This is a genomic window from Sphingobium agrisoli (genome assembly GCF_041877245.1).
In the GTDB taxonomy this organism is placed as follows: Bacteria; Pseudomonadota; Alphaproteobacteria; order Sphingomonadales; family Sphingomonadaceae; genus Sphingobium.
Genome location: NZ_JBHDJI010000001.1, coordinates 170,805 through 285,748, shown reverse-complemented (window position 1 = coordinate 285,748; position 114,944 = coordinate 170,805). Strand labels below are relative to the sequence as shown.

Sequence of the window (114,944 nt, the reverse complement as noted above, 5' to 3'; positions counted from 1 at the left end):
CCCCGCGTGTTCATGATGGGGGAGGATATCCGGTGCAACGTGTTCGGCACCACCACCGGCTTTGTCGAACGCTTCGGCGAGGAACGCATCCGCGACACGCCGATCTCCGAAAACGGCTTCATCGGCGCGGCCGGCGGCGCGGCGATGGTGGGGATGCGGCCGATCGTCGATGCGACCCTGTCCTCCTTCCTCTATCCCGCGATGGACCAGATCTGCTCGATCATCGCCAAGTCGCGCTATATCTATGGCGGCCAGGCGAAGCTGCCGCTCGTGATCCGTTCCTGCATGTTCTACGGCAATTCGAACGCGGCGCAGCACAGCGACCGGCCCTATTCGATGTTCATGAACATGCCGGGGCTCAAGATCATCGTGCCGTCCGACCCGGCCGATATGAAGGGGCTGCTGAAATCGGCGGTGCGCGACGATGACCCGGTGCTCTGTTTCGAGGACGGCACCTGCTGGATGGCCAAGGCCGACGTCCCCGACGATCCCGATTTCCTCGTGCCGCTAGGCAAGGGCGACGTGAAGCGCGAAGGCAGCGACCTCACCATCGTCGCGATCGCGGGCGGCGTGCCGATCGCGCTCAAGGCCGCGCGCCAGTTGCAGGCGGAAGGGATCTCGGCCGAGGTCATCGACCCGCGCACGCTCGTCCCGCTCGACCGCGACCTCATCCTGCGGTCGGTGCGCAAGACCGGGCGGGCGATCTGCGTCGATCCCGCGCACCGCAGTTGCAGCGCGGCGAGCGAGATCGCCGCGACCATCGTGGAGGATGCGTTCGACGCCCTGCGCGCGCCGGTGGTGCGGGTGACGACGCCCGACACGCACTTGCCCTTCAGCCCGCTCATCGAAAAGCCGCTCTATCCCACGGTCGAGCGGATCATCGACGCGGCCCGCCGCATCGTCGGCGCGCCGGTCGCGCCCGAACACGCCTGAACAGGAAAAGGACCGACATGGCCGAACATATCGTGGTGCTGCCCCAATATGGCATGGGGATGCAGGATGGGGAAATCGTCCGCTGGATGAAGGCGGTCGGCGACAGCGTGGCCGAGGGCGAGACGCTGGTGGAGGTGGAAGCGGCCAAGACCACGGTCGAGGTGCCCGCACCCGTCGCCGGCACGCTGACCCGCCTCATCGCCGCAGAGGGCGAGACGGTCGATGTCCGCGCGCCGATCGCCGTGATCGAAACGGCCTGAGCGGGCGGGGCTGGGGACATGGGACCGGGCGTCAAACCGAAACGGCCGTGGCGCTGGCCGCGCTGGACGCTGGGCGCCGTGCTGCTGCTCATCGGCGGCGGGCTGGCGCTCGGCGGCGGCTGGCTGCTGCGCCTGGGCGGATCGCCCTATTATCTGATCGCCGGCTTGGCCTGCGCGCTGGCCGGGGTGCTGGTCGCGCGCGGCGACCGAAGGGGCCTGTGGCTCTATGCCGCGATGCTGGGCGGCACGCTGCTCTGGGCGCTGTGGGAAGTGGGCGGGCAATTCTGGCAGCTGCTGCCGCGTCTCGCTGGTCCGGCGGTCATCGGCCTCCTCCTCGCCCTGCCGCCGGTGCGCCGAGCGATCACGGCGGCGGCCGACGGCGTGACCCGGCGGGCGTGCGGCGCAGTGGCGCTGGCGTGCCTCATGACCCTGGGCGTCAGCTTCGCGCTGGTGCCCGTTTTTGACGTGCAGCCCGCTCGGGCGGACAGCGAAGCGGACGGTCAGACGGCACTGTCCGACAATGCGCCGCGCGACTGGCGCGCCTATGGCGGCACGGCGGGCGGGCTGCGCCGTTCGGGCGCGGCGCAGATCACCCCGGCCAACGTCGCCAGCCTCGCCCCCGCCTGGACGTTCGAGACGGGCGACACGCGCGCCAAGCGGCCGGAGATCACGTCGATCAGCTTCATGGCGACGCCGCTGATGGTCGACGATCATGTCTATCTTTGTTCGCCCACGGGCAAGGTGTTCGCGCTCGACGCCGATAGCGGCCGGCAAATCTGGATGCGCGACCCCAGGACGAAGATCGGCAATGCGCAGATGCTCAATTGCCGGGGCGTATCCTATCACGCCGATCCGGCGGCGCGGGGCATCTGCGCTGGGCGGATCATCAGCATGACGGTCGACGGCCGGCTGCTGGCGAGCGACGCGCGCACCGGGCGGCCCTGTCCCGATTTCGGGCGCAATGGCGCCATCAACCTCAACGAAGGGCTGGGCGCGACCGATCCGCTGCGCTCCTACACCTCCTCGCCGCCCGCGATCGTGGGCGATGTCGCGATCCTCGGCTCCTATGTCCGCGACAATTTCGACCGCAACGATCCCTCCGGCGTGGTGCGCGCGTTCGATGTGCGGACCGGGCGGCTGCTCTGGGGCTGGGACAGCGGCCGGCCCGACGACGCACCGATGCCGGGGCCGGGCGAAAGCTGGACGCGCGGGTCGGTCAACGCCTGGAGCGTGTTCAGCGCGGACCCGGCGCTCGGCCTCGTCTACCTGCCTACCGGCAACGCCACCCCTGACCATGTGGGGACGCACCGGTCGCCGATGCTCGAACGCTATGCCAGCTCTGTCGTCGCGCTCGATGTGCGGACGGGGCGGGTGCGCTGGCATTTCCAGACGGTGCGCCACGATATCTGGGACTATGACGTCCCCGCGCAGCCGGTGCTGTTCGACTATCGCGTGAACGGACGCATGGTCCCCGCGCTCGCCGCGCCGACGAAGCAGGGCGACATCTACATCCTCGATCGCGCCACCGGCCGGCCGCTGACTCCGATCGTCGAACAGCGCGTGCCGCGCGGGTCGATTCCGGGCGAACGCTATGCCGCCACCCAGCCGCGCGTCAAAGGCTTCGCCTCCTTCACCCCCGCCGACCTCACCGAAGCGGACATGTGGGGCGCGACGCCGATCGACCAGCTGTGGTGCCGCATCCGGTTACGCTCGCTTGATTACAAGGGACTGTTCACCCCGCCGTCGGAACGCGGGACGCTGCAATGGCCGGGCACGTTCGGCGTCCTCAACTGGGGCAGCGTCAGCATCGATCCCGTCCGGCGGCTGATGATCGTCAACGCCGCCGCCATCCCGCAGGAGGCGCGCCTGTTCCGCCATGGCAGCAACAGCGACCGGCCGGCGCTGGCGAAGGATTCGCACGCGCCCGGCTACCTGCCGCAACTGGGGACCGATTATGGCGTCAGCCTGCTGCCCATGCTCTCCCCGCTCGGCATCCCGTGCGAAGCGCCGCCCTGGGGGAAGATCGCGGCGGTCGACCTCGACACGGGGCGGCTGGCGTGGCAGCGGACCTTCGGCACCACCGCCGATACCGCGCCGCTCGGGCTGGCGGTGCCCGGCGCGTTCAATCTGGGCGGATCGGTCAATACGGCAAGCGGCCTGACCTTCATCGGCGCGGCGCTCGACAATCATCTGCGCGCGTTCGATACCGCAAGCGGGCGGGAGCTGTGGCGCGGACGGTTGCCGGCGGGCGGGCAGGCGACGCCGATCACCTATGTGTCGCGCCGCACCGGGCGGCAATATGTGGTCATCGCCGCGGGCGGCCATGCCTATATGGGGACGACGCCCGGCGACCATGTCGTCGCCTTCGCGCTGCCCCCGCGTTAGGGGTCAGAGCGCGCGGCGCGGCCGGCTGCCGTCCCAGGTGGCGGCGGCGGCCCTGATCTCGTCGAACAGGGCGATCATCGGCGGCAGCGGCGCGATCAGCTCGATCAGCGGCCCGTCGCCGCCCCGGCTGGTGTCGAGATAGGCGAAGCGCGAGAGCGGCAGGCTTCCTTCCAGCACGATCCGCACGCCCGCGCCCCGCGCATGGGCGACCGCCGCGTCATAATCCTCCACCCATGTGCCCAGATGATGCACGCCGCTGCGCCCGCTTGCCAGAAAGTCGCTATAGGTCGAGCGCGCGCTGCCCGGCTGGATCAGTTCGATCATCGTGTCGCCGCTGTAGCTGACCGCGACCCCGCCGAAGATCGGATGGTCGGGCGGCACCGGCACCCCGTCCACCGCCAGCGTGTCGCAGCCCAGCGGCACGGGAAACTCGTAGAAGGGACCGACGCCGATCATGTCCGTCCAGTAATCGATCGCAGCATCGATGTCCGGCACGACGTAGGCGACCTGGAACGTGCGGCCATATAAACGGCTCATGGTCTTTCCTCTCCCGATTGGCCGCATGTGCGACGAATGCACCAAGCAGCCTCTTGCGCTCCGATTAAAAACAGTCATGATTGTTTTGTCAAAATTGTCCACCGAAAATGCGGATTCGCGTCCTGCCGCCTGTCGGCGTGGACGCGAGACAGAAGCAACGGGACAGGCCAAGGAGAGGCTTTAGGCGATGATGAAGCTCGATTTCGACGACTGGAACATCCATGTCGGCAAGCCGCACCCCTTTAACGAGCGGGTCCGCCCGATCGACAACGGCACCGGCCGCCCCGATCCCGCGCGCTATCACGACCCCGCCTTCATGGCGCAGGAATGGGACCGGGTGTTCGCGCGCAGCTGGCTGCTCGCGGGGCCGGCGTCCGACATTCCCGAACCGGGCGACTTCTTCACCTTCGACATTGGCCCGGAAAGTTTCGTCATCGTGCGCGATGACGAGGGCGCGGTGCGCGCGCACTACAATGTCTGCCCGCATCGCGGCAGCCGATTGGTGACAAGCGATTTCGGCTCGCTGAGCCGCTTCACCTGCCCGTTCCACAGCTGGAAGTTCGACCTTGAAGGGCGCAACATCGCCGTCACCGACGAAGAGACGTTCCGGCCCGAAGTGCTGTGCCATGGCCATGACCTGACCTCGGTGCGGTGCGAGGAGGCGGTCGGCCTCATCTTCATTTCGATGGACGATGGCATCGCCCCGCTCCGGGAATGGCTGGCGCCGATCCTGCCGCAGCTCGAACTCTACGAGATCGACCAGATGTATGTGGTCCAGCACCGCCGGTCGGACTGGGGGGCCAACTGGAAGGGCGGGGTGGACGCCTTTGCCGAAATCTATCACCTCCACGCCGTCCATCCCCAGACCCAGTGCCTGATGGACGACCGGACGCAGATCGACCTGTGGCCCGGCGGCCTGTCGCGCCAATTCGTGCCCTTCGCGCAGCCCGCCGCGCGCTATGCCGATCAGGAAACGGTCAATCCGGGCATTCAGCTGATGCTGCGCGACGCGGGCATCGACCCGGCGACCTTCACCGGCACGGCGGCGCAAACGCGCGCGGCGGTGCAGCAGGCAAAGCGCGCGCGCTCGGATGCGCTCGGCCTGCGCTACGATCGGTTCAGCGACAGCCAGCTGAGCGATTCGGTCGTCTATTCGCTCTTCCCCAACGTCCAGATCGGCTGCCATCCCGAGGCGGTGTTCCTGCACCGTTTCCTGCCGCACGCGACCGATCCCAACCAGTTCACCTACGACACCTGCATCCTCTACCGCCATGTCGACGCGCCGGGCTACAGCGCGCCGGCCTGGATGGGGTTGGGCGCGGACGTCGACATGTCGGGCGCGACGCGGCCGGAGATCGTCCACACGAAGCTAGGCGAGCCGCCCTGCCTCGGCGAGGTGCTCGACCAGGATTCCGAACTTCTCCCGGTGGTGCAGGCCGGATCGCGCTCGCGCGGGTTCAAGGGGCCGCTCTGGAGCGAGCAGGAAGGGCGGCTGCGCCATTTCCACGCCGAACTCGATCGCCGCATGGGGCAGGGCGCATGAATTACGACCCGCGCAGCTGGGCGGTGCATAAGGGGTCGGACCATCCGTTCGACCGCCCCGCGCCGCCGATCGACAATGGCACGGCGCGCCCCGATCCCGCACGCTACACCTCGCGCGCCGTCTTCGAACAGGAATGGGATCGCGTCTTCGCTCGCGCCTGGCTGCTCGCCGCGCCCGCGAGCGACCTGCCCGAACCGGGCGACTGGGTGAAGTTCGACATCGGTCCCGAAAGCTTCATCGTCGTACGGCAGGAGGATGGATCGGTCGCGGCGCATTACAATGTCTGCCCGCATCGCGGCAGCCGGCTGGTGACCGGCGACATGGGCAGTCAGGGGAGCTTCACCTGTCCGTTCCACAGCTGGCGCTTCGGCCTCAACGGCCGCAACCAGAAGGTGACCGACGCCGAAACCTTCCATCCCGAAGTCTTGTGCCATGGCACCGACCTCAGCTCCGTGCGGTGCGAGGAGGCGGTCGGTCTCGTGTTCCTCAGCATGGACCCCGACGCGCCGCCGCTCGCCGACTATCTGGCGCCGGTGCTGCCGATGCTCGAAACCTACCGGATCGACCGGATGCATGTGGTGCAGCACCGCCGGTCCGACTGGGCGGCGAACTGGAAGGGCGGGATCGACGCCTTCTACGAAAGCTATCATCTCCACGCCATCCATCCGCAGACGATGGGGGTGATCGATGATCGCACGCATATCGACCTGTTCCCCGGCGGCATGTCGCGCCAGTTCGTGCCGATGGCGCAGCCCAATTCGCATTTTCCCGACCAGACCGGGATCAATGCCGGCATCGCCGCGCTGATGCGCGACGCGGGGATCGACCCCGACGGGTTCGAAGGGACAGCGCAGGACAGCCGCGCGGCGGTGGCGCACGCCAAGCGCGATCGGGCGGCGCGCATCGGCCTTGACTACAGCCATTTTTCCGACGCGCAGCTGACCGACAGCACGATCTTCGGCATCTTCCCCAATGCCCAGATCGGCTGCCATCCCGAAGCGGTGTTCCTGCACCGGTTCAAGCCGCACCCGACCGATCCCGAACAATTCACCTATGAAACGACGATCCTATACCGCCATGTCGACGCGCCGGGCTATGGCGCGCCGGGCTGGATGGGGCTGGGCGCCGATGTCGACGTGACCGGGGCGACCCGGCCCGACGTCGTGCATACCGGCCTTGGCGAACCGCCCGGCATGGGCGAGGTGCTCGACCAGGATTCGGACCTGTTGCCGATCGTGCAGGCCGGCGCGCGATCGCGCGGGTTTCGCGGACCGCTCTGGGGCGAGCAGGAAGCGCGGCTGCGCCATTTCCATGCCGAACTGGATCGCTGGCTGGCGCGCGAATGAGGCGGGGGGACCGGGCGGCGGTTCTCACCCCTCCGCCCGCGATCCCGCTCAGAAGGGGCGGATCGTCACGCCATTGTCGATCACCAGTTCCGCGCCGGTCACGAACCGCGACTCGTCGGACGCCAGGAACAGGACCAGCGCGGCAACATCCTTCGGGTGACCGGGCGTGCCGGGCGGCAGGACGCCGTCGGGAATCTCTTTGGGCTGATTGATCCGGCCCTCGGCCGTCTGCACCATCGGCGTTTCGATCGAGCCGGGATGCACCGAATTGCAGCGGATCTTGTACCCCTTTTCCTGGCACATGACGGCGATCGACTTGGTCATCGCGCGCACCGCGCCCTTGGCCGCGGAATAGGCGAAGAAGATCGGATAGCCGAGCAGCGCGCCGGTCGAACTCATGTTGATGATCGACCCGCCATCGCCCTTGTTCATGAGCGGGATCGCGTGTTTGCAGCCCAAAAACACGCCATCGGTCATGATCGCGTTGACCCAGCGGAACTGATCGAGCGTGGTGTCCTCGACATCGGCGCTCAGCACGACGCCGGCATTGTTGACGAGGATGTCGAGCCGGCCGAAGCGCTGCTCGATGGTCCTGATCGTCGCGATCCACTGGCCTTCGTCCGCAACGTCCAGCGCCAGCGCGATCGCGCCGCCGCCGATGCGGTCGGCGACCGTCTGCGCCGGCTCCAGCCGGACGTCGGTCACCACCACCTGCGCGCCCTCGCGCGCCAGCGCCTCGCAATCGGCTGCGCCCAGCCCCGATCCGCCGCCGGTCACCAATGCGACCTTTCCTGCTACCCGGCCCATATCACTCTCCTATAATCTTTTGGTTATGCTTTTCCAGGATGCGCGCGTCAGGCCGCGCCGTCCTCGCGGAAATAATCGGGCATCCCCGCCGGCCAGATCACGCCCCACTGCGCCTGTCCGCCGTCGATGACGATCAGGTCGCCATTGACGAAGCGCGCGGCGGGCGAGGACAGATAGGCGATCGCCTGCGCCACGTCCCACGCGTTGCCGCGCATCTTCATCGGGTTCGCTTTGTGGAACCGGGCCAGCGCTTCTTCGGGATACATGCGGAACCCTTCGGTCTCGATGACGCCCGGCCCGATGCAGTTGACGCGGATATTCCATTGCGACCATTCGGTCGCCAGCGTCTTCGACAGATAGATGACGCCCGCGCGCGCGGCGCAGGTGTGCGCCGCCTGCGGCATCCCGCGTTCGACATTGGCGACGATGTTGATGATGTTGCCCGGCTTTCCATCGGCACGCCAGCGCTTGGCGGCTTCCTGCATCATCCACCAGGTGCCGTTGAGGTTGGTGTCGATGACCGCCAGCCAGCCCTTGCGCGAAAAGTCGATCGCATCCTGCGGAAACTGGCCGCCGGCATTGTTGACGATGGTGTCGAGACCGCCGAAATGATCATGGACGCGGTCGATCAGCGCCTCGACCGCGTCAGCGTCGCGGATGTTGGTGGGCACCGCCAGTACCTCGCGCCCGGTCGCATCGCGGATGAAATCGACCGTCCCCTGCAACTTGTCGGCATCGCGCCCGCAGATAGCGACCTGCGCGCCCAGTCGCGCAGCGAGATAGGCCGCCGCCTTCCCCATGCCGCTGCCCGCCCCGGTGATGAGGATCGTCTGCCCGGCGAGCAGGTCGTCGCGATAGACGGTCGCCTGCTCAGTCAGCGCCTGTTCGTCCAGCCCGCGCGCGGGCCGGTCGGGCCCGTCGTCTTCGGGACGGAAAATGCGGGGGGGGAATGTCTTGGGCGCGTTCAACTGTCCATCCTCGTCCATCGTCTCGCGGGGCGCCGGCGGCCGCAAGGGTGCCCGCCGGAGACGAGGTTAGCGCCCGCGAATCAAAAAGACAAACAAGATTGTTTTTATGCCCGCTTTTCGCTCGCGCGCGCGGTTTCAGGCATGATCGCGCGAATCTGGCTTTCCAGATAGGCCAGCATCATGGGCACCTTCTGCCGGTCCATCGCGCCCGTCTGCACCGCGATCGCCATGCCTTCGAGGATGGTCTGCGACAGGTTCATCGCCAGGTCGAACTCCTTGGGCGAATCGGACCATTCGGGGAAGAGGGCGTTGGCCTGCGCGTTGAAGCGCTCGCGAAACTCCTCCTGCAAAGGGAAGAGGATGTCGGCCAGCTCCTTGTCGGTGCGGGCTGCGACGGCCAGTTCGTGAAAGGCGATGAAGGCGGGCTTCTGCACCTGCGCCCAGTAGGTTTCGACCAGCGTGTCGACATCATGCTGCTCGGGCTTCTCGGCCGCCCGGCGGAACGCGCGCAGCCGCTTCTCATGCAGTTCGATGATCGTCGCCTTGATGAGCGCCGCGCCATTTTCGAAATGGTGCATCATCGCGCCGCGCGACAGACCCGCTTCCTTCGCCACGCGCGGAGTCGTGGTGTTGGCATAGCCATGCTTGACGATGCAGCGAACCGTCGCCTCCAGCAGCCGGCCGCGCGTTTGCGCCGCCTTCGCCGCCTGGAGCGTACCGCCGGTCGCACGCGACGGAGCCACCTTGGCCGGAGCGGGCGTTCGCGTGCGGGAAAGGGTCATGTCAATTACCTGATGTCATGCTGGACTCGAACATATCGCGATTCGCTTACGCCCATGACGGGCGCGGAAGCAAGTAGGGACGCCGGGGCGACGGCCCGATCGGCGGCGCGGGGCGCGTGCGGCCAGCCAAAAAGAAAACAGTCATGACTGATTGTATTTTGACCGATGCTTGCTAAGCTGTCACCGACAAGCGGGACCGACGCGACAGGCGCGCGGACGGACGGCAAGAGGAGAGCGATGCATGGGTGACGAATCGGTCCTGACGATGGGGGCGATGATCAGGGCTTCGGCCGCTCGTCGTGCCGACCGGGAAGCGATCGTCTTTCCCGACGCCCGCCTCACCTATGCGCAGCTCGACCGCAAGGCGACCGATTGGGCCAAGGCGCTGGTCGCGGCGGGCGTGGGTCCGGGCGACAATGTCGGCATCCTGCTCCCCACCTGCATCGATTTCATCGCCGTCTTTTACGGCATCACCATGGCCGGCGCGGTCGCCGTCCCGATCAACGCACGCTATCAGGCGAGCGAACTGGGCTATGTCGTTGCCAACGCCGATCTGGTCACTGTCATCACCATCGGTAAGGTGGCCGACGGCCTCGATTTCCGCGCCCGGCTCGAAACCGCTCTGCCATCGCTGTCGCAGGCGGCCGATCCGCGCACGCTCGATCTTCCCGAAGCGCCGCGCCTGCAAAGCGTCATCTGCCTCGACGAGGAATGCGCGCCGTACCTAGTGCGCGCGGCCGACGGCATTGCCGCTGGCGCATCCGTTCCCGATGCGTGGATCGACGCGCGGATCGCGGCGGTGCAGGCGCACGACCTGGCGATGATCCTCTACACGTCTGGCACCACCGCCAATCCCAAGGGCGCGATGATCAGCCACCGGGCGCAGGTGTCGAACAGCCGGAACTTGGGCCGCCGTTATGCCTGCACCGCCGAGGACAAGGTGTGGTCACCGCTGCCGATCTTCCACATCGCGGGCATCCTGCCGATGACGATGATCCTGGACCTGGGCGGCGTGTACATGACGATCCCGCGCTTCGACCCGGAAGTCGGGCTGCGGATGCTGGGCGGGGAGGGGGCGACGGTCGCCTATCCCAGCTTCGTCACGATCATGCAGGATCTCATCACGCATCCGACCTTCGCGCAGACCGACCTGTCGCGGCTGCGCGTCATGAACTCCAACTTCGCGGTGCAGCCCGAATGGATCAAGCTTGCCGTGGCGGAAGCGATGCCGCACACGATCCAGGTCAGCACCTATGGCCTGACCGAAGCGGCGGGCACGGTATCCACCAGCCGTCTCGACGACAGCTATGCGGTGCGCACCGGCCGCTGCGGCGTCCCGCTGGACGAATGGCAGGTGCGGATCGTCGACCCCGAAACCGGGCGTGACTGTGCGGTTGGAGAGCAGGGCGAGATCGTGTTGGGCGGTCCCAACATCCTCACGGGCTATTACAACGCGCCGGACAAGACGGCCGAGGCGATCCGAGACGGCTGGTTCTACAGCGGTGACATCGGGTCGATCGACGCCGATGGCAACATGATGTTTCATGGCCGGACCAAGGACATGCTCAAGGTCGGCGGCGAAAATGTCGCGGCGGCGGAGATCGAGGCGATGTTGCAGACGCATCCGGCGGTCAAGCTGGCGCAGGTGGTCGGCATCCCCGATGCGCGCTATTCGGAAGTACCGGCCGCTTTCGTCGAACTGGCCGAGGACGCAAGCGCGGCCGCCGACGAACTGATCGCCCATTGTCGCGGCAAGATCGCCAGTTTCAAGGTGCCACGCCACATCCGTTTCGTCACCCAGTGGCCGATGTCGACGTCGAAGATCCAGAAGTTCCGCCTTCGCGAGCAACTGGTCGCGGAACTGGACGCCGCACCGGCAGCATAAAAAAGACAGACACGACTGCTTTTTTCTTGCGCGTTGCGGCGCAGCTGTCCTAGACGAAACAGAGCGGGCGCACGGACGCCCGGACGGGAAGAGGATCAAGCGATGGACCTGGGACTGGCGGGCAAGAAGGCGATCCTGATCGGCGCGGCGCGCGGCATCGGCTATGCCGTGGCCGAAGTGCTGGCGCGCGAAGGCTGCGACATCGCGCTCACCGCCCGCAGCGAGGACAGCGTCAAGGACGCGGTGGCCGACCTGTCGCGCTACGGCACCAAAATCGTCGGCAAGCCGATCAACGCCAAGCAGGCGGACGATTACAAGGCGTGGATGGACTGGGCCATCGCCGAACTGGACGGCGTCGACATCCTCGTCCCTTTCACCTCCGCTGGCGGCGGGATGGGCAGCGAGAAATATTGGTACAACGCCTTCGAAACCGACGTGATGGGGCCGGTCCGCGCGGTCGAGGCGGTGATTGAGACGATGACGGCGCAGCAGCGTGGCTCGATCGTCCTCATCGGCACCACCTCCGTTGCAGAAGCGATGGGCGGGCCGCAGCCCTATAATGCGATGAAGGCCAGCCTCGTCACCTGGGGCAAGCAGATGGCACTCTGGCATGGCAAGAACGGCATCCGCGTCAATGTCGTGTCCCCCGGCCCGATCGAGTTCGAAGGCGGCAACTGGGACATGATCAAGGGGACGATGGAGAAGTTCTACCAGTCGCAGCTGCGCCAGCAGCCGATGGGCCGGCTGGGCCGCCCGGACGAGGTCGCCAAGGCGGTCGCCTTCCTCGCCAGCGATGCGGCCAGCTGGTGCAACGGGTCGCATCTCGTGGTCGATGGCGGCTTCACGAACAGGACGCACTTCTGATGAAACCGCACGTCATGGGTTGGGACCGGGCGGCGATGGACGTCAAGCGCGTCGTCGACGTCTATCGGGTCGATCCGGACGCTGCGGGCAACGGCACGCCGGTGGAGCGTGCGCCCGACCCGGAACTTGGCACCGACATCATTCCGGCCGCCCGCTATTTCTCGCCCGATTTCATGAAGCTGGAATGGGACCGGGTGTGGACGAAGGTGTGGCTGCTGGGCGGGCGGGCCGACGACATCCGCGATCCGGGCGACTATATCTGCACCGATATCGGCAAGGAATCGGTGCTGATCGTGCGCCAGGCGGACGGATCGATCAGGGCCTTTCCCAATGTCTGCCTGCATCGCGGCAACCGCCTGCGGCCCGAGGGGCGCGGCAATGCCGAAGCGTTCCGGTGCATGTATCATCACTGGACCTATGGCCTCGACGGTCGGCTCGACCATGTCCCCGACCTGTGCACCTTTCACCAGGGTGGCCCGCCCGGCATGGCGCTGCCGACGCTGCCCTGCGTCGAATGGAACAGCTTCGTCTGGTTCTCGCTCAACCCCGATGTGGAGCCGTTCGACGACTTCATCCATCCGCTGCGCCAGCATCTCGAACCCTATCATCCTGAACGCATGGCGTGGAAACGCGACATCACGGTCGAATGGGACTGCAACTGGAAGGCGTCGGTCGACGCGTTCAGCGAAACCTATCATGTGCAGGGCATCCACCCGCAGCTCAAATGGTATCTGGACGACGTCAACGTCCAGATCGATTGCTACGGGCGCCACAACCGTTATCTGATCCCCTTCGCCGCGATCAGCCCGCGCGTCGCGATGCCGAGCCAGATCCCGCCCGCCATCCATGAAATCATGGTCCATGCCGGCATGGACCCGGCCGATTATCAGGGCCGCGTGTCGGACATTCGCCGCGACGTCCAGCTGTTCAAGCGCGAACATGGCGCGGCGCAGGGAAAGGATTATTCCGAACTCAACGACGAACAGCTGACCGACGACTATCACTACACGATCTTCCCCAACGTGTCGGTGAACGTCCATGCCGACGACATCATGCTGTTCCGCCAGCGGCCGCACCCCAGCGATCCCAATAGGATGTTCTACGACATCTGGATGTTCGAACTGGTGCCCGATGGCGAGGAATGGCCCGAGCGGGTCCGGCACCAGCATTTCCGCCATGGCGACAAGACCATCGGCCAGGTGCTCGACCAGGACGCCTTCAACCTGCCGACGGTGCAGACGGGGATGCAGTCCGATTTCTATCCGGGCCTGTGGATCGGCGACCAGGAACTGCGCATCCGCCATTTCCACAAGGTGCTCGACGACTACATCTACCCAGAGGGCAAGCAGGCCGGCGACCTGTGATCGCGGAAAGACAGGGAGAGACTATGACACCGCTCACCAGCGACCAGCTGCTCAGCGCCTACCGGATGATGAAGACCATCCGCGTCTTCGAGGAACGGCTGCATGACGAGATCAAGACCGGCGAGATCGGCGGCTTCACCCATCTCTATGCCGGGCAGGAAGCGGTCGCGGTCGGCATTTGCGAACAGCTGGGTGTCGAGGACAAGATCGTGTCCACCCATCGCGGCCATGGCCATTGCATCGCCAAGGGCTGCGACGTGGTCGGCATGATGAAGGAAATCTACGGCCGCGCCGGCGGCCTGTGCAAGGGGCGGGCAGGGTCGATGCACATCGCCGACCTCGATGTGGGGATGCTGGGCGCGAACGGCATCGTGGGCGGCGGCGCGCCGCAGGCGGTCGGCGCGGCGCTGGCGGCGAAGATCGACGGCAAGGGCCGGGTCGGAATCGCCTTTTCGGGCGACGGCGCCTGCAACCAGGGCACGACGTTCGAGGCGATGAACCTGGCGGTGGTGACGAAGGCGCCGGCGATCTTCGTGTTCGAAAACAACCATTATTCCGAACATACCGGCGACGCCTATGCCGTGGGCACCGCGCGCGACATCGCCAGCCGCGCCGAAGGATTTGGCATGAAGGCGTGGCGCGCCAATGGCTGCGACTTTTTTTCGACCTATGAAGCGTTCGCGCAACTGCTGGAGCATGTGCGCGCGGGCCATGGCCCGGCCGCGATCGAGCTCGATACCGAACGCTATTTCGGCCATTTCGAGGGTGACCCGCAACGCTACCGTGGCAAGGGCGAGATCGAGCGCATCCGCGCCGAGCGCGATTGCCTGACCGCGTTCCGCGCGCGCGTCACGGCCGAAGGCTGGCTCGACGCCGCCGCGCTCGACGCCATCGACGCCGAGGTCGCCGCGCTGATCGACGACGCGGTCGCGCAGGCGCGCGCCGATGCGGAGCCGGACCCGGCCAGCGTCGCCGACGACGTCTATGCCGAATATTGCTGAGCGGAAGGGGACCGGCACATGGCCATCATGAACATCCGCGATGCGATCGTATCCACGCTGCACGCGGAAATGGAGCGCGACTCCGACATCATCCTGCTGGGCGAGGATGTGGTGGGCGGCAACGGCACGGCCGGCGGGCCGGAGGCGATCGGCGGCATCTGGGGCACCAGCCCCGGCCTCTGGGCCAAGTTCGGGCCTGACCGCGTGATCGACACGCCGATCAGCGAAAGCGCGATCATTGGCGCGGCGGCGGGCGCGGCATTGTCGGGCAAGCGCCCGGTCGCCGAACTGATGTTCGCCGATTTCGTAGGGGTCAGCCTCGACCAGATTTGGAACCAGATGGCCAAGTTCCGCTACATGTTCGGCGGCAAGGCGCGCTGCCCGGCGGTCGTGCGGCTGGTCTATGGCGCGGGGATGCAGACCGCCGCGCAGCATAGTCAGTCGGTCTATGCCATGCTGACGGCGATGCCGGGGCTGAAGGTCGTGCTGCCCACCACGCCGGCAGATGCCAAGGGCCTGCTGACCGAAGCGCTGCGCGGCGAAGATCCGGTCATGTTCTTCGAACACAAGACGCTCTACGGCGTGAAGGGCGAGGTGCCCGATGGCGACCACCGCCAGCGCTTCGGCGAGGCGCGTGTGGTGCGCGAAGGGGGCGACGTCACCGTCGTCGCCTGCGGCCGAATGGTCAGCTTTTCGGAAAAGGCGGCGGACAAGCTGGCGGCCGACGGCATCGGCATGGACCTGCTCGACCTGCGCACCACCAGCCCGCTTGACGAGGACGCGATCCTCGAATCGGTCGAACAGACCGGGCGGCTCGTCGTGGTCGACGAAAGCACGCCGCGATGCAGCCTCGCCGCCGACATCGCCGCGATGGTGAGCGCGCGCGCCTTCACCAGCCTCAAGGCGCCACCCGCGATGGTCACCGCGCCGCACAGCCCCGTGCCCTTCGCCCGCAGCCTGGAGCGCGCCTGGGTGCCGTCTCCGCAGAAGATCGAGGAAGCGGTGCGCCGCGTCCTCGCCTTCCGCTGAAAAGGGGCGGGCGGATGACCACACTCACCCCCTTCACGATGCCGAAATGGGGCATCGAAATGGCCGAAGGGACCATCGCCGAATGGATGGTCGCGGAAAATGCGCCCTTCGCGAAGGGCACGGTCCTGACCCTCATCGAAACCGACAAGATCACCAATGAGGTGGAGGCCGAAAAGGACGGCCGCTTCGTCCGCATCATCGCGCAGGCGGGGCAGACCTATCCGGTCGGTGCGCTGCTCGCGGTGCTGAGCGATGGCGGGGAAGCGAGCGCGGCGGAGATCGACGCGCTGGTCGCCGCCTTCCGCCCGTCCGATACCGGCTTCGACCCCGACGGCCCGGTCGCCGCGCCCGCCGAAGCGCAGCCCGTCGCCCCGGCCGCGCCCGCGCCGCTGCCCCCCGGCGTGTCGGCGAGCCCCGTCGCCATTGCGGAGGCGCAGCGCATGGGCGTCGACCTTAATCAGGTGCAGGGGTCGGGCCGCAACGGCCGCATCTTTGCCCAGGACGTGCATCAGGCCGGCCGCCCCGCGCCAAGTGTGCCGCTCGCCGGACCGTTCGCGCCCACGCCGCCCAGCGCCGTGCTCTCCACCCCGGTCGCGCGGCGTCTTGCCAGCCTGAACGGGCTGGACCTCGCGACCATCGCGGGGACGGGGGCGCGCGGCAAGGTGCGGCGCGACGACGTGCTGGCGCTGCTCGACCAATCGCCCCCGCCCGAACCCGCGCCCCCGCCCGCTGCGCAGGCGCCTACGGCCCCGCCGCCGCCACCTACGCCGGCCGCGTCCGCGCAGGCGAGTGCCGCCGACGTCCTGCCCATGTCCTCGATGCGCCGCACGATCGCCCGGCGGCTGACCGAGGCCAAGCAACAGATCCCGCATTTCTACGTCCGCCGCCGCGTGCGCGCCGACCGCCTGCTGGCCGTGCGCGCGGTGCTGGCGGGCGGGGAGCGGCCGAGCGTCAACGACTATATCGTGCGGGCCTGCGCGCTCGCGCTGATGGAAGTGCCCGCGCTCAACATCCAGGTCCATGGTAATGACGTGCATCGCTTCGCCGGGGCCGACATCGCCGTCGCGGTCGCCACCGAAAAGGGGCTGGTGACGCCGATCCTGTTCGGCGCGGACGACCTGTCGCTGGGCGACATCAACGCGCGGATGAAGGCGCTGGCGCAACGCGCGCGCAGCGGGAAGCTCAAGCCCGAGGAGTTCAGTGGTGGCAGCTTTTCGGTGTCCAACCTCGGCAGTTTCGGGGTGGAACAGTTCGACGCCATCATCAACCCGCCGCAGGGCGCGATCCTGGCGGTGGGCGCGGCGCGGCCCGAACCCGTCGACGATGACGGCGCGATCCGCATCGTGCCCGTGCTGCACCTGTCGCTGTCCTGCGACCATCGCGCGATCGACGGGGCCGATGGCGGCCGCTTCATGGCCGCGCTCGCTCGGCTGATCGAACAGCCCCATCTGCTTTGAAGGGCGAACCCATGCATTTTCAACTGACCGACGACCAGCGCCAGCTTCAGGAAGCCGCCCGTGCCTTCGCCCGCGCCGAACTGCCCGCGATCGCGGCCGAACTGGAACGCGACAACCGGCCGCCCAGCCGCGCGCTCGTCAAACGCTATGCCGAGATGGGCTTTCTCGGCATCAACGTGTCGGCCGATCTGGGCGGCCTTGATCTCGGCAATATCGAGGCGCTGATCGTGCTGGAGGAGTTCGGCAAGATTTCGTCGGCCGTCGGCTTCCCGATCTTCGAATCATCGGTCGGCCCGGTGCGCGCGATCGAACATTTCGCGTCCGACAGCCTGCGCCGCCGCATCGTGCCCGCCGTCTGCGCGGGCGACATGGTGGTCGCGGTGTCGATGTCGGAGCCTGACGCGGGCAGCGCGCTCACCGACCTCAAGACCACCGGCACCATCCGCGGCGACCGCGTCGTCATCAACGGCACCAAGCGCTGGTGCTCGGGCGGCGGCCATGCCGATGCCTATGTCGTCTATTGCCGCCTGTCCGACGCGCCGGGGGCGAAGGGGATCGGCGCGGTGTTGGTGGAAAAGGACGCACCCGGCCTCACCTTCGGCCCCAACGAGCAGTTGATGGGCTTTCGCGGCATTCCCTCGTCCGACCTCTATTTCGACGAATGCGAAGTGCCGGTCGACAACATCATCGTGCCCGCCGACGGCGGCTTCAAGAAGCTGATGGAGGCGTTCGACCTCGAACGCTGCGGCAACGCCACCATGTCGCTGGCGCAGGCGTCGGGCGCGCTGGAGGATGTCAGCGCCTATGTGCTCGAGCGCAAGCAGTTCGGGAAGCCCATCGCCGATTTCCAGGCGGTGCAGATCAAGCTCGCAGAAATGCAGATGAAGGTGGAGGCCGCGCGCCTGCTCATCTGGCGCGCGGCGTCGCTGGCGGAGGACGGGCTGCCGTCGGTGCTGCACAGCTCGACCGGCAAATGCTTTGCCAACACCATCGCGCGCGAGGTGACGGGCGACGCGCTGCAACTGATGGGCGCCTATGGCTATTCCAAGGATTTTCCGATGGAACGGCGACTGCGCGACAGCTGGGGCTGGGGCATTGCCGGCGGCGCGATCGACATTCAGAAGACCAATATCGCCAGCGCCATGCTGGGCCGCCGCTTCGACCAGCGGCGCTGAACGGCGTCAGGCGGGCGGGGCGGCCATCCGCGCCCGCCCGGCGCGGGTATAGACCAGGTTGATGCTGGTGAACGTCACTGCCTCGGTCCCGTCGGCCAGCACCACGGCATAGCGGGTCATTGCCGTGCCGCGATCGTCCCGGCTCTGCGAGGGTTCGAGGCTGACGATCTCGCTCGTCACATGGATGCGGTCGCCCGCCCGGATCGCGCGGCGCAGGCGCAGTTCGTCCCAGCCGATGCCGCACACCCAATCGATGTCCCAATTGATCTCATGATCCATCTGCCGCCACAGCGCGAGGACATGGATGCCGCTCGCCACCACTTCGCCGAACACCGACTGCGTCGCCGCCTGCGGATCGGTGTGGAACCATTGCGGGTCGTAGCGGCGGGCGAAGTCCAGCATCTCCTCCTGGCTCACCTGTCGTTCGGCCGAGCGGCGCCGTTCGCCAACCGCCAGATCCTCGAACGTGCGGAACGGCGCGCGCGCCACGGCATCCTGTGTCATAGCTTGCCCTCGCGTTTTTCCTCCAGCACCCGGACCAGCCCCTGTTGGCTGACGGTCGCGACCAGCCGACCGTCGCGGCGAAAGATATGCCCCTGTGCCAGGGCCAGCGCATTGGACGCGGCCGGGCTTTCGAGCACGTAGAGCAGCCAGTCGTCGACCCGGAAATCGTCGTGGAACCAGAGCGCGTGGTCGAGGCTGCTGCTTTGCAGAAAGTCGCTCGACCAGTTCAGTCCGAGCGGGACGAGCGCGGTGTGGAAGATATGCATGTCCGACGCATAGGTCAAAAGCCGCTGCTGCACAGGCGCGGGACCATCCTCGGTGCCGTTGAGGCGGAACCACAGCGCGCGGCCGGCCGGGCCGACCCCGTCGTCGTCGAGGCGGAACCGGCCGACCGGCCGCCAATCGAACATCTGCCGCCGTCGCCAGAAGGGGCGATGCCGCTCGGGCATGCGGTCCCCATGGCGGGCGATCAGATCATCCATGCTTTCGAGCGCGTCGGGCGGCGGCACATCGGGAATCGCGACGGCGTGACGCGGCGCATCCTCGCGCGTCTTGAACGACGCCATCATGTGGACGATCGGCTGCCCGTCCTGCGTCATGCGGACCGTGCGGCTGGCAAAGCTGCGCCCGTCGCTCTCGCGCGTCACCGCGCAATCGAGCGGCCGATCGACGAGGCCGGGCTTCAGGAAATAGGCGTGCAGGCTGTGGACGATCCGGTCGCCGGGCACCGTCCGTTGCGCCGCCGCCAGGCATTGCGACAGCACCGCGCCGCCGAACAGGCGCAGCAGGCCGCTTGGGCTGGGCTGCACACGGAACCTGTCCTCGCCCACCTGCTCGAAGGCATAGGCGGCATGGCGTTCTAGCGCGGGATCGTCGGGGTAAGGGTTGGCGGCGGGCAAGGCATGACCTTCCAGAGGGAAACGGTCCTGCCGCCTAGCAGACGGGGCGGACCTCTTCGAAGCGGAAACTGCATTGCGGGTCGACGATCTGGAGCAGTTCGACGACATTGCCGTCGCAATCATAGCCATAGGTGGCCCGAGTGGCGGCGGTTCCGCCGGGCGGCCCGTTGAACGTCATGCCCAGCGCGATCAGCCGGTCATATTCGGCGAACACATCGTCGCAATAGAGGCACAGATGCGTGATCCCCCGGTCGCACATGCGCGGCCGCACATCGACCGGATCGTTGCTGCGATAGTCGAACACTTCGATATGCATGTTGCCGAGCCGCAGAAAGGCGTAGCGCGCCGCGCTGTCGGTCAGGCCCACCATGCGGTCGATCCGCGCGTTCCCCGCCTCCCATCCGCCGCCGCCCAACGCCTCGAACCCGAACCAGCGCTGATAATGATCGACGAACCGGTCAAGGTCGGGCGTGGAGATGGCGAGGTGATGCACCCCGCGGATCATCGCGCCGCGCGCGCCGCCTTCACGGCCTGCACGATTTCGGCATTGGTGGGATTGCGCCGCAGCGTCAGGCCGCCATTCACCTGGAGTGTCTGGCCGGTCATGAAGCAGGCGTCGCTCGCCAGCCAAGACACCGCTTCGGCAATATCCTCGCTCGTGCCCACGCGGCCGAGCGGATATTCCTTGGCGAAGGTGTCGACGATCGCCTGGTTCTTGGCCGCCTGCTGCGTCATCGGCGTGGCGGTAAAGCCGGGCGCGACCGAATTGGCGCGGATGCCGCGCGGGCCGAACTCGTTGGCGATGCAGCGTATGACATGATCCGCGCCCGCCTTCGTCCCCATATAGGCGGCGTGGTCCTCCAGCATGATGGTCGCGGTGGCCGAGGAAATCTGGATCAGCGATCCGCCCGGCCGCATCACCCGCAACATCGCCTGATAGAAGAGGATCGCGCCGGTGAATTGCAGCGCGGTGATCTTTTCGATCTCCTCCTTCGTCGTGTCGAGAAAGGGTTTGAGCAGCCCCCACCCGGTCGCGTTGACCGCAATGTCCACCCCGCCGAACCGCTCGACCGCCGCCTGCGCCAGCCGGGCGAGATCGGCCTCGCTGGTCAGGTCGCACTCGCTGACCGCCAGCCCGTCCAGTTCGTGCGCCAGCGCCTCCAGCGCTTCGGGCCGGCGCCCCGCCACCACGATGCGCGCGCCATCGGCATGGAGCCGCCGGGCGATCACCTGCGCCATATTGTCGCGGTTCGCGGCGCCCATCACCACGGCGACCTTGCCTGTCAGATCGGCCATGCCGCTCTCCTGTCTTGGGGGTTGGCTCAGTCGCGCTGGACCCAATCGCCCAGCACCTGTTCGACCCGGGCATGTTCGGGCACGCGGTTCAGCCCGATGCGCCGGTCCAGTTCCTCGTGCCAGTGATAGATGCGCCGCTCCTGATAGTTGAGCGGCATCCCCTTGAAGCCCGGACTCTCCAGCGATTCCTGGATCTGCGGCGCATATTGCAGGTCTTCGTACAGAATGCGCTCCCAGTTGGCGAGGCGCGTGGGCCAGAGCGGATGGGGGTTGGCCGGATCATGGTCGGGCGCAAGCCAGCTCGACACCACGCGCGACTTTTTGGGGCCAATCGGCCAGAATTGCAGGATCGGGATGCCGGTGGGGGCGGGGGGCATCACGAAATTGGGATAGATCTGGTAACTGACATTGTTCTTCGCGGGAAACGCGGTGATCGACGGGATCTCCGGCATCCCCACCGTCCCCGGATCGACCCAGTCGGGCCGGCGGTTCGGGGTCGCCATGCGGCTGTGCCCGTTGGGCCAGAGTGTCACGATCATCGCCCGGTGGTCGAGGAAGCGGTCCACCGTGTCGACATGGATCGACTTGAGGTGATAGACCTCCAGGAACGCGTCGAGCAGCACCTTGACGTTGCAATCGACCTCATAGCTGCGGCTGTCGACGAGGCGCAGCCGGTCAAGTTCGAACTGGTCGAGCTGCGCCGCCATCGGGCCGATATGCTCGATCAGCGGCTGCGTGTCGGGATCGCGGTTGATGAAGATCAGCGACCCCAGCAATTCGCAGCGCACTTGCGCCAGCGAGCGGCACGAAAAGTCGAGATCGACGAAATCGCGCTTGTCGCGCACCGCCGTCAGCTTGCCGTCGAGCGTGTAGCTCCACCCGTGATAGCCACACACGAACCCGCGCCCTTCGCCCGATTCCTCGGTGACGAGCGGCGCGCCGCGATGCTGGCAGGTGTTGTAAAACGCCTTGATCTCGCCCGTCAGCGTGCGAGCGACAATGACCGGCGCGCCCGAATTGCGCGTCAGGAACCAGCTCCCCGGATTGGGCAGCTGGTCGACATGCCCGGCATAGAGCCAGGCGCGATCCCACATCATCTCGCGTTCGAGGCGCAGGAACTCGGCATCGGTGTAGCGCGATCCGGGAATGTCGGGCAGCTTGGGAAAACCCTCGGGCGGCGCCTTGCGGTCGCGCTCATAATCCATGCGCGCGAAGTCGTTATCGGGCCTCTGATCCGTCACCAGATCCAGCATGTCATCTCTCCCAAAGGCTCGGCCCGCCTCGTGGACGGGGACTCAGCGCGCATGCACTGTGGTTGCCGACATCCTAGACCTGTCGATAAAACAGTCAACCATGATTGTCTTTTTTATTGCGATGGCGAAGCTCGAGCGTCCGTGCTTTTGGCCGAAAAGGCGGCGATTCCGCGCACGCTTTCAGCACTGTCCAGCGTCGCTTTTCCCCAGGCATTGCCGACCGCGAGCGCCTGGCCGATCTCCATCCCCGCCGACAGATCGTGCAGCTTCAGCCCGTTGGCGATCGCGGTCCAGCTATGGCCGAGCATCGCCTGCGTGACCGTCAGCGTCCGGTCGAGCAGCTGGTCGCGCGGCACCACCTCGGTCACGACGCCCAGTTCGTACAGCCGCCGCGCGGGCAGCAACTCGCCGGTCAGGATCATCGCCAGCGCGGTGGCGCGCGGCACCTGCCGGGCGAGCCGCTGGATGCCGCCGGCAAAGGCGAACAGCCCGTGGCGCACCTCGCTGAGACCCATCATCGCATGGTCGGCGGCAAAGACCAGGTCGCATGCCAGCAGGATTTCAAAGCCCCCCGCGACCGCCGTGCCGTTGATCGCCGCGATCAGCGGCTTGGTGCGCCGCCGTTCGGTAAGCCCGCCAAAGCCTCGGTCGGGGATCAGGCCATGGCCCGCCCCGTGGATCGCCGCTTCTTTCAGGTCCATGCCCGAACAGAAGGCGCGCGACCCCGCGCCGGTCAGCACGACCGCGCCGATCGCCGGATCGGCCTCCGCCGCCGTCACCGCCGCGTCCATCGCCTGCGCCGTCGCCGCGTCGAGCGCGTTGCGCACCGGTTCCCGGTCGATGGTGAGCAGCAGCACCGGTCCGCGCCGCTCGATGATGAGACCCGCCTGCGTCATAGCGTCGCCATGCTCCCCAGAATGACCGTCGCCTGGCTCGACAGCGCGCCGCCATTGCCATGCGCCAGCGCCAGCTCGACACGCGGCTGCTGGTTCGCCGCCTCGCCCCGGATCTGGCGCGCCGCCTCGATGATGGCAAAGAGGCCGTACATGCCCGGATGACAGCAGGACAGGCCGCCCCCATTGGTGTTGACGGGCAGCGTGCCGCCCGGCGCAATCGCCCCGCTCGCGACGAACGGGCCACCTTCGCCCTTGGCGCAAAAGCCCAGATCCTCAAGGAACAGGATCGTGTTGATGGTGAAGGCGTCGTACAGCTGAACCACGTCCATGTCGGCCGGGCGCACGCCCGCCATCGCCATGGCGCGCGCACCCGATTCGCGCGCCGCCGTGACGGTCAGGTCACCGCCCTGCGCCACAGCGTTCCACCATGTCGCCGCCGCCGCGCCCAGCAGCGGGACGGGCGGCTGCCGCAGGTCGCGCGCCCGATCGGTACGCGTCATGACGATCGCGGCGGCCCCGTCGGTGACGAGGCAGCAGTCGCGCGCCGACAGCGGCGAACTGATGACCCGCGCCGACAGGCACTCCTCCAGCGTCAGCGGCCCGCGCGCGAAGGCTTCGGGGTTGCTGCCGGCCCATCCGCGCGCGGCCAGCGCCACCGCCGCCAGCTGCGCGCGAGTGGTGCCATAGTCGTGCATGTGCCGCGCCGCCGCCAGCGCATAGGATGTCATCGGAAACAGCGGCGCATAGGGCGCATCCCACTGATTGTGCGTGATCCGGGTCTTGAGCTTCCCCCCCGCGCTGCGCTGGTTGGAGCCATAGGCGATCAGCGCGCAGTCGATATAGCCGGCGTCCAGCATCAGCGCCGCCACCGCCATATGGCTCATGAAAGCCGACCCGCCGGTGCGGTTGTTGTCGGTGTAGGCGGGGCGCAGGCCCAGATGCTCGGCAAAGCTCAGCCCGGCGAAGAAGTCATCAGGCTGGCACACGAACAGCGCGTCGACATCGCCCAGCGTCAGGCCCGCGTCGGCGACTGCGCGCGTCGCCGCCGCCGCCGTCAGTTCCATCGAGCTGTAGCCCGGCATCTCGCCCACGCCAAAGGTCGCAAGCCCCGCGATCGCGGCCCGCCCGCGCGGAAAGGCGTCGGTCATGCGTCCGCCTCCATCCGGAACAGCAGCAGCGGTTCCTCATCCGATCCGCCGATGAAAGCGCGCACGCGCTGCCCGATGCGCAGCGTCTCGGGCGTCGCATCCTCAACCCGGCTCATCAGCCGCGCGCCTTCGGCAAGGTCGATGAGCGCGACATGATAGGGGTCTTGCGGCGGCTTGCGGGCGATCCAGGACAGGCTGTAAACGGTGCCGCGCCCCGACGCCTCGAACCAGTGGAGCGCAGCGCCGCTGCCCGGCGCCACCGCGCGCGGCGGAAACACGACCGCGCCATCGTCGGTGCGCTGCAACAGGAACCGCCCCTGCGCCAGCGCCGCGCGCCAGTGCGCTTCCGGCCCGCTCATGCCGCGCCGCCGATCGCGCCGCTGGCTTTGAGTGCCGCGATCTCCGCCTCGGCAAAGCCCGCCTCGCGCATCACCGCCTCGCTGTCCCCGCCCAGCGCCGGGCCGGGGTCACCGATTGCGCCGGGAGTGGCGGAAAAGCGGGTCGGAATGCCGGGGAAGCGCATCGCCCCCATCTCCGTCGCGCGCTCGTCCCAGAAGCCCGTCTGCGCCAGATGCGGGTCGTCGAGCAGGTCGGTCAGCGTCGCGATCGGCGTCGCGGGGATTTCCGCGCGGCGCAGCAGCGCCATCCATTCGTCGGTGGTGCGCGTCGCCATCACCTGCGCGACGCGGGCCAGCACCGTGCCGATATTCTGCGTGCGCGACCGCATCGACGCGAAAATGGGATCGCGCGACCATTCGGGATCGCCCAGTTCGGCGAAGAAGGCGCGCCAATGCTTGTCGTTGTAGATCATGACGCCGATATGCCCGTCCGCCGTCGCATAGGGGCGGCGCGCTTCCGACGTCGCGCGCGGATATTCGGGCGGCCCCTGCGGCGGCACGAACAGCGATCCGCACAGATGCTCGACCATGGCGAAGGACACCAGAGTCTCGAACATCGGCACCTCGATCTCCTGCCCGACGCCGGTGCGTTCGCGCGCGAAGAGCGCCGCCATCACCGAATAGGCGCCGGTCAGCCCAGCCACCTTATCGGCGATCACCGTCGCGGCATAGGTCGGCTGCCCGCCCGACAGCCGCGCCTGAAGGTCGACAATGCCCGACGCGGCCTGCACGATGTCATCATAGGCGGGATAGTCGCGATAGGGGCCGTTGCGCGCGAAGCCGTATAGATTGGCATAGATGATCTTGGGATTGGCCGCGCTCAGCGCCGCATAATCGAGGCCGAGGCGGCCGATCGCATTGGCCCGCATCGAATGGATGAACACGTCCGCTTGCCCCGCCAGCCGTAACAGCGCGTCGCGCGCCGCCGACTGCTTCAGGTCCATGACAACCGACCGCTTGCCGCGATTGACGTTCAGGAACATCGCTCCGCGCGACGCGTCCGGGCCGGGCGGGATGAAGCGGGTGGTATCGCCCTGCGGGCTTTCGACCTTGATGACGTCCGCGCCCAGGTCCGCGAAGATTTGCGTCGCATAGGGCCCCATCAGCACGCTAGTGAGATCGAGCACGCGCACGCCCGCCAATGGTCCCTGTCCCCGTCCGCTCATGGCCGCTCGCACCCCATTGCCATCGTCCTTTCCCGGCCTAGGCTCGGGCGCGCACGCATGTACGCACGAGCGGGAGGCCCGTTATCATGAAGGTTCATCTGATCGCCGCCGGGAAATATCACGACATTGATTTCGCCCGGCTCGAATTGCTCAAGCTGCTGGCCGAACGGCCGCGCATCCGCACCTCGGTCGCGTCGGACTATGCCGACCTTACCAGTCTGGCGGCTGCCGACCTGCTCGTCACCTACACCTGCGACCTCATGCCCGATGACGCGGCACAGGTCGCCGCGCTCGACGCCTTCCTGCGGCGCGGCGGGCGCTGGCTTGCGCTCCATGGCACCAACGCGGTGTTGCGCTTCGGCGCGGACGGCGTGGTCGACACGCCCGACGTCGTGCCCGCGTTCAGTGCGATGCTGGGTACGCGCTTTGCCGGGCATCCGCCGATCGCCCCGTTCAAGGTGTTCGTGACCCGCGACGATCATGTCATGACGCGCGGGCTGCGCGATTTCCGAGTGGAGGACGAACTCTACCTGACCCACCGCACAGGCGATATCGACGTGCTGCTGCACACCAGCTTCACCGGCCGCTGCGACGAGTTTCGCGACGCCGACTGGGACGAGGCGCAGGTGCCCGTGCTCTACGAACGGCGCGTGGGGGAAGGGGCCATCCTCTACCTGACGCTCGGCCATTGCCGGGGCCATTATGATCTGCTCCCGGTCAGCCCTTTCTGGCCGCATCCGCAACGCTGCGCCTGGAATTACCCGATTTTTCATGAACTTTTGCGCCGCGCGATCGGCTGGGGGCTGGACGCGGCGAGCGCGGGCTGAACCGGGCGCAGGGCGTGGAGCTGCGCCTCCAGCGAGGCCAGCACCGGCTCGACCAGCGCCTCGTCCATGGCGCCGGTCATCAGGTTGATCGCCATCCCCTCCATCGTCGCCTGCGATACCGCCATGGCGAGCGCGAACCGCTCCGGCTCGCTTTGCCAGTCGGGATAAAGCGTCATCGCCAAGCTGTCGAAACGCTGGCGAAATTCTGCCTGGAGCGGCATCAGGATCGCGGCGAGTTCAGCATTGGTACGCGCAGCGATCGCCAGTTCGTGGAAGGCGACGAATGCGGGCTTCTGGATCTGCCGCCAATAGGTTCGCACCATCGCCCCATGGTCGAGCGCATTGCGCTCGGCCGCGCGGCGAAAGGCGTGCAGCCGCCGCTCGTGGAGGTGCATGATCGTTTCCTTGATCAGCGACACGCCATTTTCGAAATGGTGCAGCATCGCGCCCCGCGACAGCCCGGCCTCCAGCGCGACCTGCGGCGTCGTGGTGCGGGCATAGCCGTTGCGCACCAGCACCCGGATCGTCGCATCGATGAGCCGCGCGCGCGTTTGCATGCTCTTGAGCGCCTGGGGGGTGGGTTCGTCCACGGCGGGGCGTCTCACGGTCGCGTCTCTCCTCATGCCTGCGATCCGTCGCGCGGATCGCTTGCCTTCCGGCCTATCCTATCGCGAACCAGAAAAAAAGACATCCATGTCTGTCTTTTTATCAGCGGCTCGCCTAGCATGGCGGAAAGAGAGGGGGAGAGGCCCATGCACCAGACCGACGCCATCGCATTGTCGCTGCATCATCTGACCGTGCTCGACGCGACGCCGGTGCGGCTGGTAGAGCTGGCGGCGGACACCGGCTGCGGGCATGTCTGCCTCTTCACCTTCATCCCGCCTGCCGCCGCCGGCCGCTTTCCCGTCGTGGCGGCCGCCGACGTGCCCGATCTGCGCGCGCGCATGGACGATTGTGGCGTCAGCGCGGGCAATCTCGAAGTGTTCCCGCTCGACGGGGCGGAGGATCGGGACGCCTTCGCCCGCGCGCTCGATGTCGGCGCGCGCCTTGGCGCGACGCGCGCGACCGCGCATCTCCACGCCGTCGCCGACCCCGGCGAAGCCGCCGCGCGCTTCGCCGCCTTCGCCGATCTCGCGCACGGGTCCGGCATCGTCGCGGGGCTGGAGTTCATGCGCTTTTCGGCGGTTGCGACCATAGGCGAGGCGGCCCGGATCGTGCGCGAGGCGGGGGCGGGGGCGCTCGTGTGCGATGCGCTCCACCTGTTCCGTGAAGGCGGCACGGTCGCCGACGTCGCCGCCCACGCCGAGCTCATTTCCTATGTCCAACTGTCCGACGGCCCGCCATCCTGCCCCGACGACCAGCGCTGGAGCGAGGCGGTCAAGACGCGCGCGCTGCCGGGCACCGGCGCCTTCCCTCTGACGCCCTTGCTTGGCGCGCTTGGTCGCCCGCTGCTGGTGGAGGTGGAGGTGCCGCGCGCCGACGATCAGCGCGCGGGCGTCAGCGATCTCGACCGCGCGCGTGCTGCCGTCGCCGCCTCGCGCCAGGTGATCGCGCAGGCATCGGTTCGCAAAAACGCATGACCCGGCTACCGATTTGATCGGCATGATCCGGTTCGTCAGCCCATCACCCCGCCATGGCGCAGGAGGTTGGATGCTTCAGGCGCCGAAAAGACATCGCGCTCAAAGCTGTCGCCTACTCCGCCCCCGCTTCAGCCAGGGCGCGCTCCACAAATGCCACCTTCGCATCGTCATTGACGTCGATCGACACCAGCACAGGCGAATACAGCGCCGCATCGTCCCGCTCTTCTTCGAGCGGGGCGGATGCGTCGCCGCCACTGATCGCCTCGCCCGCGCTATTGTCGGGCCCGTCGGCGGCGACGAAGATGTCGCTTCGTTCCAGCCCGTGCTGCTGAACCAGCAGTTCGATCGCGTTCTCGGCTTCGGCGCGGGTGGCAAAGCGCCTCTCGATGGTCTGGCTCATTGGTCCTCCTGCTTGAATGATATGGTTTCAGGCCGGGACGCGGCGTAGCGGCTGGGTCAGGCAGTGGATGCCTCCCCCGCAGGCGGCGAACTGGGATATATCGATCTGCTCGACGCTGTAGCCCGCTGCCCGCAGCGTGGTCGCGACGACCGGGTCGGCGGCGCTGGTGAGGACATGGCGCTCTCCCAGCGAGAGGATGTTGCAGCCGAGCGATGACGAGAGTTTTGCGGGCATGGGCATGATCCTGATGCCCTGCTCACGCACCGCTTCGATGAACGCCGGCTGCAAAAGTTTGATGCAGCCGATCGCCTCATTTTCGTCGACCATGCAGAAGATGGTGTCGAGGTGGAGATGGTCGGCATCGAAGGGGCAGATGAGCACGTCCCAACCTGCAGCTCTGAACGGCGCCGCGAACTCGGCGATGCCGTCGGCAGAACTCCGCTCGCCCGACAGGCCGAGGATCAGGAGTCCGTCCCGCGCCACGCAGATGTCGCCGCCCTCCATCGGTCCCGCCGAGATACGCCGTACAGGGAGGTTCCAGCCGACGCAGACTTGCAGCAGCGCCTCCACCTCGCCCTGGCGATGCGGCATGGCGGGGTTAAGGGCTACCATGCCCCACGGCGTCGACACGCCAACATCGCGCGTGAAGCACATGTCGGGCAGATCGGGGGACGGTGCGAGCATATGGCAGCGCACACCATGCCGCTCCAGCGTTCTCACCAGCCTCTCATGCTGGCGCAGTGCCTCCTCGGTATCGGTCGCAAAGCCGTTCGCCATCGTCGCACGCGTGACGGCGCAGCAGGGGACGGGGGACAGATGATGCGGCGGGCACAGGATGACATCGGTCAACCGATCGGTCTCGCTGACGACATGGCTTTCAACAGGTGCAACCGCAAAGCGCCCTGCGACCTCACCATCGAATGCACCGAAATCGACTTTCATGATCATCTCTCCTGATCATGAAAACCAGGGCCAACGGCGGCCGTTCCCGCCCCTATCATGGATTAGGGCGTTTTGACGCGCTGCGTTGAGGCAGCTTTGCCATCCTTGCCCTCAGCCCGTCAGGGACGGCTTGGCGACACCGTACTCCTGTGCTGTAGTTGCGCCATGTTCAAAGCAGTCCTTGCCATCTCCGCGTCCGCTCTGATGATGTGCGCGGCCATCGCCCAAACGCCTCCGTCGGCGCCGTCTGCGCCCGTCGATGTCGTGGATCCGTTCATCGGCACGGCAGGCGAAGGGCACACCTTCCCCGGCGCTGTCGCGCCGTTCGGGATGGTGCAGCTGTCACCCGACACATTGGTCGGCGCGGCGCGCAAAAGCTATAACTGGGCTGCGGGATATCGGCACGAAGACCCGACAATCCTGGGCTTTTCCCACACCCATTTCTCGGGCGCTGGCCACAGTGACCTTGGCGATTTCCTGGTGATGCCGGTCAGTGGTGAAACCGTTCCGATGGAGGCGGGTGACGCTGCAAAGCTGGGATCGGGCTATCGATCGCGCAAGGCAGAGGAGGTCGCGTCGCCCGGCTACTATGCCGTGACGCTCACAGATGCAGATGTCCGGGCGGAGATGACCGCTGGCACGCGGGTCGGCGTGCATCGCTATCGCTTTGCGGCGAACAAGGCCGCGCATCTCGTGCTCGATCTGCGCTCGATCATCTACGACTATCCCGGCAAGATTCTCTGGGCGTCCCTGCGAATCCGTCCTGATGGCACGATCACCGGCATGCGCGAAGTGCGGGGCTGGGCCGCCCCCCGCCGGCTGTTCTTTGCCATCCGCTTTTCCGCGCCGATGACCGGCCACAGGTTCGTCAGCACCGAAGGCGATTTTGGCTATCGCGGCTTCAAGGGGCCGGGGCGCGGTCCTGAAACGCTGGACTCGATTGCAGGTCGGGCGCTGGTCGCCAGTCTCGATTTCGGCACGCTCGCCCAGCCACTGGAGGTGAAGGTCGCGCTGTCGGGGGTCGACGAGGATGGCGCGCTCGCAAATCTGGCTGCCGAACCCGGCAGTTTCGACTCGATCCATGCAAAGACCCGCGCCGCCTGGACCGAGGCGCTGGGCAGGGTGGAGATCGATGCGCCCGCGCCTGCGCGCAAGAACATCTACACCGCGCTCTATCACAGCCTGATGGCGCCGAGCGTGTGGGCGGACGCCGATGGGCGCTGGCGCGGGCCAGACGATCAAGTGCACGAAGGGTCGTATAATGGCATGCCCTTCACCGCGCATTCGACCTTTTCGCTATGGGATACGTTCCGGGCCGAGCATCCCCTGCTGACGCTCATCCAGCCGGCGGGGAAGAACGCCGACTTCATCAAATCGCTGCTGGCAAGTCAACGCACCAGCCCCTTCGGCATCCTGCCCGTCTGGCAGTTTGCGGGCAAGGAAACATGGACGATGATCGGCTATCATGCCGTGCCGGTCATCGCGGACGCATGCCTCAAGGGGCTTGCCGGCATAGACTGTAGCGATGCGCTCGACGCTATGGTCGCGAGTGCGGATTATCGTGCCTATGGCGGCCTTGGCGACTATATGACGCTGGGCTACGTGCCCATCGACCGGGAGCCGGAAGCGGCATCCAAGACGGTCGAATATGCCTATGACGATTGGACCATCGCCCGTCTGGCGCGCAAGCTGGGCAAAACAGCGATAGCAGACCGCTTCGCAAGGCGCGCCGCAAACTGGCGCAACAGCTTCGACACGAAGACGGGCTTCCTGCGGGCGCGGCTCGCCGACGGCAGCTTTCGTACCCCTTTCGATCCCACCGCGATCAACTATGGCAGCGACTATACTGAGGGCAATGCCTGGCAATATAGCTGGTTCGTGCCCCAGGATCAGGCGGGGCTGTTTCGCCTGATGGGCGGCGACGCGAAGGCCGTGACGAAGCTCGACGCCATGTTCGACTTTGATAATTCCAAGATCGACTACAGCCATGCCGAGGACATTGCGGGGCTGATCGGACAATATATCCATGGCAACGAGCCCAGCCACCACGTCGCCTATCTCTACGCCTATGCGGGCATGCCGTGGCGCACGCAGGAGAGGCTGAAACAGATCGTCGAGAGTCAGTATAAGCCCGCCCCGGATGGATTGGCCGGGAATGACGATCTCGGCCAGATGTCTGCCTGGCTGGTGTTTACGTCCCTCGGCTTCTATCCGGTGGCGCCGGGCAGCGGCGAATATGTCATCGGGCGTCCTTTCGTGGACCGCGCCGTGCTGAACGTCGACGGCAAGCGCTTCACGGTGGTGGCGGAGAACCTCTCTGACGCGAACCGCTATGTCGGCAGCGTAACGCTCAACGGCAAGCCGCTCGACCGCAGCCTCGTGCGCGACGAGGAAATCCGCGCCGGCGGCGAACTGCGCTTTACCATGCAGGCGACGCCCAACAAGAGGTGGGCCACCGGCCCGCAGGCGCGGCCATTTTCGATGTCACACCGTCACGCCAAGTGAGCAGGCCGCCAACGGATGATGTCTGCGGGTGCTGTCAGGTGCCAAATGTCGATGCCGTGCTTAAACAGCAGATCTTCCACATTTCGGCAAGGATGCTGGTCTCGTGCGCCCCTCCTGCAACACAGGCTATTGAGGTAACAGATCTTGTAATTCAAAGACATATCCATTCGCCATGACTTTGCGCACCTTGAACGTGTTCGCGATATCGACGCGTGGATCGCCATTCAGCAACACGATGTCGGCAAGCTTGCCAGCTTCCAGCGTGCCCGCGTCCAGCAACAACGCCTTCGCACTGTTGACCGTCGCGGTCTGAAGCGCCTGAAACGGTGTCAGGCCCGCATCGACATAGGATGCGATTTCCGAGTGGAGGTTGGTCGCGATAATCGTGTCGGTGCCCGCCGTCACGAACGTGCCCGCATCATACATCGCCTTCAGCGACTTGAGGCTGCCCGCCAGCAACGGTCTCAGCATTGCCGCCATCGAATCCTGCTCGCGTACCGATTTTTGCGCCCAGACCGGGTAGAGGTTCACGCGCGGATCGTCGCGATAATCGGGGTGTTTCTCAAGGTAGCCGGTCAGCGATCCAAACATCGTCGGAGTCAGCGTGCGGCCACTGCGCGCGAACAACTGGATCACATCCTCATAGGCTATGCCCATCGGCCCCTGCTTGGGCGAATAGCCGCGCCGGCTGGTCGCGCCCAGATGCTCGGTCGCATCGACCCCGCTATAGGCCGCCGGATAGATTTCATGGCCTGACACGGGGATGCCGAAGCTGTGCGCCGCCTCCACGATGCGCCGCTGATAGAGGTCGGGCATCCGGACATAGCTTTTCATCATGTCATATTTGAGCAGCCGGATGCGCTCCAGCTCACGTTCCAGATGGGCGGGACTGGATACGGCAATGCCCATCTTGTAGTAAACGCGCTGCCATTCCATCAGCGAAGAGCCGGTGTAGATGCGTGGACCGATCCGCACCCCTGCCTCGCTCGCTTCGCGATCCTCCAGCCCGTCATAGACCTGCGCGCCCGGATCGCGCACGGTGGTGATGCCATAGGCGAGCCATGCCTTGTGCTGGTTCGCGCCGAAATCCTTCTGCACATGGCTGTGATGCTCAATCAGGCCCGGAATGGCGGTAAGGCCCGTGCCGTCGATCAGCTTGCCCGTCGCATGAAGCGCAGCGGCATGATCCTGCACCGCGACGATGCGGTTGCCCTCTACGACGATGTCCTTGTCATGCTGGGTTTCGTCGCGGACGGAGTCGACCAGATTGCTGACATGGATGATGGTGCGCCCAGTCGGCTTGGCCAGGGTGTAGCTGAGGTCTAGGGGGACGTCGGCGACCTTGCCGGTTTCCAGATCAACGGTCTTCAGCTTGTCGGACGACTGGTAGAGAATCGTCCTGGAATCCGCCGTCCAGGTCGGGAAATAGGCGATTTCCGAATTGTAGCTGCGCGGCGGACCCATCGGTTTGCCATCAGGATCGACCGGCCAGACCTTCAGCAGCCCTTCGTAGATCGCCGCCATCTTGCTGCCGTCGGGCGACCAGGTGGGGCCGCCGCCGCCGCGCGTGTCCATCGACATATTGGCTTCAGGGATCTGCCAGAAAGGCTCGCCCTTGCCATCGGCGGGGATCACATAGACCTGGTTGGTGCCTTCGCGGAAGCTGTTGGAATATTTGTAGGACAGGCTGATCGCGACATATTTGCCGTCCGCGGACCAGCTGGGGCTGCCGGGCTGGCCGAGCGAGCCTTGCAGGCGCGTGATCTTGCCCGTCGCCACATCGATGATGCAGACGCCCGCGACGCCCCAGCGGCCGTCGACATCGATATAGGCGATGCGCGTGCCGTCCGGCGACCAGGCCGCGCCCAGCGGCTGGGTGTCGATGTTGGTGAGCTTCCGATCCTTGCCGCTTGCAAGGTCGCGTATCCAGAGCTGCGGCAAGCCGCCGCCCTTGTCGGAGGTGTAGCCAATCTGCTTGCCGTCGGGCGACCATGCGGGATCGGCATCCATCGCGCCGTCCTTCGTCAGATTTTCCGGCGCACCGCCCTTGGACGACATCAGGTAGAGATCGCCCAAAGCAACGAAGGCGATGCGGCTGCCGTCGGGCGAGATCGTCGGGTGGACGATGCCCAGCGCCTTGCGCGGCGCATCGCTATCCCAGTCGCGCCGGGCACGGGTATATTGCGGCTTCACATATTCGAGCGTGGCGGAGAAGGGGATGGTCGTGCTCTTGGTGCCCGCGCGATGGCGCAGCTTGCCGTCCGAAACATAATAGTAGCCGGTCTGTCCCCAGGAGATGCGGAAGGGAAAGACATTCTCCGCGCCGCTGACGGGTGTGCCGTCGATCTCCAGCCGGCTGCCATTCCCATCCTGCACGACATAGGCGAGTTCGCCCTTAGGGCCGAAGGACGGCGCATCGACGCGGCCTTCGACCGCGCGCAAGGGGATTTCCACGCCGGTGGCGAGCGTCGTCGCATAGAGGCCGGTTTTGGCGCCGTCCGTTCCCGAATAGGCGATGCGCGCGCTGTCCGGCGACCATGTCGGCATCCGGTCCTCGTGCGGGTTCTTGCTGATCTGCGTGATCGCGCCTGAGGCCAAATCGAGCGTCCAGATGTCGTAATTGCCGCTGCGGTCGGAGGAGAAAGCGATCTTGCTGCCATCGGGGGAGAAGGCCGGTTCGCGATCGTCATAGGTTCCGTTCGTCAGCTTGCGCGCCCCGCTGCCATCGGGCTTGACCGTCCATAGGTCATAGCCGCCCTCGCGATAGGCGAAGTAGGCGAGCGACTTGCCGTCGGGCGCCCAGACCGGCTGGCGGGCGTCATTGAAATAGTCGGTGATCCGCACCGCCTTGCCGCCCTTGGCCGGGATGATCCACAGGCTGCCCTGAAGATCGACGGCCAGCCACTTGCCATCGGGCGAAACGGACACCGCCATCGACGTGCCTTCGTGGACATCGAATGCGACAGGTCGCTCACCTCCCGGCGGAGGGAGGTTGGCGGGCGCGGCATGAACCATCGGCGCGCCGCACAGCAACAATGCGACGATAGACGATTTCAGTGATTTGCTCATGCCCTGCTTCCCCTGTCTATTTCGATGTCGCTGTATCAATATCCGACCGCATATCCCATGCGGCGCGGGTCCGCGCCCGCCATGCGCGCGCCGGACGGATCGACCATGATCCCCTGGACGCTGCCGATCGCATAGGGGCCGACCGGCTCGACGCGATGACCCATTGCCGTCAGCCCCTCGATCACGGCGGACGAGAAGCGGCCTTCGGCCTGCACCGTGATCGCGGCCCCCGGTTTGTAGAAATTGGGATCGGCGTCCAGCGCGAAGCGCGGCGCTTCGATCGCCGCCTGGATCGGCATCTGCCGGTCGATCGCATTGACCAGAAACTGGAACTGCGTCTGCCCGATCGTCTCCCCACCCGGTGATCCGAAAACGAGCTTCAGCCGACCCTTGTCTAGGACGATCGTCGGACCGTTGCCTAGTAACGGCACCTTCTCCGGTGCGCGCATGTTGGGGTGGCCGGGATAGGGTGCGGTGGACCCCAGCCGCAGGCCGTTGTTGAAGAGGATGCCGGTATTGCCCATGACAAGGAAGGTGCCGAACCCCCCGCCCACCGTCGTCGTGACCGCGATCGCGTTGCCGTCGGCATCGACGGCCGACAGGCTCGTCGTATCGCCTCCTCGCGTTCTGTCGTCGCCGCGCACCCCGAACTTGCCGCGCCTGAGCGCCGCGAGCGTTGGCGTACCGCCTTCGAGATAAAGGCCAGCGCGCGCCGGGTCGATCAGCGTGCGGCGCTGCGCTGCATATGCCTTGGACAGCAGCGCATCGACAGGCGTCTGGCTGAAACGCGGATCGGCGGCATATTTGTAAACATCCGCCTTGGCGACCTTGATCGCCTCGATCAGCAGATGCGCCAGGCGCGGATCGTCGGCGGGCAAGGCGGCAAGATCGAACCCCTCGACAAGGTTCAGCTGTTCGCAGACCTCAAGGCCCGTGCGCGAGGTCAGCGGACTGCAATAGACGTCGAGGCCGCGATAATTGGTCGTGACCGGCTTATCCCAGCGCGGCTGATAGGTTTTGAGATCGTCGAGCCGCAGCCAGCCGCCTGTCGCCGCCGAAAAACGCGCGAACTCTTGCGCGATCGGGCCGGTATAGAAATAGTCGTACGCCGCCTGAAGCGCACGGTCCCGATCGGCCCCGCCCTTCAATGCCTGCGTCTCCGCGTCGGCGAGCGACTGGAAGGTGCGGGCGAGATCGGGGTTGCGGAAGATCGAGCGTGGCGCGGGCGGCTTGCCGCCGGGCAGGAAGATGGCGGCGCTGGTCGGGTAGAGCGTCAGAGTCTTTTGCGCGCGAGCGATGAACAGGGCGATCGACGGATCGAGCGGATGGCCCTCGCGCGCATAGCCGATCGCGGGTTCCAGCAGCACCGACAGCGGCAGCCTGCCAAAGCGGCGGGCGAGCGCGATCCAGCCGCCGAACGCGCCTGGCACCGTCAACGCCCTGGGGCCATGATCCATCGCGGCGGGATCGCCGTTCTGATCGAGCAGGCGGGGCGCGCCGCCGGTGAAGGCAAGCGCATGGACCGCGCCGTTGCGGCGATCGAGGCAGGTGGCGAAACCGTTGCCCCCCGCGCTCGACGCCCAGGGTTCGACCACGTTCATGACCGCCATGGCGGCGACGACGGCGTCGGCCGCCGTTCCGCCCTGCATCAGCATCCGCGTTCCCGCCATGGCTGCGAGCGGATGACCGGCGGTGACGCCGCCATGCGGCATCGGCACTTCGACCCGATGCGCGGCGACGCTCGCCCCGCCCGATCGTGGCGCATCGGGCGCGCGGGCACCGGATTGTGCCAGGGCCGGGCGAGGCAGGGCGGCGAGACCGACGCCCGCCAGCCCCGCCGCCAGCAATTCGCGGCGGTGAAGAGCGCCGGGTGGAGAGGTTTGGTCAGCCATGATGTCCCTGGGGGTCCGAGCGACGGGAGGGCGGCGCGCGCCCTCCCGCCCGGCTCAGAAGCTCTTCTTGAGGCTGGTGTACCAGTAGCGCGCCTGCGGCGTGTAGACGCTCGACAGATAGCCGGCCGACGACAGGGGCGGGTCTTGGTCGAAGATGTTGCGCGCGCCTACCTGTATCGTGGTGCCATTGAGCGGGCCGTCATTCTTGAACGTATATTGGGCGTAGAGATTGACGGTCGTCTGGCCCTTCACCACGAATTTGGTGTTGCGGGCGTCGAACACGGCATTTTCGTACACATCGTCGACGAACTGGGTGAAGGCACCGATCTTTACCGGGCCCATCGTCCAGTCGAGCGTGGCGGAAATGCGCCAGCGCGGCTGTCCGTCCCGCCCGATTACGTCGCCGCCGCCCTGGACCGGCACCGACGCACTGATCTGCCCTGCCCGTTGCGCGTCGATCACCTGCTGCACGGCGGCGGGCGCATCAACGAAATAGCTGATGAGGCGCGAGGCATTGACGTTGAGCGAGAAGGTGCCCAGCGCGGCGGTCGGCAGATAATAATCGAGGCCGAAATCGATGCCCTGGACCGTCACCGGCAACAGGTTCTGGAAGTTGGCGACGACGTAGAGCAATTCGCCCACCGGCGCGAGGCCGGTTCCGGCGGCCAGGTCGATGTCGGTCTGGGTCGGTGCGCGGCGCACCACGTTGGGGTTGGTGCTCCCTTGCGTGCGCAGCAGATAGTCGAGGTTCAGCGCATTCTGATAGTCGAGCAGGCCCACGACATTCTTCTGCTGGATTTTCCAGCGGTCGACGGTGAAGGTCACCTTGCCCCAGCCTTCGCCCAGCGGCGGGGAGAAGACCGCGCCGAAGCTCCAGCTGGTCGATTCCTCCGGCTTCAGGTTCGGGTTGCCGCCGCTGCGCCGCAGGACGGAGATGCTGCGGGCGCATTGCGAGAAGTTGGCGATGCGACCGGCGCGGACGTCTGCCTCGCACAGCACATAGTCGATGCCCTGGTTCACGCGATCGAGCGTCGAGGTGTTGATGACCTCCAGGTTCGGCGCGCGGAAACCTTGCGACCAGGAGCCGCGCAGGCGCATCCCCTGCAACAGCTCCCATGATCCTGCGATCTTGGGCTTCGCGACCGATCCGACGTCGCTATAATCCTCGTAGCGGCCGGCGAGCTGGAATTCGAGGCTGCGGAAGAAGGGGATTTCCATCTCCGGGCTGAAGATCGGGATGGCGAGTTCGGCATAGGCGGACTTGACGTTGCGCTTGCCGCGCACGTCGGGGGAGGGGCTCGCCCCGCCAAGGTCGGAGCCGTAGAAGATGCCCGTCACCGCATCGGTATAGGTCGTGTCGACCCCCGCAATGCCGCCCTGATAGGTGGAGCGATTGTCATGATAGGTCTCGCGGCGATATTCGATGCCCGCCGCGATGCCGATGCTGTTGCCGCCCCACAGGCCGATCAGCGCGTTGTTGGAAATCTTGAAGTCGCCCAGCGCCAGGCTGGTGCGGGTGCGGCGGGTCGCGTCGATCATGAAGCTGTCGATCGTCGCCTGCGAATTGGGGGTGCAATCGCCGATGGAGGGCGCATCGACGCAACCGCCGTTAAACGGATTATAGGCGTCGGGCGTCGTCCGGTTGATCGCCTGTTGCAGCAGCGTGTTGGAAAAGTTGCGCTGCGTGTCCGCCGCCGTTGCCCAGGTGTAGAGCGCGGCGGTATCGAAATCCCAGTCGCCCAGGCTGCCGCGCAGGCCGCCCAGGAAGCGATATTGATAGTTGGTGACGTCGACCGGGCGCGATCCCACATCGACATAGCTGAGCGCGGTGATCTGCACAGGCAGGCCGGTCTCCGGCACGTGCGCGGTGGAGAGGCCGGGCAGCCGGTTGGGCGAGCCGACCGGACCCAGCGGATTCCAATAGGCGTTGGCCGCGACTGTGATGGGAATATTGGCGAGCGATCCCGGCGCGCCGATGGTCGCGTGCGTGACGCCGCGATAGAAGCCCGCCTCGCCGAACAAGGTGAGATTGTCGGTTAGGTCATAATGGGCGTTGGCGAACAGGTTGATGCGGCGGACTGACGGCTGGGTCGTCAGATCTTTGAACGTACCTGGCGAATCGAAGCGCAGGTTGGAATCGACCGTCGCCATTTCCGTGACGCCATTGCCGTCATCGTAGCACATGCCCGGCGTGCGCGATGCGATGCGGCAACCGCTGTTGGTGTTGGGCTGGATGTGGAACTGGCTCGACGCATTGGTAAAGGCGGTGCCGTTGCTGGTGATGGAGCGGTTGAAGAAGCTGACGAGGCCGTTGGCGCTGGGCGTCGCGTTGAGCGCGCGGAACGTGCCCCATGGCGTCGATGTGCTGGTGCCGTTGAAAGCATTCACATTGGCGAAGGAGGTGCCGGCGACGAAAGGCCGGCGATCGGCGAAGGCGGTATAGTCCTGGTCGGCGAGATAGAGCTTCGACTTGCGGGCATATCCGGCGAACAGGGTGATGTTGCCGCGCCCTTCGGCGAAATTGGTGCCGACCAGGCCGTTCACCGCCAGTTCGCGCAGGTTCGTCCCCTCCGCGCCACCATATTGGATGTCGAACCGCGCGCCCTTGTAATCGGCATTGAGCACATTGTTGACGACGCCCGCGACCGCGTCCGACCCGTAGAGCGCCGCCGCGCCGTCGCGCAGCACTTCGACGCGAGCGATATTGCCGACGGGTATGGTATTGGAGTTGTAGCCGAAGGTCGGGACGCCGGAATCGATGACCCCGGTGATCGCCTGCGAGGTAGGATGGAGGACGGTGCGGCGGCCGTTGATGAGAAGCAGCGTGTTGCCCTGGCCCAAGCCGCGCAGCGAGACGGTCGATACGTCACCGCGCGCCGCATTGGCGTTGCCGCCGCCCAATACCTGTTCGTTGAAGGTGACCCCGCCCAATTGCGGGATGGAGCGGTAAAGGTCCGCGCCGGACACGGCGGCGACCGCTTCGATCTGTTGTTCGCCAACGACATTGACGGGCAGCGCGCCGGCCGTGTTGGCGCCCCTGATCTGCGATCCGATGACGACGATTTCGGCGGCCGGCGCTTCTTCAGGCTGCGGCGCTGCGTCGCTGGCGGTCTGTGCTGCGGCGCTGCCGATGGTGAGGGCGCTCATGCTGACCCCCGCGATGATCCGTAACTGTCCGGCTGTGAATTTGACCCTCATGCTGCTGTTCCCCTGTCCTGCGTGTGCGCCCCTGTTCAGGTCCACTCCAGCATCATGCGGGTCCATCGCGCCGGGCAGCCGGGCGATCGCGTCCGCAGCCCGCGCAAGGGGCGGGTGGCGCGATCGTCATTCTTGAAATCCGGGCAGTGCATCAGCGGACCCCCAAAATGGAGTGCCGGCATCGTCCCCTTCAGCGCGGGTTATCGCAGCCTGACAAGGCCCTTCAACGCGCATTGCCACCCCGCAGCGGCGAATGCTTTCGGTCGTAAGAACTGATAGCGGCGCAATTTCCGCCATTCAAATTTACAATTTTGTGAACTTTGTCGAAAACACCCATATGGATGGCGGACATCCGGCCGCCTTTCGTTGGGTGTACGGCAAATGCACCTGCGCCGCGTCTGCCGGCGCGCCTTTGGTGGCATACAGGGGACAGCTGACATGACCGATAAGCCCGAATTTGGCGTCTCGCGCCGTGACCTCGCCGCACTTGCCATGGCGGGCGTGGCCGCTGCTGGGTGGGAGGCAGGCGCGATCGGGCAAAGCGTGTCGCCGCCGAAGCCGGCGATCGAACCAACCAGATTGGTGAGCGCAGGCGAAACCTTGCGTCCCGAAATCGTCGGCAGCTTCGGTATCGTCGCGGCCGGACGCCATTACGCCGTCGCCGCCGGCACGCGGATGCTGATGGCGGGCGGCAATGCAACGGACGCCGGCGTTGCCGCCGTATTCGCCGCCGCCGTCACCGAAATCTCGCACTTCGGCTTCGGCGGCGAAGCGCCGACGATCATCTATGACGCCAAGGCGAAAAAGGTCTCTGTGGTGAACGGGCAGGGGACCGCGCCCGCGCTGGCGACGCCGGATCGGTTCGCGGCGGCGGGTGTTATTCCCGGCAACGGTCCTAATGGCGGCACCATTCCAGCGATGGTCGATGCGATGGCGCTGGCGTTGCAACTCAACGGCACGATGAGCCTGCATCAGGTGATGCAGCCCGCGATCGAACTCGCCGACGGCTTCGTGATGTATAACTTCCTCGCCGAAGTGTTCGCCAGCCAGCAAAAGGCGACGTCGAAGTGGGCGGACGCCTATGCCGCCTACTATCCCGGCGGACAGCCGCCGCGCACCGGCGAGATCTTCCGCCAGCCCAACCTTGCGCGCACGATGCGGATCATCGCCGATGCCGGCGCAGCCGCTTATGCCAAAAGCAACGACCGCAAGGCCGCGATCCAGGCGGGGCGCGACGCCTTCTACAAGGGGGACATCGCCCGGCGCATCGGCGCGGCGATGGAGCGTGACGGCGGCCTGATGCGCTACGAAGACCTGGCTGGTTACAAGGGCAAGATCGAAGCGCCCGCCAATACCCGCGTTTTCGGCTATGACATCTGCAAAGGTGGCTTCTGGAGCCAGGGGCCCGCGATGTTGATGGCGCTCAACATTGCCGAAGCGGCGGGCATTGCGTCGATGACGCCGGGATCGGCCGACTATCTCCATATCGTCGCGGAATCGATCAAGCTCGCCTTCGACGATCGCAATATGTATTTCGGCGATCCCGATTTCGCGACCGTGCCGATGAAGGGGCTGCTTTCGAAAAGCTACGCCGCCGCCCGCGCAAAACAGATCGGACCGCGCGCCTCGCTCGATCATCGTTACGGCGATCCCTGGGCCTTCGAGGGCAAATCACGCACCACACCTGTTTTTACACCGCATATGCTAAAAGCGCCGCCACGCCCGACGGCTGATACCACGGCGATCGAGGTAGTGGATCGCGACGGCAATCTATTCAGTTGCACGCCCAGTTCCGGCTGGATGCTGGGTGGTGCCTATATTCCCGGCGACACAGGCGTTCCGATGAGCAACCGCCTGACCGTATTCGATCTCGATCCGCAAAGCCCCAATGTGCTGGCGCCCGGCAAGCGACCGCGCACGACGCTTTCCCCGTCGATCGTGATGAAGGACGGCGCGCCCTTCCTCGCGATCGGAACGCCGGGCGGCGACAATCAGGACCAGCAGATCATGAATGTCCTGCTGCGCGTCCTAGCCTATGGCCAGCCGCTTCAGGCCGCGATCGAAGCGCCACGGATCAACTCCAACCATTTTCACGGTTCGTTCGCGATCAAGAAGGATGAGCCGGGCGTGCTGGAAATCGAGGATCGTGTGCCGCAGGAGATTCGTGTCGACCTCGCCGCGCGCGGGCACAAGCTCGATGTGCTCGGTCCGTTTGGCGTGTCCACCGGTATCGTCGCAGCGGGCGTCGTGCCGGGCAGCGGCACCTTGCGCGGAGGTGCGGACGTCCGGCGCGAACGATATGTATTCGGCTGGTGACGTTCATGCCATAACCGACGGCCTGACCCTTGTTCTTATGCTTTTGGGGACCAGGAATTGACCGCAAGTGTCTCACAAGGGTCGAGCGCGTAAAGCCGCTGCTCACATCGCTTTCTGTCTATAAATGGGCCTTAACCCTACCACGGCTCCACCATTTGTTTACGTTGACGGTACGGTCCGGCTTGTCAGCGGCTGCCAGACCACGGTAACGATTTCCAGCGGCGCGTGACGGGCACCGCCATTCAAGGCCGCTTCCCATGCAACGGATCAATCTCAAGGGCACCTACGCGGCGCCCGCAGTCGGTAAGGCGTTCGAGATCATCGAACTGCTTACCGACTATCCTGATGGCGCGCTGGTCAGCGAAATGGCTGCGCGGCTCGGCCGCACGGTGGGCGAACTGTTCCGCATTGTGGTCGTCATGGAACAGCTTGGCTATCTGCGCAAATCGGCCCGCACCGATCGCTACACCGTATCCTACAAACTGCTGGAAATGGCGTTTCGAGCGACCCCGGCGCAGGATTTGGTGCGGGCGGCATTGCCGGAGATGCAGGGCCTGGCGATCGCTGCCGGTCAGTCCTGCCACCTCGTCGTCGCCAATGGCGGGCATGGCCTGGTGGTGGCGGTCGAGCAGCAGCCCGAAACGCGTGGCTTTGCCCTGCGCGTGGGCGCACGGATCGACATCGTCCAAAGCTGTTCGGGGCAGGTGATGTTGGCATTCTCCACGGCGCAACGGGCCGAGCAGATTATCGCCGCCGCCGAGCAGGAGGGGCATGCGCCCATCGATCGCGCTTGGCTGTCAGGCCGCATCGCGCTGATCCGGGATCAGGGTTTCGACAGCCGGAAAAGTCCCATCACCCATGGCGTGACCGACATCAGCTTTCCCGTCTTTGGTTTCGACGGGCGGATTGCTGCGGCACTGACCATCCCCTTCCTAGAACTGATCGACGGATCGCAGAAGGTTGACCTGGCTGCCGCGCGCGACCTGTTGCGCGATGCGGTTCTGCGGATATCCGACGCGCTGGGCCATCAACCGGGCTAGGCGCGGGCAGCGCGCCGCGCGTAAAGCAGGATCACGACGAAGCATGCCGCCGGCAGCAGCATCGCCGGAGCGAGGCTTCCCGCCTCCTCGGCAACGAAGCCCATGATTGGCGGGAAGATCGCGCCGCCGATGATCGCCATGATGATGCAGGACGATCCCAGCGGCCGCGCCGAACCCAGTCCGTCGACTCCCAACGCGAAGATGGTGGGGAACATGATGGACATGAAGAAGCTGACGAGGATGAGCGCGCTCAGCCCCACCCAGCCCGGCGCCAGCGCGGCCATCGTGCAGAGCAGGATGTTCGCGGCAGCATAAATGCCCAGCAGCGCGGCGGGGCGCATCCGGCCCATGATCGCCGTGCCGGTGAAGCGGCCGATCATGAACAGCACCAGGCTGCCTGACAGGAGGAAGGCGGCGTGGCGCTCGGAAATCCAGGGCGTCCCATCCTTCACGAAATCGATGAAATAGCTCCAGATTCCGACCTGCGCGCCGACATAGAAGAACTGCGCGATTACCGCGCCGGTGAGCGCACGATGCCGGATGACCTGGCGGGATTGTACGCCAAGCGGCGCATCGGCAGCCTCGCGGGTATCGGGCATCCGTGCAAGCGCTACAGCGATCGCGACAGCCGTGGCGGCCAGGGCCAGCAGCAGATAGGGCAGTTGCACCGTCGTCGCCTCGCTCGCGCGGTAGGCGGCGCGTTCGGCCGCGCTCATCGCGCCCAGGGTCGCGTGTGAATGTTCGACGCCAGAGAAGATGAGCAGACCGCCGATGACCGGGGCGATGCAGGCACCCAGGCCGTTGAACGCCTGGGCCAGGTTGAGGCGCTGGACGGCCGTGTCCTCGTCGCCGAAGAAGCCGACATAGGCATTGGCGGTGGTTTCCAGGAAGGCCGCGCCCGCGGCGATCACGAATAGCGCGAACAGGAACATGCCAAAGCTCAGCATCAGCGATGCCGGGTAGAAGAGCAGGGCGCCAAGGGCGTAGAGGCCAAGTCCCACCAGCACGCCCGCCCGGTAACCAAGCCGCCGCATCAGCAGCCCGGCAGGCAACGCGACGACGAAATAGCCGATATAGAATACGAACTGGATGAAGCCTGCCTGCGCACGGTTGAGGCCGAGCGACTTCTGGAACTGGCGTATTAATATATCGTTGAAATTATTGGCGAGCGCCCAAAGGAAGAACAGGCTGACGATCAGGGCGAAGCCCCAGCGATAGGCGCGCAGGATGAACCCGCGCTTTGCTACGCCGCCGCCCGTCGCTAAGCTTGCTTCCATTGTCACGGCGTTCCTCTCCATTTTCTTTCAACGCGCTGCTTCAGGTAGAAGTGGCAAATGGCGCCTCGTCCAGCAGCCCGTCCGCCCGCGTCGCCTCCCAGAAGGCGGGCGGGATCGGAAACCGGGCCAACGCGACCGATTCCTTGATGCGCCGCGCACTGCCGGTGCCGACCACCGCCATCGTCACCGCCGGATGCGTGCGGACGAATTGCAACGCCGCCGCCGGCAGCGGTACGCCATGACGCGCGCAACAGGCTTCGATAGCGGTGACCTTTCGCACGATGCTATCGGGCGCGGGTTCATAATCATAATGGAGCGCATCGCCTCCGGTCGTGCCGGTCGCCAGGATGCCGGAGTTGTAGACCCCGGCTGCGACTACGCCCACGCCTCGCCGACGGCACTCCTCGAAAAACACGGCGCCTCGCGGATTGAGCAACGTGTAGCGCCCCGCGATCATCAACAGGTCCAGATCGGCATGGGCCAGGCTTTCCGCGCAAATTGCCGTCTCGTTGACGCCAAGGCCGATTGCCGAAACCACGCCTTGGTCCCGCAATGCATGCATCGCCCGGAAACCGCCCGATAGTGCCTGGCCGAAATAATGGACATGATCGCTGCCGTGCGTCACCCGGCCAAGATCGTGCATGTAGAGGATGTCGATGCGACCGAGGCCCAGGCGATGCAGGCTCGCGTCCACCGATCGCATCACGCCATCATAGCTGTAATCGTACACGGGATTGAACGGCATCGGTGAATGGAAGCCGAACCGCTCTTCTTCAGCTTCGCCGGGGATGAGCAGCCGCCCAACCTTGGTCGAGAGGATATACTCGTCGCGCGGTCGATCGCGTAGCGCGTCCCCCAGCCGCCGTTCGCTGAGGCCAAACCCGTAGAAGGGCGCGGTGTCGAAATAGCGCACCCCCTCGTTCCAGGCGGCATCCACCGTCGCGCGCGCGTCGGCATCGCCGATGCGGCGGTACAGGTTGCCAAGCGTCGACGCGCCGAAGCCTATGGTGCCGCTGGCGGCCAGACGATCTAGGAAGGCAGCGCGGGTGGACGTCATGCGATCCTCCTAAAAGCGGGCGATCGCCTTCAATACATGATCCGCCTCTGCGATCAGCTCCGGGATGCGCATGGGCATCTCTTCGGCCGACAGGCTGTGGGTGTGGAGCGCATCGGTCGGGATACTGCCGTCCAGCATCGCCTGCTTGACCCGACCGAAATCGGCCGAAAGCGCGTTGCGGCTGGCAATCAGGGTCGTTTCGCGCTTGTGGAATTCGGGATCGGGGAAAACCAGATCGCCGGGCGCGACGCCGACCAGCACCAGCGCGCCGCCATGAGCCACATAGTTGAGGCTCTGCGCCATCGCTTCCAGCGAACCGGTGGCGTCGAACACCATGTCGAACATCTCTCCATCGGTTCGGGCGGCGAGATCGTCGGCCAAGCCTGGACCGGCCGCGACGATGTCGCTGAAGTCCAGCCGGTCGCGGGCATAGGCCAGCCGCGATGCGCGGGTATCGGCCAGGATCACGGACGCGCCGTTCAGCCGCGCGAACAGCCCTGCCGCGATGCCGATCGGTCCCGCGCCGACGACCAGCGCCCGGTCGTCCGCGCCAACCCGCGACCGGGCAACCGCATGAGCGCCGATCGCCAGAAATTCCAACATCGCCGCCTGGTCGATGCTGAGCCCGGTGGCGTCGATCACCGCGCGTTCGGGCATCGCGATCAGCTCAGTCATGCCGCCATCGACATGAACCCCCAGCACGCTGATGTTCATGCAGGCGTTGGGCTTGCCGCGGCGGCACGCGATGCAGTGGTCACACGCAAGATAGGGGTTGATCGCCACTGTTTGACCGGGACGGAAAGCAGAGTCCGGGCCGGCCTCCACGACTTCACCGCCCAGCTCATGCCCCATGACGCGCGGATAGGTGAGGAAGGGATGGCGGCCCGCGAAGATATGATAATCGGTGCCACACAACCCCACACGCCGGATGCGGACCAGCACCTGGCCTATCTGCGCTGTCGGCTCGGGTCGTTCCTCCATCGCGATGCTGTAGGGTTCGCGACAGATGATCGCTTTCATCACGCACTCCTGAGACGGGCGATATGTCAGCCAAGGCCTAGACGATCATTCCCATATATGCAAGTTAAGCATCGCATATGAGAATAGATGCTCACCATCATCTTTGGCGTTATGATGCTGCCGCATTCGGCTGGATCGATCCGGCATCCGTGATCGCCCACGATTTTGGGACGACCGATCTGTGCGCAGGTCTGGATGCTGCCGGGATCGACGGCGCGATTGCCGTGCAGGCCCGGCAATGCGCTGGTGAGACGGATTTTCTGCTGGAGGCCGCTGCGCGATGTGATCATATCGTCGGGGTGGTGGGCTGGATCGACTTGCGCGCTCCCGACATCGACACGCTGCTCGATGCTCGGACGAACCCGCTGATCGTCGGCTACCGGCATGTGGTGCAGGATGAGGCCGATCCCGATTTCCTGCTGGGGGACGCGTTCGTTCACGGGGTTAGAGCCTCGGTCCGGCGCGGCCTGACCTACGATCTGCTCGTCAATCATGCGCAACTCGCGATCGTCCCCGCCTTCCTCGACAGGGTTGGGTCGGGCCGGTTCGTGTTGGACCATGGGGCCAAGCCTGACATCGCCAATCGCGGCTGGCAGCCATGGGCCGATGATCTCGCGGCTGTCGCGCGCCTGCCGGACGTCTGGTGCAAGGTGTCGGGACTGGTGACGGAGGCCGATCATCGGCATTGGCGGCCGCAAGATATGGAGCGCTATCTCGATCACATCTTCGCTGCGTTCGGTCCGGAGCGGTTGATCTGGGGGTCGGACTGGCCCGTCTGTCTGCTCGCCGCCCCCTATCGCGCCGTGCACGACCTGATTGCCGATTATGTCGCGCGCCGCTGTCCGGATGCCGAAGCAGCCATCTTCGGCGGCAATGCCGCGCGGGCCTATATGCTGGCGACGCGACAGCCATGATCGTGCAATTCGGCGCCAGCCGTTTTCTCCAGGCCCATATCGACCTCTTCGCCTGGGAAGCCGCGCAAGCCGGACAGGATGTGCCGGACATAACCATCGTCCAGTTCAGCGGTGACGCCAGCCGGGCAGGGCGTTATGGAGACGGAAGATAATGGTTCGGGCGTTACGCATATCGGACGCGGACGATGTCGCGATCCTTATCGACGATGCGGCACCCGGCGATGATGTGCTGGGCATTGCGGCGCGCGACGCAATACCGAGCGGGCACAAGATGGCGCTGGGGCCGATTTCGGCCGGCGAGATGGTCCGCAAATATGGGCAGCTCATCGGCGTCGCCACCCGTGAAATTGCGGCGGGGGAGCATGTCCATTCCCATAACCTGGAGGTGGGCGATTATCAGGCGGGTGCAGGCGTGCCGGCTCCGACTTCCCGGATCGCCGCCGCCCGTCACTCCGCTGCAACCTTCGAAGGCTATCTGCGCGCCGATGGCTCGGTGGGCACACGCAATGCCATCGGCATCATTGCCAGCGTCAATTGTTCCGCCACGGTCGTGCGCCGCATCGCTCGTCATTTCGAGGATCGATTGCCGGCCGGCATCAATGCCGTCGCCCCCTTCACCCATGGCAGCGGGTGCGGCATGTCCAAGTCGGGGGACGGTTTCGACACGCTGGAACGCACGCTGGCAGGCTATGCGCGGCATCCCAATTTCGGGGGCGTGCTGCTGATCGGACTGGGCTGCGAAGTGGCGCAGATCGACGAGATGATGGCGCGGCAGGGCCTGACCGCCGGGCCGCGCCTGCGCACGCTGACGATCCAGAACGCGGGCGGCACGGCGCAGGCAATCGAACAGGGTAGCGCCATCGTCGCCGAACTGATCGAGGAAGCGGCGGGGGATCGCCGCACGACGCGGCCGGCGGCGGACCTGGTGCTGGGTCTTCAATGCGGCGGCTCCGATGGCTGGTCGGGAGTGACAGCCAATCCCGCGCTCGGCGCGGCGACGGACCTGCTGGTCGCGGCGAGCGGGACCGCTCTCCTGTCCGAAACGCCGGAAATCTATGGCGCGGAACATTTGTTGATCGCCCGTGCGACCGACCCCGCAGTGGCGCGCGCATTGCACGCGCGGATTGCCTGGTGGGAGGAGTATGCCGCGCGCAACGGTGCCAGCCTCGACAATAATCCGTCGCCGGGCAACAAGGCCGGGGGGCTCACCACCATATTCGAAAAGTCGCTGGGCGCGATTGCCAAGGCCGGCTCCGCGCCGCTGGCCGACGTCCTGCTCTATGCCGAGCAAAGGCGGGTCAACGGCCTCAACTTCATGGATTCGCCCGGCTATGATCCCTGTTCGGCAACGGGCCAGATCGCGTCCGGCGCCAATCTTCTGGCCTTCACCACCGGGCGCGGATCGGTGTTCGGCGCGCAGCCTACGCCGTGCCTGAAGCTGGCGTCCAACGCGCCGCTGGCGCGGGCGATGGCGGACGATATCGACATCGACTGTTCGCCGGTTCTGGATGGCCTTTCGGTGGCTGAAGCGGGGGAGATGATCTTCGACCGGCTGCTGGCAACCGCATCGGGGGAACCGACGAAATCGGAGGCGCTGGGCCTGGGCGATTTCGAGTTCGTCCCCTGGCAACTCGGCGCCTGGATGTAGAAGACCACAAGGCGATCGGAGGAGAGCGTGTGAAGGGATCGACAAGCGGACCGGCGTGGACGCTTTCGCGGCGCTCATTGTTGCTGTCAGGTGGCGCGGCGGTGGTGGTCGCCTCGCCTCGGCTGGCCGCGCGGACGGTGGTGCATGACCTGACCGTCCGATCCGGCGACCTTGCCATCATGGTGGACGCGCTGAGCGACCGCGCGTTTCGCGTTAGGGCGACGCCCCGCCCGGGCGACACGGTCCCGGCGAGCGAGATGCTGGCACCCACGACCGCAAGGCCCTTGGTGCGAAAGAGCCATGTCGGCGGCAAGACGCGCCTGACTGTGGCGCATGCGCGCTGCGAGTGGGATCCCACGACCGCCACATTGTCCTTCTACGATGGAACAGGGCGGCTACTTCTTGCCGAAAGTCCGGGCTCGCGGCGCGTAACGCAAAGTAACGTGCGCCGCACGCCGAAGCTCGCTGCGACCCAGGGCTTCGCCAGCCCGCCCGACGAACGGCTCTATGGCACCGGCTGCTTTCAGGACGGCCATCTCGACATTCGCGGCCTGCCGCGCCGGCTGACGCAGGTGAACACGCAGATCAGCCAGCCCTTCATCCTGTCGAGCAAGGGCTATGGCTTGCTGTGGCACAATCCGGGCATGGCTGAAATCAACCGTCCCAACCGGGTGATCCCTTTGGAGCGAATGGCGGTTGCCGGCGCGGCCAATGCCGCCGACGTCACGACCAGCACCGGCAATGCGCGGGTGGAGCGACGGGACGCGGAGTTCACCGGCCGCTTTTCGGTCGATCGGGGCGGCCCATATGCCTTCTTCCTCGACCTCGGCCGCAAGATGTCCTCGCGTCACTATGTCGAGATAGACGGCGTGCCTACGACCGACCTCGCCAACCTGTGGCTGCCCCCGACCGCCAGCTTCCTGCACGACCTGACGGCGGGCGACCATCGCGTGCTGATCCGCGCCGGTGACGAGGACGCGCCCACGCTCGCCTTCGCCCCGGTCGAGGACCGCACGACATGGACTTCGCCGGTCTCGGACGGCATTGACTATATCGTCATTGCCGGTCCTGCGGCGGAAGAGGTGATGGCGGGATATCATGCTCTGCTGGGGCCGCAGCCGATGCTGCCGCTCTGGGCGCTCGGCTACATCCATTGCCGCGAGCGTTTCCATTCGTCGGAGGAAATCCTTGCCACCGCGCGCGAGTTCCGGCGGCGTAAGCTGCCCTGCGACATGATGGTGCAGGACTGGCAATATTGGGGCAGATATGGCTGGAACGCCATGCGCTTCGATGAGGCCAACTATCCCGATCCCGCCGGGCTGGTGCACGACCTGCACGCGATGAACATGGGCCTGATGCTGTCGGTCTGGTCGAAGGTCGGCAAAGACACCGAACTGGGCAAGCAGGTCGCCGCCCGCGACTTCTACATTCCGGGCACCGAATGGATCGATTTCTTCAACCCCGCCGCCGCGCGCTTTTATGCCGATAACCAGACGCAGCGGCTGGGGCGGCTTGGCATCGATGCCTGGTGGCAGGACGCGACCGAACCGGAGAATGACGATCTGGCCGGCCGCACCATTTACGCGGCGGCGGGGCAAACCCAACCGGGCGAGATGCGCCGCAACGTTTATCCGCTTCAGGTCAGCCGCACGGTCTATGAAGCGCAGCGGGCAGCCTTCCCCGACAAGCGGGTGATGATCCTCACGCGGTCCGCCGCGCCCGGGCAACAGCGCTATGGCGCGGCGACTTGGTCGGGCGACATCGGCAATGACTGGGAAACGCTGAAGCGCCAGATCCCGGCGGGCTTGAACATGGCGGCAGCAGGCCAACCCTGGTGGACGGTCGATGCTGGCGGTTTCTTCCGCCCAGGCAAGGGGCAGTATGACGATCCCGCCTATCGCGAACGCTTCCTGCGCTGGTTCCAGTTCGCCTGCTTCCTGCCAATGACCCGCGTCCACGGCTATATGACCGACACGGAATTCTGGCGCTATGGCGGCGAGGTAGAGCGGGTCGCGCGCCAGTTTCTGGAACTGCGCTACCGCCTGCTGCCCTACAGCTATGCGCTGGCGGCCGATGCCTCCGCGCGCGGTATGCCGCTGATCCGCCCGCTCGTCTTCGACTTCCCTGACGATCCTGCCGCTCTTGATGAGGCGCACAGCTACATGTTCGGGCCGGCGCTGCACGTCGCGCCAGTGCTGGCGGCCGACGCCCGGCATTGGGACGTCTATCTGCCCCGTTCCGATGGCGGCTGGTATGACTTTTGGACGGGGGCACGCCGCGAGGGCGGGCGGGTCCATCGCGTAGATGCGCCCATCGATCGCATCCCACTGCATGTCCGGGCGGGCAGCATCCTGCCGTTGGGAGCGGTGGGGCAGTCAACCGCAGGGCTGCTGGGCGGCGATCTCGATCTGCTGGTCTGGCCGGGACGCGACGGATCGGCCACCCTTTACGAGGATGACGGGACATCCTATCGCTATGAGCAGGGCGCGTCAGCGCGCATTCCCCTCATCTGGAATGATGCTGCACAACGGCTGACAATCGCCGAGCGCAAAGGCAGCTTTCCCGGCATGAGCACGCAAAGGAAAATCGTGGTCCACGCAAAGGTCGCCGAGGCCGGCGCGTTGAACCAACGGGACGGACGAATCCTAGAATATCGAGGGCTGGCGTTGAGCGTCTCTGCAAAATAGAGGGTTCGTGCAAAATCGCGAAGGGTGGCGAAATGTCCGCCGTCGGATTTTCTAACGGATGGGTGACGGAGCCTTCCGCTCCGGGACGCCAGGCACTTCGATGCCTAGAGTCACTGTCCGCGCTGACAGGCGAACTGGGGGCGCGCGAAGAACTGCCAGAGTAGGGCCCATTGCAGGCGCCAGCCATCCGCTCTCAGGGTGGAAAGCGTTCCCGCCTTAGCATTTACTGTCATCTGGAAGGTCGCTCGCGCCCTGCCGCAAGCGAAACGGCCACAATAGGCCCGGTCGGCCCTCTGGCGCTCCATCTGCGGCAACGACGTCGAGCAACATGGACCCGAGCGCCTCTCCCAGGCCGTGAAGGTCCACAGAAAAACAGGTCAGTGGCGGATCGAGAGCCATACAGGATGGGGTATTGCGCGATCCGATGACAGCGACATCCGTCCCTGGCTGGAGACCGCGACCACGAAGCGCGGCGTAAACGCCGATAGGGCCATTCTCGCTCATGACGAAGATGGCGGAAGGTGGGTCGTTCAAGTCTAGAAAGCCGTTCGTCGCGGCGGCACAGGCGGTAGGGCCGATATCCCCGACATAGATGAGACGATCGTCGCACGGCACCCCTGCATCCTCAAGAGCCTCGCGATAGGTGCCGATAACGATGCTGCTGAAATTGACGTCGAGGCCAGGGGTGATCAGAGCGATGCGACGGTGCCCCTGACCGAGCAGGCGGCTGACCGCGGTACTGATCAGCTGTTGAAAATCAAGATCGAGCCAAGGATAGCCGCTGGGGTTGCCAGTGCGGCCGAAGGCGACGAAAGGAAGCTGGCGAGCCGAGAGAAGCTCCACTCGTTCGTCATGTCGCTTGATTTCGGCAAGTAGCCAGGCGTCGGCGATACCCCGTCCAAGGCTGCGCCGCAGATGCTCCAGTTCGTCCTGATCGTGGCGGACCGGCAGGACGATCAGTTCATAGCCGGCTTGTTCGAGATGACGTTGAAGCCCACCCATCAGCGATAGGAAAAAGGGGTCGCCATAAGCGCCGCTCTCAGCGGTAACGGGCAGGATGAAGGCGACGGCCCCGGTCCTCCCTCGTCGCAGCGACCGACCTGACTGGTTTGGAGTGTAGCCAAGCCGCGCCGCCGCCTCGATCACCCGGCGACGGGTCGCGTCGCTCACATCGGACGCGTCGTTAAGCGCGCGCGACACTGTGCCGATGGACAGGTTCAGGTGCTGAGCGAGGCCGCGGATATTCATGGGTTTCGATCTGGCAAGATGAGCGGCGCAAAATGCAAGCGCAAAAAGCGGATTGATCTCGCAAGCATCATCCGTAAACGTTTACGGAACACCGGCGAGCAGCGGGTGCGAGCGACGACGGCCGGGAGATGGCATGCGGGTCAAATATCGAAATAGGCTGAGGGCGGCGTTGTCGCTCATCGGATTGGTCATTGCTCCCGCGCTAGCGCTTGATAGCGCACATGCTGCGCCCTCTGATTCCACGGGCCTGGATGCACGGGGTCACCTTCAAAACGTGCTGCCGGGCCCGGCGAATGGCTTCGCCTTCACGCGCCTGGCCCAGGGGGTTCAAATCCGTGTCGGAGCGGTCACGAAGAACCTGATCTTCTACGGTCCGGAAGCGCTTCGCGTGAACGCAACTCTCGGCGAGAACTACTGGACCGCGCCCAGCCTGGCCGTCATCGCCAAACCGCAGTCAGTCGTCTTCACCATTTCGGAGACCGCGGACACGCTGACGATCAGGAGCGCGAAGCTGCGCGTCGAGGTTAGCAAGGCGAACGGCGCCCTGCGCTTCTACGACGCCACTGGGAAGCTCTATACTGAGGAAAATGCCGCAGCGCCCCAGACGCTGAAGAAGATGATGATATCCGGCGCGCCCACGCTGGAGGCCAGCAACAGCTTCACCCTCCGACCGGACGAGGCAATCTACGGTCTGGGCTTCAACGGCACCGATACGACCAATCGCCGGGGCAAGGACCTGCTGCTCGTCCAGACCAATGTCGGCATCATCATTCCGGTGCTTATGTCCTCGCGCCGCTATGGTGTGCTTTGGGACAGCTATGCGCAGATGCGGTTCAAGGATGACGCCGATGGGGCGTCGATGTGGGCGGAAAGCGCGCCCGGCGGCGTGGACTATTATTTCATGGCGGGCGAGACGCCCGACGCGGTTGTCGGGGCCTATCGCGCCCTGACCGGCCAAGCCCCGATGTACCCCAAGCAGGCGTTCGGCCTGTTCATGAGCAAGGAGCGGTACAAGACCCAAGCACAGTTGCTCGATGTCGCTCGCAGTTTCCGCAAGGACGGCTTCCCGCTCGATTATATCGTCCAGGACTGGCAATATTGGGGTTCGGACAAGGACGGCAGCTGGAGCGGGATGACCTGGGATCTCACGCGCTATCCCGATCCCGCCGGTATGGCGCGCGACGTGCACGATTTGCACATGAAGCTGATGGTGTCGATCTGGCCCTCCATCGGCAACGATACGGTGCTGGCGAAGGAACTGGATAGCCACGGTCTGCGGTTCGAGCCGCTGCATTGGATATCCAAGCACGCGCGCGTCTATGACGCCTACAGCCCACTGGGCCGGCAAATCTATTTCAGGCACATCAAGTCGGGGCTGCTCGACAAGGGCGTCGATGCGCTGTGGATGGACGGCACCGAGATCGAAGTGTCGAGCGCGATGTGGAATGCGCAGGACAATATCCGCGACACAAAGGCACTGGGCAAAAACGCGCTCGGCGATTTCACCCGCTACCTCAATCCCTATTCTCTGCTGACGACGCAGGGCACCTATGAAGGGCAGCGGGCGACCAGCGACAGGCGCGTGTTCACGCTCACCCGGTCGGGATGGGCGGGCGCGCAACGCACGGCGGCGGCTTCGTGGAGCGGGGACATCTATTCGAGCTGGAAGACGCTGAAGCAGCAGGTGGCGGACGGCGTCAACGTGACCGTGACGGGCAATCCCTACTGGACGCAGGATACGGGCGGCTTCTTCGTTGCGGACTTTCCGGGTGGTGAGAAGAACCCCGCCTGGCGCGAACTTTACGCGCGATGGCTGCAGTTTTCGGCGTTCAACCCGATCATGCGCATCCACGGCACCAACGTCGAGCGCGAGCCTTATCTGTTCAAGGCGACAGACCCGGCCGTCTATGCCTCGCTCCTTAAGTCGACGCAGCTGCGCTACCGGCTGCTCCCCTATATCTACAGCCTGAGCGCGAAGGTGACGTCGGACAGCTATACGCTGATGCGTCCGCTGATGATGGATTTCCCGGACGATCGCACGACCGCCAGGATCGACGACAGTTTCATGTTTGGCCCCGCGATCCTGGTCCATCCGGTAACCCGCGCGATGTACAACATCCTGCCGCCGCCCGCCGTGACGATCCCAGCGGAATTTCTGCGCACACCCGACGGCCAGCCGGGGCTTGCGGGCCAGTATTTCGAGGGCGAGAATTTCCAGACGCCCAAGAGCCGCTTCGTCGATCTGAAGGTCGATCACACTTGGCCCGATCCGCCGCTGGCGGAAATTCCCGTAGGGCTTGCCAACCTCCAGCATTTCTCGGCAAAATGGGACGGAACGATCGTCGCGCCCGAGGATGGCGAATATGAGATCGGGCTGGAGGGCAATGACGGCTTTCGGCTGACGCTGGATGGCAAGAAAGTCGTTGAGGACTGGGCAGCTGGTTCCGCGCGCTACAAGGGCGCCCTTGTCTCGCTGCGCAAGGGACAGGCGGTCAAGGTCGGGATTGACTATTACCAGATAGATGGCAACCGCGTGCTCCGCCTTGCCTGGCGTCGTCCCAGCGAGCGGCAGGCGATTACCGGACCCAAACCGGCGCTTGACGAGAGCATCGAAACCTACTTGCCTGAAGGCGGGAGATGGTACGACTTCTGGACAAATGAGCGCTATGATGGCGGTCGACGCGTGACACGGCAGGCGCCACTCGATCTGATCCCGCTCTATGTGCGGGCGGGATCGATCGTGCCGATGGGACCCAATGTGCAATATGCAACGCAGAACCCGGGCGCGGCCTATGAGGTTCGTATCTATCCCGGCGCGGACGGGCGCTTCACCCTCTATGAGGACGACAACGAAACCTACGCCTACGAGAAGGGCGCACGCGCCACCTATGATCTGGTCTGGAATGATGCGGCGAAGACGTTGACCGTGGGTGCGTGTCGGGGAAGCTTCCCCGGAATGACGCCGCGCCGCGACCTCAGGCTCGTGCTGATGAACAGCGTGGGACAAGGCGGCATGGACATGCTGCCGGCGAGCAAGATGATCACCTATACCGGCAAAGCCATGAAGGTGCAGTTCTGATGAAACAGTCGCTTCTACCGTTGCGGGCGGGCCTTGCGGTGCTTTCCGGCATCGCCGTGACGCTGCCGGTCAGCGCCCAGCTTGGCCCGCCGATCATTCAGACCCGCTTCACCGCCGATCCAGCCTCCCTGGTGCATGATGGCGTCGCCTATCTGTACACCAGCCATGACGAGGATGATGCCACCGGTTTCAAGATGCGAGACTGGCTGCTCTAAAGTTCGACCGACATGGTCAACTGGACCGATCGCGGAACGATCGCCTCGCTCAAGACCTTCCCATGGGCGGAGCAGACAAACGACGCCTGGGCGCCACAGGTGGTCGAGCGTGGCGGGAAATTCTAGCTCTATGCATTGCTGGAGTTGGGCCGGAAGGCCCTCAAGAGGTTTAGCATATAGCCCCCAAACGCAAAAAATGCGGTTCTCAATCTGTTGGTTTCGAGCAGCTCTTGGGCAAGGGGGGACTGGCGGTCGAGTTCAACGAACCTTTTTGGGATGCTTGAAAAAAGCTTCGGTTCGGATGCCGGTCAGGAACCCCCGAACGGGCAGAAAATCCGCCTAATATTATTTGGCTCCCCGAGTAGGATTCGAACCTACGGCCATTCGATTAACAGTCGAATGCTCTACCGCTGAGCTATCGGGGAGCAGCCCCGCTTCCGCTGGGCAGGCCGCGCCTATAGCAGCGGGTTTCCGAAGATGGCAAGCGGCAATTCACGGAAAAAATTACGCGATGAACTGCTCGGCGGCGATGCGGTCGTCGAGCGTGTGTTCAGGGTCGAAAAGCAGCGTCAGAGCGGTTGCGCGGTCGATGCCGACCGCGACCTGCGCCACGTCGCGCACTTCGCGCTGGTCGGCAACGGCGCTGACCGGGCGCTTGACCGGATCGAGCACGGTGAAGCGGATGGCGGTGTTTTCCGGCAGGATCGCGCCGCGCCAGCGGCGGGGGCGGAACGGGCTGATCGGCGTCAGCGCGACCAGCGCCGATCCCAGCGGCAGGATCGGGCCGTGTGCCGACAGATTATAGGCGGTCGATCCCGCCGGGGTTGCCACCAGCACCCCGTCGCATACCAGTTCGGGCAGGACGACGCGGCCGTTCACCTCGACTTCCAGCTTGGCGGTCTGTCGCGTTTCGCGCAGCAGCGACACTTCGTTGATCGCGGGGATCGAAAATTGCTCGCCATCGACGGTGTCGACGGTCATGCGCAGCGGATTGACCTTGAAGCTCTTGGCGCTTTCCAGCCGCTGGTCGAGCCGTTCAAGCCGCCATTCGTTCATCAGAAAGCCGACCGTGCCAAGGTTCATGCCGAACACTGGCAGGATGCGGCGCCGCTCCAGCATGGCGTGCAGCGTCTGGAGCATGAAGCCATCGCCGCCCAGCGCGACGATCATGTCGGCCTGGTCGGGCGGCACGAAGTCGTAGGTGGCGCGCAGCCTTTCCTCTGCCGCGCGCGCGGCCTGGGTCGGGGACGCGACGAGCGCGCGCCGCGGTTCGCTGCTCATCCGCCGGTGACGCTCATATGGCGCCGGGTGGCGGCGGCTTCGCCCGCGCCGATGCGGAAATCATGGGCGGCGGGCTTCAGGCGCAGGGCGCGGTCGATCAGCGGCTCGACGGCGGAAAGGCCGCCGGACCGTAGCGCCGCCTTGAAATCGACATGGTCCTCATGGCCCAGGCACATGAAGATCTTGCCCTCGCAGGTCATGCGGATGCGGTTGCAGTCGGCGCAGAAATTGCGGGTGAGGGGGGTGATGAGTCCGAGCTTCACGCCCATACCCTCGACCGCATGATAGCGCGCCGGGCCGCCGGTGCGGTGGGGGATGGGGCGGAGCGCATGATGCCGGCCGATCGTGTCGGCGACTTCGGTAAGTGGCAGATAATGGTCGGTGCGGTCCTCGCCTGTTTCGCCGAGCGGCATGGTCTCGATCAGCGTCAGGTCGAAGTCCTGCGCGTCGCACCAGCGCAGCATGTCGAGGATTTCGTCGTCGTTGATCCCGCGCAGCGCGACCATGTTGATCTTGATCGCAAGCCCTGCCGCCTTCGCCGCGTCCAGGCCCGCTATCACCTGATCGACGCGGCCACCGCGCGTCACATGGGCGAAGCGGTCAGGATCGCGACTGTCAAGGCTGACATTGATCCGTCGCACGCCGGCCTCCGCCAGCATGTCGGCATGGTCGGTCAGGCGCGTGCCGTTGGTGGTGAGCGTAAGCTCTTCGAGCCCATGGCCGATATGCCGGCCGATGCGGCGCACCAGGTCGCCGATATCGCGCCGCACCAGCGGCTCGCCGCCGGTCAGGCGGATGCGGGTGATGCCGCGCGCCACGAACAGGTCGGCAAGGAGCGCGATCTCCTCCAGCGTTAGCACCTGATTTTTCGGCAGGAACTGCATTTGTTCCGCCATGCAGTATCGGCAGCGCAGATCGCACCGGTCGGTCACCGAAATCCGCAGGTAGCTGATCCGGCGGCCAAGGCCGTCGGTCATCTGCTTGCGCGGGGGATCGGCCGGAACCATGGCGTTTAGCTAGGCGATGGACAGGGTCGGCGCAAGCGCCCCGGTTGCGGCGCATGCAAGAGGTCGGTAACGGCTTGCTGCTAAGGCAGCGGGATGCGCGCGGCCGGGGACGAGAATTTGGGAAGCGGAGACCAGAGCGCGGACAGCCAGCGCAGCCTGTTCATCCTGTCGCCGGGTGACCGCGACGGGCTGAGCCAGGCCGCGCAACGCGTCGGCTGGCGCGCGATCGGCGCTCGGCGCGCAAGGGATGCGGCGCAGCGCTTCCTGCACAGCGAGGCGCAGGTGGCGCTGGTCGATCTGCGCGGCAGCGGCGACGCCAAGCGCTGGCTGGAACTGCTGGTGCCGGCGATGGAGGCGGGCGGGGGCGCGCTGCTCGTGCTGGTGGACGCGGCGGCCGAGGATCGGGTGCCGGCGCTGCTGGCGGCGGGCGCGACGCATTATCTGATCGCGCCGGTGACGGACGGGGCGCTGCGCGCGGCGCTCGCTTCGGCGCACCGGCTGGTCGAGCGGCTGGGCGGCGGAGTGCAGCAAAGCCAGCGGGCGCAGCGCATCCGGCGCGGCGACGCGCTTTACTGGACGTTGCCGCGCGGGCAAGGGCGGTTGCGGCTGAGCGACGGGCTGGCGCGCCATCTGGGGCTGGAGCAGCCGATCGTCGCGGTGTCGGCCATGCTGCGCGCCTTGCCCCGCACGGAACGCCGCAACGTGCTGACGGCGCTTAAGGCGATGCGGCGGACGGGGCGGGCTGCCGCGCTCGCCCACGCGCTTCCCGATCGGCCGGACCAGCGGCTGGTCCATCATCTGCGACTGGAAGAAAGCGGGATCGCCGCCGACGTCGAATGGCTGTCCGACGCGCAGGAGCGGGACGGGGCGAGCCGCGACTATCTGACCGGGCTGCAATCGCGGCATGCGGCGCTGGAATGGCTCGACCGGCGCCAGGGCCTCGCTACGACGATCCTGCTGCTGTCGATCAGCCAGTTCGACCGGATGAATGCCGCCTATGGCCAGGTGGTGGGCGACGCGCTGCTGGGGCGGATTGCGCGGCGGATCGAGCGAATGGTCGACGATGTTGCGCCGGGCGCGACGGTCGCGCGGATCGCGGGGACGGAATTTCTCGTCGGGCTGACCGGCGAAGCGGCGGGCAGCGACCGTGCGACCTTCCTCGCGCGTCAGCTGATCGGCGCGATCGGACGGCCGTTCAGCGCGGGCGATCATCTGATTCGGCTCACCACCCGCTGCGGCATCGCGCAGGCGCGGTCGGAGGATGATGCGACCCAGTTGCTGCGACGGGCCGGGACGGCGCTTGCCGATGCGCGGCAGGCGGACGGGGAGGGCATCCGCATCCTGTCGGCCGATCGGCACAGCCGGCAGGTGGACGCCGATCGGCTGGAAACCGACCTGCGCCTCGCGCTCGACCGGGGTGAGATCGGCATCGTGTTCCAGCCTCAATATCCGGTCGATACGGATAAAATCAGCGGCGTGGAGGCGCTCGCGCGCTGGAATCACCCGCATTACGGGCCGCTGGGCGCTGGCATATTGTTCGCCACGGCCGAGCGGTCCGACTATATGCTGCCGCTGTCGGCGCATATCCAGGCCGAGGCGCTGCGGCAGGCGGCGGCATGGCCGCGCGCGCTCGCCGACCTGCGGCTGTCGATCAACCTGACGGCGGCGGACATCGCGCAGCCAGGATTTTTGAAGAGCCTGCTGGGGCTGGTGGACGGCAGCGGCTTTCCCCGGTCGCGGCTCACCGTCGAGATCACCGAGAGCGGCCTCATTGAGGATGTCGCGGCGGCGGGCGCTCTGCTGGCGGCGCTGCGGGCGGAGGGGCTGGCGGTCGCGATCGACGATTTCGGCACGGGCTATTCCAGCCTCGCTTATCTGAAGAGCCTGCCGCTCGATTATCTCAAGATCGACAGCGGGCTGGCGCAGGATATCGCCGGCACCGCGCGCGATCGCATCATCGTGCGCGGGGTCATCCACATGGCGAAGTCGCTGGGCCTCAGGGTCATCGCGGAAGGGGTGGAGACAGAAGAGCAGCTGGGGCTGCTGGCGCGCGAGGGGTGCGACTATTATCAGGGCTTCCTGCGGTCGGCGGGGGTATCGTCCGCCGACCTCATCAATCTGGTGCTGGCGGGCTAAAGCCCCAGTAGCGGCCAGAGCGCGATGAGCAGGCCGACCAGGCTCGCCAGATAGATGATCGTCCGTACCACCGGCACCCCGAATCCATAGAGCGGCAAATAGACGATCCGCGCGCCCAGCCAGATCCAGCCGCCCATCGCAGTCCATTCGCTGCTCCGTCCCGCCAGCACGACCCCGATCAGGGCGACGATCGCGATCGGCAGCGTCTCCATATAGTTCGCCTGTGCCCGCACCAGCCGACCAGCGAGCGGGTTCAGCGGCGGCAGGCTCTCGTCGCGCGCGCCCATATTCCATTTGGGGCCATATTGCTTGGTCTTGACGTGCGCGGCGGCGAAGATGTGGACGAGGAGCAGGATCATGCTCCAGGCAAGGATGGTGAGTTCGACAGGCATGGCGGTCCCCTTCCATCCTCTCCATAGCACGGACAAGAGCAACGGGACAGGCGGCGTCAGAAGGAGACGCCGACCCGCCCCACCAGCGTCGCGCCGGCTTGGGCTCTGCCCGGCGCGGCAATGTCGGTGTCGGCGTAGCGCAGCCCGGCCGACCATCTGCCGCGATACCAGTCCAGAGCAACGCCATGGTCCCAATAATTCCCTGCGGGTCGCAAGCGCGCGGCGCGGACCGGATCGCGCGTGTCGCCCGTGGACCGGCCGACATGGCCCGACAGAGTGAGCGCTGTGCCCGGTATCGCGGCCGACGCGCCGGCCGACAGGTATAGCAGGTCGCCGCCGATCGCCGACTGGCGCGGCGCATAATGAGCGGAGAGGTCGAAGCTGGCCGGGCCGAGCGTGACGCCTGCCGTCGCGCCGACTTCGCCATAGCCCTGATGCGATGCGCCGGGGAAGAGATGGTAGCGCCCGTCCACACTCAGCCGCCAGCCGCCCAAATGTCGCGTAAAGGTCGCACCGAGATCGGCCGCGACATCAGCGCTGCCATGCCGGGGGCTGCCCCGCAAAGTCGTCGCCACGCCGTCGAGGCTGAGGCCGTCCGCCATGGGCACGGAAACGGCCGCGCGAAGCGCCGGGTCGCCGTCGCTCCAGCTCAATCCTCGCCGGCGATCGTCGCTCAGCAGATCGACAGTGATGCTCGGGCCGCTCGCCTGCGCCGCGGCGGGTGCGGCATGGCCGGCGAGCAGCAGCGCCCCCAGCCATGCCGCCTCCATCAGGCGATCAGTTGACCGCAAGCGCACGCGCCGAATCCAGCTCGGCGAGCAGAGGCGCGCGATCCGCTTGTGCAATCGCGACGATCCGTTGCGCGATGGCATCGCGATGCCGCGCCAGGATCGCCGCCCCGCGCTCGCGATCGCCGGTACAGGCGCCTGCGTCGTTGCCGGAAAAGCGCTGGTCGGTGGCGATCGTGCGGGCGTGGGCCGGGCCGTGATCGAGCCGGCGGTCGACCATCACCGCGACCGTCCAATGGCAGCGCTGCCCGTTCATCCGCGCGCCGGTCTTCGCGCCGACGGTGCGCGCGCTGGTCTCCGCCCGCGCGACATAGGTCGCCCCGATGGTCTGGCCGTGATGCTCGATGGTGACGCTGTGGGTCGCGGCGGCGGCCGCGAGGGCAATGAGCATGGTCATGCATAGTCTCCTGCTTGTGGGACGCCGTGCTTTGCTGCGCGGTCGTCGCGGCGGATGTAGTTCTGCCCTGTTGCCCGATCTTTGCCCGTTCATGAGGAAAGGCGACATGCTAAGGGCGTTCTCGCCCATTCCCCTTGGCTTCGCAACGGGTTAGGAACAGCGTCATGATCCATGATATCGACTCCATCGTCATCCTGACCGGCGCCGGCATCAGCGCGGAAAGCGGCCTCGCGACCTTTCGCGGGCCGGATGGCTTGTGGGAGGGGCACCGGGTTGAGGACGTCTGCACGCCAGAGGCTTTGGCGCGCGACGCGGACCTCGTGCATCGCTTCTACGACGAGCGGCGGGCGAAGCTGGCGGCGGTTTCGCCCAACCCGGCGCATGAGGCGCTGGCGGCGCTGGATCGGGCGTGGGGCGGCGACCTGCTGATCGTGACGCAGAATGTCGATGATCTGCACGAACGGGCCGGGGCGACGCGGCTGATCCACATGCACGGCGAACTCAAATCGGCGCTCTGCGCGGCCTGCGGCAAGGCGCGGGCGTGGGACGGGGCGATGCCGCCAGGCTCGGTATGCGACGGGTGCGGCCGGCCGGCGCTGCGGCCCGACATCGTCTTCTTCGGCGAGATGCCTTATCAAATGGAGGCGATCGACGCGGCGCTGGTCCATGCCGACCTGTTCGTGTCGATCGGCACGTCGGGCGCGGTCTATCCGGCCGCCGGCTTTGTGCAGACGGCGCGGCACCATGGCGCGCGCACGCTGGAACTGAATCTCGATCCTTCGGCCGGCAGCTATTATTTCGAAGAGACGCGGCTGGGTCGGGCGAGCGAATTGGTGCCCGCGCTGGTGCGCGAACTGCTGGCATGACGCGCACAACCCCCTCGCATATCGCGGCGCTTATAGTATAGCGCCCGCTTCGACGGGTCCGGCATGGAGCGCCAGGGTGATTACGGTTCAGCGGGTGGCGAAGGCCGCCGGCAAGCATCTGACCAAAGCGGCGCTCAAGGTCCGCAAGGCTCTCGGCGCGCGTCGGAACCGTGGTTGCCCGGCGTGCGGAGCGACGGTGGTCGGCTTCTTCCGCTATGGCGACAACCGCGAATGGGGTTGCCCCGAGTGCGGCGCATCGCCGCGCGAAAGGCTGATGAACTGGCTGATCGGCGACGGGCGGCTCACCGTGCCGGCAAAAGGCGCGATCCTCCATATGGCGCCCAACGAAGCGAGCCTGGTGCGCCGCTTTTCCATCGCGGCGGATTATGTGCCGGCGGACCTCTTCCCGGGTATTTACGCCGTGCCGGGAATGCGGCGCGTGGACCTGATGGCGCTGGACGCGGTGGAACGCTACGACCTGTTCTACGCCAGCCATGTCATGGAGCATGTGCCTGACGACGCGGCCGTGCTCCGCAACATCTTCCGCGCGCTCAAGCCCGGCGGCGAGGCGTGGCTGATCGTGCCCCTGTGGGACAAGCCCACCCAGGACGGCAGCTTTGCGATGTCCCCGCGCGAGCGCGAGCGGCGCTTCGGCCAATGGGACCATGTGCGCCAATATGGCCCCGACTTCGCCGACCGCATCCGCGCGGCGGGCTTTGATCTGGAAGAAATCGACGCCGCTACGATAGACCCCGACACGCGCCATTTCTACGCGCTCGACGACCGGCTGTTCCGGGCGACCAGGCCACGATGAGCCGCCTTGCGCGGCTGGAGGGGTCCGCCCGGATGTTGGCGCTGGTGAAGCTCGCCAATGTCGCTTTGGTGCTGGTCTGGGGCTTCGCCGTCACCTTCGTGTTCGTGCGGGTGCTGCCGATCGACGAGTTCCAGTCCTTCCTGCTGCTGGTCGCATTCGGAAATTTCACGATCTCGGCCGAGTTCGGCCTGACCAGCATCATCTACGCACGGCTGCGGCGGCACTGGCTCGGAAGCGACGCTGGGGAGAGCGGCTTCCGGCTGGAGGAGATGGGCGTGCTGTTCCTGTTCCTCGCCCTGCTTATGGTCTGCGCGACCGCGATCCTGATCGGCGCGCTGGCGGCGGGATTGATGGCAACGGGGATGCCGCTCCTGTTCCTGCTCTTCTTCCTGTCGGCCTGCCTCAACCTGCCTGCGCTGCTCGCCAAGCGTGCCCTGGCGGCGGTGGACGGCAATTTTCTCTGGGAAGCGCTGGATTGCGGGCGGAGGGTGGTGACGATCGCGCTCCTGATGGCGATCCTGGCGGGCATGGACCCGCGCCTGTCGGTGGTGCTGCAACTGGCGGTGAGCCTCGTCGCGATCGGCTATGCCATCGCGCACGTCCACCGGCGGCTCGACATGCGCGGCCGGCACTGGATGGCGTTTCGCGTCGGGGGCGGGCATGTGCGGGCGCATTATTTGCGCGATATCGGCGCGTCGGCGGCGTTCACTGCTTCGGACATCATCGCCTATAACGCGCCCTATTTCACGATTGCGGCTGCGAGCGGCGACGCGCGGCCGATGCTGATCTTCGACTTCTTCTTCAAGATGGCGCGGGCGCTGTCGATGCTGGTGCGCGCGGTGGTCGAGGCAGCCCTGCCGCGCATCACCCGCGCCTATCATGCGGGCGAGACGGCACGGCTGCGGCAATTGCTGGGGCGGGCGTTGGCCGCTTCGCTGCTGTTCGGCGGCGGGCTGGCGGCGGTGTTGCTGGTCGCGGGCGATCGGCTGTTTTCGATCCTGTTCGACGGCCGCGCGGCGATCAGCGCCATCGACCTGTGGCTGATCGTCGCGGCGCTGGGCGCGCTCACCATCCTGTGCGTGTCGGTCTATGTCCAGGCGGCGCTGGGCCGGTTCGGGATGCTGCTGCGGCGGTCGCTGCCCTTCCTTGCCGGATCGCTGGCGAGCGCGCCTTTGGCCGCAATACTGTGGCCCACGCGGTTCGATGTCGGCTTCCTGGCGCTCTATGCCGCGACGCTCGCGGGCGTCGCTGCGCTGCACGCTCTGGCGCTGCGGGGACTGACACAGGGATGAAAGTCGCGATGGTCGATCCCTCGCTCTTCACCGGGCGCTATGACGACAGCCTGTGCGCGGCGCTGGCAAGCGAGGGCGCGGGGGTGTCCCTGATCGGGCGGCCGATGCGGGGAACCGATGCGATCGTGCCGAAAGGCTATGCTTATGCCCCGCACTTCTTCCGCTGGAGCGAGGCGCTGCGCGCACGGATCGGGGAGGGGGCGGCGTTTCGGGCCGCCAAGGCTGCGGACTATGGCTGGGCCTGCGCGCTGGGCGATCTGACGCCGCTGACCGGGGCGGATGTCGTCCACATCCAGTGGCTCCCGCTCGCGCCGGCCGACGCGCTGATGCTGCGGCGGTTGAAGGGGCGGGCGGCGCTGGTGCATACGGTGCACAATGCGGACGCTTATCATGACGATGCCGGGGTGCAGGGGCGCGGCTATCGCGCGCTGCTCGACCGGTTCGATGCGCTGATCGTGCATGGCGAGGTGACACGCGACACGCTGCTTCGGCAGGGCGTCGCCGCCGCGCGCATTCATGTGACGCCGCATCCCCCGATGCGGCTGGCGCAGGCGAGTGCGGACGATCTGGCGGCGGTGCCGGTGGCGGTGCGGTCGCGACTGCTCTTCTTCGGCACGATCCGGCACTATAAAGGCGTCGATCTGCTGATCGAGGCGTGCCTGAAGCTGTGGCGGGATGGCCATGATTTCGAACTGGTGCTGGCGGGCAAGCCTTTCATGGACATCGCGCCGCTGGTCGAGGCGGTGCGCGCTGCGGGCTTCGGCGATCGGTTGCGGACCGACTTCGGATTCCTGACCGAAGGCCGGCTCGACGCCCATATGGCGCGCGCCGACATGATCGCCTTCCCCTATCGCAAGATCGATTCGAGCGGAGCGTTTCTGTCGGCGCTGCACCATGGCAAGGCGATGGTCACGTCCGACGCCGGCATGTTCGGGTCGCTACCCAAAGGCGCGGCGGTCCGCGCCGAGGCCGGAAATGCGGCCCGCCTGGCCGACGCCCTCTTGCCGCTGATCGAAAGCGCCGCCATCAGGCAGAGCTATGGCGCGGCGGCGCGCGCCTATGGAGAGGCGATGGGAAGCTGGAAGGACATGGCGGTGGCGACGATCGGCATCTACGAAACCGTGCTGGCCGGGCGCGCATGAACCGCTATCGCCGCGAACTGGGCGACCGGCTGCTGGCGATGAAGCTGGCGGCGGCGGGCCGGGTGCATCAATATCCCGAGGTGCAGGCGCTCAGGCGCTTCCTGTCGGCCTTCGCCGTCGATTGCCTGTTCGATGTCGGCGCCAATCGCGGCCAATATGCGACGATGCTGCGGAAGGATGTGGACTATAAGGGGCTGATCCTCTCGTTCGAGCCCAACCCCGATGTGCATGCCGAGCTGGCACGGCGCGCCGCGGGCGACCCGCGCTGGCACACCTTCAACATGGCGCTGTCGGATTTCGACGGCACCGCCAGCTTCAATATCATGGCCGCCGACCAGTTCAGCTCGCTCAAGCGCCCGTCGGGCGCGCAGGACGCGATCTTCGCCGATCGGAACAAGATAACCAGGACGGTGGAGATGCAGTGCCGCCGGCTCGACACGCTGCTACCTGAGCTGCGCGCGGCGCATGGCTTTGCGCGGCCGTTCCTTAAGATGGACACGCAGGGGCATGACCTGTCGGTTTGCGAAGGGGCGGGCGACGCGCTTCCCGACATGCTGGGCGTCCAGACCGAATTGGGGGTGCGTCCCATCTATGAAGGCGGCACCGGCTATCGCGCGATGATCGAGTGGCTTGAAGCGCGCGGCTTCGTTCCCTCCGCTTTCTTCGCCAACAACAAGGGCCATTTCCCGCTGCTGGTCGAGATGGACGGGATTTTCGTCAACCGGACGCTGGTGAGGGACTGAGCCATGGCATCGGGCCGCGCCTTCCTCGATGCGCGCCGCCTGTTCCTGGCGGGCGCGATCGGGCTGGCGCTGTGGCTGGGCGCGACATTCCTGTGGCACGTGACCTACCGGCAGGGCATCAGCCTGGCGGTGATCCTGCTGCTGGACCAGGATTTCCCGGCCCTGCTGGGGTCGCTGCTGCTGCTGGCGCTGGCCGCGCCCTGGGCGGAAGGGAAGGGGTTCGCACTGCCCCGCCCGACCGCGCGCATCGTCGTGCCGTTGATCGTGCTGATGGGCATGGCGGCCTGGGCCGGCCATTATGCGCTGTTCCAGGATTATTCGATCAGCCGTGACGAGGAAGTGGCCCGCTTCGCAGCCGCCTATATGCGCGAAGGGCTGTTCGCGCGGCCGATCCCGGTCGAATGGGAACCCTATCGCCGGGCGATCATGCCCGAATTCTTCTCCCCCTTCGGCGCGGCGGATTATTGGACGGCGGCCTATCTGCCGGTCAACAGCGCCATCCAGGCCCTTTTCTGGCAATTGGGCGATCCCAATCTGGCGGGGCCGGCGCTGCTCATGGCGGGGCTGTTCGCGCTCTGGCGGGTGGCGGCAAGGCTGATGCCGGACCGCCCCGATGCGGTCTGGGTCACGGTGCTGCTTGGATGCTCGTCCAGCCAGCTCTGGATTACGGCGATGACCCCCTATGCGATGACGGGGCATTTCGCGCTCAACATGGTGTGGCTGGCGCTGGTGCTGCGCGGCGGCGTGATCGGCCATGCGAGCGCGGGCCTCGTCGCGCTGATCGCCGCCGGGCTGCACCAATGGCATTTCCCGCCCATCTTCATCGCGCCCTTCATCCTGTGGATGCTGCTGGCGCGGCGCTGGACGGTCGCGGCCTTTCATGCGCTGACTCTGGTGGCGATCGTCATCTTGTGGGCGAAGCTGTGGCCCGGATTCCTGCTCCACGCGCTGGGCGCGCCGGCCGACATTCGCCCTTCGGCAGGAGTAGCGGACAAGGTCGGCAGCCTGTTCGAGCGGCTGGGCGACCGGTGGCAGCCGCTGGTCAACATCAGCCGTTATGTCGCGTGGAACAATATCCTCATGGTGCCGCTCGCCGCGCTCGGCATCGCGGCGATGGACAAGCGCGCGATGATCCGGGGGCAGGAGATCGCGCTACCCTTGGCGCTTGGGTGCCTTGCGGGATGCGCGCTGGCGCTGGCGCAGGGCTATGGCTGGGGGTTCCGCTACGCCCACGGCTTCATCGGCCCCTTCTGCCTGCTTGCCGGCCTCGGCTGGGCGCGTTTCCGGCCGAAGGACGCAATGCGCCCGCTCATGATCGGCCTCGCGATCACCGCTCTGTCCAGCGCCTATCTGGTCTGGCGCACCCACGCCTTCGTCGCGCCCTATGCCGCCAGCCATCGCCTGATCGATTCGAGCGAGGCGGACGTGGTGCTGGTCGATCCGCGCGGCGGCCTCTACGTCACCGACCTGGTGCGCGGGCGTGACGGCGTGCCGGGGCGGCCGATGGTCATGAACCTCGGCATGCTGACCATCGATCAGCTCGACGCGCTCTGCCGATCCTATGTCGTCGAACTGTTCGAGCGCGCCGATTTTCGTCCGCTCGGCGTGCCGCTGGCGCGGTGGAATTTGGATCGCATGGACATGCTGCGCGCGCATATGAAGGAAATGGACTGCGACAAGCCGGTCCAGCCGCCGCTGCCCGACACGTTCGAGGATGCGATGAACGCCGCCGGCAACGCGATGTGAGAATGAAAAGCGAAATTCTGGAGGCCGAGCCGGAATCGAATTGATGGCGTAGTGAATTGATATTGCATTGTAATTTCGCCTAAAGTTTAGGCCATTCCATCAATCGGTCCATCAGAACAGAATTCAAAATGGGTTCAATTCCCAAAGCAGGAATCGATATCGCTTCGGCTCCCGATTCGCAGCGCAGCCTATCAACCCTTATGGTTAGATAAAACCTATGCACTCGCTCAAAATATCTGCAAATTCTCCGCGCTAGCGAGGGGAATGCATCTGACAGTTCCAGGGATCTGTTCGGTCTGCCGATCAGAATGTAGAATAGCAAATGTGAAAGGCACCTGTGTATCTCAGCTTGTTCTCACCCACGTTGACGTCCTAGTTAAGGACCATGAACGCGGTTGAGATCGAACAGGCAATTTCGGAGTTAGCAGAGCACACCTTTGACCGGGCGGAGTTTCCGTTTGCGTTCCTTGAGGCCTTTGGAAACAAGGCCACGACGCTCAAGAAACTGCGCAGCGGCGCCTCGAATGCGTCGGACTTGCCGGGTGGTGTTCTTCAGCGCAGCAACATTCATATTGCAACCTGCGATCCGGGAACCGTCGACCAGACGCTCAAGGCGCTTCGCGAAAGCCAGAAAACGGCGTCCTCAAAAGCCAAATTTATCCTCGCTACTGACGGGACGGATTTCCAGGCGGAAGACCTCAACTCGGGTGAAACCGTCGCCTGTACCTTCGCCGACTTTCCCAACCACTTCGGCCTGTTCCTGCCCCTCGCCGGTATCACCACCGTCAAGCAGATCCGCGAGAGCACGTTCGACATCCGGGCGACGAGCCGGCTCAACAAGCTTTACGTCGAGTTGCTGAAGGACAATCCCGATTGGGCCACAGCCGAGCGCCGGGCCGACATGAACCACTTCATGGCCCGGCTAATCTTCTGCTTCTTCGCCGAGGACACCGACATCTTCAATGGCGAGGGCCTGTTCACCCGCACCGTCGAGAAGATGAGTGAGCGGAATTCGAGCAACACGCATGAGGTCATCGGCCAAATCTTTCAGGCAATGGACACGCCCACGCGGCACGATGGCAAGCTGGACGATCGGTATCGCAAGGCAGCCGGCACTCCGCGCTGGGCGGATGTGTTTCCTTACGTCAACGGGCAGCTGTTTTCCGGCAGCACCGATGTGCCGCGCTTCAGCCGTATCGCCCGGTCGTACCTTATCCAGATCGGCAACCTGAACTGGAAAAAGATCAACCCCGACATCTTTGGCAGCATGATCCAGGCGGTCGCAGACGACGAGGAGCGCGGGGCGCTCGGCATGCACTACACGAGCGTGCCGAACATCCTGAAGGTGCTGAACCCGCTTTTTCTCGACGACCTGCGGGCGGCGCTTGAAGAGGCGGGCGACAACGCCCGCAAACTGCTCAATCTGCGCAACCGGATGGCGCGCATCCGCGTATTCGATCCGGCATGCGGTTCGGGCAACTTCCTGGTCATCTCCTACAAGCAAATGCGGGAGATCGAGGCCGAGATCAACGTGCGACGTGGTGAGGCTTACCGCAAGTCTGCCATCCCGCTGACCAACTTTCGAGGCATTGAACTGCGCGATTTCCCTGCCGAGATTGCGCGTCTGGCTCTGATCATCGCCGAGTTCCAATGCGACGTGATCTACCGAGGCCAGAAAGAGGCGCTCGCTGATTTTCTCCCCTTGGACAGCCAGAACTGGATCACCAACGGCAATGCCCTGCGGCTCGATTGGCTTGCCCTTTGTCCGCCGAACGGCACCGGCGTTCGGATGCAGGCAGACGATCTGTTCGGAACGCCGCTGGACCAATCCGAGATCGATTTCGAAAACGAGGGTGGAGAGACCTACATCTGCGGCAACCCTCCTTACATCGGGGACAAATACCAGACCAAGGAGCAGAAGGACGATCTCCGGACATTCAAATCCGGCAAGCAGGAAGTGCGGGCAGTCGATTATATCGCCGGCTGGTTCTGGAAGGCTTCGGACTACATCAAGAACGGAGGACGCTTCGCCTTCGTGTCCACCAACTCGATATGCCAAGGGGTTCAGGTTCCGCTGATCTGGCCGAAGATATTCGCCAACGGTCAAGCCATTTTCTTCGCGCACGAGAACTTCATGTGGGGCAACAACGCAGCGCGAAACGCGCAGGTGACCTGTATTATCGTAGGCGTGGCAGATGCCCAGGAGCGCAAGAAGTTCATCTACTCTGACGCAGCCCGAAAAGAGGTCGCCAACATCAACCCCTATCTCTCGCCGGGCGATACCGTCATCGTGGCGAGGGCATCGGAGCCCATTTCCGAGCTGGGCGTGATGTTCGGCGGCAACATCCCGCGGGACCAGGGCAACCTCTTGTTGTCGACCGACGAGGCCCGGACCCTCCTCGACGATTACCCGGAGGCAAAGCCTCTGATCCGGCCCATCGTAGGCTCGGCTGAGTTCATCAATGGCCTGCAGCGATACTGCCTCTGGATCTCGGATGATCAGGCTGATCTTGCATACTCGATCCCTCCGATCGCGGAACGGCTTGAAAAGATCAGAGAATATCGCTTAAACGGCAGCGAGCGTGGGCGTGCTGGTCTCGATACGCCCCACAAGTTCGAGCGCACGATCACCGGCAAGAACAACACTATCGTGGTGCCAAGCGTCTCGTCCGAGCGTCGCGAATACTTGCCGTGCGGATTGATGCCGCCGGACGTGCGCGTGTCCAACCTCGCTCTTGCCATCTATGACGCGCCCATTTGGAACCTTTCGGTTGTGGCCTCGAGGCTGCATTTGGTTTGGGTGGGTGCCGTCTGCGGCAAAATGAAGACCGACTTCCGGTATTCCAACACCATGGGCTGGAATACCTTCCCGGTTCCGAAGCTAACCGAACAGAACAAGGCCGACCTCACTCGCTGCGCGGAGGGCATCCTGCTGGCGCGTGAAGCCCATTTCCCCAAGACGATTGCCGAGCTTTACGACCCCGAGAAGATGCCCGACAACCTGCGGCACGCGCATGAACGCAATGACGAGGTGCTGGAGCGAATCTATATCGGACGCAAGTTCCGAAACGACACCGAGCGGCTCGAGAAGCTGTTCGAACTCTATACCAAGATGACCGGCAAGAAGGCGGCCTGAACTCAATGGCAAACGGCGATATCATCCCCACGGTCACCTTCCGCCCCGCCGGCACCGGTGCAACGGCCAAGGCAAACGAGCTCGGCATGCGGCCGATGCAAGCCCGCGCCTATGACAAGCGCGGTGAGCAGTACCTGCTCATCAAGTCGCCACCAGCTTCGGGCAAGTCCCGAGCGCTCATGTTCATCGCGCTCGACAAGCTGACAAACCAGGGCGTTAAGAAGGCGATCGTCTGCGTGCCGGAGCGCTCGATCGGGGCGAGCTTTGCCAGCGAACTGTTGAGCAAGCATGGTTTCTGGGCGGACTGGGTGGTCGCGCCGCAGTGGAACCTGTGCAACACACCCGGTGCCGATGACCCGAAGGTTGCCAAGTCTAAGGTCAAGGCAGTCGGCGAGTTCCTGGCCGGCGACGAGCGCGTACTGGTCTGCACCCACGCTACCTTCCGCTTCGCGTTTGACGACCTCGGCGTTGGAGCTTTCGACGACACCGTCATCGCCATCGACGAGTTCCACCATGTCTCGGCCGACGCCGGCAACCGGCTCGGTGCGCAGCTTGCTCAGCTGATCGCGCGCGACAAGGCGCACATCGTGGCCATGACCGGGAGCTACTTCCGTGGCGATGCCATCCCCGTGCTCGCGCCTGAGGACGAGGCGAAGTTCGAGACGGTCACCTACACCTACTACGAGCAGCTCAATGGCTACGAGCACCTGAAAGTGCTCGACATCGGCTACAGCTTCTACTTTGGCCGCTACACCGACAAGATCTCGGCACTGCTCGATCCGACGGTGAAGACCATTGTCCACATTCCCTCGGTAAATTCGCGCGAGAGCCTCAAGGACAAGCACCGCGAGGCCGAGGACATCATGAACCACCTAGGCGACTGGCACGGGATCGATCCCGAGACTGGCTTTCACCTTCTGCGCACGGCCGCCGGCGGGATCATCAAGGTCGCCGATCTGGTCGACGACGATGCCGCGAAGCGCGACAAGGTTGTAGCTTCGCTCAAATCGCCCGAAGCCCGGACCAACCGCGATTTCGTCGACATCATCATCGCGCTCGGCATGGCCAAGGAAGGATTCGACTGGATTTGGTGCGAGCATGCGCTGACCGTCGGCTATCGTTCGAGCCTTACCGAGATCATCCAGATCATCGGCCGTGCAACTCGTGATGCTCCGGGGAAAACGCGCGCCCGCTTTACCAACTTGATTGCCGAGCCGGCCGCCGACGATCCGCTCGTGGTCGATGCAATCAACGATTACCTGAAGGCGATCGCGGCCAGCCTGCTAATGGAGCAGGTCCTGGCACCGCGCTTCGAGTTCACCCCGAAGGACGCAGGGCCGAAGCCGGGCTTCGACTATGGAGAGGACGGCTACAAGGAGGGCGAGGCCAACGTCGGGGTTAACGCCCAGGGCCAGATGCATTTCGAGATCAAGGGCCTGAAGCTGCCGACCAGCATCGAGGCGACCCGCATATGCCGCGAGGACCTGAACGAAGTGATCGCCAGCTTCGTGCAGGACAAAACCGTGGTCGAACGCGGCATGTTCGACCCCGACGTGGTGCCCGAAGAGCTGACCCAGCTGAAGATGGGCAAGATCATTCGCGAGAAATACCCCGAGCTCGGCGCCGAGGATCAGGAAGCCGTGCGCCAGCACGCCATTGCCGCGATGACCGTGACGCAGCAGGCCAAGGCGATGATCGCAGGCGATGTCGTCGACGGCGAGATCAAGGCAAACACGGCATTCATCGACGGCGTGCGCAAGTTCGCGCTCAGCGTCACAGACCTCGACATTGACCTCATCGATCACGTCAATCCGTTCGATGCCACCATCGCCGTCATGGCCAAGGCAATGGACGAGGCCACGCTCCTCCAGGTGCAGGCGGTGATCAATGCCAAGAAGGACAAGCTGACCTACGAGGACGCCCGCGCGCTCGCCGAGCGCGCACTGGAGTTCAAGCGCGAGCGCGGCCGGCTGCCCTCGCTGACCTCGCAGGATGCCTGGGAGCGCAAGATGGCCGAGGGGATTGCCTTCCTCCAGCGCCATGCCGCAAAGGCCGGCGCCGATGGCTGAACTGAGCGACCTCGAATTGCTGGCGGAACTCGGCGTCGACATGACGCCCGAGGTGCAGCGCGCGCTGACGCCTCTGCAGGAACGGATTGTCGCTGGGTTCGAGCACATTCAGCGGTTCGTTGCCGAGCAGGGCCGACTGCCCCAGCATGGCGATGACCGAGACATCTTCGAGCGGCTCTATGCAGTGCGCCTCGACCAGCTTCGCGGCATGCCGGAGGCGCGTAACTTGCTCGCGCCGCTTGATACCGACGGCATTCTCGACGGAGCTACCCCCGTAGCGGCTCCGGCAGCGCTTGACGACGATGCCTTGCTCGCCGAACTTGGCATTGCGAGCGGTTCTGGAAATGATATTACCCAGCTTCGCCATGTCTCGTCGCGCGCGGAGAAGCGGGCAGCCGAAGAGATCGCCAACCGAGAACCGTGCAAGGATTTCGCGGAGTTCAAGGGCCTGTTCGAGCGGGTCCAGATCGACCTCAAGGCGGGTGCCCGGCAGGCCAAGGTGCTGGATCAGACCGAGGTCACCCTGGCCGAAATCCAGCCCAGTAACTTCTTCATAGTTGGCGGGCAGCTTGCCTACATCGCCGGTTCGACCGAAGATTTTGTCACCCAGTATGAGCGCAAGGATCGCCGTGTCCGTGTCATCTACGACAACGGCACCGAGGCGACCGTCCTATCACGTTCCTTCCAGAAGGCACTTTACCGCGACGAATCTGCGCGCCGCATTACGGAGGTCAGTGCCGGCCCGCTGTTCGGCGACACCGCCGAACCCGATGACCTTGCCAGCGGCACGATTTACGTTCTGCGGAGCAAGTCAGCCCACCCTTACGTCCACCAGCACCGCGAACTGATTCACAAGATCGGGGTCACGGGCCAATCTGTTGCGAGCCGGATCGCCAATGCGCGCAATGACCCGACATTTCTGCTCGCCGATGTCGAGGTCGTGGCCGAGTACAAACTCTACAACATCAATCGCAGCAAACTCGAAGGGTTGATCCACCGCGCTCTCGGTCCTGCGCGCCTTGATCTCTCTGCTGGTGACCGGTTCGGCAAGACTGTGCAGCCGCGCGAGTGGTTCCTTGTACCGCTGAACGCCATTGACGAACTCGTCGCTAGGATCAGCGACGGGACGGTGACTGCATTTTGTTATGACCGGCAGCATGCGCGCTTTGTGCCGGTCTAACCTATTGTCACGCCTGTCCATTTTTTGCGCGCATAAGACAGTGTGAGACACAGGATTTGTCCGCTACCGCCAACAGAGCAGTCATTCACTTCATCTTCGCATCATCCTGAAAGCCGCCATCCGTTCATCGCAGCAGCAAACAATCGGATTGGGCTGTTGTGGGTTATAGCATTCCGACAGGTTATTGGCTTGCTGAGTTCGAAAACTGGACATGGCCTCGGCGGTTGATGAACGTCATTAGGTTAACACGTCGACTGGCTTGCAAGGCGAACCATCTGCTGATTGTATGTCGGGAGGGGGCAGTATGATGACGACTACCAATAGATCGAACAACAGCAGCAGAGTCAACGGCGGTCAGTTGACTCAATGTCGCTGCCAGTGGTGATTGAGATCGTCCGGATATGAGATATGATCTCGAACGGATCAAGACAATCCCGATTGCCAATGTTGCAGCGGATCTCGGCTTCGCGCTCTCGCCGAGAGGAGCTGGGCGATGCCGCCTACCTGGACATCCGGATCAGCGGCCGTCCTTTTCGCTGCGTTCTGCCACCAACGGTTTCTCGTGCTTCGGCTGTCAGCGCTCCGGAAGTGTGATCGATCTCGTCATGACAATGAACAATCTCGACTTCTCGGCTGCCTGCCGCTGGCTGAATGACAATTATCTCAACAGCACCGGCTCTGCGCCTCGATCGCGACCCCCACGATCGATCCACCATGGGCCTCTGCCGGCACTGGTACAGCCTTCGCCTCACGGTTTCGACCCTGAGGTATATGGTTGGATTCTTGACCAGTCGCCGCTTGCCGAGAGCGGCAGAGCCTACCTCCAACAACGGGCTTTCAGCGCAGAGACAATTACACATTTTCGAGTTGGTCAGATCGGTGAACGCGCTGCGTTGTTCCGGCGCGCGCTGTCGACATTCGGTATGGCGCGTCTGGATCAAGCAGGTCTCGTTATGCAGGGACGCTATGGACCCCTCCTTTGCTTGCCGTCGAACTATCTCCTCTTTCCCTTCTTGCAGGACGGCACAGTCGCCTACCTGCAGGCACGTCGCGCGGACGATCGCAAGGACTATCGCTGGTTCTGCCCAGCGAAGCTCCTACCGCCACCATACAATCTCGACGCGCTTGCCCAATCAGGTTCGACGATCACGATCTGTGAAGGGATCACCGACGTGCTCTCGGCGCACGAACTCGGGATGCTTCCGATCGGGCTTCTTGGGGCGATGCGCGACCTTGGACCTGACATAATCGACCGCCTCATAGGCCGTAACATCGCAATCTTCGCCGACGCTGATAGGTCCGGGCGCGGACTTGCCAAGAGGCTCGGTGGGCGTCTTGCCGCGCGTGGCATCACCGTGGTCACCAAGAAGCTGCCGCCCAAGGTAAACGATCTGAACGACTATCTCCGATCCCGGCGAGGCATCGCATGACTTGGTTCAACCTTCTCCTCATGCCCGAAAACCTGCTCTGGGCATGGCGCAAGGTGCGACGCTGCTACCGCATGGCGGACGGGCTCTTCGATCAAGCCGAGATTGCGGCTTTCGAACTGAATCTCGAAGCAGAACTAGCGTCCATTCGGCACGACTTCGAAACAGGGAATTGGAGAAATAGGCCTATCAGGTTAGTCCCTCAGCCGAAGAAGCCGGGCAAGGATGGAAAGCCACGGCTACGGCAATACTTCGAAGTCGCCGTTCGTGATCAAGTCGCTTGGATTGCCCTCGTCAATGTTCTGGGACCGGAACTGGACCAGAAAATGCCGGCGTGGAGCTATGGAAACCGGCTGTATCGGGCTGCGTGGTATGAGGAGGAGACCGCAGAAGGGCGACATTCCAAGCTGAATATCGGGCCCTATCGGCACTCAGCGGGTTATCTCTACCGCCATTTCAAACATAGCTGGCCGCTCTTCCGACGTCACATCTCGCTCACCGCACGCAAGATGGTCGGCGAAAACATTGAGGAGGACGATCTCGATGCTGGCGAACGCTTGGCGCTCGAGCAGGGCGATCGCCTTGCCTACTTCCACCCATCTTTCTCGAGCCATCCGGCGTCTGGCAGCGACACGCTCTATGCTGCATCGCTGGATCTGAGCAAATTCTATCCATCAGTGCAGGTCACCGCGATCCAACGGGGCTTCAACACTCTGGTCGAGGGGTTTGCTGACGAACCTCGTCTCTCAGCACTTCTCACCACAATGCTTCGTTTTGAGGTCGACGACGAAGGCCTCGACCAAGCGCTCAAGGCCAAAGTCGATCCTATTGCGCCTGTCGGTCCGTTCGATGGTATACCGACAGGCTTGTTCGTCGGTGGCTTCCTCGCGAACGTCGCCATGCTGCCCATCGATCGGGAAGTCGAGAAACTGCTGCTGGAACACCGCGACGTCGCTCATTTTCGCTTCGTCGACGACCATGAGTTTCTGGCATATGATTTCGACCGGCTCTTAGAGTGGATGACTGAATATGCTCATCTGCTCGCACGACATGGCATCGGTGTGGAGATCGAGCGCGAGAAATACAGTCCATCGGAACTGAAATGGCTACTTCACCCTGATGAGACAGAAGCGCCAATGGCGCTGTCGGAGCTTCGATCTGTCGCAATCACTGCCGCGTCTGTTGATGGTCGCAAGCCCACTCAGCTGATGACACGGACCCTAGCGCAGGTTTCGATGTTGGCAGCGACTGACTTTGACCTACTGACCGATGCCGGCCGCAGCCAGCGGCTCGAGCAACTCGAATGGCTGTTGCTCGCCAACATTCCGAATCACGAGATCCGCGGCGATACGCGCATGGCCTTCGCCGCTGCTCGGATAGCCAATCTCACACCCGCCTTATTTCGCCCGAACGAGGAGCTTTTGTTCGAACATCGCCGGCTCCAAGCGGCCATCCGTGGCAAGGCCACCACCGATCTGGACCCCGCTCTGGTCAAGCCGTTTCTTGACCGCATCGCTGAACTCGAGAAGACCGAACACGAGAACTGGCGAGCACTCGTAAAACGTCATTTCGGGCTGCTCTTCGAAGCCTTTGCCACCCACCCCGACAAGGTCAGGCTTTTCACGCGTTTGCTCGATTATTGCCGTGTGACCGGACACGATGGTTTCGACCGAGTGCGTCGCTGGATGGCCGATCACGCCGACGACGATCACAAGTTCCTGCAGTCATATCTGGGAGCGATGGCGTTGCACGTCCTCGCCCGACATGTACTAACCGCGAGCGTCGCCCTTTCCAGGCCTGACCTGCTCCACCGCGAACGAGATGCGGCACGAGCGTTCCTCGGGAATCTGCTGCGTGCGGATCTCGAGGCTTTCGTCCCCCGACCAAGCGAAACTGACCGACTGCAACGGTTCCAATGGAATGCGCGTCGGGCATTCGAAGCCGCGCTGGTGCTTGGCTCAGCCGAGGTCGCGCTGACGGACGCTTCGCTGTCGAATGAGATGCTGGTACGGGCGATCGGTTCCGAGAGGGCGGCAGCACCCATCTTCGCCGTGCTGCTCGATATGACCGGAGTGCCGCTGGGCGTCTGGTTCCACTGGCTGTTCGCGACCACCGGCGCACATCCCATGCAGCCGCCCGTCTACTGGGCGACGGCGGCCGTGAGTTACGAACCCAGCCGCCCTGAGGATTGGAACGGCCTGAGACGCTACCCCCGGCACCTGCCCCCTGCAGCCTGGAAGCGCTTGGCTGAGGATCCGTTTCTTCTCAAGAGTGACGACGAGGGCTGGCTACTCGACGCAGCAAGGACGCAGCCCGATCGCTTTGCGGCTCTACCAAACATCGCACCGGTCATCGGCGACGTCCGCGCGCGGGTGACTAACTTGCGAGCGACGCTATCGCTCGTTGAATGGACCGAGAAGACAGCCGCGATGGACCCTAGTGATCCACGCAGATCGGAGTGGACCGCGTTAGAGATCGTTCGGCAGATTCTTGAACCGATCTTCGATCCCGAAGGGCCCGATATGGACTATCTCGACAGGCTTCACCCTGAGGGCGTAGGCATTCCGCTCGAATGGCTACCCGTTGACTGGAAGGCGCTGCCGGAGGCAGCCGACGCGGGCGACAAGATCACGTGGGAAGCTTGGCAGAGCCTGATGCGCCGCACCAGAGTCGCCCCCTCTCCCGGATTGAGGGACTATCGCTATCATGAGGTGCTGGTATCCGCCGACGATCGCGCTTGGCCACGCCGACTCCGTGCGCTCGGTCAGATACTCTGGGGCATGTTGCGGCAGAGCTTCGTCCTGCCCGCGGCTTGGAACATCCGCGGCCAAGAGCGAAGCCTAATCGAGATCGTAGCCCGCGATGTCGAGCGGCTTCCGATCTCTTCCTTCACCATCTCGATCCTTCGGGCATGTCTGCTCCCACGAAGCCGAGAGACCTCAATGCTGACACAGTTTCCCATGTTGTTCGGCAATGCAAAGGGGCAGTCGGCCGATGACACCGAGTTCGATCAGCTTATCGACGGCCCTGACGCCCTGCTGGCGCAGATCAAGCAGGCACAGGATGTATTGCAGAAGAGCCAGATGACCGTCCTCGAGCATGAACCCCGGCAGCTTATTCCGGTCCGACTGCGGCAGATGGGCGCTTTTGTCGATGGCATGCCGAACGAGGATGAGCTCGAATTATGACAGTTCCGACCGAGCCGACGCTCGCACCCATTCTCAAGATCGGCATTATACAGACTTCGCTCGATCCTGCCGCCGCGTGGTCATCCGGTCCCAAGATGTCGCCGTGCGAGGAAGAAAGAGCGATTACGGAGATCCGGGGTTTCTTCGCGGCTTTTCACCAAGAGCAGCCGCCACCAGACATCATCGTGCTGCCAGAACTCGCGGTGCCCACTGGCTACGAAGCGACCTTGCGTAGAATGGCCGGGAAGATGCAGTCGATCGTAATTGCCGGGCTCGATTATCGCGCAGGAGACAAGCCCGGCGAGGTTCACAATGAGGCGCTGCTCATTGTTCCCAAGAGATGGCGCAATCGGAAGATGGGCGCCAAGGCAACGACACGTCGGATCGGCAAAACCTATGCGGCACCGGAAGAAGACAAGAAGCTCAAGAGTGTCTCGTGTGAGTTCAAGCGTGATCCGTCAGTATGGCTGCTCGATGGGGACGAAATTGGAACGTTTGGCGTGATGGTCTGCTACGACTTCCTCGATCTCGAGCGGATCGCGATGTATCGTGGCAAGGTCCAGCACCTCTTCATTTTGGCGCTCAACAAGGATGCGACATCGTTTCGCCATGTCGCCGAAGCGGTCGCACGCATGGTGTTCTGCAATGTGATCATTTGCAATTGCGGGCATTTCGGTGGTTCACTCGCCGTGTCTCCTTACCGTCTGTCTGAGCGCCGGACGATCTATCAGCACGCTGGGCCTGGTCTAGCTACCGCCCAGATTATCGAAATGCCCGTCGAGAGACTGCATCTGCATCAGAAGGGAGGCGACCCGCTCAAGGACGGCATCAAGGAGTTCAAAAGTCTGCCGCCCGGCTACCAATTCTCAGCGGTCTTGCTTGAAAAGCTGGCGAGGCTCGTCTGATGAAGCTTCTCGATTTCCTCAGGTCTCGTGTCAGCCCCGCGGATGAAGGAGAGCACCTCGCTCAGCGGCTGTCTCAGATTCCGGGGTTTCGAGTCTTGCGCGAACTCAGTTTCGCCGGACTAGTGGATAAGCTCGCCCCCCGATCCGCCGACATGCGGATTGTCGCTATCGTCGATACGGAGACGACAGGGCTCGATCCTACCGCGGATCGGCTCGTGGAAATTGCGATCGAACGACTGAGCGTCGATGCAGAGGGCCGGATCATCGAGATGGAACGTCCCCGTTCCTGGCGCGAGGATCCGAGGCGACCGATGCCCCCACGGCTGACCTTGCTCACTGGGCTTACAGATGCAGACCTCGCGGGATGCGTCTTTGACGACGAGAGCATAATAGCGCTCCTCGGAGGAGCCGACCTCATCATCGCGCACAACGCGGCCTTCGATCGGCCGTTCGTCGACCTTCGCTTTCCACCTCTGCAGCGCGGAGCCTGGGGTTGCAGTCTGTCCCAACTCGATTGGCTAACTCTCGGTTTCGACGGACGTTCGCTTGGACATCTGCTGTTCCAAGCTGGCTGGTATTTTCAGGGACATCGCGCCGAGCAGGATGTTCATGCCCTAGCCACGCTTCTCAGCAGCGCGGCGGGAGACGGCCGCACAATATTATCCCATCTTCTCGAACGCTGCGATCGTCCGAATTTTCGCATTGCGGCCGTTGGGGCTCCCTTCGATTCCAAAGATCTACTTAAGGGCAGAGGATATCGATGGGATGCGACGCGTCGTCATTGGTGGCGTGAAATCGATGGCGATGCTCTCGATGATGAAAAGGGCTGGCTCGATCACGCTGTCTACGGATCGTTCGGCGGACAGCCCACTGTGGCTAGGATAACTGCGAGTGAGCGGTTTGCCCGATAACCGATTTGGAATCGCTTGAAATACCTTCAATCGATATTCGTGGGGCAGATTGGTGTTCTCCGCGCAGAACTCCATCCCTCAGGCGACGGAATACGATGTTGTCGGCAGATGATGCGTAAGTGTCACCGTCATTCGCACGTTCGGTCCAAGGTCTACCGCTGTCACTCGGACTAGCTCAATGGTATCGGCTCGAAACACTAGGCCGTAATGATTTGCACTCTCGTCTGAGTGCCGGGTCGCTTCGAGAGTGCTAAGACGGCGAAGTGCTGCGCCGATTGGAATTTCGGCGGAGACTGCTGCCATTGGTTCGACGACCCGATCCTCCATTACGTTCATCAGCCGTGCGGCAGCGCAGTCGATGCGAAGAAGATTGTGCGCGAGTTCGTGTCCGATGCGAACCAATCCTAGCCCAGCCATCTTACCCCTGTGAACCTTATCATCCCGCAGCAATGCATTCCCGCCCTTATAGACTTGAACGAGCAGCCGCGCGCTTACGCGCCCGTTGGTACTGGACTGGGCCCACAGGAATTGTAGCTGTGCGCTGGCGTGCTTGCACCGATTGCAAAGGTTCGCAGTAAAACTGCGCAACCGCTGCCCAACGTTGCGAAACTCTTTGAGCGCTTGGCGCTCCCCTTTGGAGCATGGATTGATCCGGCTAGGTAGTAAATTAGTGTAGCAATCAAATAGCTCAGTTGCCTCATAAACAACGCGACGAAATATTGCGATCAGCGCTGTCCCGTCCGGTTTGAACTCAGCCTCAACATCTGCCAACTCATCAACGAATTCCGTAAACAGTATGCTGAATGCGCGCCAGCGTGCCGGCACGAGTTGAAGGGGGTGGGCTTCATCTTCCGCGCCTGCGAAATCGACGGTGCGGGTTGCACACGCGGTCAGAAAAGGAAGCTCGGGGTTGCCCTGAGAGGAAAGGGGAATCTGCATTGAACTGCATATAGGACGCGTTTGAACGTTTTGGCAGCTTTCGTGATCAGCGTACGGCTGTCTGCGTCGCGGTGATGAGGCGCGTAGCTGCTATGCATGTAGCCAAATCTACGACGGCTATCCGATGACCATGACCTGTCATTCCGGTTCGTCGAACGTAGCCGCCATTCCGTACCATAACAGCCACCGCCACGGGCTCTAATCGGGCGTCAAAATATCCGCCCAGAGGGCAATGTCCTGATAGATGCACATGCTTTCCGGGTCCTCCCAGCCTTCCCGGTCAGGGTCCCATCTGCCGATGACTGGCACATCATCGTCCCACAAAAGCATGCGACGGCCGTCTTTTCGGTCGCTCGGCAATGTAGAAATCGGGCTCCAGCCCGAGCTGCTTGGAACCGTCATAAGCGTCCCCTAGCTGGCGACGCCGTTGCCTTGGGCTTCCTTCGTCGCGCCTATGTCCACTCGGGGCGACGGCCGAAGCCGGATGTTGGAAACCCTGGCAAAGCACAGAGCGCATGCGCCTTTACCGGTAAGCCGGCTGGACATGCGCGCATGCCACCCGGCCGATAATTTCGACCGAGTTGCTTTGCATTTGGGGTTTCCACGCCCCACTCCCACGTATCTTGGGAGCGGTGGCAGATTGCTGGATTTGAGGAAGTAATCAAGGCAAATCGCGCCCCGTTTGGCTCTTGCAACATGCGATTTGCGTTGGAATATGCCTCTGTCTCACGCTGGAAATGCCGAAGTAGCGTGCGTTAAAGAGCCGCTTTGTAAAGTGACTTTAGCGAGCTCCAACCAGCATTCGCTCGACCGTTTCGCATTGTTCGGACTGACATCAGAAAGACATGTAGGCCCGAAATTGAGGGGGTTTAGGATACGGCAAGATTAAAGCCCTGCCTCCAACGGCGGCTGGCATCGGCGTCTGCACAGGGTTTCTTTTGGAGGCACGCCAATGAAGATGCCTCCACGTGCGGCGAAAGCAGCGCACCCTCGGCCCTTCAGGTGGAGGCCCTTGAAGCTAGCGCTGACCGCTTCCCATCCTTTCCTGCGAAAAGCGGGAAAGGACATCGATATGGCTGGTGGCGACGATTTCGATCTCTGGCTGGGGCATATTGGCCGCGACACGCCGACTGTCGGCAAGAGCCTAGCCCGAGCCCGTCGAGCGGGTGGGCGGTCATGTGCCGCCGCTGGTCGCTTCACGGGCGCACGTCTGGGTCGTGGCAACGGCGTCGGCCGCGTCCTTGGTCAGGGCTCGTCTCGGCCGCCTGTTGTTAGCCGCCGCGTGATGGTGAAAAGCCGCATTGTGAAGCTAGGCAAGGGCATGGCCGCGTCTGCTCATCTTCGCTATCTTCAGCGGGACGGAACAACCCGCGAGGGGCAGCGCGGATCACTCTATGGCCGCGATGCCGATCAAATCGATGGCAAGCCCTTCCTCGACCGCTCGAGTGGCGACCGCCATCAGTTCCGCTTCATCGTCGCTCCCGAAGACGGCGCACAATATGGTGACTTGAAGCCCGTGGTCCGCCGGCTGATGGAACAGGCTGAGAAGGATCTTGGCACGAAGCTCGACTGGGTGGCGGTCGACCATTTCAACACCGGTCATCCCCATGCCCATGTCATCGTTCGGGGTAAGGACGAGACCAGTAAGGATCTCGTCATCGCCCAAGACTATTTGACCCAGGGTCTTCGCGCGCGGGCCAGTGAGATCGTCTCTCTCGACCTTGGCCCTCGAACTCCGCAGGAGATCGCCGCCAGTGTGGCACGAGAGATCGAGCAGGAGCGCTTCACCAGCATCGACCGGGCCCTGATGCGGCAAGCCAATGAACAGGGCGTCATTGCCGTCACCCAGGCCGATCCGGGCCGGCATGCTTCGCTCATGGGGCGGCTACGCACGCTGTCCCGGCTCGGCCTTGCCGAAGAAGGCAACAATGGGCGTTGGGCGCTCGACCGCGAGCTGGAACCGACATTGCGCCGGATGGGCGAGCGCGGTGACATCATCCGGACGTTGAACCGCGAGCTTCAAGAAGCAGGCATCCATCGTCCACCCCACAGCAATAGCCTGTTCGATCCAGCGCATGACAGGGCGGTCATCGGCAGGGTCGTCGCGACGGGTCTCTCCGACGAGCATCGCGACCGCCGCTATCTCATCCTCGACGGGATCGATGGCCGCAGTCACTATGCCGATATCGGCGAGAACAAGCAAAGCTTTGTCACCGGGAGCATCGTTCGCCTGTCGCCTGCGCCCATTGAGGTGCGTGAGGTGGACCGCACAGTCGCCGAGATCGCTGGTCGAAACCAAGGCTGCTACAGCGTCGACACCCACCTCAAGCAGGATCCGCACATGACCGAGGATCGCGCACAGGCGCATGTGCGCCGCCTTGAGGCCATGCGACGCACGATCGGCAAGCCCGAAAGGCAGCCCGATGGGAGTTGGGTCATAGGGCAGGATCATCTTGCCGATGCCGAGCGCTATGAGCGGGAGAAGACCAGCCGCCTGCCCGTCCAGATCGAGACGCTGTCCACCAGACCGCTGGAACAGCTGCCTGGCCATGATGGCGCAACGTGGCTCGACCGTGAGTTGACCAGCGATCGGCCCGCGCCTCTGTCGGGCGGGTTCGGAGCTGAGGTGCGCAGGGGTCTGGTCCAACGACAGGCGTGGCTCGTCGAGCAGGGTCTTGCCGAGCGGGAGGGCCATGTATTGCGCACGCGTCGCAATCTGCTCGCCATCCTCCAGCAGCGCGAGCTTGACCGGACATGCGGGCAGATCGAGCAGGAGACAGGCCTCAGGCACGTCGCTCCTCAGCGCGGCGAACCCATCGAAGGCATTTACCACCGCTCGGTCATGGTCGGAGACAAGCGCTACGCGATGATCGAGAAATCACGCGAGTTCAGCCTTGTGCCCTGGCGGCCTGTTCTCGAGCGTGCGATCGGCAAGCCGGTGTCGGGTATCATGCGCGATGGCCCTATCAGTTGGACTATCGGTGGTAGGAGCCGGGGACTGGGCATCAGCTGACCGAATGGCCCTAGAAAGGCATCCCGTGACATCGGACAGGCACTGTCGCTCGAGTGCGGGATGTTCGATCCTGCCGTCATGAAGACGTGCAAGACCCGCCACCAGTTCTATCTTCCCGATGATCTGTCGGCGAAGCTGGACGCGCTGACTAGCAATCCAGGCACATCGAAGACGCAAGTCCTGACCGATGCGCTCAATGCCTGGCTTGAGCGCAAGGGTGCGCAGGAGTTGGATCAGCGCTTTGGCCCAAGGCTCGATCGCCAGAATCGCACAGCCGAGCGCCTCGAGCGCAAAGTCGACGCGCTGACCGAGATGCTGGGCCTGTTCATCCGGCATCAACTGACCTTGGTAGCCGATCAGCCGCCGTTCGACAGCGATACCGCTCGGCTGGGTCGTGCCCGCTACGTGAGCTTCATGAAGCTGGTCGAGCAGCGGCTGATGCGAACAGACAGCGGTGAAGCAACCGCCCTTGCCAAGCAGGAGGAGCAGTCATGAGCCTCGATCCAACGCCATCGCCGATCACTGTACGGATCAAGGATGCCTGCCGTATGACGGGCATCGGACGCTCCAAGATTTACCTGCTCATCGCCGAGGGCAAGCTTGAGACCGTCAAGATCGGCAGCATGACACTCGTCCGGGTTTCATCGATCGAAGCACTATTGAATGACACCTAGCCCACCCCAGCGAAGCCAGCGCTCTGACTTGTAGATCATGAGCCGCTGTGCCCGAACTTTGGGCGCAAAATCTTCGCACCCTCCCGCAGCTTGTCGAGATAATTTGACCAGTGCTGCATCATCCGGACACGTTCGTCCCAATATTGGCCCCGTGCGTAGGCCCGGCGGATGGAATTGCCGTCGGCATGTGCCAACTGGCGCTCGATGGCATCCGGATTCCAAGTCCCCATCTCGTTGAGCAACGTGGCCGCCATGGCGCGAAAGCCGTGGCCGGTCATCTGATCCTTGCTGAACCCAAGGCGACGCAGCGCCGCGTTGATCGTGTTGTCGGACATCGGCCGATCGAGGGCCCGCAGAGAGGGGAACAGGAAACTGCTGTAGCTGGGGTCGTGCTCTATCTCGCCAATGATGGCGATGGCTTGCTTTGAGAGCGGCACCGCATGAGGCCGGCGCATCTTCATTTTGTAGTCAGGGATCGTCCAGATCGCCTTGTCGAAGTCGAATTCGCTCCATTCCGCCCACCGCAGTTCACCCGGACGAACGAACAGATGAGGCAACAGCTTTAGCGCGACTCGCGTGAGGCCATGGCCATCGTAGTCCTCAATGGCGCGGAGCAATTCGCCAGCTTCCTTGGGTGTCGTGATAGCGGCGCGGTGGGTTGTTTTCGGACTGACGAGAGCTCCACGCAGATCGGCGCAAATGTCTCTCTCTGCGCGAGCAGTCGCGATGGCATAACGATAAACTTGGCTGCAGGTGCTACGGATGCGATTGGCGGTATCGTATCGCTTGGATGCCTCGACCTTTTTCAGAACCAGCAATAGCTCGTGGGCCGTTATTTCGGTGATAGGCCTTTTCCCAAGCGTGGGATAAGTCTGCTCTAGAAGCCATCGAGCCTTCTTCAGGGTCATGGGAGCCACGCCTTCCTTCTCGACCTTCTCCAGCCACTCTTTCGCGATGGTCTCGAAGGTGTTGGTGGCGGCAAGCGATTGGGCGATTTTATTCAGCTTCGCCTGCTCAAGGGGGTCGCGTCCCTTTGCGAGTTCGCGACGTGCCTCAAGGAGCATTTCCCGTGCGTCGCCGAGCAAGATTTCTGGCCATCGTCCAAAGGACAGCGTTCTTTGCTGGCCCCCGAAGCGATAGTTCATCCGCCAGTATCGGGTCCCCGAGGGTTTGACGAGCAGGTAGAGGCCATCGCGATCGGACAGCTTGTAGGCCTTCTCCCTTGGCCTCGCGTGCTTCACCGAATTCGCCGTGAGTCCAGCGCTGCGCTTTCCGCCTTCAGACATTGATGGACCTCCGAAACCCCGTCCGGGCCTTGGTCCATCATCCGTACCATCAATGTACTCGGATGGGGGTGGAACCGACCGAACTGACGTGGTCGATCATACCCGAAAAAATGGCAGAAAACAGCCATTCCGCGGACGTTCTTGGACGTCTCTGGAAGCAGAAATGGAGGCCCGAGCCGGAATCGAACCGGCGTGCAAGGATTTGCAGTCCTCTGCGTCACCACTCCGCCATCGGGCCTCGACAAGTGGGACGCCGCAAATGTGCGGCTTGGACGCCAATGTCAAGCGGGCTGTCCGCCGCTCCCCAAGAATCTTGGGGCATCGTATGCGAACCCGCTTGGCGCGGGCGATCCGCTGATTTAGAGGTCCGGTGATCCCCTTACTGTATTGCATTGCCAATACAGTTGTGCCAAGCGAGGAAAATCGTGACCGAGCAGAATTTCTCTTCGATGCGGGCCGCTATGGTCGAAAGCCAGCTGCGAACCAGCGACGTGGACGATCAGCGGGTCATCGCCGTGATGGCGCGGGTGCCGCGCGAGGATTATGTCCCTGCCGAACGACGCGCCGCCGCCTATATCGACCGGCCGGTGCCGCTGGGCCAGGGCCGCGCGCTCAATCCGCCTCTGGTGATCGGCCGGCTGCTGAAAGAAGCGCAGGTCGAAGCGGGCGACAAGGTGCTGCTGATCGGCGCGGCGAGCGGTTACACCGCCGCGCTGCTCGGCGAACTGGGCGCGCAGGTGACCGCGGTCGAGGAAGAGGGCGGGCCGGACGTGCGCGCGACTGGCGCGGCGCTGGTGCGCGGATCGCTCACCGCCGGCGCGGCCGATGGCGCGCCCTATGATGTGCTCTTCATCGATGGCGCGGTGGAGGAAGTGCCCGCCTCGCTCGTCACGCAGCTTGCCGACGGCGCGCGGGTCGTCACCGGCATCACCGACGGCGGCGTCACGCGCCTGTGCAGCGGGCGGGTGATCGGTGGCGTGCTGGGCCTCACCCGGCTGACCGATATCGAAATGGTGGTGCTGCCAGGGTTCGGCGCGCCCAAGGCTTTTGTGTTCTAAAGGATGGACGGGGGGAGATGACAGCGAAGCGCACTCATGATCGGCATCGTGCCGCAGCCGCACTGCTGTTGCTGACCTCTGCCCTCCCAAACCCCGTTTCGGCCGAAACGCTGCAAGGCGCGCTGGCCAAAGCCTATGCCTCCAACCCGACCCTCACCGGCGCGCGTGCCGGTCAGCGGGCGACGGATGAGGGCGTGCCATTGCAAAAGGCGAACGGCCGCCCCGCGCTCGACGTGCAGGCCAGCTATACCGAAAGCATCCTCAAGCCCACAATCAGCTTCACCTCGCCCCAGCGCACGCTGAACGCCCAGGCGCAGGTCACCGTGCCGGTCTATTCGGGCGGGTCGGTCCGTAACAGTATCAAGGCCGCCAAGACCCGAGTCGAAGCCGGACAGGCGGGGCTGCGCGGGACTGAGGCCAGTGTCTTTTCGCAGACGGTCGCGGCCTATCTGGACGTGATCCGTGACACCGCGATCGTCTCGCTCAACCAGGCCAATGTGAAGGTGCTGGAGGTCAATCTCCAGGCGACCAACGACCGCTTCGAGGTCGGCGACGTCACCCGTACCGATGTCGCCCAGTCGCAATCGCGGCTGGCGCTGGCGCGCTCCGACCTGCAATCGGCGCAGGCGAACCTGATCACCAGTCGCGAAAATTACATCGCGCTGGTGGGTGAGGCGCCCGACGCGCTTGAGCCACCCCCGGCGCTGCCGGGCCTCCCGGCCGATCCGAATGTCGCGGTGCAGGTGGCGCTCAGCGACAATCCCGACATCGCGGCGGCGAAGAAGCAGCGTGAGGCGCGCCGCTATGACGTTCGCGCGGCAAAGGGGACGGTCATGCCGAGCGTCTCCGCCTTCACCCAGGCCGGCTACACCAACTATCTCCATTCGCTCAACAGCAGCGCGCAGGACGCCAACGGCAATATCGTTGAAGGGCCGCAGATCAACAAGCAGGCGGCGGCCGGCGTTCAGATCAACATCCCCCTCTATCAGGGTGGTCGCCCGGCGGCGCAGGTGCGGCAGAGCCAGGCGCTGGAATCGCAGGCGATCGAGCAGGAGATCGAGGCGGAGCGCAGCGTTATCGCCCAGACGCGCGCGGCCTATGCCAGCTGGCAGGCGTCGCTCCAGACGATCGAATCGAGCCAGAAGGCGGTCGACGCCGCCGCCTTGTCGCTGGAAGGCGTGCGCGCCGAAAATTCGGTCGGCAGCCGGACGATCCTCGACATCCTCAATGCCGAGCAGGAATCGCTGATCGCGCGCGTCGAACTCGTGTCGGCGCGACGCAATGCCTATGTCGCCGGTTTCACGCTGCTTGCGGCGATGGGCCATGCGGAAGCGGACGACCTCGGTCTCGCCAGCGGCGCGCTCTACGATCCGATGGTCAATTATGAGCGGGTGCGCGGCAAATGGTTCGACTGGGACTTCGATCCCGCTCCCAGGCCCGTGGCGACCCGGACCGTCGATACGCCGGCCCAGAACGCCACCGTGCCGTCCGCGTCGGTCCAGCAACCTTAATCCCTTGTTAACCCGCGTCGGCCATTCTAAGGCTCCAAGGGTGCGCAATGGATTTTGGACGGGGACTTTCCATGGGTGACATGACCAAGGAACCCTCGATGGAAGAGATACTCTCGTCCATCAAGCGGATCATCGCCGAGGAGGGCGAGGAAGCGGTTCACGCGACCGCGCCGCGCCGGACCCGCGCGGAGCCGAAGGCCGTCGCACTCGCCCCGCCGGTCGAGGAAGTGCTGGAACTGACCGAAGAAGTCGCGGAGGAACCCATGCCCGCCCCCAAGGCTGCACCCAAGTCCGCCGCGCCGACCGCGAGCGACGACACGATCCTGTCGGTCGAGAGCGAAGTGGCTGCGCGCCATTCGCTCTCTGCCCTCTCATCGATGCTGATCGCGCCCGCGCCGGGGCAGGACAATACACTCGACGGCCTCGTCCGCGCGATGCTGAAGCCCATGCTGAAGGAATGGCTCGACGCTCACCTTCCCGCGCTGGTGGAAGAGATGGTGGCGAAGGAAATCGCCCGCATCACCGGCCGCTGATAGGGCAGGGCAGGGGCGCGTCCCGCCCCGCTTCCTTTTTTGCGACGCCCCATCCCATATTCCATGATGGACAGGCGCACCCCGACCCCCGGATTAAAGGCCGGGCTTCGAGGGGGTAGCGAAACGATGTCGGGCGGGCGCGCTGTTGGCCACGCCTTTTGCCGCTTCGCCCGCATCGGCGGCATCACCCGCGGGCGGCGGGACGCTGCCGCAACGCTCGGGATCGGATCGCAGCTCATTCCCTCTTTCGCGGACGATAAGGACAATCCGCCGATCAGGTTCGCCGCCCGCTTCGCCAAGGCGGAAGGGGTGACTGGCTGACGCTTTTGACCGGCTTCCGACGCGAAAGGCACCGCGCCATTTGACGTAGCCGCCGCCTTGCGTAAAGGCCGTGTTCATGACCGAACTGCCCAAGACTTTCGACCCCGCCGACATCGAGGCCCGCTGGTACGCGCATTGGGAGGCGAACGGACTTTTCCGTCCGGAACGGCCCGATGCCGTACCCTTCACCATCGTCAACCCGCCGCCCAATGTGACCGGCAGCCTCCACATCGGCCATGCGCTCGACAACACCTTGCAGGACATCGTCGTGCGCTACGAGCGGCTGCGCGGCAAGGATGCCCTGTGGGTGGTGGGCACCGACCATGCCGGCATCGCGACGCAGATGGTGGTCGAACGACGGATGAACGCGCAGGGCGAAAAGCGCACCGACTATAGCCGCGAGGATTTCATCGCGAAGGTGTGGGAATGGAAGGCTGAGAGCGGCGGCGCGATCACGCGGCAGTTGCGGCGCCTCGGCTGCTCGATGGACTGGGCGAACGAGCGCTTCACCATGGACGATGGCTTCTCCCGGGCCGTGGTCAAGGTGTTCGTGGAGCTGCACAAGCGCGGCCTGCTCTATCGCGACAAGCGACTCGTCAACTGGGATCCCCATTTCCGCTCCGCCATTTCCGATCTGGAGGTGGAGACGAAGGAGACGCAGGGCGGCTTCTGGCGCTTCCGCTACCCGCTCGCGGACGGGGTGACGCTGGCCGATGGGAGCGGCCATATCGTCGTCGCCACCACCCGGCCTGAAACCATGCTGGCCGACATGGCGGTCGCGGTGCACCCCGACGATCCGCGCTACCAGAGCGTCATCGGCAGGGAAATCCTCCAGCCCATCACCGGGCGGCGGCTGGCCATCGTCGGCGACGACTATGCCGACCCGGAGCTTGGGTCGGGCGCGGTCAAGATCACGCCGGGCCACGACTTCAACGATTTCGAGGTCGGCAAGCGGGCGGGCATCGCCGCCGGGCAAATGCTCAACATGTTCGACGCCGACGCAAAGGTCGTGCAGACCGCCGATGGCTTGGTGCCTGAACCATTCATCGGACTCGACCGCTTCGACGCGCGCAAGGCGGTGGTCGAGGCGATGAAGGCCGACGGCTTCCTCGTGCCCCATCTGAGCAAGACCAAGGAAGGCGATGAAATCGAAGCCGATTTCGAGCCGCGCACGATCCAGACCCCCTATGGCGACCGCTCCGGCGTGGTGATCGAACCCTGGCTCACCGACCAGTGGTATGTCGACGCCGCAAAACTGGCCGTCGCACCGACCCAGGCGGTGCGCAACGGCGCGATCGAGATCGTGCCGAAGACATGGGAAAAGACCTTCTTCAACTGGATGGACAATATCCAGCCTTGGTGCGTGAGCCGCCAGCTTTGGTGGGGGCATCGAATCCCGGCGTGGTTCGACGAGGATGGAAACGCCTACGTCGCTGAAACCGAGGAGGAGGCGCAGGCGCAGGCGGGCAACAAGAAGCTGGAGCGCGACAATGACGTGCTCGACACCTGGTTCTCCTCCGCGCTGTGGCCGTTCGGGACGCTGGGGTGGCCGGAGCAGAGCGCGCTGGTCGAACGTCATTATCCCAACGATCTCCTCATTTCCGGCTTCGACATCCTGTTCTTCTGGGACGCGCGGATGGCGATGATGGGACAAGAGTTCATGGGGCAAGTGCCTTGGCGCAAGCTCTACCTCCATGGTCTCGTGCGCGCGGCGGACGGGCAGAAGATGTCCAAGTCCAAGAGCAATGTGGTCGATCCGCTGGGCCTCATCGACAAATATGGCGCGGACGCGCTGCGCTTCTTCATGGCGGCGATGGAAAGCCAGGGCCGCGACGTGAAGATGGACGAGAAGCGGGTCGAGGGCTACCGCAACTTCGCGACCAAGCTCTGGAACGCCGCGCGCTTCCTTCAGGCGAACGGCGTCGCTGCATCCACCACCCACGAAGCGCCGCACGCCGCGCTGCCGGTCAACCGCTGGATCATTGCCGAGACGGTCGCAACCGTGCAGGCGATCGACACCGCCATGGCCGAACTCCGCTTCGACGCGGCGGCGAACGCTATCTATCATTTCGTCTGGGACCAGTTTTGCGACTGGTATATCGAGCTGACCAAAGGCGCGATGGATGATGAAACGCGCGCGGTGGCGGGCTGGGCGTTCGACCAGATCCTCGTCATGCTCCATCCCTTCATGCCCTTCATCACCGAAGAGCTGTGGAGCCTGACGGGCGCGCGCGAGAGCGAACTGATCGTCGCCCGCTGGCCGGTGGCGCTGGCGGCGGTGGACAGTGAGGCACAGGGTGAGATCGACTGGCTGATTCGGCTGGTGAGCGCGATCCGCACCGCGCGGACCGAACTCAACGTCCCGCCAGGCGCGAAGCTGCCCATGGTTGTCCGCGACGGCTCGGAGGAAACGCTTCGCCGGCTCGACCGGCAGGGCGTGGCGCTGGCCCGGCTGGGCCGGGTCGAGAGCCTGAGCTTCGGTGACGTGCCCCCCGGCGGCGCGGCGCAAATCGTCATCGACGAGGCGACATTCATCCTGCCGCTGGAAGGCGTGATCGACATCGCGGCCGAAAAGGCGCGCCTCGCCAAGGCGCTTGGCGCGGCGGAGAAGGAGCGGGATTCGCTGGGCAATCGCCTGTCCAACCCCGCCTTTGTCGAGAAGGCCAAGCCCGAAGCCGTCGCCAAGGCGCGCGAGGATCATGCCGAAAAGAGCGCGGAAGCGGAAAGGCTGAAGGCGGCACTGGAGCGGTTGGGCTAGTCAATCCCCCCCTGCAAGGGGAGGATGGTCATAATGTTGAGGGGCAAGGCGACGATGAGCGAACCAGCACCAGCCGCGCGCGACCTCACCCAGGGGCCGATCGCCTCGACGCTGCTGCTGTTCGCGGTTCCGACCCTTTTCGCCAACATCCTCCAGTCACTGAACGGATCGATCAACGCGATCTGGGTAGGCCGCTTCCTGGGGCCGCAGGCATTGGCGGCGACCGCCAATGCCAACATCATCATGTTCCTCATGTTCGCGCTCGTGTTCGGCTTCGGCATGGCCTCGACCGTGATAATCGGCCAGGCGATGGGCGCGCGCGACGTTCCCGCGGCGCGGCGCGCCTTTGGCTCCGCGGTGGGCTTCTGCTCGATCATGGGCCTCGCCGTCGCGGTCGGCGGCTGGATCGGCGCGCCGGCGCTGCTGCGGGCGCTGGCAACGCCCGCCGAGGCGTTCGGGCTGGCGCTCACCTATCTGCGCGTCATCTTCGTTGCGATGCCCGCGACATTGCTCAGCGTCATGATGATGATGGGTCTGCGCGGAGCGGGCGACTCGCGAACGCCGCTGATTTTCATGATCGGCAGCGTCGCCATCGACCTGATCCTCAATCCGGTGCTCATTCTGGGCCTTGGGCCGATCCCGGCCTTCGGCATCGCCGGCTCTGCGGCGGCGACAGCGGCGGCGGGCTTCGTCAGCCTGATCGGCCTTGTCGCCTTTTCCTATGCCAAAGACCTGCCGCTGCGGCTGCGGGGCGCGGAACTGCGCTGGCTCTGGCCGGCGGCGGACCAGCTGCGGCTGCTCTTCGCCAAGGGGCTGCCGATGGGGTTGCAGATGATCGTCATGTCCGGTTCCGCGCTGGTGATGATCGGGCTCGTCAATCGCGAAGGGCTGCTGGTGACGGCCGCCTATGGCGCGGCGATCCAGATATGGGGCTATCTTCAGATGCCGGCAATCGCGATGGGCGCGGCGGTCAGCGCCATGGCGGCGCAGAATATCGGCGCGGGGCGCTGGGACCGGATCGGTCGGATCACCCTCTACGGCCTTGGCTATCAGCTGGCGTTCACCGGCACGATGATAGCCGTCATCCTGCTATTTCACGCGCCGTTCCTCTCGCTGTTTCTGGGCGATCAGGCAGCGGCCATCGCGGCGGCCTGGCACATGCAACTGATCGTGACCTGGAGCTTCCTGCTGTTCGGATGCACGGTCATCCTGTTCGGCGTCATGCGCGGCAATGGCGTCGTGATGCCACCGCTCATAATCCTGACCTTCACCCTCTTTGGCGTGCGGCTCGGCTTCTATCATCTCGCTTATCCGGTGCTGGATGCCGACGCGCTCTGGTTCAGCTTTCCGGTCAGTTCGGCCATCGCGCTGTTGCTGGCGTGGGCGGTGTACGCGCAGGGCGGCTGGCGCAAGGCAAAGCTGCTGACGCCGGTTCACGAGGAAGAATGCCGGGAAACCGTTCAAAGCGAGGCGGAGCCCGCAGGGCGGATCGCGCCGGCCGGTTAGCGGCCCTGGTTGCGCCAGCGTGTGATGGTGCGGTCGAGAATGTCGTTCTCGCCCCCGGACTGCCGCCAAAGGTCGGTGAAGCTGGGGTCGCCCGACGCGGGCCGGCGATGCTCCTCCAGATTGTCGAGCGCGACGCGGATCGGCACGGCGACGCCCTCGCCGCAGATGATCGCTTCGCGGTTGCGCAGCGCCGGAATCGAATCGAGAAATCCGCGCGCGCCTTCGGGCATCGCCGCCTTCACGAACGCCTGGTCGCGGTCGTTGTTGAGGCGCATCGAAATGATCGTGCCGCATTGCGACAGCACGCCTTCGGCAAGGTCGGACGGACGCTGGGTGATGAGGCCCAGCGACACGCCATATTTGCGGCCTTCCTTGGCGATCCGCTCCAATATCTTGCGGACGGCCTGCCCGGCGCCCGAAGTGGAATTGGGGATGTAGCGATGCGCTTCCTCGCACACGAGCAGGATCGGCCGCTGCGGCTCGTCGCGCGCCCAGATGGCATAGTCGAAGACCAGCCGCGAGAGCACCGACACCACGGTCGATGTGATGTCGGATGGCATGGCCGACACGTCAATGATGGAGATCGGCTTGCCGTCGGAGGGGAGGCGGAAAATCTTGGCGATGAACGCCTGCATCGTGTCGGCGACCAGCATGCCGGAAAACATGAAGCTGTAGCGCGGGTCGGCCTTGATCTCGTCGATCTTGGTCTTCAGGCGCATATAGGGCAGCGAATTGGTGCCCTTGTCCAGCTTCCCCATCTCGTTCTGGAGGATCGTCGTCAGGTCCGACAGCAGATAGGGGATGGGCGAATCCACCGTCAGCCGGCCGATGCTTTCGGCCAGCCGGTTCTTCATCCGCGCGGCGAGCAGACATTTGGCGAGGATGTCGCAATCGACCGTGCGCTCCGATCCCGATGAGGTGACGAAAACCTCGCAATGCTCCTCAAAATTCATCAGCCAATAGGGGAGGGCGAGGTTGTTGACGTCATAGACCGCGCCGTTGCCGGCGAAGGCCGCGCCATATTCGCCATGGGGGTCGATCATGACGATATGCCCTTGGGGCGACAGGTCGCAAATGCGGTGGAGGATCAGCGCGGCGCTGGTCGACTTGCCGGTGCCGGTCGATCCCAGCAGCGCGAAATGCTTGCCCAGCATCGAATCGACATAGAGGGCGGCGCGCGTGTCGCTGGTCGGATAGACGGTGCCGATTTCCACATGCGCGCGGTCGTCGGCGGCGTAGATCTGCTGCATGTCGTGGCTGGAGACGGGGAAGATGTCGGTCCCCGGCGTCGGATAGCGCGTGACGCCACGGCGGAAGCGATAGATGCGCCCGGTTAGCCGTTCCTCGTCGCCCTCGCCCAGAAAGTCTATGTCGGCGATGATGCCCTGGCTCGCCTGATCGAGCGCCATTGCGCGGACGCTGGCGACGAGCCAGCTATTGCCGACGCGCATCTTCACCTGGCTGCCGACCTGCCCCGCCATCGCGACGCAGGGATCCTGGTCCTGCCCGAACAGCGCCAGCCGATGTGCGTCGATCAAGATCTTGGAACTGGACCCGGCGATCTGGAACACCATGCCCATCGACTGGATGTGGGCCATGTGGGCAGGCGCAGCGGCAGCAGTGAAGGATTGTGCGCCCGGCATATGGGTCATGAGCCTTTGTCGTCCCCTGAACCGGAACGTCTTCCGGCAAACAGGGTGGGTTTAGGCGGAATAGGTAAAGATTGACTTATGCACGCGCGCGTTTGCTCCATTCATCGCCGGCAAATGATTGACGCGCGATGAAGCCGGGTCCGTTTCGGACCAGATGATGTGCGCCAGGAACATGGATCATGTTTCAGGCATTGAGGAAGCGTAACCATCAGGATGCCCGCGTGACACCTAGCCTCCCGACCCATGGCGCACGGCGATCCGATGCCATCGCGATCGCCCGCGTGATCTGCATTCTGGGCGTCGTCTATGTTCACGCCTGGACGGGCCTTAGCGGAGCGGAGCTGGAAGCGCTGCGCGGCAGCGCGCAGGAAAATCTCCGCTGGCTGCTGATGGAGATGTTCGGCCGCAGCGCCGTGCCGTTGCTGGGCCTCATTTCGGGGTGGCTGGTCGCGGGATCGGTCGGCACGCGCGACTGGGCCAGCCATGTCCGGCGCAAGGCGCGCACCATATTGCTGCCGATGATCCTCTGGAACCTGATCGCGATCCTGCTGGTGGGCGGCGCGGCCTGGCTTGCCGGGTTGCAGGCGCCTCAGCCGCAATCGGCGGCGTGGGTGGTCCAGGAAACCCTCATCCTCACCCGCAACCCCGACATCAACGTGCAGATGCCGTTCCTGCGCGATCTGTTCCTCTGCATGGTCGCCGCGCCCTTGCTGGTACGACTGCCGGGCTGGACGCTGGTCGCGATCGGTGCGGGCGCGGCGCTCTGCCATGTGGAAGGGCTGGGACCGCCGGTGCTGATGCGCGCCTCGATCCTGCTGTTCTTCGTGACCGGCATATTGGCGCGGCGCGGCGGCTGGGCGGATCGGGTGGCGGCATTGCCGCTTTGGGCCGCGCTCGTGCCTTTCGCGCTGCTGATGGGCGCGCAGCTCTACCGCGCGGTCGCGATCGGCAATGGCGGCGCGCCGGAAGCGCAGGCGGCCCTTGACCTTGCGGTGCGCGCCACGGCGACCGTGGCTTTCTGGCGCATCGCGTGGGCGCTTGCAGCCACCACCGCGCGCGGCATGTTGCTGCGGATCGAGCCCTACGCCTTCTTCCTGTTCTGCGCGCACCTCGTCCTCATCTGGCTGGGCGGGCCGCTGATCGGCAAGCTGACCGGACGGATGGGTTCGCCGCTCTATCCGCTGTTCCTGATCGCCCAGCCGCTGATCGTGCTGGCGGCGGTGGTGATGATCGCCAGCGTGCTTCAGAGGATCGCCCCCGGCGCGGCGGCGCTGTTGAGCGGGGGGCGGCTGAAGGGCGAGCGTCAGGCCGCTTCGCGCACCGTGATGGCCTGAGCGGCCGCCATGGCAATGGCGAAGCTGCGCTTGCGCGCCTGCGGATCGAAAATCTGGCCGGTCAGGATCAGTTCGTCCGCCTGGGTGCGGCGGAGGAAGGCCGCCATGTCGCGCTCGACATCCGCCTGATTGCCGATGCTCGAAACGCTGAGCACGTCCGACAGCATCGCCTGCGCCTGTGGCGGCAGGCTCTCATAATAGCCCGCCACCGGCGGCTGGAGCTTGCCCGGCTGGCCGGTGCGGAGCCGAACGAATGCCTGCTGCATCGAACTGGCGAGCAGTCGCGCCTTTGCCCTGTCATCGGCGGCAAAGACGTTGAAAGCGGCCATGACATAGGGACGTTCAAGCTGCGCCGAAGGGCGGAAATCGCGGCGGTAGAGGGCGATCGCCTCATCCAGCGCGCCGGGCGCAAAATGGGAAGCGAAGGCATAGGGCAGCCCCAAAGCGGCGGCAAGTTGCGCGCCATAAAGGCTGGACCCCAAAATCCAGATCGGCACATCCGCGCCCGCGCCAGGCGTGGCCTCAATGCCCAGCCTATCGTCACCGGCCAGCAATGCCTGCAACTCCATGACGTCGCGGGGAAACTGGTCCGGCCCGCCGGACAGGTTGCGGCGGATCGCCTGCGCCACCCGCTGGTCGGACCCCGGCGCGCGGCCCAGCCCCAGATCCACCCGCCCCGGAAACAGCGCGTCGAGCGTGCCGAACTGCTCCGCGATCACCAGCGGCGCATGATTGGGCAGCATGATGCCGCCCGCGCCGATGCGGATGGTCGAGGTCGCATGGCCGATATGCGCCAGCACGACCGCCGTCGCGGCCGACGCGATCCCCGCCATGCCATGATGCTCGGCCACCCAGAGCCGGTGATAGCCCAGCGCTTCGGCGTGCGCCGCCAGATCGGCGGCATGGGCGAGGGCGGTCGCCACCGTGTCGCCTTCGCGCACGGGGACGAGATCGAGCAGGGAAAAGCGGGTCATGCCCGCCATATGGGGGCAATATGGGTTTCAGTTCAAGACGGGATCAGACCGCCCGCCCAAATCCCTGAACGGGCGCTTCGACCCGGCGGCCGAAAGTGGCAGGGCGGCGAGCGACGAGCGGATTGGCATCGCGATCGAGCAGCGCCATCGTCTCGGTAAAGCAGGGGCGCAGCGCGACGACGGTTTCGATCAGTTCGTCCGGGCTCTCGCGATTCTCGACGCAACGGCGCGCCGTCATCTCGATCTGCTCGGCCATCGCGCTCAGGCGATAGGCGCCGAACTGTGCCGATTCGCCCTTCAGCGTATGGGCGGGAACGACGAGCGCAACGGCGTTGCGCGCACGGAAGGCATCCTCCACGGCGCTGATCGACTTCACGCCATCCTCGCGGAAATAGCCGAGGATGCGCAGAAAGGCAGTCCCCAACTCGGCGCGAGTCCGGGCAAAATCGCTCCAATTCACCAGTTCGGTATCTTGGTGGGACACCAATGTGCTCCTTCACACCCCGCGCCGGATATAGGCACGGCGCGTAAACAGGGAGTTAAAGCACCGGGCAAAGCAATGGATTGCCGAAACAATTCAGACATGCCGCGACATGGCGAAGCAATGATCGTCCAGCCGGGCGAAGGACCAGCCATTCGCTTGCGCCAGCGCCGCCAGTTCGGTCGCCGCGATCGGATCATCGGCTTCGATCAGGATGGCTTCAGCCTCCCGCATCGCCCGCGCGGCGCGGAGCGCGGGCCACGGGCATTTCATCCCCCGCGCGTTGACCTCGACAGGCGACGCCTCATTTATTGCCATAGGGGTTCTTGGCGCTCCGCAGCGTCAGCCGTACCGGCACCGCGCCAAAGCCCAGCTCCTTGCGGATGCCGTTTACCAGATAGCGGCGATAGCTTTCGGGCAGTTCGTCGAGCCGCGTGCCGAATAGCACGAAGGTCGGCGGGCGGGTCTTGTTCTGGGTGATGTAGCGCAGCTTGATCCGCTTGCCGCCGGGCGCGGGCGGCGGATTGGCCTCCAGCGCGCGCTCGAACCAGCGGTTGAGCACGCCGGTCGAAATGCGCTGCGACCAGGCGGTGCGGGTCTCGAACGCGACATGGATCAGGTCGTCCAGACCCTTTCCGGTCGCAGCGGAGACGGTCATGATCGGCACGCCGCGCACCTGCGCCAGCCCATCGTCCAGCGCCTTCTTGATGCCCTGATACAGGGCCGATCCATTCTCGACCGTATCCCATTTGTTGAGCGCGATGACGAGCGCGCGCCCTTCCTCCAGCACCTTGTCGGCGATCCGCAGATCCTGCGCTTCCAACCCGCGCGTCGAATCGAGCAGCAGCACGACCACCTCGGCGAAATTCACGGCGTTGAGCCCGTCGCTGACCGCCAGCTTCTCCAGCTTGTCCTGCACCTTGGCGCGTTTCCGCATACCGGCCGTGTCGATCAGGCGGACGGGGCGTTCCAACCCGTCGCGGCTGGTCCAGGACCATTCCACGGCGATGCTGTCGCGCGTGATGCCCGCTTCCGGCCCGGTCAGCAGGCGGTTTTCGCCGAGCAGCCGGTTGATAAGCGTCGATTTGCCCGCATTGGGCCGGCCGACGATGGCGAGCTTTAGCGGCGCGCTTTCGTCGTCCTCGTAAAATTCCTTCTCATGCGCCACGCCATCCTCGCGCTCCAGATGGGGCAGCAACGCCTGGAACAGGTCGGCAAGGCCCTGCCCATGCTCGGCGGAAAAGGGGATCGGTTCACCCAGGCCCAGGCCGAACGATTCCATCACGCCGGGGTCTGCTGCCTTCCCCTCCGCCTTGTTGGCGACCAGCACCACGGGCGCGTCGTTGGCGCGCAGCCAGCGGGCGATCTCCTCGTCCAGCGGCGTGACGCCGGCGCGCGCGTCGATCATGAACAAGGCGACATCGCAATTGTCGACCGCCGCTTCGGTCTGCATCCGCATCCGGCCGGGCAGCGACTGGGCGTCCTCATCCTCGTAACCGGCGGTGTCGACGATGGTGAAATCGAGGCCGAGCAGATGCGCCTCCCCCTCCCGCCGGTCGCGGGTGACGCCGGGCTGGTCGTCCACCAGCGCCAGCTTCTTGCCGACCAGCCGGTTGAACAGGGTGGACTTGCCGACATTGGGCCGTCCGACGATCGCTACCGTGGGCAGCATGGCCCATTTCCTTCCAAAATCAAACCTGGGCGATACACGCCGTGCTCCTGCGAAAGCAGGAGCCCAGGGCTCAAGGTCACCTGCCTCACCCTAGGCTCCCGCTTTCGCAGGAGCACGAGTTTTCTGCAATTCGGGCGTTAACGGAACGCCGTCAGCTTCCCGTCGTCCGCCAGCACGTAAAGCACATTGTTGGCGACGATCGGCGACAGGGACATGGAACGGTCCAGATCGACCGTCGCCTGCACCGCGCCCGTCGCGGGGTCGGCATAGACCATCTCGCCGCGCGTCGACACGACGATCAGCCGGTTGCCGGCCAGAATCGGCCCGGTCCAACGGATCGCCTTGTCCTTCTTCTTTTCCTTCTGCCAGCGGCGCAGCTGGCTGACCCAGCGGATCTTGCCGGTCGCGCGTGCGACGCAAAGCAGGCGCGCGTCGCTGGTGACGGCGAACACCCATTCGCCGGCGATCCACGGGGTCGAGATACCGGCGATATTGATTTCCCACAGGCGCTGGCCGCTGGTGAGTTCATAGGACGCCATTCGCCCACCCTGGCCGATCGCGAACACGCGGCCGCGATCGATCACCGGGTCGGCATCAATGTCGGTCAGCGTCGCGACCGCCGTCGAAATGCTGGTGCGCGACAGCGCGTCGCCCCACAGGGTTCGGCCATTCTCATAACGATAGGCGGTGATTTCGCCCGAGCTATAGCCCGCGATCACGGTGCCCTGCGCGGCCGCCGGGGCGGCGACGCCGAAGATGCCGGTGACCTGCAACGTGCCGCTATCGGTCCACTGTGTTTCGCCGTCCGACTGGTTCAGCGCGAAAATCTGATTGTCCTGGCCCATCACATAGACATGGCCGTTTTCCAGCGTCGGCGCGCCGCGCAGCGGGCCGCCGGGGTGCTTTTTCCAGACGATGGACCCGTCCGCAGCGTTGAGCGCGAACACGTCGCCTAGGCCGGTGCTGGCAAACAGCTTGTCGCCGATCGCGCTGACACCGCCGCCGAACAGCGCGCGGCCATTGCCCTTGCCTTCGGCCGGAAGGCTGGTCTGCCACACCTTGCTGCCGCTCGCCGCGTCGAACGCGATGACATGCGCGCCGGCGTCGATCACGAACAGCCTGCCACCCGACACGACCGGCGCAGCCGCAAGGCGCGCCTGGGGCGAGCTGCCCTGGATCGATGTGGACCAGAGCTGGCTCGGCGACCCGCCGAGCGAAACATGGCCGACCATCTTGGACGGGTCGCCGCCCGGCTGCGCCCAGGCGTCGTTCACGACCGGCGCGGGCAGGGTGACGGGCACATCCGCCAGCGCGGGATCGACCTCGACGCCCTGTTCGTTGGACAGGATGGAGACGCGGTTGCCTACCACGGGGGTCTTGGGGCCGCCCTTCTTCCCGCCGATGATGCCGCACCCGCCCAGCAGCGCGATCATCGCCGCCATGGTGACGACATGCCCCAACTTCTTGATCGCCATCGGCTTCATCATCCTTCGGTGGTTTCGGCCGGAATCTCGACCGCATCGACGCCCATCGCACCCGCCATCTGACGCGCGCGTGAACGGATGGTTTCTGGGACATTCTTGTCCTTCGCCATGGCGGCGAACATCGGCCCCGCAAGGTCGGTCTTGCCCATGGCAGCATAGGCCAGCGCCACCAGTTCGCCCGCGCTGCCGAACCAGGGCGCGCCCTCGACCGCCAGCGGCTTCAGCCGATCGACGACCTGCTGGGGTTTCAGGCTATCATATTCGAGCGCCGTCTGACGGACCAGCGCGAGGTCGCGATAGGGCTGGTCCAGCCCCTTATCGGCCGCCATGGCGCTGTAGATCGCGACCGCGCTCTTGGTATCGCCCTTGCGCGCGGCAAGGCCCGCCTTCGTCAGAAGGGCGGAGGCGCGATAGCCCGGCTGGCTCGCCTTGGTCAGCGCGTCCAGTTCCTTGACGTCGGGCGTGCCTCCCCCTGTGGCCGTGGTCAGCACCGCGTCCATCTTTTCCGATACGGCTTCGGACTGCTGACGGCTATAATGCTGCCAGTAAAGCCACCCGCCGAACGCGGCGAGGCCCAGGATCACGACCGCCAGGGCAATGCGGCCATAACGCTGCCAGAAGGTCAGAAGCTGGTCCTGACGGACGGCCTCGTCGACCTCGCGCATGAAGACTTCGCTATTTTGCGGCGTCAGGGCCACGATATTCTCCAGGCAACGGAACAGAAACGAATGCGATAGAAGGCGGGATCAATAGCGGCGCTCTGCGGCCAGGCAAATCACTTTTTCGGGCGATAGACCTGTTCGTCGGTGGGGAAGGCGCGGGCGCGCACATCGGCGGCGTAGCGTTCCGCCGTCCGCCCGATGATCTCGGCGATATTCTCGAACCGTTTGACGAAGCGCGGCACCCGATCGAACATGCCCAGCATGTCTTCGGTGACGAGTACCTGCCCGTCGCAATGCGCCGACGCGCCGATGCCGATCACGGGCACCGGCACGCTGTCCGTCACGGCGATCGCGATCTCCTCCATCACGCCCTCGATCACCATGGCGAACGCGCCTGCGTCGGCGACCGCCCTGGCGTCGGACACGATCTTCTCATGCTCTTCCCGGCTCTTGCCGCGCGCGCCATAGCCGCCCAGCGCGTTCACCGCCTGCGGGGTGAGGCCCACATGCGCCATGACCGGAATGCCGCGCTGGGAAAGGAACGCGATCGTCTCCGCCATGGCGACCCCGCCCTCCAGCTTGACCGCCGCCGCGCCCGTCTCCGCCATGATCCGGCTGGCGTTGGCGAAGGCTTGGGCCGGCGATGCTTCATAGCTACCGAAGGGCATGTCGACGATGACCAGGCTATGATAGCTGCCCCGCACCACCGCCGCGCCATGCGCGATCATCATGTCGAGCGTGACCGCGAGGGTGGAGGGGAGTCCGTAGATCACCTGCCCCAGCGAATCGCCCACCAGCAGCATGTCGCAATGCGGATCGAGCAGCTGCGCCTGCCGCGCGGTATAGGCGGTCAGCATCACCAGCGGATCGGCGGTGCGGCCATCCACCTTGCGGCGCTGGACGGCGGGCACGGTCAGCCGCTTCATCGGCGCGGGGGTGGGGTTGGCGCGGCTGGTCGCGGTGTCGAGCGTGAAGGTCGTGGACATGGCGCGCGGCTTAGCCCAGCCGAGCCGGGCGCGCAAATGTCGGAGGGATGGCGCCGCTACCTGTTGAGCAGCCTTTGCTCCATCAATGTTCGCATGTCTCGACGCCCATCGGACACCAACAGGATAAGCACGACATTTTCCACTACGCTATAGATCAGGCGATAGGGCGGATACACAAGCTGTCTTACGTCCTTCATGCCGGATGCCGTCAGTTCCTGAGGAACAGAACCGCGCAACGGAAAATTCTGTAACGACCGGACGCGTTCGGTTAGTCGGTCCAGCAGATCGTCAGCATCCTCGACGGTCCGGACCTCTGCGACATAAGCGTGGATGGACCGGAGATCGTCGCTGGCCGGCCCGGTCAATATCACGTCGTAGCGCGTGTCACGCATCGTCGGCCCGGTCACGCGCTTTCAACTGGGCTACGGCTTCATCCCAGGGGATCGTGCGCCCGGCCTTGAAATCCTCCAGGCCCAGCGCCACGATTTTCAGCATCGCCAGCGTCTCCTGGGTCTTTTCATATTCCCGGATGTCCTGGACGATCGCCTTCGCCTCGCCATTTTGGGTAAGGATCATCGGCTCCGCGCCGTCGTTAAGTTCGGCGAGGATTTCGGCGGCATTGGCCTTGAAATAGCTGATCGGTTTGATCCGGGTGGAATAGCGCATGAAACGGTCCTCGATCAAATAGGGACCGAATATAGTCTAATGCATCGCCGCAAGCAAACGGGGCGGCATCGTGCCGCCCCATTCCACTCGCATCATCAGAAGCTGAACTTGATCGTCCCGCCCCAGGTCTGCGGATCGCCGACCTGGCCGGCGATCAGGCCGGTATTGCCCGGCGCGACCTGGAGGTTCTCGATATAGTTCACGTCGAAGGCGTTGCGGACCCAGCCGAACACGTCGAACCCTTCGCCCCTGAAACCGGCGCGGAAGTTGGTGAGCGCATAGCCCTTCACCTCGGTGTAGATGGAGGGCGACGCGTTGGAGTTCCAGTGCGAGCGATAGCTGCCGTCGACGCCCAGATAGACCTGGCCGTCCTTGTCCAGCAGCGTGACCGGCAGGTTCGCCTCCGCCCCGTAGGAAAACGCCCATTTGGACACGCCCGGAAGGCGCTGGCCGCTGATGTCGCACTGGCGCGGGCTGAGCGCGCCGGGGACGCCGGGCTGCGAATAGTCCGGGGTCGCGCCCGCCGGCTGGAAGGTGCCGCCCGACAGTTCGGGCGGGCAGGGCGCGTCGACGAACTTCTTATATTTGGCGTCGGTGTAGGCGCCGTTCGCATAGGCGGTGAAGCGGTCGCTGGCGACCACCTTGAAGTCCGCCTCGATCCCCTGCGAGCGGACCTTGCCCGCATTGGCGAGATAGCCGCGCACCGTGCCGAACTGCCCGCCATTCACCGTCGCCTGGAAATTCTTGATCTCCGTGCGGAAGGCGGTGAGGTTGAAGGTCGCGCGACGGTCCCAGAACTGGCTCTTGAGGCCGATCTCATAATGGTTGACCGATTCGGGCTTCACCGTGCCGGCGGCGAAGTTCACCGTATTGTCGGCGTTGAGCGGCAGGCCGTTTTGGTTGATGCCCAGCGTCTTGAAGCTCTTGGCATAGGTGGCGTAGGCCAGCACGTCTCGCGCGATCTTGTAGTTGACGTTGAAGTCATAGGTGAAGTTCCACGCGCTGTCGGACGGGGCGCTGACCTGCGGCTGATAGACGCCGCACTGGGCGGAGCTTCCCGCGATGGTGCCGGGCGCGGGAATGGCGGTGCAACTGATGACCTGGCCCTGGCCGTTGGTGACGACGCGCTGGTAGAAGCCCGACTTCTTGTCGTAATTGACGCGCGCGCCAGGCTGGATGGTCAGTGCGTCGGTCACTTTCCAGCTCAGCTGCCCGAACAGGGCGGCGCTGTCGGCCTTCAGCCACTGGGTGTTGCTGGCGGTCAGGCCATTCAGGACATCGCGATTATAGGCGTTGAGCGGGTCGGCCGAGGGCGCGAGGCTCCATTTGGTCGCATGGCGGCCCTGCTGCTCGGTGCCCTGTGTGTCGATCCGCTGCTTGAAGCCGAACAGGCCGACGACGAAGTCGATATCCTGGCTTTCGTAATTATACCGGAATTCCTGGCTATACTGGTCCTGCTGCGACGGGTTCTGCGACTTGGACACGATCGACAGGCCGGTGAAGTCGCGGTCATTTTCGGGCTTCCAGTCCCAGAAGCGCCAGGCGGTGACCGATGTCAGCGTGCCGGGGCCGACATCCCACTTCACGCGCAGCGACGCGCCGCCGATCTTATTGCCCGCGTTCAGGCTCGAATCGAGGTCGCTCAGCCGGTCGTAGGGATTGCGGCTCGGCACCCGGTAGTTGAGGCCCGGATTGGCGGCGTTGGCGGCGGCGACCAGCGCGTCATATTGACGCGACAGGGCGCGCTGGGTGCGACCGACACGGACGAAGGTCGTGCCGCAGCATTCGGGGTCTTGGCGGCTGTAATCGCCCGCCAGCGTGATGGCGAGGTCGTCGTTGGGCTGGAACAGCAATTGACCGCGAATGCCCAGATTGTCCTGCTCGTTGATCCAGCGATCGCTGGTCACGTTGAACAGGGTGCCCCGCCGGCTGGTCGCGGCGATCGCAACGCGGGCGGCGATCTTGTCGGTCAGCGGGCCGGAAATGGCCGCCTTCGCCTGCTTGTAGTTGAGGTTGCCGACGCTCAGTTCAGCGCGGCCCTCGAAATCGAAGGTCGGCTGGTTGGTCGTGATGTTGATCGCGCCGGCGGTCGTGTTCTTGCCGTACAGCGTGCCCTGCGGCCCGCGCAGCACTTCGACCTGCGCCACGTCCAGAAAGTCGAAGGTCGCGGCGGCGACGCGGCTGTTATAGACATCGTCGACATAGATGCCCACGCCCTGCTCGAACCCGTCGCTGGTCAGGCCGAACGGCACGCCAAGCCCACGGATGTTGACCGACGTATTGCGCGGGTTGGTGGTATAGACCTGAAGCGTCGGGGCCAGCTGTTGCAGCTTCACGATGTTGAAGTTGCCGGTCGCCTCAATGCTGTCGCCGCGCACGACCGAGATGGCGAGCGGCACTTCCTGCGCGGTTTCGGTGCGACGGCGGGCGGTGACGACGATCACGTCGCCGCGCGGCGATCCGCTGGTGGCGTCCTGCTCGGGTGCTGCCTCCGCCGCCGGTATCGGCGCTGCGGTCTGCGCCGAAGCGGCGGTCGCGATGAAGGTCGAGCCCGCCACGCCGGCAAGCAATATGGTACGCGCAATCATGATGATCCCCTTTAATCCGGCTGTCCGGTGGTCTTTGATCGCGGCAATTCCGGCGGTCCGGTCATGGCCGTTAATATTGGGATGATCGCTATGATCGGCGGCTCACCCCCTGCCGCCATGGGCCGGTTGGCCCTTGTCTCATTGCGCGCTCGTCACGCCTGGCCGGCGGTCAGGCGCGTCTTTTCCGTCACGTCGATCTGCACCACGCGCGCGTCATGCACGGTCAGCGTGATCGATCCGAACCGCAGCCCTTCCAGCACGCCGCGCACCTTGTCGATGCTGGCGAGGATGTCGGGACGCTGCGCGTCGGCGCGGGCGTGATGGAATGCGGAATGTCCCTGTTCGTTCATATGGCCCTCTTTCCGACCTATTATCTCAACTGTTAAGATAGACAAAAAAGCAAATATAAGGGGCGCGCAAGTTTGTCTTGTCGCGCCCCTTGGGGGTGAGGCTTATGGGTGGAGCGGCTGCGCCGGTTTTTCCTGCGGCAGAAGGGGCGCGGCCGGACGCATCTGCCGCACGGCGGTCGCCTGCTCCTGCGCGTTGTCGATCAGCCGCTCCAGCAAAGCCTGGCCGAACGCCCAGTCACCCAGCCCCGAATCCGCGTTGATGTGACCTGCATGGCCCGCATCGACGAACTGGCTGCCCCAATTCTTGCCGACGCTGTGGGCGCGCTCGAAGAAGATATAGGGATCGTCACGGCTGGCGACGAGGATCGAGGGGAAGGGCAGTTGCGCGCGCGGCGTCGGGCCGAAGCCGCCGATCGTCTCGGGCGTCTCCATCCGGTCGCAGTCGGGCGGCGCGACCAGCAGCGCGCCGGTCACCGGCCAGCCATAGGCCTGGCTCTGGAGCGCGCCCCACCAGGCGACCGCCATGCAGCCGAGGCTATGGGCGGCCAGAACGACCGGGCCGTTGGCTTCCCGGATCGCCGCATCGAGCCGCGTAACCCAGGCGTTGCGGTTGGGACTGGCCCAGCTGCCGAGGTCCACCCGTTGGCAATCGCCGCGCTTTTGCTCCCACAAACTCTGCCAATGGCCCGGCCCGCTATTGTTGAGGCCGGGGATGGTCAGCACGACCGGCTGGCGCGCCTCGCTCGTGAAACCGAATCGCTCCATAGTCTGATCCTCATCCTTCGTTGCGAGCCTGATGATTTAATTCTATCTCAGCGATAGACAATGGGCTGGCGACGAAATGTGGTGAAATCTGGGCAGTCGGAAAACACGCCAAACAACTGTCCAACTCGCTGTACAACTTCTAGCGCGATGCGCCCGGCAGGCCACCATTTCCGGCAAAGCGCATGACGTCACGCGCGTTGCAAAAAATGGGCTATGCTGGTGCAACCGGGGGCGCTCGCAAGGGTTCCTCCGCCTCACCTCGAAAGGAGCACAAGGCCATGAAGATCAATCGTAGCGGCTCGGCGGTCTGGACCGGCGGCCTCAAGGACGGGAAGGGCGCGATCTCGACCCAGAGCGGGGCATTGAGCGCCTATCCCTATGGCTTTGCCACCCGCTTTGAGGGCCAGCCGGGCAGCAACCCCGAGGAACTGGTCGCCGCCGCCCATGCCTCCTGCTTCACCATGGCGCTCTCGCTGATTCTGGGCGAAGCGGGCCTCGCCGCCGAGAAGATGGAAACCAATGCCGTGGTGACGCTGGAGAGCCAGGATGGCGGCTATGCCGTCACAGCGAGCCGCCTGACGCTCAAGGCCACCATTCCTGGCGCGGACGACGCGACCTTCCAGGAACTGGCCGGCAAGGCGAAGGCCAACTGCCCCATCTCCAAGCTGCTGAAGGCCGAGATCAGCCTTGAGGCGGAACTGCTGAGCTGACCACTGGCGGTCGGGCAAGGACATGCTCGCGCCAGGCGATATAGAGGCCGCTGGCGATGATGAGGGTCGCGCCGATCCACGTCGTCGCCATCGGCCATCCTTCGCCGATGAACGCGCCGAGCAACGTCGTCCAGATGATCGCGCTATAATCCATCGGCAGCACGACCGACACCGGACCGAAGCGCAGCGCCGCCGTCAGCAGGATTTGAGCCGCGCCGCCGACCAGCCCGATCAGGATCAGCAGCCCCCAGATTTCCGCATCATGCGCCTGACCGTAGAAGGGCAAGGCGACGCTCAGCGGCGCCATCGACAGCAGGGTGAACCAGAAGACGATGACGGCCGGCTGCTCGGTGCGTCCCAGCTCGCGCAGGATCAGGCTGACCGTCGCGGTCAGAAGCGCGGCGGCTATGGCGACGGCGACGCCCTCGACCGGGAAATGGCCCGATTCGGGGCGAACCATGATCAGCACGCCGGCAAAGCCCAGCAGCACGGCACCCCACCGATGGATGCCTGTCGCCTCGCGCAGGATCAGCGCGGACAGGATCGTGCCGAAAATGGGCATGGTAAAGCCGATGGTCGCGGCTTCGGCCGGGGGTAGCAGGATATAGGAAAGAAAGTTGAGCATCAGCCCCAGCAGCCCGATGGCCATGCGGCTGGCGTGGACGCCGATGCGACGGGTCCGGATCGAACCGATGCCGCTGGTCATCGCGACGGTGACGAACACCACCGGCAACGCGATGAGTTGCCGGTAGAAGGCCGTCTCGACCAGGTTGACGCCATGATTGGCGGCGATCCGGCCGGTGATGAACATGATCGACAGGCAGAGGACCGCGGTCAGGCGCAGAATCATCGCCAGCATCGGGCGATGGGGGCGGGGGGCAGGGGCGGCGGTCACGCCACCCCCTTAACCCGGTCGCGCCGCAGCGCAACCGGGCCACTTGTCACGTGAGAGGCTTGCGGAATTTGAGCGTCATCCGGTCGCTTTCGCCGATGGCGAGATATTTGGCCTTGTCGACCTCGCCATTGCGGAGCACCGGCGGCAGGGTCCACACCCCCTTTTCCCAGTCCGCCGTATCCTTGGGATTGGCGTTCACTTCCGACGCGCCGACATATTCGAAGCCCGCCTCCTGCGCGATGCGCTTTATGGTCGAGACCTTGAGATATCCGCTCGTCTTCTCAAGCGCCGTGTCGCGATCCTCAGGCAGGCGATGATCGACCACCCCCAGCGTGCCGCCGGGCTTGAGCATGGTGAAGAAGGCCTTGAACGTCTCGCCTTCCTTTCCGCCCATGACCATATTGTGCACGTTGCGGAAGGTGAGGACCGTGTCGACGCTGTTCGCCGGGATTTGCGCTGCCTCCTCGGGATAGGCGACGACCTTCACCTTGCCATAGACGTCGGGCTTGGCGGCCAGGAATTCCTTATATTTGGGCAGGTAGCCGCCGGTCGGCTGGAGCGCGTAGAAGGCACCGGATCGCGCCAGCAGCGGCGCCAGGATTTCGGTGTACCATCCGCCGCTCGGCGAATATTCGACCACGGTCTGCCCCGGCGTCACGCCAAAGAAGGTCAGCGTATCGACAGGGTGGCGATATTTGTCGCGCGCCACATTGGCGGGGGTACGGGTCGGCGCCGCCACCGCGGCCGCGATCGGGTCGGCGTGCGCGCCATGGCCGGCATGCTGTGCGATGGCCGCGCCTATCGGCAGAAGGGCGGCGGCAAGCGCTAAGGGGACGAGACGGTTCATGCGGAATCCTCTCTTTTAGGGGGGTGGGGAGGATGTGCCGGTCAAGCCGCCCGCGCGCAAGCGAAGAAATGGCGCCATCGCAGCGCAGGCTGGGGTCTTTCGCCTTACCCTACCGGCAGCCAGTCCAGGTCCATATCCTTGTGCCGGTTGGTATAATGGCCGATCTCCTCCAGCCGCGCCATGTCGAGCAGGGTGATGCGGCCATTGGAGCGGCTGATGAGCGCTTCCTGCTCCATTTGCCGGATCATGCGATTGACGTGGACGGACGTGAGGCCGATCGAATCCCCGATTTCCTCCTGCGTCAGCTTCAGGTCGAAACTGTCGGTGATGCTCTCGTCGGTGATCCGCAGCCGGTCGAACATGTCGAGCAGGAAGGACGCGACCCGCGCCTTGGCTGATGTGCGGCCGAGCGCAGCGAGACGGTCGGTCATCGACACGCGCTCGGCGTTGGAGAGCAGGAACAGGAGGGCAGCGACGCGCGGAAACTCCTCCAGCAGCCGGCGCAGCGCGTGTTTGTCGAACGGGCAAACCACCGCGTCGGACAGCGCCACCAGCGATTCGGGGGCCTTACTGTATATGGTGCTGGCCGATCCGATGAAGTCGCCGGGAAAGTAGACCCGCAATATCTGGCGGCTGCCGTCGGGCAGGATGACGAAGCTCATCACGCGCCCCTCGCGCAGCACGAATAATTCGGTCACGGTGTCGTTGACGCGCTGGATCATCGCCCCGCGCCGCACCTTACGGGGATTTTCCTCCAGCCTTTCCAACGCCCTGCATTCCGCGTCGGACAAGGCGACCTGCTTGGCCAATCTTGCCGCGAAACAGCTTTTTGCCACCAACTCCACCTTTTTCCCTATTGTCGTTACGATGGCAAAACGCCCCAGGCGTCTTTTGGCTGCATTTCGGGCGGCTGCACTAAACTCGATCAAGGATGGAGCGGGCGACGAAATATTGTTTCCCGATGGCGTCAAACCGGTCTGGAGGGGGGCCTCGAGCCGCCTTGCGCCCTGCGCCACAGACGCTATGAACCCTTGGCGATGGACCGTATTCATATCCGCGGCGGCAAAGCGCTTTCCGGCCGCCTTCCGATCTCCGGCGCCAAGAACGCCGCGCTCACCCTGCTGCCCTGCGCGCTGCTGACCGACGAGCCGGTGACGCTGCGCAACCTGCCGCGCCTTGCCGACGTGGACAGTTTCGGCCATCTGCTGAACCAGCTGGGCGTGTCGACCATGATAGAGGGCGCGCGGCCGGAGGATTTCGGCCGGGTGATGACGATGCGCGCCGGCCGCGTCACCTCGACCGAGGCGCCCTATGACATCGTGCGCAAGATGCGGGCCTCGATCCTGGTCCTGGGACCGCTGCTCGCTCGGGCCGGCGAAGCGCGGGTGTCGCTGCCTGGCGGCTGCGCGATCGGCAACCGCCCGATCGACCTGCATTTGAAGGCGCTCGAAGCCTTCGGCGCGATCATCGAAATCCATGCCGGCTATGTCCGCGCCAGCCTGCCCGATGGCGGTCTGCCCGGCGGCATCTTCACTTTCCCGGTCGTTTCGGTGGGCGCGACTGAAAATGCGCTAATGGCCGCCGTGCTGGCCAAGGGCACCTGCATCCTCGAAAATGCCGCGCGCGAGCCGGAGATCGTGGACCTGTGCAAGCTGCTGGTCGCGATGGGCGCCGACATAGAGGGGATCGGCGGCGACAAGCTGGTGATCCACGGCCGCCCGCGCCTGCACGGCGCGACCTACAGCGTCATGCCCGACCGGATCGAGGCGGGCAGCTATGCCTGCGCCGCCGCCATCACCGGCGGCTCGCTCGACCTCATCGGGGCCTGCGCCGACGATATGCACGCCGTCCTCGCCGCGCTGCGCGACGCAGGGGTGCAGGTCGATGTGCATCGCGACGGCATCCGCGTCTCATCCGACGGAAAGCTGCGCCCGCTCACCCTCTCGACCGCGCCTTTCCCGGCTTTCCCGACGGACATGCAGGCGCAGTTCATGGCGATGCTGACGCTGGCCGATGGCGCATCGGTCCTGACAGAGACCATCTTCGAGAACCGCTACATGCATGTTCCCGAACTCGCCCGCATGGGCGCGGACATCGCCGTCAACGGCCGCACCGCCGTGGTGCGCGGCGTTTCCGGCCTCGTCGGCGCGCCGGTCATGGCGACCGACCTGCGCGCCTCGATGAGCCTCATCCTCGCCGGCCTCGCGGCGCAGGGCGAGACTCAGGTCAACCGCGTCTATCATCTCGATCGCGGCTATGAGCGGCTGGAAGAGAAATTGTCGGCAGTGGGCGCGGACATCGAGCGCGCCAGCGATGGCTGACGGACGCGGCCTGGCGACCGACCGCGCCGCGCTGCTCGCCCTCTATGATTTCGATGCCGGCGGCTTCCGCACGCTGGACGACATCACCGCCTTCGCCGCGCGGCTGTGCGACGCCCCGATCGCGCTCGTCAGCGTCGTCGAGGATGTGCGCCAGCGCTTTCTCGCCCGCACCGGCCTCGACGCGGAGGAAACGCCGCGTGACGTCTCCTTTTGCGCTCATGCGATGCTCGGCGGGGACATCTTCGTCGTGCCGGACGCAAGGCAGGATCCCGCCTTCGCCGACAATCAACTCGTCACCGGTCCGCCCTATATCCGTTTCTACGCCGGTGCGCCGCTGGTCGCGAGCGACGGCGAGCCACTGGGCGCGCTCTGCGTCATCGACACCGCGCCTCGTGCCGACCTCACCCCGCTCCAGCGTCAGGGTCTGACCCTGCTGGCCCGGCAGGTAATGGCCGAGCTGGAGGCCCGCCGCCGCGACCGTGACGTCATCCTTCGGCAGGAACAGGACGCCGCCGCCGTCGCCGACAGCGAACGCATGTTCCGCACGCTGGCGGATACGATGCCGCAGATGGTCTGGTCCACCCTGCCGGACGGGTTCCACGATTATTACAATGCACGCTGGTACGAATATACCGGCGTGCCGGTCGGATCGACCGATGGCGTGGCGTGGAACGGCATGTTCCACCCCGACGATCAGGAGCGTGCGTGGGGTCGCTGGCGGCACAGCC

Annotated in this window: 97 protein-coding genes and 2 tRNA genes (2 of these 99 cut by a window edge); 50 read left to right on the top strand and 49 right to left on the bottom strand. The window is 64.9% G+C overall.

The window, feature by feature from the left end:
* The 3 genes in view from ACETPF_RS01300 to ACETPF_RS01290 are tightly spaced (at most 18 nt apart) and all read left to right on the top strand, a layout consistent with a single transcriptional unit that may run on beyond the window.
* A protein-coding gene (locus ACETPF_RS01300; RefSeq protein WP_373932461.1) for an alpha-ketoacid dehydrogenase subunit beta crosses the window boundary here: on the top strand, nt 1-933 show its 3' portion. Its footprint begins 63 nt before the window's first position; the window shows 933 of its 996 coding nt (coding positions 64-996); its start codon lies beyond the left edge, outside the window; it ends in the stop codon at nt 931-933.
* A 17-nt stretch (nt 934-950) separates the two neighbouring features.
* On the top strand, nt 951-1,193 hold the full coding sequence (locus tag ACETPF_RS01295) for a biotin/lipoyl-containing protein (protein ID WP_373932460.1): 243 nt from the start codon (nt 951-953) through the stop codon (nt 1,191-1,193).
* A gap of 18 nt (nt 1,194-1,211) precedes the next feature.
* Entirely contained in the window at nt 1,212-3,578 is a 2,367-nt protein-coding gene (locus ACETPF_RS01290) for a membrane-bound PQQ-dependent dehydrogenase, glucose/quinate/shikimate family (RefSeq protein ID WP_373932459.1), read from the top strand.
* A 3-nt stretch (nt 3,579-3,581) separates the two neighbouring features.
* Here the strand turns inward: ACETPF_RS01290 and ACETPF_RS01285 are convergent, their stop codons facing one another.
* On the bottom strand, nt 3,582-4,115 hold the full coding sequence (locus ACETPF_RS01285) for a VOC family protein (RefSeq protein ID WP_373932458.1): 534 nt from the start codon (nt 4,113-4,115) through the stop codon (nt 3,582-3,584).
* Between the two features lie 190 nt (nt 4,116-4,305).
* On the opposite strand from ACETPF_RS01285, the gene ACETPF_RS01280 reads away from it, so the two are divergent.
* Both ACETPF_RS01280 and ACETPF_RS01275 read left to right on the top strand, forming a co-directional pair.
* The gene (locus ACETPF_RS01280) at nt 4,306-5,658 is read left to right on the top strand and encodes an aromatic ring-hydroxylating oxygenase subunit alpha (protein WP_373933037.1); all 1,353 of its coding nucleotides are present in this window, start codon (nt 4,306-4,308) and stop codon (nt 5,656-5,658) included.
* Nucleotides 5,655-7,004, top strand: coding sequence for an aromatic ring-hydroxylating oxygenase subunit alpha (locus ACETPF_RS01275; RefSeq protein WP_373932457.1), 1,350 nt, complete (start codon nt 5,655-5,657; stop codon nt 7,002-7,004). Before ACETPF_RS01280 ends, ACETPF_RS01275 begins: the two co-directional genes overlap by 4 nt.
* A gap of 48 nt (nt 7,005-7,052) precedes the next feature.
* Here ACETPF_RS01275 and ACETPF_RS01270 read toward each other — a convergent pair whose 3' ends face one another.
* The 3 genes from ACETPF_RS01270 to ACETPF_RS01260 all read right to left on the bottom strand — a co-directional run bounded on the left by ACETPF_RS01270 (nt 7,053) and on the right by ACETPF_RS01260 (nt 9,561).
* Nucleotides 7,053-7,811, bottom strand: a complete 759-nt coding sequence (locus ACETPF_RS01270) for an SDR family oxidoreductase (protein WP_373932456.1) — start codon at nt 7,809-7,811, stop codon at nt 7,053-7,055.
* 47 nt (nt 7,812-7,858) lie between these two features.
* Nucleotides 7,859-8,797: an SDR family oxidoreductase gene (locus ACETPF_RS01265; protein ID WP_373932455.1), complete on the bottom strand. Its 939-nt coding sequence runs from the start codon at nt 8,795-8,797 to the stop codon at nt 7,859-7,861.
* A gap of 86 nt (nt 8,798-8,883) precedes the next feature.
* Entirely contained in the window at nt 8,884-9,561 is a 678-nt protein-coding gene (locus tag ACETPF_RS01260) for a TetR/AcrR family transcriptional regulator (protein WP_373932454.1), read from the bottom strand.
* A gap of 241 nt (nt 9,562-9,802) precedes the next feature.
* On the opposite strand from ACETPF_RS01260, the gene ACETPF_RS01255 reads away from it, so the two are divergent.
* From ACETPF_RS01255 to ACETPF_RS01225, 7 genes are all read left to right on the top strand, one after another.
* Entirely contained in the window at nt 9,803-11,446 is a 1,644-nt protein-coding gene (locus ACETPF_RS01255; protein ID WP_373932453.1) for a class I adenylate-forming enzyme family protein, read from the top strand.
* A 102-nt stretch (nt 11,447-11,548) separates the two neighbouring features.
* On the top strand, nt 11,549-12,310 hold the full coding sequence (locus ACETPF_RS01250; protein ID WP_373932452.1) for an SDR family NAD(P)-dependent oxidoreductase: 762 nt from the start codon (nt 11,549-11,551) through the stop codon (nt 12,308-12,310).
* Nucleotides 12,310-13,674 carry an aromatic ring-hydroxylating oxygenase subunit alpha gene (locus ACETPF_RS01245; protein WP_373932451.1) on the top strand — a complete coding sequence of 455 codons (1,365 nt, stop codon included), beginning with the start codon at nt 12,310-12,312 and terminating at the stop codon, nt 13,672-13,674. The genes ACETPF_RS01250 and ACETPF_RS01245 overlap by 1 nt, the downstream gene beginning before the upstream one ends.
* A gap of 23 nt (nt 13,675-13,697) precedes the next feature.
* Nucleotides 13,698-14,675, top strand: a complete 978-nt coding sequence (locus ACETPF_RS01240) for a thiamine pyrophosphate-dependent dehydrogenase E1 component subunit alpha (RefSeq protein WP_373932450.1) — start codon at nt 13,698-13,700, stop codon at nt 14,673-14,675.
* An 18-nt stretch (nt 14,676-14,693) separates the two neighbouring features.
* Nucleotides 14,694-15,704: an alpha-ketoacid dehydrogenase subunit beta gene (locus tag ACETPF_RS01235; RefSeq protein ID WP_373932449.1), complete on the top strand. Its 1,011-nt coding sequence runs from the start codon at nt 14,694-14,696 to the stop codon at nt 15,702-15,704.
* Nucleotides 15,705-15,718: 14 nt separating this feature from the next.
* Nucleotides 15,719-17,161: a dihydrolipoamide acetyltransferase family protein gene (locus tag ACETPF_RS01230; RefSeq protein ID WP_373932448.1), complete on the top strand. Its 1,443-nt coding sequence runs from the start codon at nt 15,719-15,721 to the stop codon at nt 17,159-17,161.
* A gap of 11 nt (nt 17,162-17,172) precedes the next feature.
* Entirely contained in the window at nt 17,173-18,336 is a 1,164-nt protein-coding gene (locus ACETPF_RS01225; protein ID WP_373932447.1) for an acyl-CoA dehydrogenase family protein, read from the top strand.
* Between the two features lie 6 nt (nt 18,337-18,342).
* On the opposite strand, the gene ACETPF_RS01220 is transcribed toward ACETPF_RS01225, so the two are convergent.
* The 9 genes from ACETPF_RS01220 to ACETPF_RS01180 all read right to left on the bottom strand — a co-directional run bounded on the left by ACETPF_RS01220 (nt 18,343) and on the right by ACETPF_RS01180 (nt 25,896).
* Complete coding sequence (locus tag ACETPF_RS01220) at nt 18,343-18,840, bottom strand: MaoC/PaaZ C-terminal domain-containing protein (protein WP_373932446.1); 498 nt, start codon at nt 18,838-18,840, stop codon at nt 18,343-18,345.
* Nucleotides 18,837-19,739: an acyl-CoA thioesterase gene (locus tag ACETPF_RS01215; RefSeq protein ID WP_373932445.1), complete on the bottom strand. Its 903-nt coding sequence runs from the start codon at nt 19,737-19,739 to the stop codon at nt 18,837-18,839. The genes ACETPF_RS01220 and ACETPF_RS01215 overlap by 4 nt, the downstream gene beginning before the upstream one ends.
* Before the next feature lie 34 nt (nt 19,740-19,773).
* Nucleotides 19,774-20,244, bottom strand: coding sequence for a VOC family protein (locus ACETPF_RS01210; RefSeq protein WP_373932444.1), 471 nt, complete (start codon nt 20,242-20,244; stop codon nt 19,774-19,776).
* Nucleotides 20,241-21,035 carry an SDR family oxidoreductase gene (locus ACETPF_RS01205; protein WP_373932443.1) on the bottom strand — a complete coding sequence of 265 codons (795 nt, stop codon included), beginning with the start codon at nt 21,033-21,035 and terminating at the stop codon, nt 20,241-20,243. Before ACETPF_RS01205 ends, ACETPF_RS01210 begins: the two co-directional genes overlap by 4 nt.
* Nucleotides 21,036-21,061: 26 nt before the next feature.
* A complete protein-coding gene (locus ACETPF_RS01200; protein WP_373932442.1) occupies nt 21,062-22,288 on the bottom strand; it encodes an aromatic ring-hydroxylating oxygenase subunit alpha in 1,227 nt (408 codons plus the stop codon).
* A gap of 113 nt (nt 22,289-22,401) precedes the next feature.
* Nucleotides 22,402-23,184 (bottom strand): enoyl-CoA hydratase/isomerase family protein, encoded by a 783-nt coding sequence (locus ACETPF_RS01195; RefSeq protein ID WP_373932441.1) that lies wholly within the window; start codon nt 23,182-23,184, stop codon nt 22,402-22,404.
* Complete coding sequence (locus ACETPF_RS01190) at nt 23,181-24,332, bottom strand: acetyl-CoA acetyltransferase (RefSeq protein ID WP_373932440.1); 1,152 nt, start codon at nt 24,330-24,332, stop codon at nt 23,181-23,183. Before ACETPF_RS01190 ends, ACETPF_RS01195 begins: the two co-directional genes overlap by 4 nt.
* Nucleotides 24,329-24,691 (bottom strand): Zn-ribbon domain-containing OB-fold protein, encoded by a 363-nt coding sequence (locus ACETPF_RS01185; protein WP_373932439.1) that lies wholly within the window; start codon nt 24,689-24,691, stop codon nt 24,329-24,331. Before ACETPF_RS01185 ends, ACETPF_RS01190 begins: the two co-directional genes overlap by 4 nt.
* Nucleotides 24,688-25,896: a CaiB/BaiF CoA transferase family protein gene (locus ACETPF_RS01180; RefSeq protein WP_373932438.1), complete on the bottom strand. Its 1,209-nt coding sequence runs from the start codon at nt 25,894-25,896 to the stop codon at nt 24,688-24,690. Before ACETPF_RS01180 ends, ACETPF_RS01185 begins: the two co-directional genes overlap by 4 nt.
* A gap of 86 nt (nt 25,897-25,982) precedes the next feature.
* Between ACETPF_RS01180 and ACETPF_RS01175 the strand changes: the two genes are divergently transcribed.
* A complete protein-coding gene (locus ACETPF_RS01175; RefSeq protein WP_373932437.1) occupies nt 25,983-26,723 on the top strand; it encodes a ThuA domain-containing protein in 741 nt (246 codons plus the stop codon).
* Here ACETPF_RS01175 and ACETPF_RS01170 read toward each other — a convergent pair.
* Nucleotides 26,666-27,328 (bottom strand): TetR/AcrR family transcriptional regulator, encoded by a 663-nt coding sequence (locus ACETPF_RS01170; protein WP_373932436.1) that lies wholly within the window; start codon nt 27,326-27,328, stop codon nt 26,666-26,668. The genes ACETPF_RS01175 and ACETPF_RS01170 overlap by 58 nt on opposite strands.
* Before the next feature lie 147 nt (nt 27,329-27,475).
* On the opposite strand from ACETPF_RS01170, the gene ACETPF_RS01165 reads away from it, so the two are divergent.
* Entirely contained in the window at nt 27,476-28,303 is an 828-nt protein-coding gene (locus ACETPF_RS01165; protein WP_373932435.1) for a sugar phosphate isomerase/epimerase family protein, read from the top strand.
* 112 nt (nt 28,304-28,415) lie between these two features.
* Here the strand turns inward: ACETPF_RS01165 and ACETPF_RS01160 are convergent, their stop codons facing one another.
* Together ACETPF_RS01160 and ACETPF_RS01155 are read right to left on the bottom strand one after the other, a co-directional pair.
* The gene (locus ACETPF_RS01160) at nt 28,416-28,703 is read right to left on the bottom strand and encodes a hypothetical protein (RefSeq protein WP_373932434.1); all 288 of its coding nucleotides are present in this window, start codon (nt 28,701-28,703) and stop codon (nt 28,416-28,418) included.
* A gap of 27 nt (nt 28,704-28,730) precedes the next feature.
* Complete coding sequence (locus tag ACETPF_RS01155; protein WP_373932433.1) at nt 28,731-29,645, bottom strand: dimethylarginine dimethylaminohydrolase family protein; 915 nt, start codon at nt 29,643-29,645, stop codon at nt 28,731-28,733.
* A 165-nt stretch (nt 29,646-29,810) separates the two neighbouring features.
* Here ACETPF_RS01155 and ACETPF_RS01150 point away from each other — a divergent pair, with 165 nt between their 5' ends.
* Nucleotides 29,811-32,150, top strand: coding sequence for a GH92 family glycosyl hydrolase (locus ACETPF_RS01150; RefSeq protein ID WP_373932432.1), 2,340 nt, complete (start codon nt 29,811-29,813; stop codon nt 32,148-32,150).
* A gap of 126 nt (nt 32,151-32,276) precedes the next feature.
* Here ACETPF_RS01150 and ACETPF_RS01145 read toward each other — a convergent pair whose 3' ends face one another.
* The 4 genes from ACETPF_RS01145 to ACETPF_RS01130 all read right to left on the bottom strand — a co-directional run bounded on the left by ACETPF_RS01145 (nt 32,277) and on the right by ACETPF_RS01130 (nt 40,491).
* On the bottom strand, nt 32,277-35,219 hold the full coding sequence (locus tag ACETPF_RS01145) for an amidohydrolase family protein (protein WP_373932431.1): 2,943 nt from the start codon (nt 35,217-35,219) through the stop codon (nt 32,277-32,279).
* 35 nt (nt 35,220-35,254) lie between these two features.
* On the bottom strand, nt 35,255-37,111 hold the full coding sequence (locus ACETPF_RS01140; protein ID WP_373932430.1) for a gamma-glutamyltransferase family protein: 1,857 nt from the start codon (nt 37,109-37,111) through the stop codon (nt 35,255-35,257).
* A gap of 54 nt (nt 37,112-37,165) precedes the next feature.
* Entirely contained in the window at nt 37,166-40,258 is a 3,093-nt protein-coding gene (locus ACETPF_RS01135) for a TonB-dependent receptor domain-containing protein (protein ID WP_373933036.1), read from the bottom strand.
* 86 nt (nt 40,259-40,344) lie between these two features.
* Complete coding sequence (locus ACETPF_RS01130; RefSeq protein ID WP_373932429.1) at nt 40,345-40,491, bottom strand: hypothetical protein; 147 nt, start codon at nt 40,489-40,491, stop codon at nt 40,345-40,347.
* 256 nt (nt 40,492-40,747) lie between these two features.
* On the opposite strand from ACETPF_RS01130, the gene ACETPF_RS01125 reads away from it, so the two are divergent.
* Both ACETPF_RS01125 and ACETPF_RS01120 read left to right on the top strand, forming a co-directional pair.
* Nucleotides 40,748-42,625 (top strand): gamma-glutamyltransferase family protein, encoded by a 1,878-nt coding sequence (locus ACETPF_RS01125; protein ID WP_373932428.1) that lies wholly within the window; start codon nt 40,748-40,750, stop codon nt 42,623-42,625.
* 257 nt (nt 42,626-42,882) lie between these two features.
* Nucleotides 42,883-43,665 (top strand): IclR family transcriptional regulator, encoded by a 783-nt coding sequence (locus ACETPF_RS01120; RefSeq protein ID WP_373932427.1) that lies wholly within the window; start codon nt 42,883-42,885, stop codon nt 43,663-43,665.
* On the opposite strand, the gene fucP is transcribed toward ACETPF_RS01120, so the two are convergent.
* Genes fucP through ACETPF_RS01105 form a run of 3 tightly spaced genes read right to left on the bottom strand, consistent with a single transcriptional unit; the run spans nt 43,662 to nt 47,019 of the window.
* The gene (gene fucP / locus ACETPF_RS01115) at nt 43,662-44,942 is read right to left on the bottom strand and encodes an L-fucose:H+ symporter permease (RefSeq protein ID WP_373932426.1); all 1,281 of its coding nucleotides are present in this window, start codon (nt 44,940-44,942) and stop codon (nt 43,662-43,664) included. The two genes, ACETPF_RS01120 and fucP, sit on opposite strands and share 4 nt — an antisense overlap.
* Before the next feature lie 40 nt (nt 44,943-44,982).
* The gene (locus ACETPF_RS01110) at nt 44,983-45,999 is read right to left on the bottom strand and encodes an aldo/keto reductase (protein ID WP_373932425.1); all 1,017 of its coding nucleotides are present in this window, start codon (nt 45,997-45,999) and stop codon (nt 44,983-44,985) included.
* Between the two features lie 9 nt (nt 46,000-46,008).
* On the bottom strand, nt 46,009-47,019 hold the full coding sequence (locus ACETPF_RS01105; protein ID WP_373932424.1) for a zinc-binding alcohol dehydrogenase family protein: 1,011 nt from the start codon (nt 47,017-47,019) through the stop codon (nt 46,009-46,011).
* Between the two features lie 77 nt (nt 47,020-47,096).
* Here ACETPF_RS01105 and ACETPF_RS01100 point away from each other — a divergent pair, with 77 nt between their 5' ends.
* From ACETPF_RS01100 to ACETPF_RS01085, 4 genes are read left to right on the top strand one after another with little or no spacing between them, the layout of a single operon-like run.
* Nucleotides 47,097-47,933 (top strand): amidohydrolase family protein, encoded by an 837-nt coding sequence (locus ACETPF_RS01100; RefSeq protein ID WP_373932423.1) that lies wholly within the window; start codon nt 47,097-47,099, stop codon nt 47,931-47,933.
* The gene (locus ACETPF_RS01095) at nt 47,930-48,085 is read left to right on the top strand and encodes a hypothetical protein (protein ID WP_373932422.1); all 156 of its coding nucleotides are present in this window, start codon (nt 47,930-47,932) and stop codon (nt 48,083-48,085) included. Before ACETPF_RS01100 ends, ACETPF_RS01095 begins: the two co-directional genes overlap by 4 nt.
* Nucleotides 48,085-49,581: a UxaA family hydrolase gene (locus ACETPF_RS01090; protein ID WP_373932421.1), complete on the top strand. Its 1,497-nt coding sequence runs from the start codon at nt 48,085-48,087 to the stop codon at nt 49,579-49,581. The genes ACETPF_RS01095 and ACETPF_RS01090 overlap by 1 nt, the downstream gene beginning before the upstream one ends.
* A 29-nt stretch (nt 49,582-49,610) precedes the next feature.
* Nucleotides 49,611-52,268 (top strand): glycoside hydrolase family 31 protein, encoded by a 2,658-nt coding sequence (locus tag ACETPF_RS01085; RefSeq protein WP_373932420.1) that lies wholly within the window; start codon nt 49,611-49,613, stop codon nt 52,266-52,268.
* 216 nt (nt 52,269-52,484) lie between these two features.
* Here ACETPF_RS01085 and ACETPF_RS01080 read toward each other — a convergent pair whose 3' ends face one another.
* Entirely contained in the window at nt 52,485-53,516 is a 1,032-nt protein-coding gene (locus tag ACETPF_RS01080; RefSeq protein WP_373932419.1) for a LacI family DNA-binding transcriptional regulator, read from the bottom strand.
* 274 nt (nt 53,517-53,790) lie between these two features.
* Here ACETPF_RS01080 and ACETPF_RS01075 point away from each other — a divergent pair, with 274 nt between their 5' ends.
* Nucleotides 53,791-56,595, top strand: a complete 2,805-nt coding sequence (locus ACETPF_RS01075; protein ID WP_373932418.1) for a TIM-barrel domain-containing protein — start codon at nt 53,791-53,793, stop codon at nt 56,593-56,595.
* Complete coding sequence (locus ACETPF_RS01070; protein WP_373932417.1) at nt 56,595-56,810, top strand: hypothetical protein; 216 nt, start codon at nt 56,595-56,597, stop codon at nt 56,808-56,810. Before ACETPF_RS01075 ends, ACETPF_RS01070 begins: the two co-directional genes overlap by 1 nt.
* Nucleotides 56,811-57,160: 350 nt before the next feature.
* Here ACETPF_RS01070 and ACETPF_RS01065 read toward each other — a convergent pair.
* From ACETPF_RS01065 to moaA, 3 genes are all read right to left on the bottom strand, one after another.
* Nucleotides 57,161-57,235 (bottom strand) — tRNA-Asn (locus tag ACETPF_RS01065).
* Between the two features lie 79 nt (nt 57,236-57,314).
* The gene (locus ACETPF_RS01060; protein ID WP_373932416.1) at nt 57,315-58,091 is read right to left on the bottom strand and encodes an NAD kinase; all 777 of its coding nucleotides are present in this window, start codon (nt 58,089-58,091) and stop codon (nt 57,315-57,317) included.
* Nucleotides 58,088-59,098: a GTP 3',8-cyclase MoaA gene (gene moaA, locus ACETPF_RS01055; RefSeq protein WP_373932415.1), complete on the bottom strand. Its 1,011-nt coding sequence runs from the start codon at nt 59,096-59,098 to the stop codon at nt 58,088-58,090. The genes ACETPF_RS01060 and moaA overlap by 4 nt, the downstream gene beginning before the upstream one ends.
* A gap of 93 nt (nt 59,099-59,191) precedes the next feature.
* Between moaA and ACETPF_RS01050 the strand changes: the two genes are divergently transcribed.
* On the top strand, nt 59,192-61,234 hold the full coding sequence (locus ACETPF_RS01050; RefSeq protein ID WP_373932414.1) for a putative bifunctional diguanylate cyclase/phosphodiesterase: 2,043 nt from the start codon (nt 59,192-59,194) through the stop codon (nt 61,232-61,234).
* Here ACETPF_RS01050 and ACETPF_RS01045 read toward each other — a convergent pair.
* The 3 genes from ACETPF_RS01045 to ACETPF_RS01035 are packed head-to-tail and all read right to left on the bottom strand — an operon-like array spanning nt 61,231 to nt 62,811.
* Nucleotides 61,231-61,626 (bottom strand): MAPEG family protein, encoded by a 396-nt coding sequence (locus ACETPF_RS01045; RefSeq protein ID WP_373932413.1) that lies wholly within the window; start codon nt 61,624-61,626, stop codon nt 61,231-61,233. The genes ACETPF_RS01050 and ACETPF_RS01045 overlap by 4 nt on opposite strands.
* Before the next feature lie 56 nt (nt 61,627-61,682).
* Entirely contained in the window at nt 61,683-62,417 is a 735-nt protein-coding gene (locus ACETPF_RS01040) for a TorF family putative porin (protein ID WP_373932412.1), read from the bottom strand.
* Nucleotides 62,404-62,811: a hypothetical protein gene (locus tag ACETPF_RS01035; protein ID WP_373932411.1), complete on the bottom strand. Its 408-nt coding sequence runs from the start codon at nt 62,809-62,811 to the stop codon at nt 62,404-62,406. The genes ACETPF_RS01040 and ACETPF_RS01035 overlap by 14 nt, the downstream gene beginning before the upstream one ends.
* 164 nt (nt 62,812-62,975) lie before the next feature.
* Here ACETPF_RS01035 and ACETPF_RS01030 point away from each other — a divergent pair, with 164 nt between their 5' ends.
* The 13 genes from ACETPF_RS01030 to ACETPF_RS00970 all read left to right on the top strand — a co-directional run bounded on the left by ACETPF_RS01030 (nt 62,976) and on the right by ACETPF_RS00970 (nt 82,230).
* A complete protein-coding gene (locus ACETPF_RS01030) occupies nt 62,976-63,677 on the top strand; it encodes an NAD-dependent deacylase (protein ID WP_373932410.1) in 702 nt (233 codons plus the stop codon).
* A 76-nt stretch (nt 63,678-63,753) separates the two neighbouring features.
* Nucleotides 63,754-64,491, top strand: coding sequence for a class I SAM-dependent methyltransferase (locus ACETPF_RS01025; protein ID WP_373932409.1), 738 nt, complete (start codon nt 63,754-63,756; stop codon nt 64,489-64,491).
* Complete coding sequence (locus tag ACETPF_RS01020; RefSeq protein ID WP_373932408.1) at nt 64,488-65,783, top strand: MATE family efflux transporter; 1,296 nt, start codon at nt 64,488-64,490, stop codon at nt 65,781-65,783. The genes ACETPF_RS01025 and ACETPF_RS01020 overlap by 4 nt, the downstream gene beginning before the upstream one ends.
* Nucleotides 65,780-66,925, top strand: a complete 1,146-nt coding sequence (locus ACETPF_RS01015; protein ID WP_373932407.1) for a glycosyltransferase family 4 protein — start codon at nt 65,780-65,782, stop codon at nt 66,923-66,925. Before ACETPF_RS01020 ends, ACETPF_RS01015 begins: the two co-directional genes overlap by 4 nt.
* Complete coding sequence (locus tag ACETPF_RS01010; protein WP_373932406.1) at nt 66,922-67,668, top strand: FkbM family methyltransferase; 747 nt, start codon at nt 66,922-66,924, stop codon at nt 67,666-67,668. Before ACETPF_RS01015 ends, ACETPF_RS01010 begins: the two co-directional genes overlap by 4 nt.
* 3 nt (nt 67,669-67,671) lie before the next feature.
* On the top strand, nt 67,672-69,414 hold the full coding sequence (locus tag ACETPF_RS01005) for an MFS transporter (RefSeq protein WP_373932405.1): 1,743 nt from the start codon (nt 67,672-67,674) through the stop codon (nt 69,412-69,414).
* A gap of 385 nt (nt 69,415-69,799) precedes the next feature.
* Nucleotides 69,800-72,550, top strand: coding sequence for a class I SAM-dependent DNA methyltransferase (locus ACETPF_RS01000; RefSeq protein ID WP_373932404.1), 2,751 nt, complete (start codon nt 69,800-69,802; stop codon nt 72,548-72,550).
* 5 nt (nt 72,551-72,555) lie between these two features.
* Entirely contained in the window at nt 72,556-74,619 is a 2,064-nt protein-coding gene (locus ACETPF_RS00995) for a DEAD/DEAH box helicase (RefSeq protein WP_373932403.1), read from the top strand.
* Nucleotides 74,612-75,799 carry a GIY-YIG nuclease family protein gene (locus tag ACETPF_RS00990; RefSeq protein ID WP_373932402.1) on the top strand — a complete coding sequence of 396 codons (1,188 nt, stop codon included), beginning with the start codon at nt 74,612-74,614 and terminating at the stop codon, nt 75,797-75,799. Before ACETPF_RS00995 ends, ACETPF_RS00990 begins: the two co-directional genes overlap by 8 nt.
* Nucleotides 75,800-76,200: 401 nt before the next feature.
* Nucleotides 76,201-77,229: a CHC2 zinc finger domain-containing protein gene (locus ACETPF_RS00985; protein WP_373932401.1), complete on the top strand. Its 1,029-nt coding sequence runs from the start codon at nt 76,201-76,203 to the stop codon at nt 77,227-77,229.
* Nucleotides 77,226-80,414 (top strand): RNA-directed DNA polymerase, encoded by a 3,189-nt coding sequence (locus ACETPF_RS00980; protein ID WP_373932400.1) that lies wholly within the window; start codon nt 77,226-77,228, stop codon nt 80,412-80,414. The genes ACETPF_RS00985 and ACETPF_RS00980 overlap by 4 nt, the downstream gene beginning before the upstream one ends.
* Nucleotides 80,411-81,319, top strand: coding sequence for a carbon-nitrogen hydrolase family protein (locus ACETPF_RS00975; RefSeq protein WP_373932399.1), 909 nt, complete (start codon nt 80,411-80,413; stop codon nt 81,317-81,319). The genes ACETPF_RS00980 and ACETPF_RS00975 overlap by 4 nt, the downstream gene beginning before the upstream one ends.
* Entirely contained in the window at nt 81,319-82,230 is a 912-nt protein-coding gene (locus ACETPF_RS00970) for a 3'-5' exonuclease (protein ID WP_373932398.1), read from the top strand. Before ACETPF_RS00975 ends, ACETPF_RS00970 begins: the two co-directional genes overlap by 1 nt.
* Before the next feature lie 78 nt (nt 82,231-82,308).
* On the opposite strand, the gene ACETPF_RS00965 is transcribed toward ACETPF_RS00970, so the two are convergent.
* Nucleotides 82,309-83,169: a hypothetical protein gene (locus ACETPF_RS00965; protein WP_373932397.1), complete on the bottom strand. Its 861-nt coding sequence runs from the start codon at nt 83,167-83,169 to the stop codon at nt 82,309-82,311.
* 952 nt (nt 83,170-84,121) lie between these two features.
* On the opposite strand from ACETPF_RS00965, the gene rlxS reads away from it, so the two are divergent.
* From rlxS to ACETPF_RS00950, 3 genes are read left to right on the top strand one after another with little or no spacing between them, the layout of a single operon-like run.
* Nucleotides 84,122-86,182, top strand: coding sequence for a relaxase/mobilization nuclease RlxS (rlxS, locus tag ACETPF_RS00960; protein ID WP_373932396.1), 2,061 nt, complete (start codon nt 84,122-84,124; stop codon nt 86,180-86,182).
* A 60-nt stretch (nt 86,183-86,242) separates the two neighbouring features.
* Entirely contained in the window at nt 86,243-86,677 is a 435-nt protein-coding gene (locus ACETPF_RS00955; protein WP_373932395.1) for a CopG family transcriptional regulator, read from the top strand.
* The gene (locus tag ACETPF_RS00950; RefSeq protein ID WP_373932394.1) at nt 86,674-86,856 is read left to right on the top strand and encodes a helix-turn-helix transcriptional regulator; all 183 of its coding nucleotides are present in this window, start codon (nt 86,674-86,676) and stop codon (nt 86,854-86,856) included. Before ACETPF_RS00955 ends, ACETPF_RS00950 begins: the two co-directional genes overlap by 4 nt.
* A gap of 35 nt (nt 86,857-86,891) precedes the next feature.
* On the opposite strand, the gene ACETPF_RS00945 is transcribed toward ACETPF_RS00950, so the two are convergent.
* Nucleotides 86,892-88,142, bottom strand: a complete 1,251-nt coding sequence (locus ACETPF_RS00945; protein ID WP_373932393.1) for a tyrosine-type recombinase/integrase — start codon at nt 88,140-88,142, stop codon at nt 86,892-86,894.
* A 164-nt stretch (nt 88,143-88,306) separates the two neighbouring features.
* Nucleotides 88,307-88,380, bottom strand: a tRNA-Cys gene (locus ACETPF_RS00940).
* A gap of 187 nt (nt 88,381-88,567) precedes the next feature.
* Here ACETPF_RS00940 and ACETPF_RS00935 point away from each other — a divergent pair.
* The 6 genes from ACETPF_RS00935 to ACETPF_RS00910 all read left to right on the top strand — a co-directional run bounded on the left by ACETPF_RS00935 (nt 88,568) and on the right by ACETPF_RS00910 (nt 95,829).
* Nucleotides 88,568-89,200 carry a protein-L-isoaspartate O-methyltransferase family protein gene (locus tag ACETPF_RS00935; RefSeq protein WP_373932392.1) on the top strand — a complete coding sequence of 211 codons (633 nt, stop codon included), beginning with the start codon at nt 88,568-88,570 and terminating at the stop codon, nt 89,198-89,200.
* A 17-nt stretch (nt 89,201-89,217) separates the two neighbouring features.
* A complete protein-coding gene (locus ACETPF_RS00930) occupies nt 89,218-90,711 on the top strand; it encodes a TolC family outer membrane protein (protein ID WP_373932391.1) in 1,494 nt (497 codons plus the stop codon).
* Nucleotides 90,712-90,782: 71 nt separating this feature from the next.
* Nucleotides 90,783-91,244, top strand: coding sequence for a DUF2497 domain-containing protein (locus ACETPF_RS00925; RefSeq protein WP_373932390.1), 462 nt, complete (start codon nt 90,783-90,785; stop codon nt 91,242-91,244).
* A gap of 66 nt (nt 91,245-91,310) precedes the next feature.
* Nucleotides 91,311-91,565: a hypothetical protein gene (locus ACETPF_RS00920; protein WP_373932389.1), complete on the top strand. Its 255-nt coding sequence runs from the start codon at nt 91,311-91,313 to the stop codon at nt 91,563-91,565.
* A gap of 76 nt (nt 91,566-91,641) precedes the next feature.
* Complete coding sequence (locus ACETPF_RS00915; protein WP_373932388.1) at nt 91,642-94,323, top strand: valine--tRNA ligase; 2,682 nt, start codon at nt 91,642-91,644, stop codon at nt 94,321-94,323.
* Between the two features lie 33 nt (nt 94,324-94,356).
* Nucleotides 94,357-95,829: an MATE family efflux transporter gene (locus tag ACETPF_RS00910; protein WP_483882523.1), complete on the top strand. Its 1,473-nt coding sequence runs from the start codon at nt 94,357-94,359 to the stop codon at nt 95,827-95,829.
* Here the strand turns inward: ACETPF_RS00910 and ACETPF_RS00905 are convergent.
* Complete coding sequence (locus tag ACETPF_RS00905) at nt 95,826-97,481, bottom strand: ATP-binding protein (protein WP_373932387.1); 1,656 nt, start codon at nt 97,479-97,481, stop codon at nt 95,826-95,828. The genes ACETPF_RS00910 and ACETPF_RS00905 overlap by 4 nt on opposite strands.
* 179 nt (nt 97,482-97,660) lie before the next feature.
* Here ACETPF_RS00905 and ACETPF_RS00900 point away from each other — a divergent pair, with 179 nt between their 5' ends.
* Nucleotides 97,661-98,815 carry an acyltransferase family protein gene (locus ACETPF_RS00900; RefSeq protein WP_373932386.1) on the top strand — a complete coding sequence of 385 codons (1,155 nt, stop codon included), beginning with the start codon at nt 97,661-97,663 and terminating at the stop codon, nt 98,813-98,815.
* Here ACETPF_RS00900 and ACETPF_RS00895 read toward each other — a convergent pair.
* The 12 genes from ACETPF_RS00895 to ACETPF_RS00840 all read right to left on the bottom strand — a co-directional run bounded on the left by ACETPF_RS00895 (nt 98,785) and on the right by ACETPF_RS00840 (nt 109,443).
* Complete coding sequence (locus ACETPF_RS00895; protein ID WP_373932385.1) at nt 98,785-99,789, bottom strand: LLM class flavin-dependent oxidoreductase; 1,005 nt, start codon at nt 99,787-99,789, stop codon at nt 98,785-98,787. The two genes, ACETPF_RS00900 and ACETPF_RS00895, sit on opposite strands and share 31 nt — an antisense overlap.
* Before the next feature lie 43 nt (nt 99,790-99,832).
* Nucleotides 99,833-100,273 (bottom strand): Hpt domain-containing protein, encoded by a 441-nt coding sequence (locus ACETPF_RS00890; RefSeq protein WP_373932384.1) that lies wholly within the window; start codon nt 100,271-100,273, stop codon nt 99,833-99,835.
* A 93-nt stretch (nt 100,274-100,366) separates the two neighbouring features.
* Nucleotides 100,367-100,588: a sulfurtransferase TusA family protein gene (locus tag ACETPF_RS00885; protein ID WP_373932383.1), complete on the bottom strand. Its 222-nt coding sequence runs from the start codon at nt 100,586-100,588 to the stop codon at nt 100,367-100,369.
* Nucleotides 100,575-101,942, bottom strand: a complete 1,368-nt coding sequence (gene der / locus ACETPF_RS00880) for a ribosome biogenesis GTPase Der (protein ID WP_373932382.1) — start codon at nt 101,940-101,942, stop codon at nt 100,575-100,577. Before der ends, ACETPF_RS00885 begins: the two co-directional genes overlap by 14 nt.
* A gap of 137 nt (nt 101,943-102,079) precedes the next feature.
* The gene (locus tag ACETPF_RS00875) at nt 102,080-103,417 is read right to left on the bottom strand and encodes an outer membrane protein assembly factor BamB family protein (protein ID WP_373932381.1); all 1,338 of its coding nucleotides are present in this window, start codon (nt 103,415-103,417) and stop codon (nt 102,080-102,082) included.
* 8 nt (nt 103,418-103,425) lie between these two features.
* Nucleotides 103,426-104,124, bottom strand: a complete 699-nt coding sequence (locus ACETPF_RS00870; RefSeq protein ID WP_373932380.1) for a tetratricopeptide repeat protein — start codon at nt 104,122-104,124, stop codon at nt 103,426-103,428.
* Nucleotides 104,125-104,201: 77 nt separating this feature from the next.
* The gene (gene panB / locus ACETPF_RS00865) at nt 104,202-105,074 is read right to left on the bottom strand and encodes a 3-methyl-2-oxobutanoate hydroxymethyltransferase (protein WP_373932379.1); all 873 of its coding nucleotides are present in this window, start codon (nt 105,072-105,074) and stop codon (nt 104,202-104,204) included.
* Nucleotides 105,075-105,130: 56 nt separating this feature from the next.
* On the bottom strand, nt 105,131-105,466 hold the full coding sequence (locus tag ACETPF_RS00860; protein ID WP_373932378.1) for a type II toxin-antitoxin system RelE/ParE family toxin: 336 nt from the start codon (nt 105,464-105,466) through the stop codon (nt 105,131-105,133).
* Nucleotides 105,459-105,758 (bottom strand): type II toxin-antitoxin system Phd/YefM family antitoxin, encoded by a 300-nt coding sequence (locus ACETPF_RS00855; RefSeq protein ID WP_373932377.1) that lies wholly within the window; start codon nt 105,756-105,758, stop codon nt 105,459-105,461. The genes ACETPF_RS00860 and ACETPF_RS00855 overlap by 8 nt, the downstream gene beginning before the upstream one ends.
* 77 nt (nt 105,759-105,835) lie before the next feature.
* Nucleotides 105,836-108,328 (bottom strand): TonB-dependent receptor, encoded by a 2,493-nt coding sequence (locus ACETPF_RS00850; protein WP_373932376.1) that lies wholly within the window; start codon nt 108,326-108,328, stop codon nt 105,836-105,838.
* Between the two features lie 152 nt (nt 108,329-108,480).
* The gene (locus tag ACETPF_RS00845) at nt 108,481-108,678 is read right to left on the bottom strand and encodes a YezD family protein (protein WP_373932375.1); all 198 of its coding nucleotides are present in this window, start codon (nt 108,676-108,678) and stop codon (nt 108,481-108,483) included.
* Nucleotides 108,679-108,780: 102 nt separating this feature from the next.
* The gene (locus ACETPF_RS00840) at nt 108,781-109,443 is read right to left on the bottom strand and encodes an RBBP9/YdeN family alpha/beta hydrolase (RefSeq protein ID WP_373932374.1); all 663 of its coding nucleotides are present in this window, start codon (nt 109,441-109,443) and stop codon (nt 108,781-108,783) included.
* 278 nt (nt 109,444-109,721) lie between these two features.
* On the opposite strand from ACETPF_RS00840, the gene ACETPF_RS00835 reads away from it, so the two are divergent.
* Nucleotides 109,722-110,153 (top strand): OsmC family protein, encoded by a 432-nt coding sequence (locus ACETPF_RS00835; RefSeq protein WP_373932373.1) that lies wholly within the window; start codon nt 109,722-109,724, stop codon nt 110,151-110,153.
* On the opposite strand, the gene ACETPF_RS00830 is transcribed toward ACETPF_RS00835, so the two are convergent.
* The 3 genes from ACETPF_RS00830 to ACETPF_RS00820 form a co-directional block, all read right to left on the bottom strand.
* The gene (locus ACETPF_RS00830) at nt 110,125-111,012 is read right to left on the bottom strand and encodes a DMT family transporter (RefSeq protein WP_373933034.1); all 888 of its coding nucleotides are present in this window, start codon (nt 111,010-111,012) and stop codon (nt 110,125-110,127) included. The genes ACETPF_RS00835 and ACETPF_RS00830 overlap by 29 nt on opposite strands.
* An 82-nt stretch (nt 111,013-111,094) precedes the next feature.
* Nucleotides 111,095-111,895 (bottom strand): class I SAM-dependent methyltransferase, encoded by an 801-nt coding sequence (locus ACETPF_RS00825; protein ID WP_373932372.1) that lies wholly within the window; start codon nt 111,893-111,895, stop codon nt 111,095-111,097.
* Nucleotides 111,896-111,999: 104 nt separating this feature from the next.
* On the bottom strand, nt 112,000-112,734 hold the full coding sequence (locus tag ACETPF_RS00820) for a Crp/Fnr family transcriptional regulator (protein WP_373932371.1): 735 nt from the start codon (nt 112,732-112,734) through the stop codon (nt 112,000-112,002).
* A gap of 198 nt (nt 112,735-112,932) precedes the next feature.
* Between ACETPF_RS00820 and murA the strand changes: the two genes are divergently transcribed.
* Both murA and ACETPF_RS00810 read left to right on the top strand, forming a co-directional pair.
* Entirely contained in the window at nt 112,933-114,216 is a 1,284-nt protein-coding gene (gene murA / locus ACETPF_RS00815) for a UDP-N-acetylglucosamine 1-carboxyvinyltransferase (protein WP_373932370.1), read from the top strand.
* Nucleotides 114,209-114,944, top strand: partial view of a PAS domain-containing protein gene (locus ACETPF_RS00810; RefSeq protein WP_373932369.1) — the start only. The gene runs 791 nt beyond the window's last position; only the first 736 of its 1,527 coding nucleotides appear in the window; its start codon is at nt 114,209-114,211; its stop codon lies off the right edge, out of view. Before murA ends, ACETPF_RS00810 begins: the two co-directional genes overlap by 8 nt.

Bases quoted from the DNA above. Each gene is read 5' to 3' on its own strand.
- ACETPF_RS01295 (WP_373932460.1), top strand. From the start codon at position 951: ATGGCCGAACATATCGTGGTGCTGCCCCAATATGGCATGGGGATGCAG.
- ACETPF_RS01290 (WP_373932459.1), top strand. From the start codon at position 1,212: ATGGGACCGGGCGTCAAACCGAAACGGCCGTGGCGCTGGCCGCGCTGG.
- ACETPF_RS01285 (WP_373932458.1), bottom strand. From the start codon at position 4,115: ATGAGCCGTTTATATGGCCGCACGTTCCAGGTCGCCTACGTCGTGCCG.
- ACETPF_RS01280 (WP_373933037.1), top strand. From the start codon at position 4,306: ATGAAGCTCGATTTCGACGACTGGAACATCCATGTCGGCAAGCCGCAC.
- ACETPF_RS01275 (WP_373932457.1), top strand. From the start codon at position 5,655: ATGAATTACGACCCGCGCAGCTGGGCGGTGCATAAGGGGTCGGACCAT.
- ACETPF_RS01270 (WP_373932456.1), bottom strand. From the start codon at position 7,811: ATGGGCCGGGTAGCAGGAAAGGTCGCATTGGTGACCGGCGGCGGATCG.
- ACETPF_RS01265 (WP_373932455.1), bottom strand. From the start codon at position 8,797: ATGGACGAGGATGGACAGTTGAACGCGCCCAAGACATTCCCCCCCCGC.
- ACETPF_RS01260 (WP_373932454.1), bottom strand. From the start codon at position 9,561: ATGACCCTTTCCCGCACGCGAACGCCCGCTCCGGCCAAGGTGGCTCCG.
- ACETPF_RS01255 (WP_373932453.1), top strand. From the start codon at position 9,803: ATGGGTGACGAATCGGTCCTGACGATGGGGGCGATGATCAGGGCTTCG.
- ACETPF_RS01250 (WP_373932452.1), top strand. From the start codon at position 11,549: ATGGACCTGGGACTGGCGGGCAAGAAGGCGATCCTGATCGGCGCGGCG.
- ACETPF_RS01245 (WP_373932451.1), top strand. From the start codon at position 12,310: ATGAAACCGCACGTCATGGGTTGGGACCGGGCGGCGATGGACGTCAAG.
- ACETPF_RS01240 (WP_373932450.1), top strand. From the start codon at position 13,698: ATGACACCGCTCACCAGCGACCAGCTGCTCAGCGCCTACCGGATGATG.
- ACETPF_RS01235 (WP_373932449.1), top strand. From the start codon at position 14,694: ATGGCCATCATGAACATCCGCGATGCGATCGTATCCACGCTGCACGCG.
- ACETPF_RS01230 (WP_373932448.1), top strand. From the start codon at position 15,719: ATGACCACACTCACCCCCTTCACGATGCCGAAATGGGGCATCGAAATG.
- ACETPF_RS01225 (WP_373932447.1), top strand. From the start codon at position 17,173: ATGCATTTTCAACTGACCGACGACCAGCGCCAGCTTCAGGAAGCCGCC.
- ACETPF_RS01220 (WP_373932446.1), bottom strand. From the start codon at position 18,840: ATGACACAGGATGCCGTGGCGCGCGCGCCGTTCCGCACGTTCGAGGAT.
- ACETPF_RS01210 (WP_373932444.1), bottom strand. From the start codon at position 20,244: ATGATCCGCGGGGTGCATCACCTCGCCATCTCCACGCCCGACCTTGAC.
- ACETPF_RS01205 (WP_373932443.1), bottom strand. From the start codon at position 21,035: ATGGCCGATCTGACAGGCAAGGTCGCCGTGGTGATGGGCGCCGCGAAC.
- ACETPF_RS01200 (WP_373932442.1), bottom strand. From the start codon at position 22,288: ATGCTGGATCTGGTGACGGATCAGAGGCCCGATAACGACTTCGCGCGC.
- ACETPF_RS01195 (WP_373932441.1), bottom strand. From the start codon at position 23,184: ATGACGCAGGCGGGTCTCATCATCGAGCGGCGCGGACCGGTGCTGCTG.
- ACETPF_RS01190 (WP_373932440.1), bottom strand. From the start codon at position 24,332: ATGACCGACGCCTTTCCGCGCGGGCGGGCCGCGATCGCGGGGCTTGCG.
- ACETPF_RS01185 (WP_373932439.1), bottom strand. From the start codon at position 24,691: ATGAGCGGGCCGGAAGCGCACTGGCGCGCGGCGCTGGCGCAGGGGCGG.
- ACETPF_RS01180 (WP_373932438.1), bottom strand. From the start codon at position 25,896: ATGAGCGGACGGGGACAGGGACCATTGGCGGGCGTGCGCGTGCTCGAT.
- ACETPF_RS01175 (WP_373932437.1), top strand. From the start codon at position 25,983: ATGAAGGTTCATCTGATCGCCGCCGGGAAATATCACGACATTGATTTC.
- ACETPF_RS01165 (WP_373932435.1), top strand. From the start codon at position 27,476: ATGCACCAGACCGACGCCATCGCATTGTCGCTGCATCATCTGACCGTG.
- ACETPF_RS01160 (WP_373932434.1), bottom strand. From the start codon at position 28,703: ATGAGCCAGACCATCGAGAGGCGCTTTGCCACCCGCGCCGAAGCCGAG.
- ACETPF_RS01155 (WP_373932433.1), bottom strand. From the start codon at position 29,645: ATGAAAGTCGATTTCGGTGCATTCGATGGTGAGGTCGCAGGGCGCTTT.
- ACETPF_RS01150 (WP_373932432.1), top strand. From the start codon at position 29,811: ATGTTCAAAGCAGTCCTTGCCATCTCCGCGTCCGCTCTGATGATGTGC.
- ACETPF_RS01145 (WP_373932431.1), bottom strand. From the start codon at position 35,219: ATGAGCAAATCACTGAAATCGTCTATCGTCGCATTGTTGCTGTGCGGC.
- ACETPF_RS01140 (WP_373932430.1), bottom strand. From the start codon at position 37,111: ATGGCTGACCAAACCTCTCCACCCGGCGCTCTTCACCGCCGCGAATTG.
- ACETPF_RS01135 (WP_373933036.1), bottom strand. From the start codon at position 40,258: ATGAGCGCCCTCACCATCGGCAGCGCCGCAGCACAGACCGCCAGCGAC.
- ACETPF_RS01130 (WP_373932429.1), bottom strand. From the start codon at position 40,491: ATGCCGGCACTCCATTTTGGGGGTCCGCTGATGCACTGCCCGGATTTC.
- ACETPF_RS01125 (WP_373932428.1), top strand. From the start codon at position 40,748: ATGACCGATAAGCCCGAATTTGGCGTCTCGCGCCGTGACCTCGCCGCA.
- ACETPF_RS01120 (WP_373932427.1), top strand. From the start codon at position 42,883: ATGCAACGGATCAATCTCAAGGGCACCTACGCGGCGCCCGCAGTCGGT.
- fucP (WP_373932426.1), bottom strand. From the start codon at position 44,942: ATGGAAGCAAGCTTAGCGACGGGCGGCGGCGTAGCAAAGCGCGGGTTC.
- ACETPF_RS01110 (WP_373932425.1), bottom strand. From the start codon at position 45,999: ATGACGTCCACCCGCGCTGCCTTCCTAGATCGTCTGGCCGCCAGCGGC.
- ACETPF_RS01105 (WP_373932424.1), bottom strand. From the start codon at position 47,019: ATGAAAGCGATCATCTGTCGCGAACCCTACAGCATCGCGATGGAGGAA.
- ACETPF_RS01100 (WP_373932423.1), top strand. From the start codon at position 47,097: ATGAGAATAGATGCTCACCATCATCTTTGGCGTTATGATGCTGCCGCA.
- ACETPF_RS01095 (WP_373932422.1), top strand. From the start codon at position 47,930: ATGATCGTGCAATTCGGCGCCAGCCGTTTTCTCCAGGCCCATATCGAC.
- ACETPF_RS01090 (WP_373932421.1), top strand. From the start codon at position 48,085: ATGGTTCGGGCGTTACGCATATCGGACGCGGACGATGTCGCGATCCTT.
- ACETPF_RS01080 (WP_373932419.1), bottom strand. From the start codon at position 53,516: ATGAATATCCGCGGCCTCGCTCAGCACCTGAACCTGTCCATCGGCACA.
- ACETPF_RS01070 (WP_373932417.1), top strand. From the start codon at position 56,595: ATGAAACAGTCGCTTCTACCGTTGCGGGCGGGCCTTGCGGTGCTTTCC.
- ACETPF_RS01060 (WP_373932416.1), bottom strand. From the start codon at position 58,091: ATGAGCAGCGAACCGCGGCGCGCGCTCGTCGCGTCCCCGACCCAGGCC.
- moaA (WP_373932415.1), bottom strand. From the start codon at position 59,098: ATGGTTCCGGCCGATCCCCCGCGCAAGCAGATGACCGACGGCCTTGGC.
- ACETPF_RS01050 (WP_373932414.1), top strand. From the start codon at position 59,192: ATGCGCGCGGCCGGGGACGAGAATTTGGGAAGCGGAGACCAGAGCGCG.
- ACETPF_RS01045 (WP_373932413.1), bottom strand. From the start codon at position 61,626: ATGCCTGTCGAACTCACCATCCTTGCCTGGAGCATGATCCTGCTCCTC.
- ACETPF_RS01035 (WP_373932411.1), bottom strand. From the start codon at position 62,811: ATGACCATGCTCATTGCCCTCGCGGCCGCCGCCGCGACCCACAGCGTC.
- ACETPF_RS01030 (WP_373932410.1), top strand. From the start codon at position 62,976: ATGATCCATGATATCGACTCCATCGTCATCCTGACCGGCGCCGGCATC.
- ACETPF_RS01020 (WP_373932408.1), top strand. From the start codon at position 64,488: ATGAGCCGCCTTGCGCGGCTGGAGGGGTCCGCCCGGATGTTGGCGCTG.
- ACETPF_RS01015 (WP_373932407.1), top strand. From the start codon at position 65,780: ATGAAAGTCGCGATGGTCGATCCCTCGCTCTTCACCGGGCGCTATGAC.
- ACETPF_RS01010 (WP_373932406.1), top strand. From the start codon at position 66,922: ATGAACCGCTATCGCCGCGAACTGGGCGACCGGCTGCTGGCGATGAAG.
- ACETPF_RS01005 (WP_373932405.1), top strand. From the start codon at position 67,672: ATGGCATCGGGCCGCGCCTTCCTCGATGCGCGCCGCCTGTTCCTGGCG.
- ACETPF_RS01000 (WP_373932404.1), top strand. From the start codon at position 69,800: ATGAACGCGGTTGAGATCGAACAGGCAATTTCGGAGTTAGCAGAGCAC.
- ACETPF_RS00995 (WP_373932403.1), top strand. From the start codon at position 72,556: ATGGCAAACGGCGATATCATCCCCACGGTCACCTTCCGCCCCGCCGGC.
- ACETPF_RS00990 (WP_373932402.1), top strand. From the start codon at position 74,612: ATGGCTGAACTGAGCGACCTCGAATTGCTGGCGGAACTCGGCGTCGAC.
- ACETPF_RS00985 (WP_373932401.1), top strand. From the start codon at position 76,201: ATGAGATATGATCTCGAACGGATCAAGACAATCCCGATTGCCAATGTT.
- ACETPF_RS00980 (WP_373932400.1), top strand. From the start codon at position 77,226: ATGACTTGGTTCAACCTTCTCCTCATGCCCGAAAACCTGCTCTGGGCA.
- ACETPF_RS00975 (WP_373932399.1), top strand. From the start codon at position 80,411: ATGACAGTTCCGACCGAGCCGACGCTCGCACCCATTCTCAAGATCGGC.
- ACETPF_RS00970 (WP_373932398.1), top strand. From the start codon at position 81,319: ATGAAGCTTCTCGATTTCCTCAGGTCTCGTGTCAGCCCCGCGGATGAA.
- ACETPF_RS00965 (WP_373932397.1), bottom strand. From the start codon at position 83,169: ATGCAGATTCCCCTTTCCTCTCAGGGCAACCCCGAGCTTCCTTTTCTG.
- rlxS (WP_373932396.1), top strand. From the start codon at position 84,122: ATGAAGATGCCTCCACGTGCGGCGAAAGCAGCGCACCCTCGGCCCTTC.
- ACETPF_RS00955 (WP_373932395.1), top strand. From the start codon at position 86,243: ATGTTCGATCCTGCCGTCATGAAGACGTGCAAGACCCGCCACCAGTTC.
- ACETPF_RS00950 (WP_373932394.1), top strand. From the start codon at position 86,674: ATGAGCCTCGATCCAACGCCATCGCCGATCACTGTACGGATCAAGGAT.
- ACETPF_RS00945 (WP_373932393.1), bottom strand. From the start codon at position 88,142: ATGTCTGAAGGCGGAAAGCGCAGCGCTGGACTCACGGCGAATTCGGTG.
- ACETPF_RS00930 (WP_373932391.1), top strand. From the start codon at position 89,218: ATGACAGCGAAGCGCACTCATGATCGGCATCGTGCCGCAGCCGCACTG.
- ACETPF_RS00925 (WP_373932390.1), top strand. From the start codon at position 90,783: ATGGGTGACATGACCAAGGAACCCTCGATGGAAGAGATACTCTCGTCC.
- ACETPF_RS00920 (WP_373932389.1), top strand. From the start codon at position 91,311: ATGGACAGGCGCACCCCGACCCCCGGATTAAAGGCCGGGCTTCGAGGG.
- ACETPF_RS00915 (WP_373932388.1), top strand. From the start codon at position 91,642: ATGACCGAACTGCCCAAGACTTTCGACCCCGCCGACATCGAGGCCCGC.
- ACETPF_RS00910 (WP_483882523.1), top strand. From the start codon at position 94,357: ATGTTGAGGGGCAAGGCGACGATGAGCGAACCAGCACCAGCCGCGCGC.
- ACETPF_RS00905 (WP_373932387.1), bottom strand. From the start codon at position 97,481: ATGACCCATATGCCGGGCGCACAATCCTTCACTGCTGCCGCTGCGCCT.
- ACETPF_RS00900 (WP_373932386.1), top strand. From the start codon at position 97,661: ATGTTTCAGGCATTGAGGAAGCGTAACCATCAGGATGCCCGCGTGACA.
- ACETPF_RS00895 (WP_373932385.1), bottom strand. From the start codon at position 99,789: ATGACCCGCTTTTCCCTGCTCGATCTCGTCCCCGTGCGCGAAGGCGAC.
- ACETPF_RS00885 (WP_373932383.1), bottom strand. From the start codon at position 100,588: ATGGCAATAAATGAGGCGTCGCCTGTCGAGGTCAACGCGCGGGGGATG.
- der (WP_373932382.1), bottom strand. From the start codon at position 101,942: ATGCTGCCCACGGTAGCGATCGTCGGACGGCCCAATGTCGGCAAGTCC.
- ACETPF_RS00875 (WP_373932381.1), bottom strand. From the start codon at position 103,417: ATGGCGATCAAGAAGTTGGGGCATGTCGTCACCATGGCGGCGATGATC.
- panB (WP_373932379.1), bottom strand. From the start codon at position 105,074: ATGTCCACGACCTTCACGCTCGACACCGCGACCAGCCGCGCCAACCCC.
- ACETPF_RS00860 (WP_373932378.1), bottom strand. From the start codon at position 105,466: ATGCGTGACACGCGCTACGACGTGATATTGACCGGGCCGGCCAGCGAC.
- ACETPF_RS00850 (WP_373932376.1), bottom strand. From the start codon at position 108,328: ATGATTGCGCGTACCATATTGCTTGCCGGCGTGGCGGGCTCGACCTTC.
- ACETPF_RS00845 (WP_373932375.1), bottom strand. From the start codon at position 108,678: ATGAACGAACAGGGACATTCCGCATTCCATCACGCCCGCGCCGACGCG.
- ACETPF_RS00840 (WP_373932374.1), bottom strand. From the start codon at position 109,443: ATGGAGCGATTCGGTTTCACGAGCGAGGCGCGCCAGCCGGTCGTGCTG.
- ACETPF_RS00835 (WP_373932373.1), top strand. From the start codon at position 109,722: ATGAAGATCAATCGTAGCGGCTCGGCGGTCTGGACCGGCGGCCTCAAG.
- ACETPF_RS00830 (WP_373933034.1), bottom strand. From the start codon at position 111,012: ATGCTGGCGATGATTCTGCGCCTGACCGCGGTCCTCTGCCTGTCGATC.
- ACETPF_RS00825 (WP_373932372.1), bottom strand. From the start codon at position 111,895: ATGAACCGTCTCGTCCCCTTAGCGCTTGCCGCCGCCCTTCTGCCGATA.
- murA (WP_373932370.1), top strand. From the start codon at position 112,933: ATGGACCGTATTCATATCCGCGGCGGCAAAGCGCTTTCCGGCCGCCTT.